The 114,396-nt window shown below is 63.2% G+C and carries 99 protein-coding genes and 9 pseudogenes (1 of these 108 only partly in view); 39 read left to right on the forward strand and 69 right to left on the reverse strand.

Going from position 1 to position 114,396, the window contains the following annotated elements; translation table 11 throughout:
* Positions 1-149: pseudogene (locus tag BLU17_RS32555) on the forward strand (ectoine hydrolase DoeA); the annotation flags it as partial.
* A 221-nt stretch (positions 150-370) separates the two neighbouring features.
* On the opposite strand, the gene BLU17_RS21630 reads toward BLU17_RS32555, so the two are convergent.
* Complete coding sequence (locus tag BLU17_RS21630) at positions 371-784, reverse strand: DoxX family protein (protein WP_092001036.1); 414 nt, start codon at positions 782-784, stop codon at positions 371-373.
* A 281-nt stretch (positions 785-1,065) separates the two neighbouring features.
* Entirely contained in the window at positions 1,066-1,983 is a 918-nt protein-coding gene (locus BLU17_RS21635) for a LysR family transcriptional regulator (RefSeq protein WP_092001039.1), read from the reverse strand.
* Positions 1,984-2,025: 42 nt separating this feature from the next.
* Between BLU17_RS21635 and BLU17_RS21640 the strand changes: the two genes are divergently transcribed.
* The 16 genes from BLU17_RS21640 to BLU17_RS21715 all read left to right on the forward strand — a co-directional run bounded on the left by BLU17_RS21640 (position 2,026) and on the right by BLU17_RS21715 (position 19,580).
* Positions 2,026-3,045, forward strand: a complete 1,020-nt coding sequence (locus tag BLU17_RS21640; RefSeq protein WP_143189309.1) for a LysR family transcriptional regulator — start codon at positions 2,026-2,028, stop codon at positions 3,043-3,045.
* A 1,789-nt stretch (positions 3,046-4,834) separates the two neighbouring features.
* Positions 4,835-5,017 carry a Flp family type IVb pilin gene (locus tag BLU17_RS21645; protein ID WP_245746962.1) on the forward strand — a complete coding sequence of 61 codons (183 nt, stop codon included), beginning with the start codon at positions 4,835-4,837 and terminating at the stop codon, positions 5,015-5,017.
* Between the two features lie 58 nt (positions 5,018-5,075).
* On the forward strand, positions 5,076-5,603 hold the full coding sequence (locus BLU17_RS21650) for an A24 family peptidase (RefSeq protein WP_092001045.1): 528 nt from the start codon (positions 5,076-5,078) through the stop codon (positions 5,601-5,603).
* Between the two features lie 26 nt (positions 5,604-5,629).
* On the forward strand, positions 5,630-6,577 hold the full coding sequence (gene cpaB / locus BLU17_RS21655) for a Flp pilus assembly protein CpaB (protein ID WP_092001048.1): 948 nt from the start codon (positions 5,630-5,632) through the stop codon (positions 6,575-6,577).
* A gap of 199 nt (positions 6,578-6,776) precedes the next feature.
* Positions 6,777-8,072, forward strand: a complete 1,296-nt coding sequence (locus BLU17_RS21660; protein WP_245746963.1) for a type II and III secretion system protein family protein — start codon at positions 6,777-6,779, stop codon at positions 8,070-8,072.
* 17 nt (positions 8,073-8,089) lie between these two features.
* On the forward strand, positions 8,090-8,458 hold the full coding sequence (locus BLU17_RS21665) for a CpaD family pilus assembly lipoprotein (RefSeq protein ID WP_092001054.1): 369 nt from the start codon (positions 8,090-8,092) through the stop codon (positions 8,456-8,458).
* 37 nt (positions 8,459-8,495) lie between these two features.
* Positions 8,496-9,722 carry a CpaE/TadZ family protein gene (locus BLU17_RS21670; protein WP_092001057.1) on the forward strand — a complete coding sequence of 409 codons (1,227 nt, stop codon included), beginning with the start codon at positions 8,496-8,498 and terminating at the stop codon, positions 9,720-9,722.
* Positions 9,722-11,137, forward strand: a complete 1,416-nt coding sequence (locus tag BLU17_RS21675) for a TadA family conjugal transfer-associated ATPase (RefSeq protein WP_092001059.1) — start codon at positions 9,722-9,724, stop codon at positions 11,135-11,137. The genes BLU17_RS21670 and BLU17_RS21675 overlap by 1 nt, the downstream gene beginning before the upstream one ends.
* The gene (locus BLU17_RS21680) at positions 11,134-12,120 is read left to right on the forward strand and encodes a type II secretion system F family protein (RefSeq protein ID WP_245746964.1); all 987 of its coding nucleotides are present in this window, start codon (positions 11,134-11,136) and stop codon (positions 12,118-12,120) included. Before BLU17_RS21675 ends, BLU17_RS21680 begins: the two co-directional genes overlap by 4 nt.
* Entirely contained in the window at positions 12,117-13,088 is a 972-nt protein-coding gene (locus BLU17_RS21685; RefSeq protein ID WP_092001062.1) for a type II secretion system F family protein, read from the forward strand. Before BLU17_RS21680 ends, BLU17_RS21685 begins: the two co-directional genes overlap by 4 nt.
* Positions 13,085-13,963, forward strand: a complete 879-nt coding sequence (locus BLU17_RS21690) for a tetratricopeptide repeat protein (protein WP_092001064.1) — start codon at positions 13,085-13,087, stop codon at positions 13,961-13,963. The genes BLU17_RS21685 and BLU17_RS21690 overlap by 4 nt, the downstream gene beginning before the upstream one ends.
* Entirely contained in the window at positions 13,960-14,478 is a 519-nt protein-coding gene (locus BLU17_RS21695; RefSeq protein WP_092001066.1) for a TadE/TadG family type IV pilus assembly protein, read from the forward strand. The genes BLU17_RS21690 and BLU17_RS21695 overlap by 4 nt, the downstream gene beginning before the upstream one ends.
* Entirely contained in the window at positions 14,466-15,194 is a 729-nt protein-coding gene (locus BLU17_RS21700) for a TadE/TadG family type IV pilus assembly protein (protein ID WP_143189310.1), read from the forward strand. The genes BLU17_RS21695 and BLU17_RS21700 overlap by 13 nt, the downstream gene beginning before the upstream one ends.
* Before the next feature lie 47 nt (positions 15,195-15,241).
* Positions 15,242-17,107: a TadE/TadG family type IV pilus assembly protein gene (locus BLU17_RS21705; protein WP_092001071.1), complete on the forward strand. Its 1,866-nt coding sequence runs from the start codon at positions 15,242-15,244 to the stop codon at positions 17,105-17,107.
* The gene (locus BLU17_RS21710; protein ID WP_092001074.1) at positions 17,104-18,387 is read left to right on the forward strand and encodes a glycosyltransferase family 87 protein; all 1,284 of its coding nucleotides are present in this window, start codon (positions 17,104-17,106) and stop codon (positions 18,385-18,387) included. Before BLU17_RS21705 ends, BLU17_RS21710 begins: the two co-directional genes overlap by 4 nt.
* 5 nt (positions 18,388-18,392) lie before the next feature.
* The gene (locus tag BLU17_RS21715) at positions 18,393-19,580 is read left to right on the forward strand and encodes a glycosyltransferase family 2 protein (RefSeq protein ID WP_092001341.1); all 1,188 of its coding nucleotides are present in this window, start codon (positions 18,393-18,395) and stop codon (positions 19,578-19,580) included.
* Between the two features lie 154 nt (positions 19,581-19,734).
* Here the strand turns inward: BLU17_RS21715 and BLU17_RS33885 are convergent.
* A pseudogene (locus tag BLU17_RS33885) lies at positions 19,735-20,685 on the reverse strand (glycosyltransferase family 87 protein); the annotation flags it as partial.
* Between the two features lie 762 nt (positions 20,686-21,447).
* Positions 21,448-22,170, reverse strand: coding sequence for a pirin family protein (locus BLU17_RS21725; RefSeq protein ID WP_092001079.1), 723 nt, complete (start codon positions 22,168-22,170; stop codon positions 21,448-21,450).
* Between the two features lie 513 nt (positions 22,171-22,683).
* On the opposite strand from BLU17_RS21725, the gene wrbA reads away from it, so the two are divergent.
* The gene (wrbA, locus tag BLU17_RS21730; RefSeq protein ID WP_092001082.1) at positions 22,684-23,286 is read left to right on the forward strand and encodes an NAD(P)H:quinone oxidoreductase; all 603 of its coding nucleotides are present in this window, start codon (positions 22,684-22,686) and stop codon (positions 23,284-23,286) included.
* Positions 23,287-23,463: 177 nt separating this feature from the next.
* Here wrbA and BLU17_RS21735 read toward each other — a convergent pair whose 3' ends face one another.
* A complete protein-coding gene (locus BLU17_RS21735; RefSeq protein ID WP_092001085.1) occupies positions 23,464-24,345 on the reverse strand; it encodes a pirin family protein in 882 nt (293 codons plus the stop codon).
* A 515-nt stretch (positions 24,346-24,860) separates the two neighbouring features.
* Between BLU17_RS21735 and BLU17_RS21745 the strand changes: the two genes are divergently transcribed.
* The gene (locus BLU17_RS21745) at positions 24,861-26,114 is read left to right on the forward strand and encodes an MFS transporter (RefSeq protein WP_092001092.1); all 1,254 of its coding nucleotides are present in this window, start codon (positions 24,861-24,863) and stop codon (positions 26,112-26,114) included.
* Positions 26,115-26,162: 48 nt separating this feature from the next.
* Here the strand turns inward: BLU17_RS21745 and BLU17_RS21750 are convergent, their stop codons facing one another.
* Positions 26,163-26,450, reverse strand: a complete 288-nt coding sequence (locus BLU17_RS21750; RefSeq protein WP_092001097.1) for a YciI family protein — start codon at positions 26,448-26,450, stop codon at positions 26,163-26,165.
* 216 nt (positions 26,451-26,666) lie between these two features.
* Here BLU17_RS21750 and BLU17_RS21755 point away from each other — a divergent pair.
* Positions 26,667-26,987, forward strand: a pseudogene (locus BLU17_RS21755) (LysR family transcriptional regulator); the annotation flags it as partial.
* Positions 26,988-27,630: 643 nt separating this feature from the next.
* Here the strand turns inward: BLU17_RS21755 and BLU17_RS21760 are convergent.
* The 6 genes from BLU17_RS21760 to BLU17_RS21785 form a co-directional block, all read right to left on the reverse strand.
* Complete coding sequence (locus tag BLU17_RS21760; RefSeq protein ID WP_092001100.1) at positions 27,631-28,944, reverse strand: MFS transporter; 1,314 nt, start codon at positions 28,942-28,944, stop codon at positions 27,631-27,633.
* Positions 28,945-29,079: 135 nt separating this feature from the next.
* On the reverse strand, positions 29,080-30,000 hold the full coding sequence (locus BLU17_RS21765) for a LysR family transcriptional regulator (protein ID WP_092001344.1): 921 nt from the start codon (positions 29,998-30,000) through the stop codon (positions 29,080-29,082).
* Positions 30,001-30,093: 93 nt separating this feature from the next.
* A complete protein-coding gene (locus BLU17_RS34430; RefSeq protein ID WP_342713846.1) occupies positions 30,094-30,525 on the reverse strand; it encodes an ethyl tert-butyl ether degradation protein EthD in 432 nt (143 codons plus the stop codon).
* A 269-nt stretch (positions 30,526-30,794) separates the two neighbouring features.
* Positions 30,795-31,313: a 4-hydroxyphenylacetate 3-monooxygenase, reductase component gene (gene hpaC, locus BLU17_RS21775; RefSeq protein ID WP_092001106.1), complete on the reverse strand. Its 519-nt coding sequence runs from the start codon at positions 31,311-31,313 to the stop codon at positions 30,795-30,797.
* Positions 31,314-31,332: 19 nt separating this feature from the next.
* Positions 31,333-32,550: an acyl-CoA dehydrogenase family protein gene (locus tag BLU17_RS21780; protein WP_092001109.1), complete on the reverse strand. Its 1,218-nt coding sequence runs from the start codon at positions 32,548-32,550 to the stop codon at positions 31,333-31,335.
* A gap of 16 nt (positions 32,551-32,566) precedes the next feature.
* Positions 32,567-33,967 carry an MFS transporter gene (locus tag BLU17_RS21785; protein WP_092001112.1) on the reverse strand — a complete coding sequence of 467 codons (1,401 nt, stop codon included), beginning with the start codon at positions 33,965-33,967 and terminating at the stop codon, positions 32,567-32,569.
* Positions 33,968-34,178: 211 nt separating this feature from the next.
* On the opposite strand from BLU17_RS21785, the gene BLU17_RS33265 reads away from it, so the two are divergent.
* A complete protein-coding gene (locus tag BLU17_RS33265) occupies positions 34,179-34,343 on the forward strand; it encodes a hypothetical protein (RefSeq protein ID WP_176929162.1) in 165 nt (54 codons plus the stop codon).
* Between the two features lie 22 nt (positions 34,344-34,365).
* Here the strand turns inward: BLU17_RS33265 and hpaC (BLU17_RS21790) are convergent, their stop codons facing one another.
* Positions 34,366-34,902 (reverse strand): 4-hydroxyphenylacetate 3-monooxygenase, reductase component, encoded by a 537-nt coding sequence (gene hpaC / locus BLU17_RS21790; RefSeq protein WP_092001114.1) that lies wholly within the window; start codon positions 34,900-34,902, stop codon positions 34,366-34,368.
* Positions 34,903-35,221: 319 nt separating this feature from the next.
* Here hpaC (BLU17_RS21790) and BLU17_RS21795 point away from each other — a divergent pair, with 319 nt between their 5' ends.
* Positions 35,222-35,857, forward strand: a complete 636-nt coding sequence (locus tag BLU17_RS21795; RefSeq protein ID WP_092001117.1) for a response regulator transcription factor — start codon at positions 35,222-35,224, stop codon at positions 35,855-35,857.
* Between the two features lie 39 nt (positions 35,858-35,896).
* On the opposite strand, the gene BLU17_RS21800 is transcribed toward BLU17_RS21795, so the two are convergent.
* Genes BLU17_RS21800 through BLU17_RS21820 form a run of 5 tightly spaced genes read right to left on the reverse strand, consistent with a single transcriptional unit; the run spans position 35,897 to position 39,900 of the window.
* On the reverse strand, positions 35,897-36,640 hold the full coding sequence (locus BLU17_RS21800) for an SDR family NAD(P)-dependent oxidoreductase (protein WP_092001120.1): 744 nt from the start codon (positions 36,638-36,640) through the stop codon (positions 35,897-35,899).
* A gap of 25 nt (positions 36,641-36,665) precedes the next feature.
* Positions 36,666-37,790, reverse strand: coding sequence for an amidase (locus tag BLU17_RS21805; RefSeq protein WP_092001347.1), 1,125 nt, complete (start codon positions 37,788-37,790; stop codon positions 36,666-36,668).
* A 21-nt stretch (positions 37,791-37,811) separates the two neighbouring features.
* Entirely contained in the window at positions 37,812-38,342 is a 531-nt protein-coding gene (locus tag BLU17_RS21810) for a nuclear transport factor 2 family protein (protein WP_425434131.1), read from the reverse strand.
* A 9-nt stretch (positions 38,343-38,351) separates the two neighbouring features.
* Complete coding sequence (locus BLU17_RS21815; RefSeq protein ID WP_092001126.1) at positions 38,352-38,726, reverse strand: hypothetical protein; 375 nt, start codon at positions 38,724-38,726, stop codon at positions 38,352-38,354.
* Positions 38,727-38,760: 34 nt separating this feature from the next.
* A complete protein-coding gene (locus BLU17_RS21820) occupies positions 38,761-39,900 on the reverse strand; it encodes an acyl-CoA dehydrogenase family protein (protein WP_245746965.1) in 1,140 nt (379 codons plus the stop codon).
* Between the two features lie 310 nt (positions 39,901-40,210).
* Here BLU17_RS21820 and BLU17_RS21825 point away from each other — a divergent pair, with 310 nt between their 5' ends.
* A complete protein-coding gene (locus tag BLU17_RS21825) occupies positions 40,211-41,707 on the forward strand; it encodes a PAS domain-containing sensor histidine kinase (protein ID WP_092001350.1) in 1,497 nt (498 codons plus the stop codon).
* On the opposite strand, the gene BLU17_RS21830 is transcribed toward BLU17_RS21825, so the two are convergent.
* Genes BLU17_RS21830 through BLU17_RS21840 form a run of 3 tightly spaced genes read right to left on the reverse strand, consistent with a single transcriptional unit; the run spans position 41,704 to position 43,914 of the window.
* On the reverse strand, positions 41,704-42,090 hold the full coding sequence (locus tag BLU17_RS21830) for a 2-hydroxymuconate tautomerase family protein (RefSeq protein WP_092001132.1): 387 nt from the start codon (positions 42,088-42,090) through the stop codon (positions 41,704-41,706). The genes BLU17_RS21825 and BLU17_RS21830 overlap by 4 nt on opposite strands.
* Before the next feature lie 49 nt (positions 42,091-42,139).
* Positions 42,140-42,640 carry an aromatic-ring-hydroxylating dioxygenase subunit beta gene (locus BLU17_RS21835; RefSeq protein WP_092001135.1) on the reverse strand — a complete coding sequence of 167 codons (501 nt, stop codon included), beginning with the start codon at positions 42,638-42,640 and terminating at the stop codon, positions 42,140-42,142.
* A complete protein-coding gene (locus BLU17_RS21840) occupies positions 42,637-43,914 on the reverse strand; it encodes an aromatic ring-hydroxylating oxygenase subunit alpha (RefSeq protein WP_092001138.1) in 1,278 nt (425 codons plus the stop codon). Before BLU17_RS21840 ends, BLU17_RS21835 begins: the two co-directional genes overlap by 4 nt.
* Before the next feature lie 133 nt (positions 43,915-44,047).
* On the opposite strand from BLU17_RS21840, the gene BLU17_RS21845 reads away from it, so the two are divergent.
* Positions 44,048-44,974 (forward strand): LysR family transcriptional regulator, encoded by a 927-nt coding sequence (locus tag BLU17_RS21845; RefSeq protein ID WP_092001141.1) that lies wholly within the window; start codon positions 44,048-44,050, stop codon positions 44,972-44,974.
* Between the two features lie 27 nt (positions 44,975-45,001).
* On the opposite strand, the gene BLU17_RS21850 is transcribed toward BLU17_RS21845, so the two are convergent.
* Together BLU17_RS21850 and BLU17_RS21855 are read right to left on the reverse strand one after the other, a co-directional pair.
* A complete protein-coding gene (locus tag BLU17_RS21850) occupies positions 45,002-45,985 on the reverse strand; it encodes a PDR/VanB family oxidoreductase (RefSeq protein WP_092001353.1) in 984 nt (327 codons plus the stop codon).
* Between the two features lie 186 nt (positions 45,986-46,171).
* Positions 46,172-47,578, reverse strand: a complete 1,407-nt coding sequence (locus BLU17_RS21855; RefSeq protein ID WP_092001144.1) for a spinster family MFS transporter — start codon at positions 47,576-47,578, stop codon at positions 46,172-46,174.
* A 355-nt stretch (positions 47,579-47,933) separates the two neighbouring features.
* Between BLU17_RS21855 and BLU17_RS21860 the strand changes: the two genes are divergently transcribed.
* Positions 47,934-49,028: a porin gene (locus BLU17_RS21860; RefSeq protein ID WP_092001148.1), complete on the forward strand. Its 1,095-nt coding sequence runs from the start codon at positions 47,934-47,936 to the stop codon at positions 49,026-49,028.
* 29 nt (positions 49,029-49,057) lie between these two features.
* On the opposite strand, the gene BLU17_RS21865 is transcribed toward BLU17_RS21860, so the two are convergent.
* Complete coding sequence (locus tag BLU17_RS21865; protein ID WP_245746966.1) at positions 49,058-50,062, reverse strand: LysR family transcriptional regulator; 1,005 nt, start codon at positions 50,060-50,062, stop codon at positions 49,058-49,060.
* A gap of 31 nt (positions 50,063-50,093) precedes the next feature.
* Positions 50,094-51,071, reverse strand: a complete 978-nt coding sequence (locus BLU17_RS21870) for an AraC-like ligand-binding domain-containing protein (RefSeq protein ID WP_092001155.1) — start codon at positions 51,069-51,071, stop codon at positions 50,094-50,096.
* Positions 51,072-51,282: 211 nt separating this feature from the next.
* Between BLU17_RS21870 and BLU17_RS21875 the strand changes: the two genes are divergently transcribed.
* From BLU17_RS21875 to BLU17_RS21885, 3 genes and pseudogenes are all read left to right on the forward strand, one after another.
* Positions 51,283-52,386 (forward strand): NAD/NADP-dependent octopine/nopaline dehydrogenase family protein, encoded by a 1,104-nt coding sequence (locus BLU17_RS21875; RefSeq protein WP_092001158.1) that lies wholly within the window; start codon positions 51,283-51,285, stop codon positions 52,384-52,386.
* Entirely contained in the window at positions 52,383-53,381 is a 999-nt protein-coding gene (locus BLU17_RS21880) for a 3-hydroxybutyryl-CoA dehydrogenase (RefSeq protein WP_092001160.1), read from the forward strand. Before BLU17_RS21875 ends, BLU17_RS21880 begins: the two co-directional genes overlap by 4 nt.
* A 305-nt stretch (positions 53,382-53,686) precedes the next feature.
* Positions 53,687-54,227: pseudogene (locus BLU17_RS21885) on the forward strand (dioxygenase family protein); the annotation flags it as partial.
* A 652-nt stretch (positions 54,228-54,879) separates the two neighbouring features.
* On the opposite strand, the gene BLU17_RS33890 reads toward BLU17_RS21885, so the two are convergent.
* The 4 genes and pseudogenes from BLU17_RS33890 to tnpA all read right to left on the reverse strand — a co-directional run bounded on the left by BLU17_RS33890 (position 54,880) and on the right by tnpA (position 56,080).
* Positions 54,880-55,077: a hypothetical protein gene (locus BLU17_RS33890; RefSeq protein ID WP_245746967.1), complete on the reverse strand. Its 198-nt coding sequence runs from the start codon at positions 55,075-55,077 to the stop codon at positions 54,880-54,882.
* 4 nt (positions 55,078-55,081) lie between these two features.
* Positions 55,082-55,171 (reverse strand): annotated as a pseudogene (locus BLU17_RS34585) (hypothetical protein); the annotation flags it as partial.
* Positions 55,172-55,253: 82 nt separating this feature from the next.
* Complete coding sequence (gene tnpB / locus BLU17_RS21895) at positions 55,254-55,607, reverse strand: IS66 family insertion sequence element accessory protein TnpB (protein ID WP_176929164.1); 354 nt, start codon at positions 55,605-55,607, stop codon at positions 55,254-55,256.
* Positions 55,607-56,080: an IS66-like element accessory protein TnpA gene (gene tnpA / locus BLU17_RS21900; protein ID WP_092001169.1), complete on the reverse strand. Its 474-nt coding sequence runs from the start codon at positions 56,078-56,080 to the stop codon at positions 55,607-55,609. The genes tnpB and tnpA overlap by 1 nt, the downstream gene beginning before the upstream one ends.
* Before the next feature lie 430 nt (positions 56,081-56,510).
* Between tnpA and BLU17_RS21905 the strand changes: the two genes are divergently transcribed.
* The 5 genes from BLU17_RS21905 (at position 56,511) to BLU17_RS21925 (ending at position 61,905) form a co-directional block, all read left to right on the forward strand.
* Complete coding sequence (locus tag BLU17_RS21905) at positions 56,511-57,776, forward strand: MFS transporter (RefSeq protein WP_176929165.1); 1,266 nt, start codon at positions 56,511-56,513, stop codon at positions 57,774-57,776.
* Positions 57,777-57,822: 46 nt separating this feature from the next.
* Positions 57,823-58,899, forward strand: a complete 1,077-nt coding sequence (locus BLU17_RS21910) for a porin (protein WP_092001175.1) — start codon at positions 57,823-57,825, stop codon at positions 58,897-58,899.
* A 347-nt stretch (positions 58,900-59,246) separates the two neighbouring features.
* Positions 59,247-59,696 (forward strand): flavin reductase family protein, encoded by a 450-nt coding sequence (locus tag BLU17_RS21915; RefSeq protein ID WP_176929166.1) that lies wholly within the window; start codon positions 59,247-59,249, stop codon positions 59,694-59,696.
* The gene (locus BLU17_RS21920) at positions 59,585-61,207 is read left to right on the forward strand and encodes a 4-hydroxyphenylacetate 3-hydroxylase family protein (protein WP_176929167.1); all 1,623 of its coding nucleotides are present in this window, start codon (positions 59,585-59,587) and stop codon (positions 61,205-61,207) included. Before BLU17_RS21915 ends, BLU17_RS21920 begins: the two co-directional genes overlap by 112 nt.
* Before the next feature lie 65 nt (positions 61,208-61,272).
* On the forward strand, positions 61,273-61,905 hold the full coding sequence (locus BLU17_RS21925) for a MarR family winged helix-turn-helix transcriptional regulator (protein WP_092001184.1): 633 nt from the start codon (positions 61,273-61,275) through the stop codon (positions 61,903-61,905).
* A gap of 19 nt (positions 61,906-61,924) precedes the next feature.
* On the opposite strand, the gene BLU17_RS21930 is transcribed toward BLU17_RS21925, so the two are convergent.
* Positions 61,925-63,052: an FCD domain-containing protein gene (locus BLU17_RS21930; RefSeq protein WP_092001187.1), complete on the reverse strand. Its 1,128-nt coding sequence runs from the start codon at positions 63,050-63,052 to the stop codon at positions 61,925-61,927.
* A 142-nt stretch (positions 63,053-63,194) separates the two neighbouring features.
* On the reverse strand, positions 63,195-63,854 hold the full coding sequence (locus tag BLU17_RS21935; protein WP_092001190.1) for a DUF4286 family protein: 660 nt from the start codon (positions 63,852-63,854) through the stop codon (positions 63,195-63,197).
* A gap of 134 nt (positions 63,855-63,988) precedes the next feature.
* On the opposite strand from BLU17_RS21935, the gene BLU17_RS21940 reads away from it, so the two are divergent.
* Entirely contained in the window at positions 63,989-64,567 is a 579-nt protein-coding gene (locus tag BLU17_RS21940) for an amino acid synthesis family protein (protein ID WP_092001194.1), read from the forward strand.
* A 26-nt stretch (positions 64,568-64,593) separates the two neighbouring features.
* Complete coding sequence (locus BLU17_RS21945; RefSeq protein WP_092001197.1) at positions 64,594-65,793, forward strand: amidohydrolase family protein; 1,200 nt, start codon at positions 64,594-64,596, stop codon at positions 65,791-65,793.
* A gap of 178 nt (positions 65,794-65,971) precedes the next feature.
* Here BLU17_RS21945 and BLU17_RS21950 read toward each other — a convergent pair.
* From BLU17_RS21950 to BLU17_RS21965, 4 genes and pseudogenes are all read right to left on the reverse strand, one after another.
* A pseudogene (locus tag BLU17_RS21950) lies at positions 65,972-66,332 on the reverse strand (aminotransferase class III-fold pyridoxal phosphate-dependent enzyme); the annotation flags it as partial.
* 536 nt (positions 66,333-66,868) lie between these two features.
* Complete coding sequence (locus BLU17_RS21955) at positions 66,869-67,159, reverse strand: DUF1330 domain-containing protein (RefSeq protein WP_092001200.1); 291 nt, start codon at positions 67,157-67,159, stop codon at positions 66,869-66,871.
* 95 nt (positions 67,160-67,254) lie between these two features.
* The gene (locus BLU17_RS21960; protein WP_092001203.1) at positions 67,255-68,310 is read right to left on the reverse strand and encodes an aldo/keto reductase; all 1,056 of its coding nucleotides are present in this window, start codon (positions 68,308-68,310) and stop codon (positions 67,255-67,257) included.
* A gap of 72 nt (positions 68,311-68,382) precedes the next feature.
* Entirely contained in the window at positions 68,383-68,973 is a 591-nt protein-coding gene (locus BLU17_RS21965) for a flavodoxin family protein (RefSeq protein WP_092001206.1), read from the reverse strand.
* Positions 68,974-69,089: 116 nt separating this feature from the next.
* Between BLU17_RS21965 and BLU17_RS21970 the strand changes: the two genes are divergently transcribed.
* On the forward strand, positions 69,090-69,995 hold the full coding sequence (locus BLU17_RS21970) for a LysR family transcriptional regulator (RefSeq protein ID WP_092001209.1): 906 nt from the start codon (positions 69,090-69,092) through the stop codon (positions 69,993-69,995).
* Between the two features lie 282 nt (positions 69,996-70,277).
* Here the strand turns inward: BLU17_RS21970 and BLU17_RS21975 are convergent.
* Positions 70,278-70,505, reverse strand: a pseudogene (locus BLU17_RS21975) (helix-turn-helix domain-containing protein); the annotation flags it as partial.
* 11 nt (positions 70,506-70,516) lie between these two features.
* On the reverse strand, positions 70,517-70,945 hold the full coding sequence (locus tag BLU17_RS21980; RefSeq protein ID WP_092001212.1) for a MerR family transcriptional regulator: 429 nt from the start codon (positions 70,943-70,945) through the stop codon (positions 70,517-70,519).
* 62 nt (positions 70,946-71,007) lie between these two features.
* On the opposite strand from BLU17_RS21980, the gene BLU17_RS21985 reads away from it, so the two are divergent.
* Positions 71,008-71,655, forward strand: coding sequence for a cation efflux transmembrane domain-containing protein (locus tag BLU17_RS21985; RefSeq protein ID WP_092001214.1), 648 nt, complete (start codon positions 71,008-71,010; stop codon positions 71,653-71,655).
* A 12-nt stretch (positions 71,656-71,667) separates the two neighbouring features.
* Here the strand turns inward: BLU17_RS21985 and BLU17_RS21990 are convergent.
* Positions 71,668-72,015: pseudogene (locus BLU17_RS21990) on the reverse strand (IS66 family transposase); the annotation flags it as partial.
* On the opposite strand from BLU17_RS21990, the gene BLU17_RS33895 reads away from it, so the two are divergent.
* Positions 71,922-72,164, forward strand: coding sequence for an integrase core domain-containing protein (locus tag BLU17_RS33895; RefSeq protein WP_245746971.1), 243 nt, complete (start codon positions 71,922-71,924; stop codon positions 72,162-72,164). The pseudogene BLU17_RS21990 and the gene BLU17_RS33895 overlap by 94 nt on opposite strands.
* A gap of 20 nt (positions 72,165-72,184) precedes the next feature.
* Here BLU17_RS33895 and BLU17_RS22000 read toward each other — a convergent pair whose 3' ends face one another.
* The 12 genes and pseudogenes from BLU17_RS22000 to BLU17_RS22050 form a co-directional block, all read right to left on the reverse strand.
* Positions 72,185-72,364, reverse strand: coding sequence for a hypothetical protein (locus BLU17_RS22000; RefSeq protein WP_092001217.1), 180 nt, complete (start codon positions 72,362-72,364; stop codon positions 72,185-72,187).
* 22 nt (positions 72,365-72,386) lie between these two features.
* Positions 72,387-73,235 (reverse strand): 2OG-Fe(II) oxygenase, encoded by an 849-nt coding sequence (locus tag BLU17_RS22005; protein WP_092001356.1) that lies wholly within the window; start codon positions 73,233-73,235, stop codon positions 72,387-72,389.
* A 20-nt stretch (positions 73,236-73,255) separates the two neighbouring features.
* Complete coding sequence (cysC, locus tag BLU17_RS22010; protein ID WP_092001220.1) at positions 73,256-73,780, reverse strand: adenylyl-sulfate kinase; 525 nt, start codon at positions 73,778-73,780, stop codon at positions 73,256-73,258.
* A gap of 195 nt (positions 73,781-73,975) precedes the next feature.
* On the reverse strand, positions 73,976-74,863 hold the full coding sequence (locus BLU17_RS22015; protein WP_092001358.1) for an alpha/beta fold hydrolase: 888 nt from the start codon (positions 74,861-74,863) through the stop codon (positions 73,976-73,978).
* Between the two features lie 50 nt (positions 74,864-74,913).
* A complete protein-coding gene (locus tag BLU17_RS22020) occupies positions 74,914-76,326 on the reverse strand; it encodes a hypothetical protein (protein WP_092001223.1) in 1,413 nt (470 codons plus the stop codon).
* A 15-nt stretch (positions 76,327-76,341) separates the two neighbouring features.
* Positions 76,342-77,496 (reverse strand): glycosyltransferase family 9 protein, encoded by a 1,155-nt coding sequence (locus tag BLU17_RS22025; RefSeq protein ID WP_092001226.1) that lies wholly within the window; start codon positions 77,494-77,496, stop codon positions 76,342-76,344.
* Positions 77,493-79,577 (reverse strand): tetratricopeptide repeat-containing sulfotransferase family protein, encoded by a 2,085-nt coding sequence (locus tag BLU17_RS22030; protein WP_092001229.1) that lies wholly within the window; start codon positions 79,575-79,577, stop codon positions 77,493-77,495. The genes BLU17_RS22025 and BLU17_RS22030 overlap by 4 nt, the downstream gene beginning before the upstream one ends.
* A 188-nt stretch (positions 79,578-79,765) precedes the next feature.
* On the reverse strand, positions 79,766-85,042 hold the full coding sequence (locus tag BLU17_RS22035) for an autotransporter domain-containing protein (RefSeq protein ID WP_092001232.1): 5,277 nt from the start codon (positions 85,040-85,042) through the stop codon (positions 79,766-79,768).
* A 160-nt stretch (positions 85,043-85,202) separates the two neighbouring features.
* On the reverse strand, positions 85,203-85,358 hold the full coding sequence (locus BLU17_RS33270; protein WP_176929168.1) for a hypothetical protein: 156 nt from the start codon (positions 85,356-85,358) through the stop codon (positions 85,203-85,205).
* 505 nt (positions 85,359-85,863) lie between these two features.
* Positions 85,864-86,219: pseudogene (locus tag BLU17_RS22040) on the reverse strand (IS5/IS1182 family transposase); the annotation flags it as partial.
* A gap of 764 nt (positions 86,220-86,983) precedes the next feature.
* Positions 86,984-88,447 (reverse strand): EAL domain-containing protein, encoded by a 1,464-nt coding sequence (locus tag BLU17_RS22045; protein ID WP_092001233.1) that lies wholly within the window; start codon positions 88,445-88,447, stop codon positions 86,984-86,986.
* Positions 88,448-88,594: 147 nt separating this feature from the next.
* Positions 88,595-89,404, reverse strand: a complete 810-nt coding sequence (locus tag BLU17_RS22050; RefSeq protein WP_092001236.1) for an EAL domain-containing protein — start codon at positions 89,402-89,404, stop codon at positions 88,595-88,597.
* 305 nt (positions 89,405-89,709) lie between these two features.
* Between BLU17_RS22050 and BLU17_RS22055 the strand changes: the two genes are divergently transcribed.
* The gene (locus BLU17_RS22055) at positions 89,710-90,261 is read left to right on the forward strand and encodes a recombinase family protein (protein ID WP_092001239.1); all 552 of its coding nucleotides are present in this window, start codon (positions 89,710-89,712) and stop codon (positions 90,259-90,261) included.
* 612 nt (positions 90,262-90,873) lie between these two features.
* Here BLU17_RS22055 and BLU17_RS22060 read toward each other — a convergent pair.
* The 19 genes from BLU17_RS22060 to BLU17_RS22150 form a co-directional block, all read right to left on the reverse strand.
* Positions 90,874-91,776: a hypothetical protein gene (locus BLU17_RS22060; protein ID WP_092001242.1), complete on the reverse strand. Its 903-nt coding sequence runs from the start codon at positions 91,774-91,776 to the stop codon at positions 90,874-90,876.
* Positions 91,777-91,926: 150 nt separating this feature from the next.
* Positions 91,927-93,069, reverse strand: coding sequence for a type VI secretion system protein TssA (tssA, locus tag BLU17_RS22065; protein WP_092001245.1), 1,143 nt, complete (start codon positions 93,067-93,069; stop codon positions 91,927-91,929).
* Positions 93,066-97,283, reverse strand: coding sequence for a type VI secretion system protein (locus tag BLU17_RS22070; protein WP_092001249.1), 4,218 nt, complete (start codon positions 97,281-97,283; stop codon positions 93,066-93,068). Before BLU17_RS22070 ends, tssA begins: the two co-directional genes overlap by 4 nt.
* 67 nt (positions 97,284-97,350) lie before the next feature.
* Entirely contained in the window at positions 97,351-98,103 is a 753-nt protein-coding gene (locus BLU17_RS22075) for a DotU family type IV/VI secretion system protein (RefSeq protein WP_092001252.1), read from the reverse strand.
* A gap of 94 nt (positions 98,104-98,197) precedes the next feature.
* A complete protein-coding gene (tssK, locus tag BLU17_RS22080; RefSeq protein WP_092001255.1) occupies positions 98,198-99,532 on the reverse strand; it encodes a type VI secretion system baseplate subunit TssK in 1,335 nt (444 codons plus the stop codon).
* Positions 99,529-100,029: a hypothetical protein gene (locus BLU17_RS22085; RefSeq protein WP_092001258.1), complete on the reverse strand. Its 501-nt coding sequence runs from the start codon at positions 100,027-100,029 to the stop codon at positions 99,529-99,531. Before BLU17_RS22085 ends, tssK begins: the two co-directional genes overlap by 4 nt.
* Complete coding sequence (locus BLU17_RS22090; RefSeq protein ID WP_092001261.1) at positions 100,026-101,450, reverse strand: dicarboxylate/amino acid:cation symporter; 1,425 nt, start codon at positions 101,448-101,450, stop codon at positions 100,026-100,028. The genes BLU17_RS22085 and BLU17_RS22090 overlap by 4 nt, the downstream gene beginning before the upstream one ends.
* The gene (gene cuyB / locus BLU17_RS22095) at positions 101,447-102,148 is read right to left on the reverse strand and encodes a cysteate racemase (RefSeq protein ID WP_092001264.1); all 702 of its coding nucleotides are present in this window, start codon (positions 102,146-102,148) and stop codon (positions 101,447-101,449) included. The genes BLU17_RS22090 and cuyB overlap by 4 nt, the downstream gene beginning before the upstream one ends.
* Before the next feature lie 10 nt (positions 102,149-102,158).
* Positions 102,159-103,433 (reverse strand): dicarboxylate/amino acid:cation symporter, encoded by a 1,275-nt coding sequence (locus BLU17_RS22100; protein WP_092001267.1) that lies wholly within the window; start codon positions 103,431-103,433, stop codon positions 102,159-102,161.
* A 46-nt stretch (positions 103,434-103,479) separates the two neighbouring features.
* Positions 103,480-104,490: a substrate-binding periplasmic protein gene (locus tag BLU17_RS22105; RefSeq protein ID WP_092001270.1), complete on the reverse strand. Its 1,011-nt coding sequence runs from the start codon at positions 104,488-104,490 to the stop codon at positions 103,480-103,482.
* 13 nt (positions 104,491-104,503) lie between these two features.
* Positions 104,504-104,773, reverse strand: coding sequence for a hypothetical protein (locus BLU17_RS22110; protein ID WP_092001273.1), 270 nt, complete (start codon positions 104,771-104,773; stop codon positions 104,504-104,506).
* 13 nt (positions 104,774-104,786) lie between these two features.
* Positions 104,787-105,173, reverse strand: a complete 387-nt coding sequence (locus tag BLU17_RS22115) for a DUF4280 domain-containing protein (RefSeq protein ID WP_092001276.1) — start codon at positions 105,171-105,173, stop codon at positions 104,787-104,789.
* Positions 105,174-105,175: 2 nt separating this feature from the next.
* Positions 105,176-105,919: a toxin-antitoxin system YwqK family antitoxin gene (locus BLU17_RS22120; RefSeq protein ID WP_143189312.1), complete on the reverse strand. Its 744-nt coding sequence runs from the start codon at positions 105,917-105,919 to the stop codon at positions 105,176-105,178.
* Positions 105,920-105,927: 8 nt separating this feature from the next.
* Positions 105,928-107,850 carry a type VI secretion system tip protein TssI/VgrG gene (gene tssI, locus BLU17_RS22125; RefSeq protein ID WP_092001279.1) on the reverse strand — a complete coding sequence of 641 codons (1,923 nt, stop codon included), beginning with the start codon at positions 107,848-107,850 and terminating at the stop codon, positions 105,928-105,930.
* Between the two features lie 4 nt (positions 107,851-107,854).
* Positions 107,855-110,581, reverse strand: a complete 2,727-nt coding sequence (tssH, locus tag BLU17_RS22130) for a type VI secretion system ATPase TssH (RefSeq protein ID WP_092001282.1) — start codon at positions 110,579-110,581, stop codon at positions 107,855-107,857.
* A gap of 11 nt (positions 110,582-110,592) precedes the next feature.
* Positions 110,593-111,699: a type VI secretion system baseplate subunit TssG gene (gene tssG / locus BLU17_RS22135; RefSeq protein ID WP_092001285.1), complete on the reverse strand. Its 1,107-nt coding sequence runs from the start codon at positions 111,697-111,699 to the stop codon at positions 110,593-110,595.
* Complete coding sequence (gene tssF, locus BLU17_RS22140; RefSeq protein ID WP_092001288.1) at positions 111,654-113,411, reverse strand: type VI secretion system baseplate subunit TssF; 1,758 nt, start codon at positions 113,409-113,411, stop codon at positions 111,654-111,656. Before tssF ends, tssG begins: the two co-directional genes overlap by 46 nt.
* A gap of 15 nt (positions 113,412-113,426) precedes the next feature.
* Positions 113,427-113,864 (reverse strand): type VI secretion system baseplate subunit TssE, encoded by a 438-nt coding sequence (tssE, locus tag BLU17_RS22145; RefSeq protein WP_092001291.1) that lies wholly within the window; start codon positions 113,862-113,864, stop codon positions 113,427-113,429.
* Between the two features lie 67 nt (positions 113,865-113,931).
* Positions 113,932-114,396, reverse strand: partial view of an Hcp family type VI secretion system effector gene (locus tag BLU17_RS22150; RefSeq protein ID WP_092001294.1) — the 3' portion only. 27 nt of this gene lie beyond the right edge of the window; 465 of the gene's 492 nt are visible here — the last part of the coding sequence; its start codon lies beyond the right edge, outside the window; it ends in the stop codon at positions 113,932-113,934.

A 114,396-nucleotide genomic window follows, 5' to 3' on the forward strand; every position in this document is an offset into this window, starting at 1 on the left:
CGGTCCTCGAACCCGGCATGACGTTTCACTTCATGCCGGGCCTGTGGCTCGACGACTGGGGCCTCGAAATCACCGAAAGCATTCTGATAACCGAAGCCGGCGTCGAGACCCTCTGCAACACGCCGCGCAAACTGTTCGTGAAGGCATAAGCCGACGCGAGCTTCGCAGATATGGCCGGCCGTCTCGATCTCGACGGCGTCGCGGCGCGATCATGGGCCTGGTTCCCCGATCCGCCGCGGCGGGCGAGACGTCCATGCCCGATGCGCGCGCCAAAAACCCGAGCAAAAAAAGCGGCCTCCGAAGAGGCCAAAATTCAGGCAAAACGATATGCGACTGGACGGCGTATGGCGCCCTGTATCCTGTGTCGACCTTACTTTCCGTCGACAGAGTAGCGACCCGGGCCGGTCACTGCGAGAAGCAGCAGGCCACCGGCGATACTGACGTTCTTGTAGAAGTTAATCATCGCCATGTACTGGTCCATGCCCGTCAGCGCCCAGTAGCGGTGGCCGATGAGTGCCGTGGCGACGGTGTAGACGGCGAAGATGATCGCAACGGGACGGGTGAAAAAGCCGATGGCAATCAGGAATCCGAATCCAAGCTCGACGACCACGGCGATGATTGCGGACAGTGTGGGGAGCGGCGCGCCAACGGAAGCCATGTAACCGACGGTGCCGGCGAAGCCAGCCAGCTTCTGCCAGCCGAACAGGACGAAGAGCACCATCATCAGAACGCGGGCAGCGAGGATGAAGCCATCGCGCTGATTGTCGAGAGAAAGATAACGCATGATTGATTCCTTTAACCAGGTGGGATGCGATTCATCGCCGGACCCGCGTTGCACGCGAAGGCTTTGCAGCGTTATCGGGATCATCGGTGGGCCCTTGACGAGAACGGAACGCGTCATTGCCGGGCCTGCATCAATGGGACGAAGTTTTACGCAACCGACGCGTCGGATCAATCTGGTGACGGCGTATTCAGAGTCACGGAAAAGTTGACAATCGCGCTGCCCGGACCTTACCTTGCCGGCTCGCTGCGGAACGCGCTGTGAGTTGGGACACCCCGGAAGGGCTAATCGTGCCGGACGCGCTGGACGCGAGGCCGGACGACCGTGCCGGCGAGGCGCTCCTGCAGGAACGAGAGGAACGTGCGCATGGCGAGCGAGCCCTGGCGATGCTGGGGATACACGGCACTCAGCCGTAGCGGCGGCGGGGCGAAGGACTCGAGGACAGGGATGAGCTTCCCGTCTTCGATCGCCGGGCCGACGATGAAGTAAGGCAGCAAGGCGATGCCGGAATCGGCCACGGCGGCGTCGCGCACCAGCTCGCCATTGTTGGCCACGAGCATTCCCTTGACGTCGCACATCTGGCGGTTTCCGTCGATCACGAACTCCCAGCCCGTCGTGCCTTCCTTGCCGTAGAGAAGGCACGTATGGCGCGCAAGGTCCCCCGGAGATGCAGGGACGCCGTATCGCTTCGCGTAGGCTGGGCTGCAGCAGGCGGTCATCGGCAGGTCGCCGAGCGAGGCGGCGATGAGCGTGGAATCGGCAAGCGGGCCGATTCTCAATGCCAGGTCGAAGCCTTCGCCGATGAGGTCGGAGCGGCGGTCGCTCAGCTCGACGTTGAGCTGCACGCGGGGATGCAGCTTCATGAACTCGATAATCAGCGGCGACAGGTGGCGCGTGCCGAACGACAGCGGGGCGCTGATGCGCAACGCGCCGTGCAGCACGCCATGCCGCTCGGAGATGGCTTCTTCGGCGTTGGAGACCGCTTCCAGAATGCGCTGCGCGTGGTCGTAGAACTCACGCCCCAGGTCCGTGACGGTGAGCTTGCGCGTGTTGCGGACCAGTAGCCGCACGCCAAGTGTCTCTTCCAGCGACGCCATGCGCCGGCTGACGTATTGCTTCGACTGCTGCAACTGGTCAGCCGCTGCGGTAAAGCTGCCTGCGTTGACCGTCGCGACGAAAATCCGCACATCTTCGAGTTGCATGATTGTCAACCAATTCGTGACTCAGAGTAGTCGCTATCATACTTGAAGCAACTTTGCATTGACGTAGACTCACTCACATCTTTAGCGATCCGACGAGTTGTCGTTACGACGCACCCGACATTCTCGGCGGCACATTCCGTGGATTCACGGCGGTTTACGCAAACGATGAGAGTCAAACACTACGATTCACTGCGAGCCCTGGCTGCGGTCTACAAGCACCGGAGCTTCACGCGCGCCGCAAAGGCGGTGGGCGTTTCGACCGCGTCTCTCAGCCGCTGGATTGCGCAGCTCGAGGAAACGCTCGGAATACGCCTGATTAACCGGAACACGCATAGCTTGTCGTTCACCACCACGGGCGAGCTATACGCTTCCAATGTCGCGCGCATTCTCGAATCGCTCGAAGAAACGGAGAAGCGCCTTGGGGACATGCCTGCCAAACCTCAAGGCACGCTGCGAATTGCTTCGCCCACGAACTTCGCCACGAGTGTCCTGGTCAAGAACATTTCGAGTTTTCGCGCCTTGTACAAGGACGTGAACGTCGAACTGTTCCTCGAAGATGGGGAGTACGACCTGATCGAGAACGGCTATGACGTCGGCGTCATACCGTTGTCCGTGAACCGGTATTCGACGTTGATCACGCGCCCGCTCATACACGATGAGGTGGTGTTGTGCGCCGCGCCGTCGTACCTCGGAAAGCGCCGCAAACCCGCCCATCCGGCCGAGCTCAAAGCGCATGACATGCTGGCGACGCCGTGTGGCGACTTCGACCTTTCGTCTGCGGTGTTCGAGCGCGACGGAGAGCAGTTCGAGTTTCGGGCGGCGCCGTCGTTCGTTGCGGCCAACGTTGACGTGCTGCGAGACGCGGCACTGAACGGCATGGGCATCGGCGCTTTTCCAATGACGCTGGTTCGGCAGCATTTGTCTGAAGGTACGCTGGTTCGCCTTCTGAGCGGATACGAACTGCCGTCTTCCAGATACCAGATTGCATATGCGAGTCGCGCGTTTCTGCCGGCAAAGGTTCGTACGTTCATCGACCATCTCGTAAGCAGGATCGAAACATAGGCCACTGCCTAGCGTCACGGCTTGCGTTCATATCGTTCGGACTGTTATGCGATGAGGATGGTCCGCTTTCAGCGATCAATAAATTAAGGAAGGTGTGCAAAAGCCCTGGCATTGATAGAGCTATGGGTCGGGTGTTCGTTAACCCCGGAGAAAAAAGCGTCTTTCATGGCCGGCCCAATTTATTGGGGGGCGGCGCGCACATCCCATCATGGTCTTGTTGTCAAAAGGGGGGACTCGAAAAAGGCCGAAAACAATTGCTCAAACGGCTTCGTTTGCCAGTGCTCGCTTGGGGAACTGGACTGAGGCCATACATCTTTTGCCCGACCATACCGACTGTTTTCCAGAGAATCTCGATCCCCTCGTCTTCTCGCCGGGAATCCGTGCAGATTCGCAAATCTGCTTGAGCGCAATCAACCCGTACCTACACGCCGGAACCACTTACTCCTCCGCCTTGGCCGCTGACAGGCTCCCGTCCCGGTACCGTTTGAGTCACTTGAATAACGTTCGGATTCACGTCGTGCTGACGTGCAATGATCGAAACGGACTCCTGCATCGAGCTCTCGTTTGCCAGATTCCGCTCCGCTGTTCAGCGCCGCCGACGCTCCGGCACCGTCAACACCAACCTCACCTCCCGCATGGTGTTAGTCGAAAAAGCAGCCTTATGCTGCATTGCTCCCTCTCTGTGGAGCGATTTTCGGGGTTCATGGCACGACTGCAACCGTGCGATGTTGCGACGGAGGTCTGCTCATCCATCCATCACTGGGTGCAGACTTTCTGCAAGGGGCCGCAGGGTAGAGCTAATCGCACCGTAGTTTGTTGTTTCATACCGCAAGGGCAATGCGGGTTGCAAGGATGATACGGTGGATGCTTAAGCAATTTGTGAAGCCGCCGCGCGGTCCACTGTGCGCTTCGGCGAAATCAAGACGATGGGGCAACAGGGCATTGCCGCATTTTGTCGCATGCGCCAGGTTTGGCTAGAAGAGTGCACCGGTCTCATCGATCGCCTGCGCGGCCCGCAAGTGGAATTTAGGATCGCAATACCCCGACGAATCGAGGCGTCAGGACGGTCCGCCGCACGGACCGATTGTCTGGATCGTTCCAGGACATGCAAGTTGAAATGTTCCGCATGCTTAACGCAATGCCATTGTCCGGATGAAGCACTGCTGAGTGGTTGGCACTCTAGCCCGAGCCCGATGCGCTTGCAGGCTGATTGCAGGTGAGCAACGCATCGCGTTGCTATCGTGCTGCAGCGTGGAGTTGTCAAAATGACACTGCTCCGAAGATACTTGCAGGTGTTTCGAGGGACGGATCCATTTGCGAACCAGAGGAATTTCCCCGAATGTTTTTTATTTTCTTTCCGCGCAAACGTTTGGCCATTAGTTGTTATGCAAGTGCTGAATTTGCGAAGTCGAGTACGAATTTCTTTGCATGCGATGACGCCACGCTGATCCGCCTCTTTTTTTGATTCACTTTTCGATAATGGCTGAGTGCAAACGTTTGGCCTTTAATAGTCGCGCGAAAAATCTGTATTCCATGAGATCGCTGTAAATTTCAGTGATGAATTACTGGTGTACGTCTCTTAAAGTTTTTCTCGATATGGCCGTTAAGTTTCCAGGCGGTTAAAGCGCGCCACAAGTCTGGCAGAATTTGATGAGCCGAATTGAGCGGGCTTTTCTCGTCTTTTCCACCCGGTGAAATCCAGTTCGCGCAGCTATGATGCCGGTTCGTGGAATCCACAGCGACCGGGAGATCCGGGCGATCGACCAACGTTTTTTTTTTGAGGCGCAATATGAAAATTCGTCAATTCGTCAAGAAATTCGTGCGCGACGAACGCGGTGTGACCGCGCTGGAGTACGCGATTCTGGCAGGAGTCATCGTTGCAGCGGTTGCTGTCGGTGTCGGCTATCTGTCGACCGCACTCAAGAGTGGCTTCGGCTCGCTGAGCAACCAGATCAGCAGCGCGACTTCCTGATCCGGTTGAAATTCCCCCGAGTTTCGCGCATATGGCGTGAGCTCAATGAGAGGTGGCGATGTCTTTGCTTTCACTCGTAGTCCGGCTGGCGGCGATGGGGACGCTGGGTTGGCTTGCCGTGACGGATGTACGCGACCGCCGTTTGCCCAACAAGGGCGTACTGGCGGTCGCCATACTGTTTTTTACCGATGCGGCATTGGCGCACATGTCCTTGTCGGAGACGGGCGGGCATGTGCTGGTTGCAGCGGTAGCAGCCGTGCTGTGCGTTGGCCTCTATCTGATGAACATGCTGGGCGGAGGCGACGTCAAGCTGATTGCGGCGCTCGCCTTGTGGGTCGGCACCAACCTGCTGGTCGCTACGTCGACGCTGATGCTGGTTGCCGTGACCGGGTTGTTCATTGCCCTGCTTGGCCTCGCGACACGTCGACTTGATCCTGCTGCGTGCTTCGGACCCATGCGTGGTCTCGCATTCTTTTCCTGTCGGCGCGGAGTGCCATATGGAGTCGCGCTTGCGGCGGGCGGCAGCGCGGCAATTCTGTTACCGCTCTGGTTGCCCGGGGCGATAGCGCATTTCGTGATGCATTAGAGAACGACTTCGGGCCTTTGCTTTATATGTCCAAGATAATAAAACTGGCAGTCCTCCTGGTGGGGGCACTGCTTGTTGCGTTGATGGTGCGTTTCGTCGTCAAGGCAATGACCACTCCGCACAGTCAGCAGCCGCCCGCTACGAAACGTGTGCGCGTGGCGGCCGCCGATCTTCCCGCCGGCCTGCTGCTGCGAGACGCCGATCTCGCCTGGAAGGAGATGCCGGCGGCCAGCGTGCGGGCCGGTGCGCAGCTGGAGGGCGATACGGCCAATGCAATCGAGCTGAAAGGTGCGTTGCTGCGTCAAGCCGTGTCGGCCGGTCAGCCCGTCTTGTCCGACGAAGTCATCTTGCCGGGCGACCCGGGCTTCCTGGCCGCCACGCTCAAGCCGGGCATGCGGGCGGTATCGGTTGCGATTGACGAGGTCTCGGGCAATGCGGGCCTGATCGAGCCGGGCGACTATGTCGACCTGTTGCTGACCCAGCAGATGAGCGGCCGTACCGACGAGCCGGCGCTCGCTGTGTCGAGCGAAACCATCGTCCAGCATGTGCGCGTGCTGGCCGTCGGTTCAGTCATTCAGCGTCCGAAGACGGATGGCAATACACCCGATGCGGGCAACCGGGCGCGTACCGTCACCCTGGAAGTTACGCCGGAGAGGGCCGAGGTCGTGTCCGTGGCGGCCCGGCTCGGTAGTTTGTCGCTGGCCCTGCGCAGCTTCGCCGTGGCCAGCCGCAATCCCGGCACCGATTCCGCCGACGCAGCTTCCGCTCCGCCCGCGCCCGTCTGGGCCGGCGATATCTCTCGCGCCGTGCGCGCGCTACCGCGACCGGCGGGCAACAAGTCGCAGGCTGTCGCCACAGGCCAGGCCGTGATGATTTATCGCGGTTCGCAAAAAAATCTGGCTGAGGACTCGACTGTGCCGCTACGCGCCGGTGGTCAAGTGCCTCCGCTTCCGACGCAGCCCTTGCCGCAATAAGAACATGAAACCAATTTATCTATCCAGGGTGGGGTCAAGCAGGTGGCCTGCGGTGGCGTGCACGGCGGTATTGGCAGTCGGGCTGGCAATGGCTGTCGGCGCGCAAGCGCAAACAAGCCGGCCTGCATCGGTGTACGGGGGGCGGAAGGCCGAACCCGTCTCCGCGAGTACGCGTGCTGCTGCCGGCGGTAGCGTAAGCGTGACGGCTGGCCAGGAAGTGCTCGTGCGCCTCGATCAGGATGCCAGTTCGGTTTTCGTGGCCGATCCGGAGGTAGCCGACGTGCACATGCCGACCCCGCGCACGCTGGTGCTGCTCGGCAAGAAGCCCGGTACGACGACGCTGTTCGCACTGACGGCGAACGGCGCGCAGTTGCTCAAGCGCAGCGTTCTGGTCGGCGCCGATCTGGACACGTTGCGCCGCATGATGTCGGCGCGTTTCCCTGACGCCAATCTGCGGATCGACGCCGGGGCGGGTTCGCTGCAGGTCTCGGGCGAAGTGTCGGGTTCGGATGTCGCCGATGCCGTGGTGCAGATGATCACGCCGTACCTGGCGGAAAAGCAGGTGCTCGTGAATCGCATGACGATCGCGCGTCCGTTGCAGGTGCAGCTACGCGTGCGCATGACCGAGGTCGACCGTACCGTCACACAGCAACTGGGCGTGAACTGGCAATCGCTCGGCTCCGCCGGCAACTGGTATACGGGGCTGTTCAACGGCCGCGGTATTTACACTACGAGCAGCACCAGTAGCAGCGGCACGGCGGTCAGTCTGGCGTCGAACGGCGCGTTCTCGTTGCTGACCGGTTTCGTGACGAAACACTGGGACATCCAGATGTTGCTGGACGCGCTGAATCAGGAAGGATTGCTGACGATGCTGGCCGAGCCGAATCTCGTCGCATTGTCGGGGCAGACGGCCAGTTTCCTCGCGGGCGGCGAGTACCCGATTCCGGTTTCGCAGACCAACGGCGCAATCGACGTCGAATTCAAGCAGTTCGGCGTGAAGCTGGACTTCACGCCGACCGTGCTCAACGACCGCCGGATCAGCCTCAAGGTCCGGCCCGAAGTGAGCCAGATCGATTCGTCAGTCAGCATCAGCACCGGCGGCATCACGATTCCGGGCCTCAGCGTTCGAAGCGCGAATACCACGGTCGAACTCGCCAGCGGTCAGAGCTTTGCCATTGCGGGGCTGCTGCAAAACAACATGAGCAACACCATTACGCAGATACCCGGCCTCGGTTCGATACCGGTACTGGGCAAGCTGTTTTCGTCGAGCAACTACCAGAACAACAAGACCGAGCTGGTCATCATCGTGACGCCGTATCTGGTCGAGCCGACCAGTCCGGACAAGCTGCATGACGCGCTGGATTCGGTCATGCGGCCGGTGGGCGACATCGAATACAGCTTCGAGCACGCGTACGGCTCGAAGGGCGCCAGGGCGGCCGACGGGAACGCGGACGGCCAGCCGCGTCTGGTGGGCCGGGCCGGATACGTTTATTGACTGGAGCGACCATGACAATGCGATTGAGGATCCTGTTTGCTCCGTTCGTTTTGCTTGCCACGCTGCTGGGCGGGTGTATTCATCCCCCGTTCGACATGCCTGACGCCTCGATAATCCGCGACAACGACGGCGTGGCCGTGTCGCCGGATTGCAGGCAGCTTGCCGTGCGGTCCGGGCTCACCGACGCCGGTTTGAAGCAGCCCGCGGTGGCATGGGGCTGTGCGACCTACTCGAATCTGGCCGCACAGGTCGCGAATCCGCGCGACCTGGAGCAGCCTGCACCCGTCGGGCCGGCCGATGCTGCGGTAGCAGCCAATGCGATGCGCCGTTACGAGCAGGACAAGGTCACGCCGCTCGACAAGCAATCTTCGCGCGACGCAAAGTAACGAACCGTCTGAACCCACATCGCCCCCCGGATTTCACATGAGCATGATTGGATCCTTCATCAAGCCCGGCAAGTCCGACGGGATCGCCGCCGACTTCGTTGCGTTCGTCGCGGACCGGGAGTCCGAGCAGGTACTGAAAAACTTCGTTCTGGACGAGGCCGTTCCGCATACGCATATCGAGGAAGGCGGCATTGAGGATGCCATCGCGCGGCTGTCCAGCATGGACCGTTCGCCGAAGCTGTTGCTCGTCGATCTGCAGAGCTCCGAAATGCCGCTTTCGGATCTGGCGCGGCTTGCCAGCGTCTGCGAACCGTCGGTGCAAGTGATCGCGCTCGGCGAGCGCAACGATGTCGGCCTCTACCGTAGTCTGCTTGGCATCGGCGTGCGCGAATATCTGGTCAAGCCGCTGACCGTCGGACTGCTCAAGCGCACGATGAACCTGCGCGAAGGCCGCGCGATGCCGGTGTCGCAAGAGCGGGCGGGCAAGGTGCTCAGTTTCGTCGGCGCGCGCGGTGGGGTGGGCACGACCACGATCGCGATCAACCTGGCCTGCAACCTGGCGCACTCGCGGCGTCGCGTCGTGTATCTGGACCTGAACTTGCACGGTGGCGCCGGCCCCAGCATGGTTGGCCTGACGAGCAACAACGGTCTGCTCGATGTGCTGCAGAACGTGCATCGGCTCGACCCGGCCTATCTCGAGCGCGCGATGCAGTCCGTGGAGAACTCGCGGCTATTGTTGTTGTCCGCGCAACTGGAATGGGGCGACGATCGTCGCTTCGGCGAGGCTGCGCTGGGGACCGTGCTCGATTTGCTGGTGTCGAGCTTCCATTACGTGATCCTGGATATCGGCGAGCGCGCCGACCCGCTGGCCGAGGAAGCGTTCGGCCGCGCCGCGCGCAGTTACGTGGTGGCGGACCGCTCGGTTCATGCCGTCCGTGAGACTGTCCGGCTCATCCGGTATATCGAAACCTGCAGTACGGGCCGGCCCGTTACTTCGGTTCTACTCAACAATCCGAACATGGTGACGGCGGGCAAGGTAGATCCCGGTGACCTGGAGGCGGCTATTGGTCGGCCCGTGCTGGCCGAGGTGCCGTTCGAACGTAGCGCCCTTGCGATTGCCGAAAACGTCGGCGTGCCCCTGGCGGCCGGCAAGTCACAAGCGTTCGAGCAGATGATCGTGCGCCTGGCCGACGATCTGACCGGCAACAACCAGAACACGGTTGTGCAAACCAGTCTGTGGCAACGGCTCAAGTCGAGGATGTGATGCAATTCGGTCAAAAACGTGTCACTGGACCGGCCTCCGCGCCCAGCGAGGCTCATGCCGAAACGCTTGAACCCAAGGTGCGAATCGACGGGAACCCGTTGGGGCCGTTGCTCGCAGTCGAGGCTCGGAACGACGCGAATGCCGCTCCGGATACGTCGCTCGTGCGCTCGGGAACGTACAAGACGGTGCGCAATGCCGTGCTGTCGACCATGAATGCCTCTTCAGTGCTCAATTACAGCCGCGAACAGTTCAAACCCGAACTCGGGCCGCTGGTTGCCGCAGTCATCGAGCGCGAGCGCCTGAACATTCCGCTCTCCGAACAAGGGCAAATCGTCGAGGAACTGCTCAACGACATGTTCGGGCTGGGGCCGATCGAGCCGCTGTTCGCCGACGAGGCTGTGACCGACATACTCGTCAACGGCCCAGATCAGGTCTACGTCGAGCGGCGCGGCAAGCTGGAACTCACGCCGTACCGGTTTCGCGACAATGCGCACGTGACTACCGTGGCGCAGCGCATCGCGGCGGGTGTTGGCCGGCGCGTCGACGAAAGCAGCCCGATGGTGGATGCCCGCCTGCCCGACGGCAGCCGCGTCAACGTGGTACTGCCGCCGCTGGCATTGCGTGGACCCGCCATCTCCATCCGTAAATTTTCCAAGCGCAACCTCACCGTCCAGCACATGGTGAATCAGGGAAACATGTCGCTCGCCATGGCGCACGTGTTGAAGATCGCGGTCACCTGCCGCCTGAACGTGCTGATCTCGGGCGGCACGGGTTCCGGCAAGACCACGCTGCTCAATGCGCTCTCGCATTTCATCAATAACGGCGAGCGCGTAGTGACGATCGAAGACGCGGCGGAACTTCAATTGCAGCAGCCTCACGTGGTCAGCCTCGAGACGCGGCCGGAAAACACCGAGGGGAGGGGTGGCGTCAATCAGCGCGATCTGGTGAAGAACGCTCTGCGGATGCGCCCCGACCGCATCATCCTCGGTGAAACGCGCGGCGAGGAAGCTTTCGACGTGCTGCAGGCGATGAACACGGGCCACGACGGGTCGATGACCACGATCCACGCCAATACGCCGCGCGATAGCCTGACCCGGCTCGAAAGCATGGTGACGATGGCCAACGGCAATCTCCCGCTGGCGTCGATCCGGCGGCAGATCGCAAGCGCGCTGCACCTCATCGTCCAGGTCGAGCGGATGCGCGACGGCGTACGCCGGCTGACACGGGTAACCGAGGTGGCGGGCATGGAGGGCGAGGTGATCATCACTCAGGATCTGTTCACCTTCCGTTACGACGTCACGGCCTACGACGGAGAGGTGAAGGGCGGCTTCGAAAACGCACACCTGCGGCCGGCATTCACCGAACGGGCCTCGTACTATGGGCTCGAGGAAGCGTTGCTGGGGGCCGTTGCGTGAACGCCGTCGTCAACCTCGCCACCATCGCCGGTTTCCTTTGCGCGGTGATCGTCGGCATCATGCTGATGATCTGGCAGGACCTCCGCAATCATCGTCCGCAAGCATTGATCCGGGCACGCGTCGCGGCACTGTTTCCGGAAGCGGCGTCCGACGCGACGGCTTCGAGCGAAGTCCGGGCGATCATCAAAGGGCATGTGCTGGGGCGGTCTGACGAAGCGCATGTCGTGATCCGGTGGTTCCGTGCGCGCCGCGACCGCTTGCGCACCGTCGCGCCGCGCGGAATGCCGGTCGTGATAGCCGGCGGCGTTGTCGCATTGGGTGTGGCACTGGCGTTCCCGCGGTTCACGCCGGTGCCGACCATTCTCCAGGTCGGGCTGGCGCTCGCGTTGCCGGTGTTCACCATGCAACGCATCTACCAGATGTTCGTCGACCGGTTTCGCGAACGCTTTCTGGCTGCGTTGCCCGATGCGATCGACATGATCGTGCGTGCGGTGCGCGCCGGCGTTCCCGTGGTTCAGGTATTGCCCGTGGTTGCCAGGGACGCTCCACAGCCGCTGGCCGGCGAGTTCGAGCGCATCGGCGATTCGCTCCAGGTGGGGATGGACCTGGAGGAAGTGCTGACCGTTGCGGTGCAACGCGTGCATGTAGCCGATTTTTCCTTTTTCTGCGTGTGCCTGCTGCTGCAGCGCGAAACGGGCGGACAACTGGGCGAGACGCTAGAGAACCTGGCAGGGATCGTGCGGGCTCGCCGCGAAATTCGTCAGAAGACCAAAGCATTGACGGCGGAGACACGGATTACGGTCAAGATTCTCGCAGCCATTCCGGTTCTCATCATGTTGACGCTGTACGTGGCCAATCGCGACTACGTCATGGTGCTGTTCACTACGCCGACTGGCCGTTCCATATTGACGTTCGCCGTGACGGCGATCATTTCGGGCGTTGCCGTCATCAACAGGATCGCCAACCTGGATACCTCGCGATGAACGCGATGCCTGTCGATTTGCTGGTCAATCTGTTCATGCTGCTGGCGCTGCTCGGCGCGCTCGTCCTTTGGTGGGCGCTCAACCGGGGTGGGTACCGGGGCCGGATTGCCGAGCGCGTACGCCAGGTGGGCGTGAATGCTGCCAGGGGCGCCGATTCGTCGAGCGAAGACACGCCCGGAAAAGGCTTTGCCATCGCCAGCCGTTTCATGGCGCCGTTGATCCGGTTTGGCGAGCGCATGCCGCTCTTCACGTCCGAACAGCGGCTGAAGCTGGCACAGGATCTGGTCAAAGCGGGCTTTCGCGGTTCCAGCGCAGTGCCGACGCTGATCGCCGCGAAATTTGTTTCCGGCCTGGTATGGGCCGCTCTGGTCGTACTGTATGTAGCGGACCTGTTCGCGCTCGGCCACGTTTTACCGATCCGCATGCTGATGATGTTTGCCGCATTCATGTTCGGAATGATCGTGCCCGAATACGCGCTGGACATTTACTCCCGCCGCCGCCGAAAGCAGATCCTTGCATACTTTCCCGATGCGCTCGATTTGTTCGTCATCTGCACCAATGCCGGTAACAGCCTCGGTGTAGGGCTGCGTCGCGTCGCTCAGGAGATGGCGCTCATCTGCCCGGCACTGGCATCGGAGTTTGCATTGACCGCCGACGAGCTGCATCTTTCCGGCGACGGCGCGCGCGCGCTTCAAGCCATGGCCGACCGTGTCGACGTGGCGCCGGTACGCGCCCTGATCTCGACGCTGATCCAGTCGATGCGCTACGGCACACCTATCTCGCAGGCACTGCGCACGCTTTCGCGCATCGAGCGTACCGCCCACATCGTGCGCATCGAGGAAACCGCAGCCAAGCTCGCACCGAAGATGGTCGTGCCGATGATGCTGTTCATCTTGCCGGCCGTCATCGCGATTTCCGCCGGACCAGCCATCATGCAACTCGCTACATCGCTCAAGCACCTGACATGAAACTCACTCGCTCATTCCGTGCCCGTTTGATTTCCGCCGCCGCGGCGCGCAGGCTGGGTACGGCCGTGTCGCTCCTCGTACTGGCGGCTTGCTCGACCACGGTCAAGCAAAGCATCGGGCCGGTCGAGCCGGTGTCCAGCCCGACCACCCTGAGCCTCAAAGGCGAACTGCACGTGGCAGAGGCCGCGCTGGCTTCGGGCAATCTCGATCTGGCCACCACCATCTACATGCAGATCGTCCGGTCCCACCCGGATTCGGTGCCCGGCCTGACGGGCCTCGGCGATACGCTCTATGCGGAGGGCGACCATACGCGAGCGAACGTGTATTACGACAAGGCGCTGTCGCTCGAACCGCAAGCGCTGCCGGCCATGACGGGCAAGGCCCGGGTGGCCATCCGGCAACGGCGCCTGGACGACGCCATTGCCGGGTACCGGCGCGTGCTCGCGCTATCCCCGAATGATCCGATGGCGGCGGCGGGGCTCGGCACGGCACTGGACATGCAGGGGCACCACGACGAAGCCCAGTCGGTCCTGCGCTCCGCACTGCAGACCAATCCGGGCGATCCGCGGCTGGAGACCGATCTGGGGCTTTCTCTGGTCTTGGGGGGCAAGCCGCGCGAGGGTGTGAACGTGCTGCTCGACGTCACGCGTTTTCCGGCTGCTCCGGCCGAGGCGCGCCAGAATCTGGCGCTGGCCTACGGCATGCTCGGCAACGACGATGCCGCCGAGGAAATTCTGAACGCCGATCTGCCAAAAAAATCGACGCAGGACAATCTGCGCTATTACGCAATGCAGCGCATGCGTCTGGCCAAAGCACAAGCCAATCCGCCGGGAACGGGCAAGCCCGCTTTCTCTACGGAGCAAAAGGCGCAATGAAAGATCTGGTCCGCTCGCGGCCCTGCCTCTCTGCCTGGCGGCGTCTGCGGACTTTGCCGCGGGACGAACGGGGCACCAGCGCGATCGAATTCGCGCTGGCCTCGCTGCCGGTGTTTTTTCTGATCGTCGCGACGATCGAGTTCGCGCTCGATATGACCGTCGACGTTACCGTGCAGATCGCGGCCCAGGCGGCTTCACGAGCCGGACTGACGGTGACTGCGCCCGCGACCGGCACGCGTGAGGCGCAAGCGCAGCAGATCGTGATGCGATACCTGGGCATGTGGCAGAACGTTGGCGCAACGGTGAGCGTGACGGAATACGACTATTCGAACTTTAGCAACTTCGGTTCGTCCACCTACTCACCCACCACCGGAGCGGGCAACTGCGGAGACGTGGAGATGTACAACATCCAGGTCAGCATGCCGGCCTTCACGGGGCTGGCCTCGTGGTTCGGAATGCCCAACCTGAATTTCCAGCGCAACTTCATCGTGCAAAACGAACAATGTTCAAGCTAACGGGGGCCCGGAAAGCCGGATGCGGGCGGCGCCGCTCACGCGGGGCGGCGGCGCTCGAAGTCGTCATCATCGTGCCTGTGATGGTGCTCATGCTGTTCGGTTTCACCGAGGTGTATCTGTACCTGCGCGCAGTGAGCATGGTCGAGCACGCGGCATTCGCGCTCGCCAATTCGCTCGGGCAGATGCCGAATGTGACGGATGCATCGGGCACGGCCAGCGCAAACAATCTGGGTTCGCTATGGGCGGACGCGAACTGGCTTGCCAGTCCCGATACATTGGCGGCTAACGGCAACGTGATCGTGACTTCCATTTGCGACAAGTCGCCTTCGGAAAACAATTGCGGATGGAACGTGGTCGGCACGCCGTCCTTGTCGAGCGGCACACCGGCCATCTGCTGGCAGGCCGAGGCCAGCTCGATCGCGGACATGGCCTCGAAGATAACGCCCAGCAACGTTCTGCCGTCCACCTGGCCGTTCTATCAGGGCGACGCGGCGCTCGTAATCGAGGTGTTCTACCGCTATACCCCGTTTCCTCTGCTTTCCACGTTCTGGCCCGGCGCGCCGGGTTCGACTGTTCTATACCGCCGGGTCTATACGCGGCAGCGCGCGATGAACTGGACCTCCATGCCATTGATGAACACCAACGGTACTGCCGTCACGGCGGGAAGCGGTTTGTCGGCCGGCTGTTCGGGTTCGACGGTCATCGTGGGCTCCTGACATGGGTCACCCGCCGATGAAGCCAGTGCTCGCGTGAGGCAGCCCAGATGATCACGAATCTCGCCACCCTTGTCCGTTCCGCTCGCCTTGGTGCGATGGCCGTGCTCGCGCCATGTCGTAAATACCTCGCCGGCCGTGATCGCGGAGCGGTCTCGCTGGTGTTCGCGATCAGCGCGAGCGTGATGCTCGGCGCGTTGTCGATGTCGATCGACCTCGGCCGGTACGCCATTTCGCAGGCCCGCATGCAGTCCGCGCTCGATGCGGCGAACCTCGCCGCATCGGTGGACATGGGGCACTACGGGAGCACGGCCTGTCCGACGAACCTGACCGCGTGGCAGAGCGACGCGCTCAAGTATTACAGCACGAACATGCCGGGCGGCTATCTCGACCTGCTGCTTTCGAGCAGCAATTTCACGGCGACCTGCACGAACAATTCAAGTGGCAGCGGGGGCCAGGTGGTGCAGCTTTCCGCGACCGGTGAGTTGCCGTTGATGATGCCGTCGTTTCTGGCATCGAACAGCACGGGCAGCAGCGGTGGGTCGACCGGTGGCAACGACATGCAGGTCGGTGCCACGGACCAGGTGACGCGAATTCCGCAAAGCACACTGGAACTGGCGCTGGTGCTGGACAACACCGGTTCAATGGCCCAGACGCCCAGCGGCAGCTCCACGAACACGCTCTCGAAGGAAAAGATCTATGGTCTGCAGACGGCAGCCACCACGCTGGTGACGCAACTGTTCGGCCAGTCGGGGGCGTCGAGGTACTACATCGGGATCGTGCCATTTGCCAGCACGGTCAATGTCGGGATGGCACCGCCATGGCTGGATGGCAATGGAGCGACGATTTCCGCGGCGCTGAGCCCGGGGGCGTGGCTCAACCAGACGTTCAGCTACAACCCGACCGGCGTGTCGATGAGCGGTTCGCCGAAGGTCAGCCTCTCGAACGGGTCGTGGGCGTGGAGTGGTAGCGGATGGGGCGGCTGCACAGCGGAGCCGCGCGACGGCGCCGGCAATCTTGCCGCGCTGGCCTATTCGCCGTCCGCGACCACGGCGTCAACGACGTCGCCCTATATCCAGTTCACGCCTTACTACTACAACGTGCCGCCCGGGGGGCTCACGGTCTATACGTCGCAGTATTGGCTATTTGGATTATTCGGCAGTTGCACGAGTTCCACTATCCCGGGCGTTCCCGCGACAGTCGGATCCGGGAGTGAGGGCACGTGCAGCACGAACAGCTCGGTACTGCCGATCAGCGCATGGAACCAGACGTCGTCAAATAACGCTTATACGTTGAATCAGAACAATATGTGCATTGGCACGCCAGTGACGTTCCTGACCAACGACTCGAAGCAACTGAAAAATGCGATCAATGCGATGCAGCCGGCGGGCAGTACGATCATCCCGACGGGGTTATTGTGGGGGTGGCGCATGCTGTCTTCGAACTGGGCCGGCACGTGGAACCAGCGTCCGACCATCACGACCCCGCTGCCGTTGCCGGAAAGCACGTTGGGGCTGCAGCGCGTGATCATCCTCATGACGGATGGGGAGAACGACGTCAGTTCGAGCAACATTCCGGGCCAGGAGGTCACGTATTTCAACGGGCTTTCCGGCGTCGGCACCAACAGCCTGCAGGCACCATCCGTGGCGAGTCCGGATGACCCCGGCGGTACGCTGGCCGGTGGAAAGATCAATCTGAACGACATCAACTCCTATCAGGCAGCGGTCTGCACGGCGATCAAGAGTGCGGGCATCACGATCTATACGATCGCGTTCGGTTCGGGGGCCGCCGCCAATACGGGGTTGCAGTCGTGCGCGTCGCCTGGCGATTACTACTCCGCGTCCAGCAACTCGGCGCTGAATACGGTTTTCCAGCAGATCGCCACGAACATCGGCGTGCTGAGGCTCACGCAATGACGACGCCCGACAACGCATCGATCGAGCTACCGGTGGTGCCGGAGAGCCATGCAGGCAAATGCGATAGCCGGCGGCGGCATTGGCTGACACGGCAACGTTTGTGCGTCTACTCAGGTGCATTGTTGCTCATATACATCCTTGTTCCCGTGGCGCAAATCGTTCATGCAAACTGGCTGCACCAGTTTTCGTTCGCCAGCAAGGCACGGGACTACATTGCGTTCTGGAGTGCTTCGCATCTTGTACTGCAAGGGCATGCCGCACAGGCGTACAGCCTGAAATTGCTGGGTGCCGTGGAAAAATCCGCCGTGCCTGATCTCAAGGGCATCTTGCCCTGGGTTTATCCGCCGACATTCCTGTTGTTTCTCTACCCCGTAGCGCTGCTTCCTTACGAGCTCTCGGCCTGGCTTTTTTTTGGCCTGACGCTCGTGGTTTTCGTCGTGGCCATCAACGCGATCGTGCCCGGCAGGATTTCGACCTTGCTCGCACTGGCCTTCCCGGGTGTGATCATCACGGCACTGTCGGGGCAGAACGGCCTGCTGACTGCTTCGTTTATGGGTTTCGGGCTGGCACTTTTGCCGCGGCGTCCCGTATGGGCCGGCGTTGCGCTAGGACTGCTGTGCATCAAGCCGCATCTCGCCGTATTGATACCGCTCGCATTGATCTGCTCGCGCTCATGGAAAACGCTAGTGGTAACGGGAGCGACCGCGGTTGCGCTGAGCGCGATATCGGTCGGATTGTTCGGCGTGGAAACACTCGCTGCTTTCGTGTACAGCCTGCGGGAGATACAGCATATGGTCATTGCCGACAACAAGCTGCTGCCTCGCATTCCCACTTTTTTTGCGCTGGCAAGGCAATTGTCCATGCCGGTCGCTGCGGCTTATGTGTTGCAGGCGGCATCGGCATGCGCGGCTGTCGCTTCAATCGTCTACGTCTGGTCCCGGCCAGCCGCCCACGAATTGCGCGCGGCGACGCTGGTCTGCGCGACGCTCGCTTTCAGTCCGTATCTTTACGATTACGACCTGACGTGGTATGGCATCGTCATTGCCTGGTATGGCCGATTTGGGCTGGCCCACGGCTTCCGGCGCTACGAGCGTGAGGGGCTCATCCTGCTCGGATTCGGTCCGCTAATGGGGCTACTGGTCGTACCACACACTCATTTCCAGTTCCTGCCCATCATGACTCTGGCCGCCCTCGCAGCGCTCGTTACGCGGGTACGCAAGGAGAGCCACGTCGCAGAAGGACGCCGCATTGCTGCGTTCGCTGCGGGGAGCTTCCGATAACCATGATGGCCAGCGCCGACATATTGAAACGGTCCAATCGACCACAGGTTCCGTTCGTTTCTATCGTCACCCCGTTTCATAACGAGCGTGATGCGGTCAATCTGTTCTTCACGGAAATACGAGCGGTCATTTCCTCCCTTCAGGGGTTCCGTTTCGAGATCGTTTGCGTCAACGACGGCAGCGATGACGGCACGCTCGACCAGTTGCTCGCGGCTGCCGCCGACGATACACGCATTCGCGTACTTGATCTGACTCGTAATTTCGGAAAGGAAGCGGCGTTAACCGCCGGTCTCGACGACGCGCGAGGTGATGCCGTCATCGTCATTGATGCCGATCTGCAGGATCCGCCGGCGCTCATTCCCGAAATGATCCAATGCTGGCGGGATGGGGCGCCGGTCGTACTGGCGCATCGCGCCGACCGCAGTACCGATTCGTTCGCGAAACGCGTGACGGCCGGGTTCTTCTATCGCATGCACAATGCCGTGTCGAATGTGAAGATCCCGCCCAACGTCGGCGACTTCAGGTTGATGGACCGGCAAGTCGTCGAAGCGCTGCGGCGGCTGCCGGAGCGGCGTCGATTCATGAAAGGGCTCTTCGCGTGGGTAGGCTTTCCGGCCATAACGCTCCACTACGAAAGAGCTCAGCGCAGCGCGGGCCGTTCGAGCTTTTCGGGCTGGCGCTTGTGGAACTACGCGATAGAAGGCATTACGGGTTTCAGTACGGTTCCGCTGCGTGGCTGGACGTACGTCGGAGCATTGATTGCCCTGCTCACTTTTTGTTACGGCGCGTTCATGGTCGTGCGCACGTTGCTGTTCGGCAATCCCGTGCCCGGTTACGCATCGCTATTTTCGGCAGTCCTGTTCATAGGAGGAATCCAGCTTATCGGTATCGGCGTGATTGGCGAATACATCGGCCGGATTTATGACGAGTCGAAACAACGGCCAATTTACCTGGTTCGGAAACGCTATTGCGCAGCCGAAACGGTGAGCGATCCGCGTTTCGCCGAGAGCATACGCGGATTCCGACGGCAAAAACGCGTCAGCCACACGGTTCGGCGAGAGGTTCGGAGCGTTCGTCAGCCGGCGCGGAAAGACGTTGCATCTGGGAATGCGATGCCAGATGCCGCCGTACGATCGCAGTCAACATCAAGAGCATCGCGACGGGCGCCAGATGAAATGGCGAATGAAATATAGCGCCAGTCAATTCACACGCTGGCATCGACCAGGCTGCGCCGACTGCGAGCCGGTCCAGGCGCGTTAGCCTGGCCGCTGCCGCGTCGCGTATCAGAAGCGCCGCCGGAAAGCCGAGCCACGCGAGGTCGTAGCTCATCAAATAAGGTTGTACCAGCAGGCTGGCGACGAGCAAGGCCGCAGCCCTCAATTCGTACCGTGCATTCACAAGCCAAAGATAGGCTATCGCAAGTGCGGCTGGAATGGCGGCTAGTGCCTGGACTGTGTAGGCCACAACGACCGGCGCACCAAGGAGTCGCGCGGTGGCGAATAAGGTCGGCATCCCGAACCAATGATCCCGGCCATTCAGCAATGCGGCTTGTTTGAATTCGGAAAGACAGGAGAAAAATGACGACCATGCCTCGGTCCCCAGGATTGCGATACTCGACAGCACGAATATCGAGCAAAAAACGCTGGCGGCGAGCAACATTTTCCAGCGGCGTCCGCAGATGAGCGCGAGCGGGAAGAGCACAGCCAGTTGCGGCTTGATTGCGAGTGCAGCGAGAAACGCCGCTGCGCAAACGGGAGTCGCCTCCATCAGCATAAGCGCCGCGGCCGCGGCGGCGGCGGTGAAAAGCGTATTCTGTCCCGCATAGATCGCCAATGGCATCCCGCCAAGAGCGGCGATCAAGATGGACTGACGCTGTGTTTTTTGCAGGCGGCGGCCCATGGATAGCGCAACAGCGAGATAAGCACCTATGCCGAGCGACAGGAACAGGAAGAGGCCGCCTGGATAGCTCAAATAGCCCAGTGGACGGATGACGAGCAGGAAAGTTGGCGGATAAGGGAGGGGATCATAGTGCGACGTGGCGCGCACCATGGCTTCCAGCGGTTGCATCCAGCGAGGCGAGAATACCGCTGCCGCGCCGTGCGCCAGTTCGACACGGGCTGCGGCCCAAAAAATCCCGAAGTCAAGGCCAACGGTCAGTGCGTGAAAGCCGAAGATATACCGCGCGGCGAGGCTGAGCGCGAGAGGGATGAACTGCGCGCTGAGCAGGAAACTCGACACGAAAATCAGCAGTAAATGGGAAGCGGCGGCGCTTTTCGTGGGAGTCTGTTGGGCAGTCATGGTTATTGCGGAATGTTCTGGCGCTGTGCACAGGTCAGCGTCGGCAATGATTACCGTATCAGCCTTCCATTCGACAAGTCCACCGTCTCTGGTCTACATATACGAACACACTAAAACGCAGCAGACGACAAAGAGCGTGGATGTCCAGATGTGCTGGCGACCGCTTGTCAGCGGCACAAGCCCCGAAAAATCGAAGCCTGGACAGACCGTTGGCCTGCTGGCGAAGCTCGCAAATGTTTGCGGCGGAAACGAGACCGTAATGGCAGGTTGGGAGTTGCCGAATCTGCAATGCTCCAGTTGAAAGCTGGCCAGGCGGCGGAAAGATGCGTGGCGGTAGCGATGCTGTCGATTATGACGAAGCGGATGTTCCTGGACATAGGGAAAACGCGACCGTTTACGAATTAGCCATTATCTCATCGTTACGAGTTTTAGAGGATAAGATCATCCGCATACGGTGGTCCCCATTGGAGGATTCCGCCTCGCCGGCCAATCATTTCGAACACTGCCCAGCGCGAGCTTCACAAGCCGGGCAGGGGCCATCCGCGCCGCTACATCCTGGTGCCGGTGAAATTCAATGGTGCTAACCGATGCTCGTCAAAACCTGCGTTGATCGACGATTTTTTCCCACGCGCGGAAAGGTATCCCTGAACGGGAAAATTTGTCGAATCCGTTTCGAGATCATGGTGTGCCACTTCCACTTCGGTGTCGGCCGGCGGAGTCGATTCTCAGGTAATGCGCCGCAGATGCTGGGCGCCGCGCAGGTTAGCCGCGGATGGTTTTGTCGAGCGGACGCAGATCGAACAGCAGGACTTCCGCGTTCTCGCCTTCGGCGAATTCGAGAGCCGATTCTGCGCGAATGCGCGCCCCGTCACCTTCGACGAGACGCGTGCCGTTCAGCTTCACCGAACCCGACGCGACGTGCACGTAGGCATAGCGGTCGTTTGCCAGCGGGTATGTCGCGCGCTCCTCTCCATCGAGCAGTCCGGCGAAGATGCGCGCGTCCTGCTTGATGACGAGCGAATCCGCGAAGCCGTCCGGCGAGGCGATGAGCCGAAGGCGCCCGCGCTTCTCCGCAGCCGGAATGCTCCGTTGCTGGTACAGCGGCTTGCCGCCTTGTTCGTCGGGCACTATCCAGATCTGGAGGAAATGCACGCGCTCGCGATTCGAATGATTGAATTCGCTATGCGTGACACCGGAGCCGGCGCTCATGAGTTGCACGTCGCCGGGCACGATGACCGAACCCGTGCCCATCGAGTCGCGATGCTCCAGCGCGCCCTCGAGAACGTACGAGAGAATCTCCATGTCGCGGTGCGGATGGGTGCCGAAGCCCTGGGATGGCGCAACCCGGTCGTCGTTGATGACGAGCAGATCGGAGTAGCCGGGCTGCTTCGGGTCATAGTAGCTTGCGAAGGAAAAGCTGTGACGGGAACTGAGCCATCCGTGCTCGGCACGGCCGCGTTCATTGGCTGCTCGTACTTGAATCATCATGTACTCCTTGAGCGATGCTGTTACGAAGTCGGCTGAAAGTAACGTGGATGCTTCACGGGAACAAGCCGCTCTGCGGGTACTCTCAGTCGCGATTTTGTTGACGCAACGAATCAAGCCTTTCGTGCGCGTCGCCTCGAACAATCACGCCCGCGCGACGCCTGCGAAATGGCTATTCGTCAACTAAAACGCGACACAAAGTAACGCTGGACGCGATTGACTCCCTATCGTGTTCGCGTAAGCTTTGCGCGTATCGCTCGCTGTCGCCGGCTTGCACGCGAAACGGCGCAGGCGGTGCACGATGACGCGGGCACCGCTGTATGAGTCCGTCTCAGAAAGTCCTCAGTGCAATACCGAAGTCAAGGTTCGACTCTCCCGAGTCGTGAGCATCACCCACACGATGTTGATGGTGAAACGGGTGCGCCGCGCATGGCGTTGCGCACGTCATTGCGGCGCGCCGGACTGCGGTGCAAATCGACCTTTCAGGTCGCCATGTAAACCTGGAGATTCCAAATGGCAAAAATTCTGGTGCTGTATTACTCGTCGTACGGCCACATCGAAACGATGGCGAACGCCATTGCCGAAGGTGCGAAATCGGTCGCCGGTGCGACCGTGACGCTCAAGCGTGTGCCCGAGACGATTCCCGCCGAGCAGGCGAAGGCGGCCGGCATCAAGCTGGACCAGGCAGCGCCCGTTGCTACGGTCGACGAACTCGCTGATTACGACGCCATCCTCTTTGGCACGCCGACCCGCTTCGGCAACATGGCGGCGCAAATGCGCAACTTCCTCGACCAGACTGGCGGCCTGTGGATGAAGGGCGCGCTGGTCGGCAAGATCGGCAGCGTGTTCGTGTCCACCGGCACGCAGCACGGCGGCCAGGAAACGACCATTGCGTCGTTCCATACGACGCTCCTGCACCACGGCATGGTCGTGGTCGGTGTGCCGTACGCATGCGCCGGCCTCACGAAGATGGACGAAATCACCGGCGGCACGCCGTACGGCGCGACGACGCTGGCCGGCGCGGACGGCAGCCGTCAGCCGAGCGCGAACGAACTGGAGATCGCGCGCTACCAGGGCAAGCACGTCGCCGAGCTGGCATCGAAGCTCGCCTCCTGACAGGCCGCGCAGGGCGCTAGAACGAGGACGCACCGGCGAGGCCGGACCTCGCCGGGCAAGCGCTATGGAGGGGCAAGCAGCGCTTGCCCCTTTTTCATGCCGAACGCCGGGTTCCGGTTCCCGCACCTGTAGGCATCAGACACCGGAAGCCGGGCACCGACTTCGGAGAAATCGGCTTTATCGCGGTTCCCGAACGGGTAGAGGCGTCCACTCCGTTTCGTCCGGGACTTTCGGGAAGGTTTGCCCGGTCCATGCCTTCTTTGCGGCCTCGATCTTTTCCTGCGAACTCGACACGAAATTCCATTCGATGTATCGCAAGCCAGGCAGGTGCGCACCGCCGAGCAGCATCGCGCGCGCGCCGCGCGCGCTCTCCAGCTTGACCTCGGCGCCGGGCGTCAGCACGGCCATCGTCGAAACCTGCAACGCTTCTCCATCGATTGTCAGATCGCCGTCGACAAGGTAGACCGCGCGCTCCTCGTGTTCGTCGTCGACGCCGAGCGCGCCGCCCGCATCGAATTCGGCCGCGGCGAACAGGGTCGGCGAGAATGTTTCGACCGGCGACGTCATCCCGAAGGCGGTTCCGACCAGCACACGCACGCGCACGCCATCTCGCTCAAAAGCGGGCAGCGTCGCCGCCGGATGATGCGAAAACGACGGCTCGGCGTCTTCGTGCTCGACCGGGAGCGCAACCCACGTCTGGATGCCGTTGACGACATGACCGCTGGCGCGCGCAGCATCGGGCGTGCGTTCCGAATGCGCGATTCCCGTGCCTGCGGTCATCCAGTTGATGTCGCCCGGCAGGATGTCCCGCAGGGAACCGAGGCTGTCACGATGCGTGATCGCGCCTTCGAAGAGGTACGTCACCGTTGCGAGCCCGATGTGAGGATGGGGTTTGACATCGAGGCCTTTACCGGGGGCGAAGGTAGCGGGGCCCATGTGGTCGAAGAAGATGAATGGCCCGACAAGGCGTGCAGCGCGTTGCGGAAGGATGCGGCGAACGATGAGATTGCCGATGTCGCTCCCGCGCGGCGACAGGATGACCTTGATGGTGTCGGACATGATGCGCTGATGCTCCTTGCACGGGTTATGTTGGGCGCGCTGTCCGCCGTCCCGGCATCATGCCCTTACAGGCGGTGAACCGGCGACGCGTCACCGGCCGCTTCACCTGGCATTGTCGCCATGTTTGGCAACGAGCGCAAAGCTCGCAAATGGCTTCCGGCGAGTGGACCGCCGCTGCGCATCTCTCGTGTCTACGAGGGATTCCCCCGGGGACGTCGCCAGATATGCGATTGTCTTGGCTTTCCTGCCGCGCAGCGCTTTCCGGCACATGCTCGTTACGCGTCGGCGGCGATTATTCGCGTTTCGCGAATGACGCGTTCGCGCGTTCGCCGATACCGGAGTGGCGGACCTTGCAACTATCTTTGTAGCGTCGGCCCGGCGAGTTCGACATGCCGCGCACCGAATAGCAGGCCGACCATCCTTCGCGACCGAGGTCGCATACAAAGACATTGGCGTTGGGCCGTGCGTTGCCGCTTCCGGCACGCGCAGGCGAGCCCGCGTCCACGGAGACGGAAATGAATGCAAACGAGTGGGACACCTCCTACGAATGGAAAGCGGTGACGCTGCTGGCGCTTGGCTTCGGCCTCGTGGGCCTCGACCGCTGGCTGATCGCGCCGCTTTTTCCATCCATCATGAAAGACCTGAACCTGAGCGCACAGGACGTCGGAAACTGCATTGGCGTGCTCGGCCTTTCGTGGGGCGTCTTTGCCGCGCTGATGGGCGGCATCTCGGACAAGGTCGGGCGCCGGAAGGTGCTCATCCCCGCCATCGTCGCTTTCTCGCTCCTCTCCGGTTTTTCGGGACTCGCGGGCGGGCTCTTCAGCCTGATCGCCATCCGCGGTCTCATGGGCGTAGCCGAAGGCTCCTTCTGTCCCACGAGCTTCGCGGCTACGGCAGACGCCTCGCATCCGCGCCGGCGCGGCCTGAACCTCGGGCTTCAGCAAAGCGGCTTCGCGCTGTTCGGGCTCGCGCTTTCGCCGATCATCGCCACGCAGTTGCTCAGCTTCGTCACGTGGCGGTGGGTGTTCGGGCTCGTTGCCGTTCCCGGGCTGATACTCGGCCTGGTCATGCTGCATGTCATTCGCGAGCCGCGGGTCGCGCCGAAAGTCGCCACGGAGCACACCCCGGCGTCGCTCGGCCGCGTGCTGAAGAGCCGGAACATCGTCGTCGCGATGGGTGCGCTGTGCTGCGCGATGACCGGCGTGTTCGTGCTCGGCGCGCTGCTCCCGCTGTATCTCACGGGCTACCTGTCGCTGGACACTCAAAAGATGGGCCTTGTCGTCTCTGCAATCGGGTTTGGCGGGTTTCTCGGGCAGTTTGGCTTGCCGGGGCTGTCCGACCTCGTCGGGCGCCGCGTAGCGAGCATCGCGGGCTTTGCGGGCACCGCGGTGTTGCTCTACGTTTTTCGCGGTCTCGGGCCGCAGCCGCTCGCGCTGTTCGCGGTTCTGTTCGTCGCCTCGTTCTTCACGCTCGGGCTCGTCTCGTTGCTCTCCGGCCCCGTTGCGACCGAGGCGGCTCCCGTGGGACTCGTGTCGACTTCCATTGGCGTGGTGGTGGGCGCGGGCGAGATTTTCGGCGGCGGCATCGCGCCGGCCCTCGGCGGCTACGTCGCCACGCACTTCGGGATTCAGAACATTCTCTGGCTGCCGATGATCGCCGTGATGCTGGGCATCGTCGTCAGCATGCTGCTAAGGGAGACCGCACCGGCCGTCCTGCTGCGCCGTCGGCCCGTGCACGCCGAACTGGCGGCAGGCGAGCAGCCGCGGTAAGGCGGTCGGGTTCGCGCCGGGGGGCCGCGAGCCCAACCGGCCGCGGAACTAGTCGCGGTTATCGACCCGTTTGTTGAAGGCATGGATGCTCACGCTTTGCCACAGCCCGATCTTCGCGAACGGGTCCCGCTCGTTGAATGCGACGACGTCGTCCTTGCTATCGGCCTCGACCAGGAAGAACGAGCCGATCATCGTTTCTCCGTCGTCGTCGAGCAAGGGCCCCGAAATGAGCGTTTTGATGCTGGCGCCGGATAAGTACGCCTTATGGTCCGCATAGTGGGCGAGCCGCGTGTGAGCATGGCCAGTTTTGTCGAACGCGTGAATGACGTAGAACATGAGCGTCCTCGCAGGAAGTGCCGTATCGGGAGCAGGGTGCTGTTGCCCAGCGTCGGGGCACGCGAGGTAATCCGCAAGCAAACGTTCTTTGGCGATCGTATGGCGGTCGCATGCGGGATTGACATCGATCCGGTGACAGAGAGACGCCCCCGGTATGACGCAGCGAGTCGCCGGCTCCCTATACACTGGCGCTTTCGCTGACGACAAAGGCGCGGTATGGACCGGTTTCTGAGCATCGAGGCATTCGTGAGGGTCGCGGAGGCGAGCAGCTTCGCCGAAGCGGCCAGGCAGCTTGGTGTGACCAGTTCGGTGGTGACGAACCGCATTCAGCAACTGGAGAAATTTGTCAATGCTCCCCTGTTTCATCGCAGCACGCGCCATGTCCGGTTATCCGAAGTCGGGGAGGCGTTCTATCGCGAATGCGCGGACGTGGTTGGCCGCGTCAACGAACTGACCGACCAGATGCGCGAGCTTCGGGCCACCCCGACGGGGCGCCTGCGCGTCCAGATGCTCCCCGGGGAAGACCTTGCGCTCGACAGGCTCATGGACGAATACAGGGTGCGCGTCAGCAACAACGAAAGAGCGCATCGCGAAGGCGTCGAGCAGGTGAACGCCCGGGCGCGGCAGTTGCAGCTGGAACTCGACATGGTGAGCGTGTCGCGCCAGGAACTGCTGAAGCTCAAGGAGGCCGGTCGTATCGACGATTCCGTCCTCCACCGTATCGAAGCCGAGCTCGATTTCGAGGAGTTGAGGCTGCTGCGCCTTCTTGAGCCATAGCGCCGCCAGTTGCACCGGGAAGTGAAAACGGGTTTGTCAGGCTCTCGCAAGAGAGCGATCCAGCGGCTTGAGCTTTTTTATGCGCTTGAGTTTTCATGATAAATAAGTCCATTACGATAAGAAAACTTATCTCAATGGATGTATTAAATCTTGATTTCTCGAAAAGCTTTAAGCTCCGGTAACGCTGGTAATTCTAAGGCAACCTTGCAACGAAAACGGACGATTCAGGCTTGCCTGCTGGCCTTGCGGTAGACGTTTTGCGACATACACCGGTAGAGCCAACTTTGCGGTCGTGAAAGCAGCCGGCCACTGCGGCTGGCAGGCGAGGGCAGCGTTGCCTTGCGTGGCATCGCAGGCCTCACGCCGTTACCGGTAGTACGTGTTGCGAACCTCGGCTCCCCGGTCAGTCAATCTGCCGCCGCGTCTCGTGCGTGAATTTCAACGTTACAGCCGTGACGACACCGAGCGCGGCGAGAAACAGCGACACTGGCCAGTAAGCATGAAAGCGGGAGAGGAGTGCAATGGCGATCAGCGGAGAGAGCCCTCCCGCGAAAATCGACGCCACTTCGTGGCCCAGTGCAACGCCCGAATAGCGCACCTCAGTGCTGAAGAGTTCGCCGACGAGCGCGGGGAGCGTGCCGATCATCGCGCCGTGGCAAATCGCAGTGCCTGCAATGAGCGCTAACCAGATGAGAGGAGTGGAGTGCGTGTTGAGCAGCCAGAAGAAAGGGAAGGCCATCGCGACGAGCGAAAGCGCGCCGATCATGTACACGGGTTTGCGTCCGATACGATCGGAAAGTCTGCCCCATGCGAGCATCGCCCCCATTTCGATAATCATGGCGAGCATGACGCCAGTGAGCATCGTCGAACTCGGAATGCCCGCGAACTTGCCGTAGACGAGCGAAAACGCGAGGAAAATGTAGGCGCCTCCGTTCTCTGCCACACGCAGGCCCATCGCCATGAGGATTTCTTTCGGGTGGCGCCGGATCACTTCGAGAACCGGCGTGTGCGAGGTTTTGCCCGCTTGTTCGGCAGACGCGAAATCGCGGCTTTCAGGCAAACGGCGGCGGATATAAACGCCGAGCACGAAGATGACGACGCTCGCGAGGAATGGCAGACGCCATCCCCACGTGACGAATTGTTCCCGGGGCAACGCCTGGACTGCAAGAAACGCCGCGGACGAGAGCACAAAGCCCGCGCCCACGCCCAACTGGCTCCATGCCGCATAGTAGCCGCGCTTCTCGGGTGGTGCGCTTTCGCTGATCATGAGGACGCCGCCGCCCCATTCGCCGCCCGACGCAATCCCCTGAAAAACGCGCAGAACGACAAGCGCAGCGGGCGCCCACATGCCGACCTGGCCATAGCTTGGCAGAAGCCCGATGCCGAAGGTCGCGACGCCCATGATCAACAGCGTCCAGACCAGTGACGCACGGCGTCCGTAGCGATCGCCGATATGCCCGAAGACGATGCCGCCTAGCGGACGTGCGACGAAGCCGACAGCGAACGCCGCGAACGCACCCAGCGTACCAACGAGCGGGTCGGCGTCAGGCGGGAAGAACAGTTGTCCGAATACGAGCGCAGCGGCCGTGCTGTAGACGAAGAAGTCGTACCATTCCATCGCGTTGCCTGCAACGGACGCGATCACGATGCGATTGAGGGAACGGTCCGAATTTGCGCTCGTATGTGTCGCGCAGGCCGGGGAATGTACGGACGCCATAGGTACTCGCGTTGAAGAATCCAGTGCACGCGTCCACGAAAGGGCGGTGACGTTATGGCAGCCAGTGTCCATGCACAGGTATCGTGGGTCAAATCAACCGAAATCGGGTGCTGTCATCAGCACGACGGATATATGTCAGGCTTCGGGCCGACGGAACATGTCATAGATGGTCTCGCGCAGCCACGCGATTCCCGGATCGGAGGCGAATTGTGCGTGCGAATGCACCTGGATTTCGATGGGGGGCAGCGTGAACGGCAGCGGCAGAATGCGGAAAGCCTTGCCCCTGTTGAATCGCTGCGCAATGCTCTTCGGAAAGATGACCGCGAGATCCGTGTTCATGACGATCTCCGGCGCGACGACGAAATGCGGAAGCCTGAGCACCACGGAACGCTTGAAATTCAGCTCGTCGAGCCATTGTTCGACCATGCGATGGCCGGTTGCATTGGTGCTCGCGTAAATGTAGCGCAAGCCCATCAGGTCCTCGCGCGTGGGCTTCGTCTTTCGTAGGGGATGCCCCGCGCGTACGACACAGACATGCTCATCGACGAAGAGCGTCTGTGTCGTGCAATTGCCATCGAGCCCCGGCACGTAGCCCAACGCGAGATCGATTTCGCCGGCACGCATGGCCACGCTCACCGATTCGACTGGCAAATTGGTCACTTCGATCCGAATGCCGCGCGTTTCGCGGTCTAGCCTGGCGAGCAGCGGCGGCAGAAAGTAGAACTCCGACATGTCCGACATCGAAATGCGGAAAACGCGCTGCGCCGTGGAGGGTTCGAAGCTTGCGAGCTGCTGGACGGCCTCGTTGATCATTGCAAACGCTTGCGCGAGGGGCGGATAGAGGCGGAATGCGGCATCGGTCGGCACCATTCCGTTCGGCGTGCGCGCAAAAAGCGGGTCGTCAAAGAGCGTGCGCAGCCGGCGCAGTGCGTGACTGACGGCAGACTGCGTGAGTGCAAGCCGCTCTCCTGCTGCAGTCAGGCTGCGCAAATCCCAGATGGCGAGGAATACCCGCAACAGGTTCAGATCGACGCCGGCGAGGTTCGGTTGACTCATGCGCTGCGTCTCGAGGTAGGCGCGCGTGCTGCGCGCCAGTGGCATCGGGCCGGCGTGACGCCCCCTGTGGTTCGACGACGGTGCGTAAGCCGGTTACGGTGCTGCGAATTTACCGTAAATGCTGCGCATTGGGTAATGCGGGGTCGCCCCGCTATACGGCGGCAATGCCTGAAAATCGCGCCGCATCGCGTCGCGAGCTGCCGACGCGAGCGCTCGCGCGAGTGCGTCCGGGTCGTCGAATACGACTTTATTGCGCTGCATGAGCGCGGCGCGCGCGAACGGCAGCGCGCTGCGGCTCTCGACATGCGTGTAGATCTCCAGTTCGCGCAACGCCGGCAACTGCAGCATCAATGGCGGATGGTGCGTCAGATAATGCGTGAGCCACGCGTTGAAGTCATCGGCGGGCCCCTCATAGCCGACCATGTAGCTGCAGCGTTCCATGCCGTTGTGCACGGCGGCGGGTTGCGGCGGCGCGAACGTTCGCACGGCCATGGTCTGCTGCGAGAACGCGTGTGCATCCATCATGAGCGCCGCGCCTCGCAACGCGCGATCAATTGCACCGTCTGCTACGAGCGCGGCTTCGAGCGTTGCAAGGTCGTTGAAATACCATTGCAGTATGCATGAGGGCGCCTGCGGGTCCGGGGCGATGCGTGGATCAACTGCTTTCGTGATTGGCAAATGCGTTAACAGCGCGTAAAGGCCATCGATCTCCCTGGCCTCGCGTTGCAATGCATGGACATCGACAGGCGGCTCGGCGCCGCATGCCCCACTAAGAAATAGGCAGACTGGCATGCTCACTCCGCCACGCACGTAGCGGCCGCTCGCGCAAGCCGGTGGAACTGCCGCCCAAAATAAATGAGACCTTCTCCCTCTTCGTGCCAGGCAATATGCTCGATACGAACGAAGATCACCGAGTGCGAGCCCACGGTCTTGCTTTCGCAGACGGTACCTTCCAGGCTCGCGATGGCGTCGTCGAGCACCGGAACGGCAAGCCGACCCGATTGCCACGCGCATTGTGCGAAGCGCTCCTCCATTGAACAGCCGGTCATGCCCGCGAAGAGGCGCGCCAGTTCCTGGCCGCGCGCGCCCAGCACGTTGATGCACACCTGCTCGTTGCCATGCAGGATGTCATGCACGTAGCTCGATTGATTGATGCAGACGAGCATGGTCGGCGGTGTGTCCGTCACGGAACAGACCGCGCTCGCGGTAATGCCGCAGCGCCCGTGCGGACCGTCGGTCGTGATTACGTTGACGGCCGCCGCAAGGGAGGCCATCGCATTGCGAAACTGCAGCCGCGCATCTTCCTGATTCATGGTGGTCGACCCTCTTCGATCAGGGATAGGGCGTCACGGGCGCGATGCCCACGAACAGCGCCCCGGATGCGTCGTAGGTCCCTTCGCCGAGAAACGCGTGTTGTGTCACGACGATCGAGTCGCGCACGAGGCGCTGCAAGCGGCTCTCGCGATATATCGCGCCGATGCCGGCCATTTTGTATGCCGCCATCACGACTTCTGCGCAGGTATGGGCCGCATGCGTCGCGCTCAGGCGCAGGATGTTGGCCTCGGCAGGTGAGACGGCGTCGCCCGCAAGGATGGTTTGCCACGCCGCTTCCGCGGATTCGAAGAAGAACGCGCGGGCGCTGCGCAATTGGGCCTCGGCTTGCGCAAGACCCGAGCGGTAATAGGCCCGGTCGGCGAGGCGCGGCGCACCTGTCGTGGTTTGCGTTACCCCCGACATGCCGGCGAGCAGATCGAGCGCAGCCCGCGCGAGGCCGATGTTCACGGCGGCGTGCACCTGCGCCTGATAGGCGACGGTCGGATAGCGATAGAGCGGCTCGTCGATCGTGGCTGCGCCGCCTCGCACGAAGGTCCATTGCTCGCCGACGAACTTGTCTTTCAGGCGCAAATCGTGGCTCCCGGTACCTTGCATGCCCACGACGTTCCAGTTATCGACAATTTCGACTTCGCTGGAAGGAAATACGGCTGTGAACGGCTTGCCCGCATTCGGATCGCCGGTATTGCCTGGTGCTCCGCCAATGCCAACGCCAATCCAGTCCGCGCCTTTGCAGCCGCTCGCGAACCGCCATTGGCCGCTGACCATGAAGCCGCCGGGCACACGTGTGCCTTTTTGCAGCGGATAGAGGCCACCGGCAAAAACCTGATCCGGTCCGGTTGCATAGAGTTTTGCCTGGGTTTCCACGGGCAGGGAGGCGAGGTACGTATTCGCCGAGCCGAACGCGGCGACCCATGCGGTCGAGCCGTCGGCAGCGGCGATGCGTTCGAGCATTGCCAGGAACTGGTGGGGTGGCAGCGCGTCGCCGCCGAAACGGCGTGGCGTGCCCGCTCGAAAGATGCCGGCACGCTTCAATTTCCCTACCATGTCGCGCGGGACGTGCGAGAGTGCATCGAAGTCGTCGCGCCGCCGCTTGACTTCCTCGATCAGGGCGTCGAGCGAAAGCGGACCAGCGTACTCCGGATAATCGTCTTGCGGGGCGGCGATGTGCAAACTGGAGGAACCGGCATCGGAGCTAACGGTGTTCAAGGCGTGCATATGGGATACCCCTTGGTCAATTTGGAACAGTGCGTGTGTCGCTGGTTCGGTCCGAATTACCTGATTCGGATTCCTGACGAGACTTTTCGCGCATGGCTTTGGGAAAGGTTTCTGGTGCAAAGCAGGTCGCGATGACCGTGACCAATCCGAGGGCGCCAAGGTACAGTGCGACAGGCACAGCGCTGCGGTAGTAGGCGAGCAGGCCCGTGGCGATCATGGGCGAAAGGCCGCCGCCCAGCACCGAGGATATTTCCCGCCCAATCCCTAGCCCCGAGAAGCGCAGATGCACGGGCAACAACTCGCTGATGAAGGCTGGCTGCGCGCCTTCGAGAATGCCGAGCGTCAGGCTGTTTGCGAGCAGGAGCGCGGCGATGACCTTCCAGTACTCGCCCGAGCCGAGTAGTGCGAAGTACGGCCATGCAACGAGGACCATTGCGATGGCGCCGAGCAGATAGACCGGCTTGCGCCCCACCTTGTCGGTAATGTGTCCGACGAGCAGCGATACCGGAATCATGAGCAGCATCGAGAGTGTGAGGCCACCGAGTATCCACGACGATTTCACGCCTAGAAACTGGCCATAAGCGATCGAGAACGCGAAGAAGATGTACGATGCGCCACCTTCGCCGAAGCGCAGGCCGAAAACCGTCAGCACTTGACGCGGACACTGGCGCAAGACGTCGATGACAGGCATGCGGCTTTCGTGCCGCGCGGCCTTCGCTTCCGCGAATTCGGCGCTCTCGCTGACCGAGCGTCGCATCCACAAGCCGAGTACGACGAGTGCGGCACTGCCGAGGAAGGGCACGCGCCATCCCCAGTTCTGGAAGTCGGCGGCCGAGAGGTTTTGGGCAAGCAGAAATGCGGCGGTCGAGAGCACGAAGCCGAGCGCCGCGCCGCACGGGCTCCAGGCAGCCAGTGCGCCGCGCCTGGAGGGCGGAGCGCTTTCATGGATGAGCAGGATGCTGCCGCTCCATTCGCCGCCCGCAGCCAATCCCTGGAGTATGCGCAGCATCACGAGCAGCACGGGAGCCGCAATGCCGATCTGGTGATACGTAGGCAGGACGCCCATCAGCATGGTGGCCGTGCCCATCGTCATGAGCGTAAGCATCATGACTCGTTTGCGGCCGTAGCGATCGCCCAGATGTCCGCAGAGCACACCGCCGATCGGCCTCGCGATAAAGCCGACGGTGAAACCGCCGAATGCCGCGATAGTGCCCGTCAGCGGGTCGCTGCCTACCGGAAAGAAAAGCTTGCCGAATACCAGCGCAGCAGCCGTTCCATAGAGAAAAAAGTCGTACCACTCGAGTATCTGGCCGAGTACGGCCGTGGTGACAGCCCTACGGACTGCACGCGCCGGACGCGCTGTGCGGTGCGAGGCGAGGGGAGCACTCAGGTTGGAACTGACGGCGTCTGGAATCATGGCGGATGGTGTGCACGAGATTGAAGTTCCGCGCAGCGGCAATTGCAGACGGCGCGGGCGATCGCATCGGGTTACATGGCCGAACGATAGGAGCGACGCAATCAGCGGTCAAATTCGAGCCAAAAATGGGGGCTATGAACGCGCTTCATGTTTGTCGAGCACGTTTCTCGAATCAACATGAAATCCATTTCATGGATGAGGGAGGGTATTTATGGCTGATTTGACACGCGCGTTTCGTCGCTTTGCTGGCCATTCATCAGACGTACCCGACGTGCTGATGCGCCTGCCCGAATGCTGGTGCGTCGTTCCCGGCGCGCAACTGGAAGGACTGCATGACGACGAGGCAAGGGGCTCGCAGGTTTCCTCGTCGATCTAAAGGTTTTACCAGGGTGCCGGTGCTACGCCACGGCGCACGGCCGCGCAAGCCGATGAAAATTGCGGTCGAAGTAGACGAGCCCGTCGCCATCGCTGCGCAGACGGATATGGGTCGCCTTGACGAACATGACCGAGTGAGACCCGACGTCCTTGAGCTCGACGATTTCGCCCTGCAAGCTCGCGAGCGCATCGCGCAGCACGGGCACGCCATGCTTGCCTTCGTCCCAGAACGGCAGGTCGAAGCGCGCGTCCATGGGCAGTTGCGTGAGGCCCGCGAAATGCTTCGCCAGCAGCTCGTGCTCCCCGGGCAGCACGTTCACGCACACGCGGCCATTGCCTGCGAAGGCCGCGTGCATCGCGCTCGAACGGTTCAGGCAAACGAGCAGCGTGGGCGGTGTGTCCGTGACGGAACAGACGGCACTTGCGGTGATGCCGCAGCGGCCGAACGGACCGGCAGTCGTGATGACATTGACGGCCGCACAGAGGTGCGCCATGGCCTGGCGAAAGTCCTTGCGGGCGTCGCTCGCGGGGAGCGTGTTCGTGCTGGAGGTGTCGGACATGATGTGTGATTTTCCGCGCAATGATTGAGCTTGTGATTCACAGCGTACGGCAAGCGCCGGGCGAAGAAAACTGTCGTCAATCGCCCATGCGCTGGCGTCGTTACCGAGTCGTCTAAAGCTTTCACCAGGTATTGCGTTGAACACGGCGCACAGTTTGGAATAGCCTGAGGGAATTACGGGGTAGTGCGCATTTTCAAGGCTTTTTTGACTGGTTATGATGAGAAACGCAACTGCAGGAGCGCAAGATCGAAACGAGGCGGCAGAGGGCACGTCTCGCAGCGCTCGGCAATGAACCGATGAACAACAGCGGAGAGAGCAGATGACTTTACCTGCTCCGGTCATTTACATCGTCGACGACGACAACGGCATGCGCACTTCGCTCGCATGGCTGCTGGAGTCGGTCGGCGTGAAGTCGGAAGGGTTCGCTAACGCAGCCGATTTTCTGCGCGCGTTCGATCCGGACATCCCTGCGTGTCTGGTGCTCGATGTGCGCATGCCGGAGACCGGCGGTTTCGACGTGCAGACCGAGTTGAACCGTCGTGGGGCGACGTTGCCCATTATTTTTGTGAGCGGTCATGGCGACATTCCGATGTCCGTGCGCGCGCTGCAAAACGGTGCGATCGACTTCGTCGAAAAGCCGTACAACTCCCAGCAGATGCTCGATCGCGTGCAACGCGCGATGAAACTCGCCACGCAACGTCACGCGGTCGACCAGAAACTGCGCGATTTGCGCAAGCGTCTGGAATCACTCACGGGGCGCGAGCGCGAAGTGCTGCGCGGCGTGATCGACGGCAAGGGCAGCAAGCGTATCGCGGCGGAACTCGACATCAGCGTGAAGACGGTGGACGTGCATCGCGCGAGCATCAAGGAAAAACTCGGCGTGGCGTCGATTGCGACGCTCGTGCGCGATGTGATGGCGGTGTGGAATCAGGACGCGCAGACGCACACGCCGTGAGTCGGTGTGCGTCCAGCGCGCGCGGTGCGCATTCACGCATTAACGCATGTAGAGGCCGCCGTTGATGTCCCAGCACGCGCCGCTGGCGAAATACGCGTTGCCCGAAGCGAGCAGCACGGCGGCGTCTGCGATATAGTCGGCGGCGCCAAGGCGCCCCACTGGAATGCTGGCGATTACCTTGTCGAGCTTGTCCGCGGGCACGCTCTCGTGCACGATCGGCAAATCGAGCGGCCCCGGCGAAATGGCGTTGACGGTCACGCCCGAAGCGGCGAGATCGCGCGCGAAGACCTTCGTGAGCGTGATGACACCGCCCTTGGCCGCGGCGTAGTGCGCCCCGGTTGCCGAGCCGCCGTTCTGGCCTGCGAGCGAAGCGATATTGACGATGCGCCCTTCGCCCTGACTGGCGAAGTGCTGCCCAAACACCTGGCAGCCGAACAGCACGCTGCGCAGATTCACGTCGATGACCTGATCGAACTGTTCGGCCGTGATCTCCATGACAGGCACGACCTTGGATGCGCCCGCGTTGTTTACGAGCGCGTCGACGCGGCCCCAGCGCGCGACGATCGCATCGCGTGCGCTCACGAAATCTTCCTTGCGTGTGACGTCGAGCTTGATCGCGAATGCACTCGACTCATTGGCGCTCAGCTCGCGCGCGGTGGCGGTTGCGGCTTCGATCGCCACGTCCCCGAAGGCAACGCGGTAGCCCGCGACATGAAAACGCGCGGCAATCACGGCGCCGAGGCCGCGCGCCGCGCCTGTAATGAGGACGACTCTGCTGGACATGGGTTTTCCTGTATCTTGAAGTGCTTCAGCTCGCAAGCGCGGTTTCGAACGCCGCAGCGACGGCGCAGACCTGTTCGTCGGCGCCATGCCGGCCGATGATTTGCAGTCCGGCCAACAGCGGCGAACCCTCGATAGGCAACGGCAGGCTCAGGGCCGGATGGCCACTGAGATTGAATGGGCGGATCAGCGACGACATTGCGATTACCGAGACACCGCGACGCGCCTCTTCGATCGTGATCGGCAATGCGGGAAGCGTCGGCATCACGATGACATCGACGCCGTCGAACGCGCGATCGACCGCCTCGGTGAAGCTGCGGCGCACGCGCTCCGCCGCGCTCACGTGGTCGGGCGTCGTGGAAGAAGCGGCGCGCAGACGTGCTTCGAGATCCGCGCCGAGCTTGCCGCTATCCACTAGATGGCCAAACGCGGCCCACGTTTCGGCGTTGATGATCGCGAGCCCTGCCTGGAAAGCATCGGCGAAGCCTGCAAGTTCGATGGCGTGCGACGACAACCCCGCGCGTTGCGGCGCGTGAGCAACGGCGGAAAGCAGTTCCGCTTGCGCATCGACTCGCGCGATACCCACCTTGCACGTCGTCACGCTCTTTAACGCGGTTTCCCGGTCGAACGCGGGCGCGATTACGCTCATTGTGTCGATGAGCATGCGCACGTCGCGCGCAAATGGACCCACACAATCGAGCGTCGATTCAGCGGGCGCGACGCCGCTGCGGGAAACGCGTGCGAATGTTGGCTTCAGGCCCACGACGCCGCAACATGCGGCGGGGCCGCGAATCGAGCCGCCCGTGTCGGTACCGAGCGCAGCGTCCGCAAGCCCCAGGCCAACTGCGCTAGCGGAGCCGCTGGACGAGCCGCCCGGGATGCGCGTCGGGTCCTGCGGATTGATGGGCGTACCCGTGTAGTCGTTTATTCCCGTCATGCCGAACGCGAGTTCGTGCATGTTGGCCTTGCCGACGATTCTCCAGCCGGCGTCGAGCAGCAACCGCACGACCTGCGCGTGTTCCTGCGCGCTCGCGGCGTTGGCGAGGGCACGGCTGGCGCCCGTCGTGGGCATGCCCGCAATGTCGATGGTGTCCTTGATGACGATGGTGGGTCCGTCGCCGCCAAGCGTGAAGGCATTGATCAAAGCGCTCATCGAGTCGGTTTCCATGTGAGGTCAGGGGGCGGGACGCGGCGAGACGTGCCACGGCGCATCGAAAAGACGCTCGGTGCGAAAGTGCGTGATAAGCCACGCGGACGCATCGGGCGAGCCGGCAGGCGCAGGCACGAAGTCCACTTCGAGGCGTGCCCCGATCAACTCGGCGCGCCCGTCCACGTAGCCCGATGCCTGCAACATGATCCAGCGGCCCTTGGCGCGCTCCGGTGTCACCATGTCGATGCTCTCTGACGTGAGAAAGTGCACGTTGGTGGCGAAGTGCGGCTCGGGCGGCAGATAGCGCGAGAGCATCGCGACGATGGCCTCGCGTCCTTCGATGTGGCCGAACTTGCTCGTATATTGCCGGCCAATGCCTTCCCACACGGCATCTTCAGTAAACAGGAGTCCGAGCGATTCGCCATCGAGCGCGCCGCTCGGTACATCGCACAGCGCCATGTAGCGCGCCATCATGCGGCGCGCCGCGGCGGCGCCTTCCAGTGCGGCGAGGCGCGCTTCGAGCGCCACAATCGTGCGCGCAGCGTCAGTGTTCATCGCCATGCCTTACGCGGTGGCAGCAGGCGGCACGACGAGCGCGCGGCCCACGCGCGCTTCGATCTTGCCGTAGCGCCACAGGTTGTACTCGCCCACCGGCGTCGTGCGATAGAGATTGCAGACGGCCACGGCGGTGTCGAAATCGGCGACGTCGGCCATGATGTAGAAGGTCCACGGCGCGCCGTCGGACTGGCCGACCACGAGGCGGTCGTCGTCCATGACGCCGAGCACCTTGACGCCGTCCATTGCCTCGACGGCGGCGAGCATCTTGCCGTATGCCTGCCATACTTCGCCGATCTTCTCGCGCGGCAGGTCGAAGAAGTTTTGCGTCACACCGCAGCAGAACAGCACGCGCAACGGCAGGGTAGCGCTTGTTTCGGACATGAAATGATTTCCTTGCGACAGGTGATGATTGTGGTTACAGATAGCCCGGAATAGGCGGCACGCCAACGAACACCGCGCCTGCGCCGTCGAAATTGCCTTCGCCGAGGAAGGCGTGCTGCGTGACCACCATCGCATCGCGCAGCAAACGCTGCAACGGGTGCGTCTTGTAGATCGCCATCGTGCCGCCGAGACGATAAGCGCGATTCACGACATCGGCGCCTTCATGTGCGATCTGGGTGGCGGAAAGGCGCAGCAGGCTGACTTGTTCGGGCGTCACGGGGTTGCCGGCGAGAATCGACTGCCAGACGCTGTCGGTCGACTCATAGAAGAACGCACGCGCCGAGCGCAGCTGCGCTTCGGCTTTCGCGAGTTCGATGCGATAGTACGCACGGTCTGCGAGTTGCGGTGCGCCTGTTGTCGTGCGGCGTCCGCCAGACATATGGTTGGCCACGTCGAGCGCGGCGCGCGCAAGGCCAAGGTTCACGACCGCGAGCACCTGGGCGGCGTAGGCAACGGTCGGATAGCGATAGAGCGGCTCGTCCACGCAGGGGGCGCCGCCGCGAACGAAGGTCCAGTCGTTGCTCACGATCTGGTCGGTCACGCGCAGGTCATGACTGCCGGTGCCCTGCATGCCGACCACGTTCCAGTTCTCGACGATCTCCACCTGCGCGGGACGGAACACGGCTGTGCGCGGCTTGTTCGGGCCGCTGCCCGCAGTGTCGCCGGTGCTGATGCCCACGCCGAGCCAGTCGGCGCCCTTGCAGCCGCTCGCGAACTTCCACGTGCCGGTCACGCGCCAGCCGCCTTCAACGGCCTGCACGGCCTGCACCGGAAAGAGGCCGCCCGCGAATGCCTGATCGGGGCCGCTCGCGTAGATCTGGGCCTGCGTTTCGAGGGGGAGCGCCGCGAGGTAGACGTTGGCCGAACCGAAGCTCGCGACCCAGGCAGCGGAGCCATCGGCAACCGCGATGCGCTCGATCATCTCGAGGAATTCTCCGGGCGCGCGCGCATCGCCGCCGAAGCGCTTTGGCGTGCCCGCGCGATAGATGCCCGCGCGCTTGAATAGGTCGATGACGTCGCGCGGCACGTGTGAAAGACGGTCGAATTCGTCGCGGCGCGCAGCCACCACGTCAATGACTTCGTCGAGCGTGAGGCTGCCGTCTGGCTGCGCCATGCAAGCTCGTGCATGGTGCTCGCTGTGGGACGCGACGGCGGTCGCAACTGATGCCATGGTGTATCTCCTGAGTTCCTGAGCCGGTGGTGGTGTTTGGGGCGTCGCTTTCGAGGGCGAAAAGTCCAGTCTGGAACTCAGTCTAAAAAGGCAAAAAGGGGCCATCAATTGGGACGCCGCACGCATTTTTAAGTAGCGTTCCCCGCGCGCCTAAAGAAATCTTCAGTTTCCCCGCGCAGCGGCCGGATGTTATCGTTTGGGAACCACCTGGCGGGCATGCGGCCCGCTTGCGGATCGCTTGCCGCTCACGATCATGACGTACCCCACCGAAGACGATTTCCGGCGTCTGCTCGACGCCTTGACGATGTGCGTGCTGCTGCACGATGCCAGTACGAAGGCCATCGTGTGGGCCAATCGCGCGGCCTGCATCGCGCTCGGCTTTTCCGTCGAGGAATTGCTGCCGCTGAAGGCGCGCGACATGACGCGCCCCGAGCCGAAATATGCGCGCGAAATTGCCGTCTCGGCGATGGACCGGTCGATCACCGAAGGCCCGCAGGGCTACGAATGGTGCTATCGCTCGCGCACGGGGCAGGATATGCTTTCCGAGGCGATTGCAACCTACGTGCCGCTCAAGGAGCGCGGGGTCGTGATGGTCCAGTTTCGCGACATCAGCGCGGAAGAGGCGATGCGCGAGGCGCTGCGGCGTTACGAAACGCGGCTGCGCGAATTCATGCAGGACTTGAGCGAAGGCGTGGCTGTGCTCATGCCCGGCGGCGCCGTCGAGTTCATCAGCGATTCGGGGCGGCGGCTGCTCGGTCTCGCCGCCGAACAGGCGCCCGGTTCGGTGTTCGACTATTGCAGCGAGCGCAACCGCGCGCGTCTCGCCGAGCAACTCGACGACGCGCCGCAACAGCGCCCTTCCGAGCCGCGGCGCTACCGCATGGTCCGGCGCGACGGGAGCGCGTGCTGGCTGCGCATCACGTGCCGGCGGCTCGTGATAGAAGGCGATTTCGACGGCCTGTTGATTCACTTTCGCGACATCTCCGATGAAGTGGGCATCGAGGAAGCACGCCGCACCGAAGCGCGCATGCTCGAATACGCGGGGCGTTACAACGCGATGGGCGAGATGGCTACCGCCATCGCTCACGAGTTGAGCCAGCCACTCGCGGCCGTGCGCAACTTCATCGAAGGCGCGATCCGGCGCCTCGAACAGGCGGGGCCCGTCGAGGATGCGATCTGGGGCCTGCGCAGCGCCGACCGCCAGGCGGAGCACGCCGCGCTCATCATCAAGAGCGTGCGCGAATACATCGTGAAACGCGAGCCGACCGAAACGCGCTCGGACCTGCGCAACATTCTCAGCGAGGTCGCTTACTTCATCGAACTGCGTGCGCGTGACGCCGGCGTGCGCGTACACATCGTGCAGCCCAAGGCGCCGTTGCCCGTGCTGTGCGAACGCGTACTGATCGGGCAAGTCGTCCTCAATCTCGCGTTCAACGCGATCGACGCACTGGCGGCCGTCGATGCCGACCGGCGCGACCTCACACTCGCATGCGCGCAACACGAAGGCCGGGCGCTCGTGAGCGTGACCGACAACGGCCCAGGCGTGCCTACCGATGCGCATGGACGCCTCTTCGACGGCTTCTCCTCGTCGAAGGCGGGCGGCAACGGCATCGGCCTTTCGCTGTGCAAGAACATCGTCACGCGGCATCAGGGTGCGATCTGGGCGCAGCCTGTGCCCAGCGGCGGCCTCGAATGCTGCTTCGCGCTGCCGCTGATTTCGCAGCCCGGCGCGGACGAGCGCGCCCATTAGCGCCCGAGCGAACGCGCCGTCTTGCCGCCGATGCCGAAGTCGGTGTTCGCGATGTCCTTGATGATGACGCGCGTCGCGTCGAGCGGCGAGTCGAGCACGTCGGCGCTGGTCGTTGCGAGCGCATCGATCAGCGCGGCCTTCTGTTCGAGCGTACGTCCGGCTATCAGTATCGCGACGATTACCGGCAACGAAGGCGGCGCGCCGTCCGCGGCGCGCTTGCCGCCAATGCCGTAGTGCGAGTCGGCCAGTTCGCTCAGGAGAATGCGCACGGATTCCGCAGGCGCGCCGATCGCTTCGACGGTGGCGTCGGTGAGGCGTTCGATCAGCGTCGCCTTGCGTGCTTCCGCGTGGCCCGCCGGCAAATAGACTTCGAGTGTAGGCATGGGTTCGACTGGAAGCCGGGCGCGCGAACATGTCCGCGCGCCCGTGGTTTTAGAGCAGGAAGCCGATCGCGCTCAACGCTTCGGTTGAGTCGATCAGGCGGATCACTTTCTGCTGCAGTTTCGGCTCGCCGCTTGCGAAGCTGATGCGGTGCGTGAGATCCGCGGCGAAGATCGTGTTCGCGCCGCGCTTGTACGCGACGATGATCTGCGCCGATTTCGCTTCCACGGTATCGGCCGCGTCGCTCGACAGCGTGAAGCGCGATACCGTGCGGACCGTGCGCGCCGCATCGCTCGCCGAAGCTGAATAGCCCGACGTCATGCGCTGCACACGCAACTCGCGCATGTGCTGGTCGTCGTACGCGTAGTTAAGCGTGGCGGCGAAGTCGGTCGTATTCGGGTCGATCGGCACGACGTAGTGGCCCTGCGAATCCCACAGATCGAGCCATGCGCCATATTCGCGCCGGTCCAGCATCTCGGCTTCGCGCCAGATGAACTGCACGGCGCGCGTAAAAATCTCTTGCGTGTTGAGTACGTTTCGATCGTCCATCATGCCTCCATCATCGCGCGCCACTGCGCATACGCTTCGCGCATGCCGGTTTCGTCGGTGGCGTGTGCGGTCTTTTCTCCGTTGGGTGCCGTCGTTTCGCGGTTCAGGCCGCGATTCACGAGAATCGGAATATCGGGGCCGGCGTGGGAACCGCGCTGCACGCGCTCCCAGGCTTCGGCGTCGTCCGGGCTGCCAAAGCCGAACGGGCCCTGGAAGTGCTCGTGAATGCGCAGGCGCACGCGGTTGGCTTCCTCCGGACCGCCGTCCATGGCGAGCGCGACGTGGCGAATTTCGGTCTCCTCGACGGAAACGGGACGCAGCACGCGGAAGAACGCCATCGAAAGCGCGAGGTTAGGAAACAGGTTCAGGTTGAAGCCCACCCCCATCAGCGAGCGCACGATGCGGCGCACTTCCTCGGGCTTGTGGCGCTCGCCGAGTTGCGCGGCCAGTTCCCGAAAGCGCTCGGGCAGCGGCGCGCCGTCGTCCTGATCGAGGTCGACGAGTTCGGGCACGAGCACGGCGAGGCTATGGCCGTTGCCGAGCGAGCGGCAGAAGGCTTGATCGCTCGTCATGAAGCTCGTGATCGCGGCGGCCGTCTCGTCGTCGATCGACTTCATCCACGATTTGTGCACGACGGGGAAGTGATAAAGATCCGTCGTGTTCTCGAGCTGGATCTTCCAGTTGCCCTTGAATTTGAACTTGTGCTCGCCGTTGGCCTTCACGGGGTAGCCGGCGCCCTGCTTCATGAAGAGGTCGATCCACGGCTTCGCGCCGCCGAGGAAGTCTTCGAGCGGTTCGATATCCTTGTTGAAGCTCGCGAAGATGAGGCCCTGATAAATGCCCACGCGCAGCTTTTCGAGCGGCAGGTCGCCCTTTTCGCACACGCCTTCGTAACCGTCCCCATAGGGCAGCGCGCGCAGCGTGCCGTCGAGCGCGTAAGACCAGCTATGGTAGGGGCACGTGAAGCCCTTCGCGTTGCCCTTGTGCTCCTCGCACACGGTGGCTCCCCGGTGACGGCAGCGGTTCTGCAGCACGTTCACCGCGCCTGTCTTGTCGCGCACGACGATAACGGGCTGCCGGCCGATGGTCGTGGTGCGGAAATCGCCCGGATTGGGCAGTTCGCTTTCGTGCGCGACCCAGATCCACGTCTTATAGAAAATGCGTTCGAGTTCCGCTTCGAACAGCGCCGGATCGTAGTACAGCGAAGGTGCGATGCGGTCCGTCTCTACGCGGCCGCGCAGCGTACTCGTGTCGATGGTCTGCCAGGTATCGCTCATGGTGTCGGAGTATCGGGGGTGGTTGGTTGCAGGGCGTTTAGGGCCTGCGCGTTGAGTAAAAGTCTCGTCGGTCGTGCTCTATACGTCAAATCGATCTAAAATTGAGCTTCACATAAATCCGGTTGATAAAGCCATGCCCTCTCTGGATCACGTCGATCTCAATCTGTTGCGGGTGTTTCAGGCCATCGTGGAGGAGCGCAGTCTGACGAAGGCGGGCGAACGGCTCGCCCTCTCGCAGCCCGCCGTCAGCTATTCGCTTTCGCGCCTGCGCTCGCTGTTCGACGATCCGCTCTTCATCCGCACGCGCGCGGGCATGCAGCCCACGCCCGTGGCACTGGAGCTGGCGACGATCGTGGGCCGAGCGCTCGACACCGTGCGCGAGGCATTGCGTTACGCCGAGCGCTTCGATCCGGCGGTGAGTACGCGCACATTCAGGCTCTCGCTTTCGGATGCGGGGGAAATGGCCTACTTGCCCTCGATTTGCGAAGCGCTTCATCGCGAAGCGCCGCGAATCAAGGTATGTGTCGAGCCGTTGCCGGTGGACGAGATCGAGGATGCGTTGCGCGCGAGCCGCCTTGATTTCGCGATCGGCAATCTGCCCGAACTGACCGCGCGCACGCGCCATCAACTGCTGTTCGAGGAGACCTATGTCTGCATGACGCGGCGCCGCCGTGGCTTGCCGCGCGGCGAGAAGCTGAGCCTCGCGCAGTTCGTCGAGGCTTCGCATGTGCAGGTGCGTTCGGTCGAGCACAGTCATCACGCGCTGGACGACGCGCTGCGGTCGCAAGGCGTGGGCAGAAATATCGCGCTTGAATTACCGCACTTTGTTGCGCTGCCAGGCGTGCTGGCCGTGACCGATCTGTATGCGACGCTTCCGCGCCGGCTCGCGCACATCTTCAATCCAGACGGGCGCTTTCGGATCTATGAACTGCCGGTGACGATGCCCGTTGCTGCCGTGACGATGCACTGGCATGAGCACTTTCACGAGGACGAGGGCATTGCGTGGATGCGCGAGCTCATTCAGGGCATCATGGAGCGGTTCGACGCCGGGACGCCCTGAATGGCGTGAAATGCGTCGAGCTCGCGCTCAAAGGTCGAGCACGAGAACCGGCGAGCGCGAACGCGAGATGCAGCAGCAGATGACCTTGTTGCTCGCGCGCTCAGCCTTGCTCAGGCAATGGTCACGATGCTCCGGCTCACCCGTCACCACATCGACCATGCAGGTGCCGCACACGCCTTCACCGCATGAAGTATCGACCTCGATGCCGATCGTTGCGAGCGCCTCGACAATCGAGGCGTTCTTCTCCACACGCACGGTCTGACCTGTGCTGGCCACCTGCACTTCGAACGTGTCGAGCGTCGCGCCGCTCTCGGGCGCAGCGGGTTCGGCCGCGAAGCGTTCGAGATGGATCGCATCTTCGGGCAGGCGCTTTTCGGCTGCGGCGACCACGCGCTCCATGAAAGCGGAAGGTCCGCAGGTGTAGACATGTGCACCTGTGCCGTTATCGGCCAAACTCGCGGCGAAACATGAAGCGAGCGCGTCGTCCAGCGCATCGGGCTTCACGCCGAAATGCAGCTTCACGTAGTCCGTGAACGGGGCGCGCGCGAGCAGCGGCAGGAACGCCGCATCTTGCTCGCTGCGGGCGAAGTAGTGCAATTCGAACGGTGCGTTCTGCTTGATGAGGCGGTACGCCATCGAAAGCAGCGGCGTGATGCCGATGCCCGCGCCGACGAGCACGTGGCGCTGCGCTTCGGGCGCGAGCTGGAACAGATTGCGCGGTGCGCCGACCGAAAGCTCGGTGCCAACTGTCACGTCGTCGTGCAGCGAGCGGGAGCCGCCGCGCGACGCGCTCTCCCGCTTTACCGCGAAGAGTTGCGCGTCGCGCCGGTCGGGGTCGCCGCAAAGCGAGTACTGGCGCGTGACGCCGGACGGGGCCGTGACGTCGATATGCGCGCCCGGCTCGTAGGCGTCGAATGGCTGACCGTCGAGCCGCGTAATGCTGAATGAGCGGATACCGTGTGCTTCGTCGCGCAATGCGTCGACGCGTACCTTGTATGAGGTGGCTTGCATGATGAGGCCCGATCGCTGATATGACTGAATGCTGTGACTGAATAAAGCGCTCGCGCCGCACACCATGTCACGCGCGCGAGAGATTGAACGAGCATAAGACCGCCCGGTCGATCGGGCAAATCGATAAAAAATCTCCTCCCGCATAAATAACGTTGATAATAAGGCCGCGCGAAGCGCGTTCCCGCGTCAGGCGCGCGTGACGCTGAGCGTCGCCGCGGCCACGCCTTGTTCGTCCCCGCTGAGGTCGGCGCTTTGCCGCTCCTCGCGCGCCAGGCTCAGACGAAAATGGCGGCAGCCGAAGCCCAGCAGCACGGTCGCGAGCAGCGCTGCGACGAGGCTCACGATCGACATCGAATTGCCGACGGCGAGCGGCGAGCCGAACACCTTGTCGGTCAGGAGCGCGACGAGCGTCGTGCCGATGCCGAGGCCGATCAGGTTCGACACGAGCAGGAACACAGCCGAAATCTGCGCGCGCATCTGGTTGGGCGCGAGCGTTTGCATCGCGGCGGTCGAGGTCGGCATCGGGAACGAGGCGAAGAACATCGCGATGACGAGCAGCGTGAGCGAACTGCCCAGGCTGTTCACCTGCGTAAAGGCGGCGGCGGGCAGCACCATTGCCGCCGCGCCGATGCAACCGGCCAGCATGGGGCCGTCGCTGCGACCCCGGCGCAGCAGCCAATCGTTGAGCCATCCTCCGCAAAAAACGCCGGTGGTGTTGGCGACGAGCAGGATCGTGCCGAGCGTGTAGCCCGCTTCCACCGGCGACAGGCCGAAGCGACGGATATAGAACGCCGGGGTCCAGCTCATGAGGCAGAACAACGTCATCGCATAGAACGAGAAGCCGATGTAGTGGCAGAGAAACGTTTTGCCATGCGAACGGATGAAGCGCGCGGAATCGGCAAGTGAAACACGCCGGGCGTTGCCGCCCGCGTCCTGCACGAGCCCCTTGCGTTGGGGATCGCGCACGGTGAGTATGAAAACGAGGCCCACGAGCAGACCAGGCAAGCCTACGATGAAGAATGTGACCTGCCAGGCATGCACCGCGCCGACAATGGGCAGCGTGACCATCGAAGCCTGCTTGAGCAGCGCGATCACATAGCCGCCGATCAGGAACGCAATCCCGCCGCCGATGAACGAGCCCAGCGAATACACGCCTGCCGCGCGCCCGAGTTTCTCCTTGGGGAAATAGTCGGCGAGCATCGAATAGGTGCCCGGCGAGAGCGAGGCTTCCCCGACGCCCACGCTCATACGCGCGAGGAACATATGCAGGAAGTTCTGGCTGACGCCGCACGCCGCCGTGGCGACGCTCCAGAGCGCGATGCCTGTGGCGATAATGCGCGGGCGCGCAAAGCGGTCGGCGAGATACGCCAGCGGAATGCCCATCAAGGCATAGAAGAGCGAGAACGCAAAGCCGTGCACAAGGCTGAACTGGGTGTCGGTGAGATGCAGGTCGCGCTTGATCGGCTCGATCATGAGCGCCAGAACCTGGCGATCGACGAACGAAAAGACATAGGCAAGCATGCAGATCAGCACGACGTACCACTCGTACGTATAGCGTCTGGTGCTCGTTGCGCTGGCGGGGTTGGGGTTCATTGTGTATCTCCGGTGTGTCAATCGTGTTGTCTCTGGTGCATGCACACAGATGAGCCAGCGTACGCAAACAAATTTCGCAGACATAGGAGCAAATTCCCCGCTCGTCTGCTCACAACTACCGAGCGGTCTAAAGAAATTACCAGGCGCATTGCCGCGCATCGTGCATAGACAGGCGTTTTCGGCTTCATTGGCCGTACGCCGCCGCACTCATGAATTGAATCTATAAGTGATATATGGCCGGATTGATCGACGTTCGATATTGGCCTTTCTAGACTCGCCCCGATTCTTCAACAACGTGACACGCTTCGCTGGCTGCGTGCGAAGCGTCGATTCACTCTCGCCGGGGACGACAGGAATGACCAACTGGAAGTGGTGTATTTCACTCGCGGGTTTGGCGGCAATGCCGGCGCTCGCACAATCGAGTCTCACGCTTTATGGCCGCGTCGACACCTCGATCGAGTATGCGAATTTCGGGCCGAACCACGTGGTGCGCATGGGCACTGGCAATCTGTTCGCGACGCAATGGGGCTTGAAGGGCGTTGAAGATCTCGGCGGCGGCTATGCGACGATTTTCAAACTCGAAAACGGCTTCAATTCGGCAAACGGCGCGATTAGCGGCAACGGCTCGCTGTTCGGCCGCGAAGCGTGGGTAGGACTAAACGGGCCTTTTGGCGGGCTGCAGGCTGGCGAGACTTATACGATCCTGCACACCTCGTTCGTGACCTACAGCTTGCCGGGCTATGGCGCGGGCCTTGCGTGGGGCAACGCGTCGAACAACTTCGTGCAGCCCTGGTTTCTGCGCACGAGCAATACGCTGCGCTATACGTCGCCGCGCGTCGCCGGGTTCCTGCTGCGTGCAGCGGCCTCGCGCGGCGCGAATGGCGCGACCAATGTTCCGTCGACCCTTGGAGACACCTACGGCGCCGGGCTCAACTATGCGAGCGGGCCGCTTTCGATCGACGTCGACTACATGCAGCAGAAGTTCAGCACGGCAACCGCTGCGGCGCTAACGGCTGCGAGTCCCACGGGCACCGGCAACTACGCGCTAGGTGCAATCTCGTACGACTTCGGCTTCGTGAAGCCCGCGTTCATCTATTTGCGGCACCGTGGCGGCCCCGATGTCACGACCGCTGTGGCGAGCGCGTACTCGAATCCGCACAACGACCTTTTTGAAGTCAACGCGACGGTGCCCATCGGCCGCGCTTCGCTGCTCGTGAGCTACGGCCACTATCGCAAGATTGCGGATAGCGAGGGCAACGCCGATTCATACGGCCTGCGTCTCGACTACCCGCTCTCGAAGCGCACGGTGCTCTACACGGGCGCGGCGATGGTCCACAACGGCGAGCACGCGGCGTTTTCGATCAACGGCGCGGGCGGCGGCGCAGTGCCGGTTGGCAAGCCGGGGGCGACCGCAAGCTCGATCGTGGCGGGCATCCTCACGTCGTTCTAGGCGTGCGTTATGGCGCCCCGCTCGTGCCGTCAAGCATTGAGCGCGGGCGGCTTCAGATTGGGCGGTATCGCGAGCCAGCTATCGTACGGTTCGCGCGCGCCGATACGGAAAAGCTCCATCAGAAGGGCACGGAGCCAGCGGTGGCCCGGGTCGGCATCGAAGCGGCGGTGCCAGTAGGCATTGACCGGCCACGTCGATGCGTTGGCAATTTCGAACGCGGCCATTTCGCCGAGTGGCGCGAATGCCCGCGCAACGGTCCTGGGCAGGATCAGCGCGTAGTCGCAGCGATAGAGGATGGCGGGCACGACCATGAAATTGGGCACGGCGACGCGCACGCGCGAGGTAAGCCCGTGTTGCTCCAGCAAGGCGGTGGACTGCGGATGCGAACTGACCGCTATGAACTGCAGCGCGGGCGGCGCGGCGCCGTCGAGCACGAAATGATCGTCGAGCCCGTAGCGTTCGGCTACGCGGCGCGCCATCATCAGGACATAGCGCTCCTGTAGCAGTTCGCTGCGATGGAAGTGGCTGAACGCGTGGGGGAAATGGCCCATGGCGAAGTCGATGCGACCCGATTCCACGGCCACGTTGAACCGGCTTTCCTCGATATGCTGCGTTTCGATCACGACGCCGGGCGCGCGTTCGTCGAGTTCGCGCATCAGCGTAGGGAGGAATGCGGTTTCCGCGAAATCGCTCATGTGCAGCCGGAAAGTCCGGCGCGACGTGGCGGGCGAGAATTGCGCGCCTTCGTCGAGCACGGCCTGGAGGATGGCGAGCGCGCGGTCGATCGATGCCGCAAGGCGCTGCGCGCGCGGCGTGGGCTCGACGCCGCCGCTTGTACGCACGAAAAGCGCGTCATGAAACAGGAGGCGCAGGCGGCCGAGCGCGTGGCTCACGGAAGGCTGCGTGATGCCAAGGCGCAGCGCCGCGCGCCCGACATGCTTCTCCGCATAGACAGCGTTGAAGGTCTTGAGCAGGTTGAGGTCGAGATCCTGCACGCGCAGCGCGTCGGCGGGTTCGACGCTCGCGTTTGCCATGGAGTCGCTGGAGTTCGGCATGGGGGGCGCTTCACAGGGCGCGCCTGGCGGTCGCCGAAGGCGGATAGCCGTAGCGCCGTCCATATGCTTTCGCGAAGTGGCCAAAACTATGCACGCCGTGCTCGAGCAGCACATCGGTCACACTGCGCTCCGGGTCCGTTTTCAGCACGCGATGCACGGCTTCGATGCGCCGCTCGCGGATGTATTCGGCGGGCGACTGGCCGAGAAACTGGCTGAACCCGTTTTGCAGGGTGCGCGGCGACACACCTGCCGCTTGGGCCAGCGTCGGGATGGAGAGCGTTTCGCCAAGATGCGCGTCGATATACTCGCGCACGCGTTTGACATGCGCGGGCAGCGGCGGCTTCGCGCCGCGCGCGAGCGTCTCGCTATATGAATGCGGTAGCTGCATGAGCAACAGCGTCGCGAGCCACTGCGTGAGTTCGGGTCCGAGCAGGCTGTCGCGCGTGCTCGGCTCGATCTGCTCGCACAGGCCGCACAGGTAGCGCAGCGTGGAATGGAAGACGGCGGCCCCGCTGTGCGCGCGGCCAATTTCGAGGTCGAACACGAGCGGACGGCGCAGCGAGCTTTGCAGCATCTCCGCGAGTTTGATTTCGAGCGCGGCGCGATCGATGCGCAACAGCAGGCTGCGGCACGCCGTGTCGGTGCGGATTCGGCTCTTGCGCGACGGCGACGACACGCTGAGACTGCCTGACGACAGCGACACGCGCTCATTGCCCGATTGCAACTCGCAGCGGCCCGCGAGGGTCGTGCGAAAAAGGTAATGGTGGTCGAGTTCGCCCGCATCTATTTCGGTTTCGCGGCCGTAGCACAGTTCGAGCAGGCTCGCGCGATGCATCGCGACGCTATAAAGCTCGGCGTTCAGCGGCTCGCGCCCAGACACTTCCATGCGGTGCTCGCAAAGCAGCTTCGCCACTTCGCGTTCGACGTCCTCGCGCGCGCGCGTGGCGCCGAGCCGGTTGCTGTGTTTGCGCGGAATCGCAATTTCCATTCGTTCAATGGCCTCGGAAAGGCGGCAGAGCCTCGGCACCTATGATCCGATGGCCAATAAGTCTGCGCAAGAAAGGATTGCCCCTCATAGCCGCCAACCATTGCGTTGCCGGAGTTGAACAGCGTTTGCGCGTGTTGAAGCGCAGTGTGCAGGCGGTCCCTTTAATCTGAACGCCAGCTAATGCTCAAGCAATTGCACAAGGAGGCGAACAATGAAGGTTAGCGTACTGGGTGGCGGCCACGGATGCTTTGCGGCAGCGATCGACATGCTCGAAAAAGGCCACGACGTGACATGGTGGCGGCGTGATACCGCGGCATGCGTGCGTCTGCGCGAACTGGGCGTGTTGAACGTACAGGACTGGCGCGGCAAGCGTCGCGTGCCCGTAGGGGAGGCGCGCGGCGAGATTCGCCTCGTCGACGGTCTCGGCAGTGCGGTGCGCGAGGCGCAACTGATCGTCATTCCGCTGCCGTCTACGACGCACGAATCGCTGGCACGCCAGCTTGCACCGCTCCTCGCGGACGGGCAAGTGGTCTATCTGCCGCCCGGCACGTTCGGCAGCTACGTGTTTGCGAAGGCAATGGCCGACGCGGGCAACCGCGCGCGCGTGGCGTTCGCGGAAACGGGCACGCTGCCGTATCTCGTCCGCCGCCACGGTGAGAACGACGTGGTCATCAGTGCCTACGCGACGCGCCTGCCCACTGGCGTGTTTCCTGCGAATGCGGCGGGCTGGGCGTTTCCGTTGCTCAAGGCGGGTTACCCCAGCGTCGAGCCGACCGAGGATGCGCTAAGCGGCGCGCTGATGAACGCCGGGCCGGTGATTCATCCGCCGCTCATTATGATGAATGCCGGGCCGCTCGAACATTTCGAAGCGTGGGACATCCACAACGAAGGCACGCAGCCGTCGATTCGCCGCGTGACGAATGCGCTCGACGCGGAGCGAGTGGCCGTGCGCGAGGCGCTGGGATACGGTGCGCCGCACTTTCCGCTCGCCGATCACTACGCGAGCGAAGGCGAGGAATGGATGTATGGGCGAGGCGCGCACGGCAAGCTCACGGACAGCGGCGACTGGCGGGAGAGCATCGACCTGAAGGCACATCGCTACATGCTGGAAGACACGCGGCTCGGTCTCTCGTTCATCGTGTCAGTCGGGCGCTGGGCGGGCATGCCCACGCCGGTGGCGCAAGGGTTGCTGAGCGTGGCGAGCGTCGTGTCGGAGCGCGATCTGTACGCTGAGGGACGCACGCTCGAGAGCCTCGGGCTGGCCTCGCTCTCGCGCGAGGCCATGCGCGAACTGCTGGCACGGGGGCTCGCATGACGCACAGCGCCGCCGACGTGAAGCATATTCACGTGCTCGGTGCGGGACGCATGGGGCAGGGCATCGCCCTCGCGTTCGCCTTCGCAGGATTGAGCGTGACGCTCATCGACTTCAAGGAACGAGCCGCGCCCGCGCGCGCGGAGTTCGCGGCGGCGGCGCTCGGCGAGATCGACCGCCACTTGCAGACACAGGTCGATTTCGGGCGCATCAATGCGCACGAGGCAGCGCAAGCGCTCGCACGTGTCGAGGTGCTCGACCGCGCGGGCGCCGAGGTCGCGCTGGCCGGCTGCGAGGTGGTGTTCGAGGCCGTGCCCGAAGTCATGGCGGCAAAGGAGGCGGCATTCGCCTGGCTGTGCGGGCATATCGCTGACGCGGCGACGATTGCGTCCACGACGTCGACGTTTCTCGTCACCGAACTGCAAAAGGCGGTCACGCATCCAGAACGGCTCGTCAACGCGCACTGGCTCAATCCAGCGCATCTGATGCCGCTCGTCGAAATCAGCCGCAGCGGCATAACGGACGACGCGGTTGTCGCGCGGCTCAAAGAACTGCTGCGCTGCGTGGGGAAGGTGCCCGTCGAGTGCGCGCCATCGGCGGGTTATATCGTGCCGCGCCTTCAGGCGCTCGTCATGAACGAAGCGGCGCGCATGGTGGAAGAGGGCGTGGCGAGCGCGCACGACATCGACACGGCTGTGCGCACGGGCTTTGGCTTGCGATTCTCGATCCTTGGACTGCTCGAGTTTATCGACTGGGGCGGTTGCGACATTCTTTATTACGCGTCGCATTACCTGGCGAAGGAAATCGGTCAGCGCTTCGAACCGGCCGCCATCGTTTCTCGGCACATGGAAGAAGGGCGCGACGGCATACGCGACGGCAGGGGGTTCTACGATTACGCGGATGTCGAAGTGCCCGCCTACGTGAAGCGCCGGCTCGGCGAGTTCGGGCAATTGCTCGAGCATCTTCGGCTGGCGCCGCGCTATAACTCGGCAGCATGAAAATCTATACCATGGATGATGGGCGCCATATATGATTGATTTGCCAGATATGGCGCCGGTCTTATACCTGTGGTTTGAATCTACGTACACTGCCTCACGAAATCATAGAGGAACTCACCACTCTGCTAAGCGAATTTAGTTTGGAATATTAATTAATTGAGCGATGGGCGAACGTATCGAAACCCGCCTCGTAGATCCGCCGACGATTCGCCCTCACAAGCTATCCGTCGCCACGATGTATGGGCAAACCCTGATGCTGGTTGCCACTTTTTCCGTACATGAAGATAACGGTCACGCCGTTGTGTACGATCGAAAGACCGCTTTACGTTGCGGGCGCCCCGGTGCGCAAGAGCGTTTCGTGAATCGACATCAACGCGGACGCGGATGCCGGTCCGCCCGTCATTCACGGCACGGTCACCGACCTTGAAGGCAAGCCGCGCGCTGGCGCCCTGGTGGAATGCTGGCACGCCAACTCGAAGGGCTTCTATTCGCACTTCGACCCGACCGGCGCGCAGGACGATTTCAACCTGCGCGGCGCCGTCAGGACGGGGGGCAGACGGCAAGTATGAATTCCGCACGCTCATGCCGGTGGGCTACGGCTGCCCGCCGCAGGGCGCAACGCAGCAACTGTTGAACGGGCTCGGCCGCCATGGCAACCGCCCGGCGCACGTGCACTTCTTCGTGACCTCGGAAAGCAGCCGCAAGCTGACCACGCAATTCAATATCGAAGGCGACCCGCTGATCTGGGATGACTTCGCCTACGCGACGCGCGAAGAACTGATTCCGCACGTAGCCGAAAAGACCGGCGGTACGGCGATCGGCCTGAAAGCCGACACGTACAAGGACGCTTCCGCGCCTGGGCCACGGCCACAGAGATGGCGTAGCTGTCCAGGAGGGCGGCGCATCGCCGTACCTTGAAGCGAAGGGAAAAAAGTCAATCCTTCGTTCGAAGCTTCGCCGCGTGAGGCGTCGGTGTTCCACCATACGCCCCGCGCGGCGAAGCCGTATCGGAACTCGTGGCGCATGCCCATACGGATGATCGCCTGTTTGTCGTCCGCTAATGCGAAGGGGCCATTGATGGTCGCCACGGCGGCGTTGCCGGTCGAATCCGCGTCGAAGCTTTCTGATAAACGCCAATCAGACCACGCGGATTGGGGCAGGAAGAAAGGTCGCCAAGATTGCGAAAGCGCGTGTTCGAATAGACGGCACCTTGCAGTGCCCAAGGCCATCGGCCATGCGGCGGCGCCCAGCGTTGTGCTTAAGGGGCTTTTATCTTTCGTATATTATTTTACATAATCAAAGTTATCGCATTTTTGATTGTAGCGGCTATATCCTAATGTCGTGTTCTGGCTATTTACAGATGTCGTGTTCTTGACCACTGGCATGCTGGGCGGCTCGTGCGAACTGCGGAGCCGGCCATGCGACCATGCGACCATGCGACCAGGCGAACTGGTGGCACTGATGTTGATGTGCACGCCGAATTGACCCACCGGAGCCACTAATGGCTGCATGCGTCGAGTATCGCAGCAAGATACGCAAAGCCGGACGCCAGTGCAACGTAGGTGATATCGGCAACCCACACCTGGTCAGGTCGATCCGGAATGCGGTTGCGGTACAGGTTCGGGAAGACAGGGTTGTCGTGCTGGCTGCCAGTGGTGCGCCACGTAGCGACGTCGTCGTATCGCGCCAAGGCCATGCTCGCGCATGATGCGCGCCGTGCGTTTGTGATTGATCTGATAGCCACGCGCCGGCGGCAATCGGGAGAGGTCGTCTTCGTTCAGGCGCCTCACGATAGCGGACTGCTGCGTGCAGTGGGTTTACGTCAATTTGTAACGGCTCCTCGAGCCGTTGTTTACTGGCAACGCCCGGCGTTCAGCTCGCGTGACGGTACGGCCGTACCGGATGGCGGCGCACTGCATCAACGTCGATGCCCTCGATCAGCCAGTGCCGCTGTTCGGTCGTCAGTTCGATCACCGCCTGCTGCCGGCGTGGCCAGACGAAGCGATCTTCCTCAAGGCGACGCAACATCAGCCAGAAACCGGTGCGCTCGTACGGCAGCAACTTAACCCGGTTGCGTTTGCGGTTATGGAAGGCAAACACCGAGCGTGCGAACGGATCGAGCTGCATCGACTGCTCGACCAGCATCACCAGATTGTTGATACCGGCCCGGAAGTCGATTGGCTCCCGATGCAGGAATACCTTCAGGTCGGCCTCAAAGCGAAACATCAGCACGCTCCCAATGCGGTAACCATTGCGGCCACCAGTTCGGCATCGCCTCCCGCGCATTCGAGCTCGAGCTTTACGCCGTTGGGCAACTGCGCCGACAGCCGCGCCGACGTCGTTGATCGCGGCGACAGACGCGATGGTTCCCGTTCTGGTACGGGCCGCGCAGCAGGTGCCGCTGCCAGCACTGGCACCGGCGCCGGACCATCGTTCGCGACGACGACCGGCACGAAGGCCGATGACCCGCACGCCACGCCGTTTCTCACCGGGGTATTTGAGCGTTCGTGCTGCCGAACCCATTTGTGCAACTGGTTGGCGTTCACTCCAGCCTTCAGGGCCAGGCCAGGCAGCGATGCGCCCGGTTGCCGGCAGGCCTCGATCAGCCGTCGCTTGCCCGCTGGATCGAAGCTGCGCTTGCCGCCGACACCAACGCGCGTCACCCGTAAGGGCAAAAAGGTCAGGTCATCCTTGGTCATGGATTGCGTCCGCAAGTTGGGTTGCGGACGCAATCGTGGACCTTCTCAAACACGGAAGTTAGGTGGGCGGAAACTGGCGCTGACTTTCAGACGGCGTTGTCGGCTGCTCTGGAGACCCGATAGCCGGCACGGCTTCCTCGCGCCCAGTCCCCCACAACACCAACCCCGGGTTTCTCGACCCGGACGGAGCCCGCCCCGCTGCGCTTCGCCACCTGTCTGCTCCCCTCTTTCCCTCTGCCTCGTGCCCGCCCATCGCCCCCTTCCGAGGGGCCCAGCGACGAGTCCAGCCATGCGGCAGGAATTTTTTCCTGTTGACGATCATTTTTTAATAGTAAACAGTACGACTGTAAGACAATTTATTTAACGGCTACATGGCTCCTTCGACGGGGAGCGACCGGACAGCCATTTCACGTACGGAGTTGCGATGCACATGTCTGAACCATCAACCCTGACACGGGGGCTTACCTCGGCCTCTCCGGCCAGTCCCCGACGCTGGCTTATCGCGGGCGTGCTGTTCATTGCCGTTCTGTCGGCATTCTTCGACCGCATCAGCATCGCCATTCTGTTCACCGATCATTCATTTCAAAATGAAGTAGGCGGCGGCATGGGCGCCGCGAAGATGGGGCTGCTGATGACCGTCTTCGTTTTTGCCTACGGCATTTCCGGCGTGCTGTTCGGGTTCGTCGGCGACGTGTTCGGCGCAAAGCGCTCCATCACCGTCGGTGCCGTGATCTGGGGCGTGTCGATGCTCCTGATTGGCTCGACGAGCAGCTTCACCGCCATGCTGTTTTATCGCGCGCTGCTCGGTATGGCCGAAGGCCCCCAGTTCTCGCTGACCAACAAGCTGGTCAAACAGTGGTTTCCCCCGGAAGAACAGGCAAGGGCAAACGCGATGTGGCTGGTCGGCAGCCCGCTCGGCTCCGCCATCGGCTTTGCCCTGACCCTGCATATCGTCGCCGCATACGGGTGGCGCTCGTCGTTCATGTTTTATGCGGCGCTGAATCTGCTGGTCGTGCTGCCGCTCGTGCTCTTCCTGATCAAGGACCGCCCCGAGACCGCCGTCGCCCCGGCGTCCGCGGCAGCGGTGGATCACGAACCGTACATGCAGAAAGTCCTGCAGTTCATCAAGGACTGGCGCTTCTGGATGCTGACGCTCTTCAACACCTGCGCGCTGATCTATCTGTGGGGACTGAACAGCTGGCTGCCGAGCTATCTGGTTCGCGCCCGCCATTTCGATCTTCATAAATCCGGCGTTTATGCGTGGCTGCCGTTCGTCACGATGTTCCTCGGCATGGTGCTGAGTTCCTGGCTGTCCGACAAGCTGAAACGACGCGCGCTCGTATGCGCCGGCTCCTTTCTTCTTGCCGGCGTCTCGATGTGGCTCGTCATCCAGATGCCCGATCCCCAGGCGGCCGCCATGCTGGTCGCCACCAGTTCCTTATTCTGGGGCGCCGGCCTGCCGCCGCAGTTCGCCCTGGCGCTTCGGATCCTTCCGGCCCGGGCCGTTGCTGCGGGTGTCGGCGTGCATAACGGTCTTGGAAACGTGATCTCGGCGTTCTCGCCCCTCGTCATCGGCGCGCTGATACAGAGCAGCGGGAGCTTCGACATCGGCCTGACTATCCTGCCCGTGGCCGCGCTGATCGGCTCGGCAGGCATGGCCACCCTGATCAGGGGAGAAGCAAGGCAAGGCGGCTGATCCAGCCGGATGACGTGAAAACATAATCGTTCCATAGGGGTCCTACATGAAAAAAACCGTCACTTCTTCAATGCTTTTCCTGCTCGCTACCGGCATGGCACATGCGCAAAGCAGCGTTTCGATGTACGGCAGTATCGATGAAGGCATTACCTACAATACGAACGCCAAAGGGCATGGCACGGCCACGGTCGGCCCGGTCGCGGTTCCCGACTTCTACGGCATTCGCGGCACGGAAGACCTCGGCAACCACCTGAAGGCCATCTTCGCCCTGCAAAACGGTTTTCTTTCGAGCACCGGCGCGGGCACCATCGCCGGCGAGGCGTTCAGTCACTTCTCGTGGGTAGGCCTGTCCAGCGACTACGGCACGCTGACCCTCGGCAGACAACTCGACCTGAATGCGGAAGTCAACCGCGTCAACGCAAACGGCGCGGTGCAATACACCTTCTATGCGTTCCACCCCGCCAACCTCGACAACCTGGGCATCCGCGGCGACTCGATCAACAACTCGATCAAATACGCCACGCCGTCCTATCACGGGTTGTCAGCGGCATTCCTCTATGGATTCGGCGACGGAACGACGCAATTGGGGCGCGTCATCAGTGCGGATATCACGTATAAGAGCGGCCCTCTGCGAGTCGCGGCCGTCTATAGCGGATGGCGCAATCACTCCATCGATCTGGCCACGCAACTGGGCTACACGAGCTTTCTCGGCCAGCAACTGACCAGCGGCAAACTGTTCCTGGCGAAGGACCAGAACATCATTGGGTTATCCGCCTTCTATTCGGCCAGCCCTCATCTCGACCTGCACGGCGTGCTGACACAGGTCAATCTGGACGCCGAAGCCGGGGAAGCCAGGATGAGAACGGCAGAACTCGGGGCCGACATCCACGTCACCCATGCCAATACGATCGCCGTCGGCGGCTACCTGTCCTGGCTGAGCGGCACGCGATATGAAAACATCGGCGTCGGCGACCTCCACCAGCTCTCCCGCCGAACGCTGGTTTATGCTCAGGTAACCTATGAACATGCCGACGGGTTCGGCAATGCCGCGATCCCGCTGCTCGCGCCGTCCAACAGCCCGAACCAGACAGCCATTCGCGTAGGCGTTCACCACTTCTTCTGATCCCCGTTCGCCCCACCGAGGCCTGCCACGTCTGCTCCATCGGCGACCAGACACGGAGGGCCTTTTTCTTCTCCCGCTCTCCTCAAAGCCGCATTCATTCCGGTAGCCGGACCGACCGCAGGCCGCTGCGCGCGCGCCGGTGCGGCCACTCGCCGGCCGCACCGGCGGACGCTTTGCCGGGGCATATATAAAACAAAACAAATATAGTTGACAAATATATTTGTCCGCCCGAACATGCTCCTCAGATCAGTTCCATCTACATCCAGCAGGAACACGGAGCCCACCATATGAATAGGAATACTGAAAAATTCAGGAATGCAATGCGGCTTCTTGTCGGAGGAGTGACCGTGCTGACGACGGCAACCGGCGACGAAAAGCGCGGCATGACCGCAACGGCCGTCTGTTCGCTTTCGGCGGAACCTCCGAGGGTTCTGGCCTGCATCAACATGTCCGGGGAAATGTTCCGGCTCGTCGGCCAGAGCGGCGCGCTCACGGTGAATTTTCTCGGAGCCGGACACGAAGACATTGCGATGATGTTTGGCGGCGCAAGGCCATCGGACGACCCGCTCGATCGTCTTCAATGGGTCGAAGGCAGCAATGGCGCCCCGAGATTTTCCGAGGCCGTCGCGGCGCTCGAATGCACGGTCGCCGACGTTTTCCCGTATGGAACCCATGCGATCGTGATTTGCGATGTCCAGAACATCGAAACCAACGAAAACCCTCATCCCCTTGTTTACGTCAACGGCCGTTTCGAGCACCTCGCGGCGGCCGATCACAGAAAACTCGATCCGCAGTAATCCCCTCAATCCCTGGTCCCTCATCCAGGGAAAAGTCGTATTTGCATTCGTCCACGGAGAAACCCCACATGCGCACAGGCAGCGAATATCTTGCGAGCATCAAGAACGATGGTCGCCGTGTTTTCATTGACGGAGAAGTCGTCGGCGACGTGACCACGCACCCGGCATTCTGCGGAGCAACGCGGTCCATCGCTCACCTCTACGACATTGCCGCCGCCCCGGAAAATCGCGAGGTCATGACCTACACGACCGAAACCGGAACGCAGGCACTTCGCTGCTTTCAGATCCCGCGTTCGGCAGCGGAACTCGGCGAACGACGCCGCGCCGCCGAAAAATGGGCGGAATCGACATGTGGGCTGATGGGCCGTTCGCCCGACCATGTGGGCAGTTTCCTGGCCGGATTCGCAGCGAAGCCCGCCCTGTTCGGCTCCGCCGGCGATCATTTCGCAAAAAACGTATCGCGGTTTTACCAATATGCCCGCGACAACTCCCTGTATGCGACCTACGCCATCGTTCCGCCGCAGATCGATCGCAGCAAACCGGCGCATCAGCAATCGGATCCGACGCTGTATGCCGGCGTCGTGAAGGAGCGCGATGACGGCATCGTGTTGCGCGGCGCGCAGCAACTTGCGACAGGCGCAGCCCTTGCCGACTACGTGTACCTCAGTTGCATCCACCCGCTGACGCCCGGAGACGACGCCTACGCAAACGGCGTCATGATTCCGGTCAATGCGCCCGGGGTGAAGATTTACTCGCGCCGCTCGTTTGCCTCGAACGCCACGAGCACGTTCGACTATCCGCTGTCGAGCCGCTTCGACGAAACCGATGCGCTGCTGGTGCTGGACGACGTGTTCGTCCCGTGGGAAAACGTGTTCATCTATCGTAATCGCCAGATCTGCTGGGATCAGTGGTGGAAAGCGCCGTCGCACTCGTACGGCAACCATCAGGCCCAGACGCGCTATGCGACCAAGCTGCGTTTCATGCTCGGCCTGACGAAGCACATCAACGAACTGACGGGCAACGACGCCCTGCCGCCGGTGCAGGTCCAGATGGGGGAAATGGCGGCCATCGCCACCATCGTCGAATCCATGGTGCTCGCCCAGGAAACGCAAAGCTATATCGACGAAGACGGCATTGCGTGGCCGTCGAAACAGGCGCTCTACTCGGTCATGTCGCTGCAGTCGCAACTGAACCCGAAGATGGTAGATATCGTTCGCGAGCTGAGTGGCGGTTCGATGATCATGCTGCCCTCTTCCGTGCACGATTACGAGAATCCCGAAACCGCCGCCGACCTCGAACGGTACGTCAGTTCGCCGAATGCGTCCTCGCGCAAGCGCGTCGCACTTCTGAAGATGGCATGGGACGTAATCGGAACGGAGTTTGCGGGCCGCCACCAGCAATATGAAAAGTTCTATGGCGGGGCATCCTTCCTCGTCAAGCAGAACATGGCCCGCGCCTATGACTTCGGCCGCGCCAAGCAGCTCGTGGACAACGTTCTCGCATTGGGCTAACCCGGACCATCGTCGTGCCGGATGCGGCTCCCGGCACGACGGCTGCCATAGCCGGTCGCGCGCCTATGAGCAACCCGACATCGAACGGGTCGGGGCGCGACCGCAATGACGAAGGGCGCTGTCCGGTGGCTCGCGAGTCGGTCGGCAAAGCCCTCTTCCATCAAAAACTGTATGATTTAAAAATCGTTACCACTTTCCCGATCATGTCCGATTCGCTCGCGCCTCTTGCTCGCTCATTCAGCCTGAAGGCAATCAGGGATGCACGCGAAACCGCCGAAAAACACCTGTATTTCAGTGGAGTCGCCAATGCGCGGTATGTCCTGCGCAAGGTGTTTCGCATCATCGAAGAGCACGCAAAAGAACATGGCCTCGACGCCATTCACCACCAGAGCCTGATCCAGATATACGGGAGCCAGGACGGCCGGCTGCGCGTGAAGGAACTCGCTGCGCGCATGGATATTTCGCAGGCGTTCGCCTCGAGTGTTTCCAGCACACTCATTGCCAAGGGCTACGCCGAACGCATTCCGTGCGAGGACGACTTGCGATCGAACTTCATCGGCATCACCAGCAACGGCGTGAAACTGCTATGCACGATAGACGATGCGGTACGCGTGCACGTCGAATATTTCACCAAACAGCTCTCGGATAGCGAGCGGGAAATGGTCATCTACATGATGATGTTCTACATCGGCCTGTAAAGCCGGCCCGTAACATCGGTCAATCGCGCTTCGCAGATCTGCGCAACGGGCCGGCGATGTCCGTCTTCCACGTAGCGGGACCCGGTTCCCCGATCTCCGCCCTGGGTTTGGCCGGGCTGCCGCGAGGCAGCAAGCCGGCCTGCACCAGTAGGCGCTCGACTTTTGGCCATACCCCAGCCTCTTGCCAGTTCTTCATGCGCCGCCAGCAGCTCACGCCCGATCCGCAGCCGAGATCGGCCGGCAAGTGGTTCCAGCTGATCCGGTTGCCGAGCACATAGATAATCCCAAGCAACGCAAACCGGTCGGGTGTTGGCTTGCGACCGGGATACTGGCGGCGACGCGGAGCAACGGGCGGCAAAATCGTTTCAATTTTCGCCCATAGTTCGTCGCCCACGACGGGGACCACCGGAGGATGGTTCGCGGATTCCGGCAGGGACTCGGCCTCGCCATCGAGAACGATGTCCGCGCCCGAATCGGGCTCGTCCGTATTCTTCCCCCATGCGGCCCTGATTGCATCCCGGGCGGCAATCACATGCGCCTCTGCAGCCATACGGGCGGCCGGCGCATTGCGCTGCTGAATGGCGGTCATCATCCGGCGCATTTCCGCCGCACTGATCCGCGCCCGCCCCGGCGCCGACATGGACTTCGCCCGCAGCACGTTGATCCGCGCAAGCAGGGAAGCAATCACCTCATGAATGATCGGATTGCCGCATCCTTTCAAAATGATTTCGTAAAACTCGCTCGTCGAACTCACCCGGCCGATCGCCGAATCCTGCACCACCGCAGCCTCGAAATCATCGAGTGCCCGCTGGAGCAGATCGACCTCGACGGGCGTCGCCCGTTCCGCGAACAACGCGGCGGCCTCGCCCTCGAGCAATTTTCTGACGTGGTAAATGTGGTCGGCCTCTTTCTGCGTGATTACCGCAACCGACGGTCCGCGATTAGGTTTATTCGTGATCAGCCGTTCCGATTCCAGACGCCGGAGCGCCTCGCGGATCGTCGTGCGGCTGACCCCCATGCGCTCGCAGAGCGAAAGCTCGACCAGCCGCTCCCCCGGCGCAAAGTGCCCCTGCATGATGGCCTCGCGAAGCTTCAGCGTCGTCTGTAGCAGAACCGTTTGCGGAGTAATCTTGATATCGAGCGTCATACCTGTAATCCGCTCCGGACATTGCGAAGCGGGGCACGCAAGGACATGCCCGCTTTTTTTGAAATGGATTTACCGGCGCCATCGTAGCACACCCGAGTCCGCGCTACGGCGTGCGGGAAAGACAATCGTCGAAAGACAGCCGTTAAAGGGCTGCCTTGAAACGTTGCCCATGCTTTTCAAAAACGACGTAATGCCCCTTGAACCAGTCTTGCGCAGCCAGTCTGGCCCGCCAGGGGGACCGCCGCGCCTCGTCCCGTTCAGGCGAAGACAACGCAGCCGTGGATGCCAGGTAATGCAGCGCCAGGTGCGTGTACTTACCCGGCTCTCCATCGACGATTTCAAAACGACGCACTTTCAGCCAGTCCTCGCACTTCATCAGCGTGGGGATGTGATCCTCGACGTACCAGCGATCGAATTCGTCCGCATGCTGCGGCGGCACTTCGAAGAACACGGCATATAGCACGGGCGCATCGTTGACCGCGCCGGCAGGTGCGTCCCAATGACCCGACTCGACCCCGATGTATCGGGTAAAACCCGTCACGCCGTTGAGCATCTTCCTCGTGCGGTCCGACGGACTCCCCTTGATCTCCTTGTATTCCGGCGTCGCGAGTGCAGCCGGCGACTCCATTTCGTACACGGCAAGATAGGCCGGAGAATCCACGCCGTGATAGCGCTGCGCGCCGACGAAGCCGGGCGCTCGCATACGCACGGGAATGTGCTCGGTGTCGTACCACTCATTGAAATCGGCTTCCCAGGCCGAATCGGGAATCATTTCAGAAAACAGGATGGTCTTGCCGAACATATCGCGCACTCCAGCGGTTAAGGTTCATTTATTTTTGCGTTGACATGATTGTACGACGATCATAAAGTTTGGCAACACGTCATTTCATTGTTACCAACCACCACTCGGCTCGCCGATACACTGGAGTAGTCAGCATGGATTTGCAGGTCAAGGCCGTTCACACCTTCGTCGAAAATCATCTGCCGGGCGGCAAGTACAAGGATGAGCAAACGCTGCGCAAGGTCGCGGTGGTCGCCGTCATCAAGAATCCCTATGCCGGCCAGCAGGTCGACGACCTTTCCGAAATGATCGACGCAAGCGTGCCGATCGGCGAGCAACTGGCGAAACTCGCCGTCGAAACGATGGCCCCGTACCGGATTCAAAGCTACGGCAAGGGTGCGCTCGTCGGCATCGCCGGCGAACAGGAACATGCCGCCGCGCTGCTCACCAGCGTATTTGCGGAGCCGCTGCGCAAGGCAGCCGGCGGCGGCAAGGCGTGGTTCCAGTCGTTCGTGAAAGTGGCGGCAGCCGGCACGTCGGTCGACGTGCCGATGGCGCACAAGGACGCGCTGTACGTGCGCTCGCACTACGACGGCATGACCGTGGCGATTCCGGAAGGCCCGAAGCCCGATGAAGTCGCCGTGATGTTCTGCGTCGCGAACCGCGGCCGTATCGGCGCGCGCGTCGGCGGCCTGCAGGCCGATGAAATCAAGGGCGAAGACGGCCTCTACTGATCCTTTCTGAACGGAGCAAGACACGCATGAAAACCGCAATCGTGAACCTCAAGACGATCGTCACCGGCGAATGGCGCGAACCGTTCGCACAAGGCGACGGCATCCTGATGGAAGAAGGCATCATCAAGAAGATCGGGACACTGTCCGACGACGATCTGAAAGACTGCGACGTCGTCGTCGATGCCGACGGGGCAACGGCCATTCCCGGCTTGATCGACTCGCAGGTGCACAACACCTTCGGCGACTACACGCCGCGCCAGAAAACGGTCGGCTTTCTCGAAAGCTACCTGCACGGCGGCACGACGACGTCGATCAGCGCGTCCGAGGTTCACGTTCCGGGGCGCCCCACCGATCCGGCCGGCGTCAAGGCGCTGGCCGTCGCGGCGCAACGTTGCTTTCAGCATTACCGTCCGGGCGGCATGAGGGTATTCGCCGGTTCCATCATCCTCGAACCGGGACTGACGCAGCAGGACCTGAGGGACGTGGCCGACCAGGGCGTATGGCTTGCGAAAGCCGGCTTCGGAGGCGTCAAGTCGCCGTTCGACTACGCGCCGATGGTCGCCTGGGCGCGGGAATGCGGGATGATCACGACCGTGCACACGGGCGGCTCTTCCATCCCGGGGTCGTCGGGGATCTGGGCCGACCACCTGCTCGCCATGCAGCCGCATGTCTCGTTCCACATCAACGGCGGCCCGGTCGCCATGCCCGACGGCGACTTCGATCGCATTCTGAACGAAAGCCAGATCGCCATGCAGGTGTGCACGGCAGGCAATCTGCGCACGCTGCTGAAGATCGCCGACATGGCCGTCGATGCGGACCAGTTCGATCGCTACCTGATCGCGACGGACACCCCCACCGGCAGCGGGATCATGCCGCTCGGCATGATGTACACGATCACCCACCTCGCCAGTCTCGGGCGGCGCATGGCGCCGGAAATGGCCATCTGCGCCGCCACCGGCAACAATGCCCGCACCTACGGCATCAACTCGGGTTTCCTGCAGGTCGGCAAGGATGCGGACGTCGTCATTCTGGACGCCTGCGTCGGCGGCACCCAGCGAACGGCACTCGGCGCGCTGGCCAACGGCGACATCGCGGCAGTCGCCGGCGTGATTACCGACGGCGTACCGCGCTTCATCGGCAGAAGCCGCAATACGCCGGCCTCGGAAAAGAACGTTCGCGTGGCGGTATCCCGCGTCGTGCAGGACTTTGCCGCGGCCAAGCATTGATTCCCGTCTGAAGCAATCGGGCGTGTTGGATACACGCCCGATACGGATCACGAAGAACACGGGCTCCGCACGGGGGGCTCCTGTCGTTTTAAGCCCCCGAATGCGACGCTTCCACGTCGAGACGCTATCGCGGGCTGCGGCGCAGCGGGCTTGCCTTCGCAAACCCGCTACCCACTCGTCACCCGGCGACAGCGAGCGTGCGTTCCGCGACCTCGTCGACCGCAGCCTTCGCGATACCGACGATCTCGTCCGCTTCCGCGCGCGTCATCGCGAGCGGCGGCGCAAAGCCGAGAATGTCGCCGTGCGGCATTGCGCGCGCGATCGCGACGCAGCGCCGCCGCCGATACCTGCGGCCCGATCTTCAATGCCGCGTCGAACGGCTTGCGCGCTTCCCTGTCGGCCATGAATTCGAGCGCCGCGAGCATCCCGACGCTGCGCACCTCGCCGACGAGCGGATGGTTGTCGAACGCCGCGTGCAACTGCTGGCCGAAATACGCGCCGATTTCCGCAGCGTTGCCGGCAAGGTTCTCGCGTTCGAGACTGCCATGGAGAGCGAGAACAGTCCGCAAAAAGGTCGAAGGTACTCGTGACTGAACGCGTAAGCTACCGTCCAAAGCGGCCAGGCAATGATCGGCCAGCGGTGGCCAGTGCGGCCGATAACGTGACGCGCATCGTTGGTGGGCGCACGGCCGTTTACGGAGCGAAGCCGCCGCACGAATGTCCAACCGGTAGCCGCGACGAATGACGCCTCCTGGCCGCGTACCGCCCGACGACTGAGTGCAACGATTGCTGCGGACGTGGCCTCTCATGCAAAGGGCATAAAGCGACCCATTACGGCCCGCCGATCCCGCACATTTTCAACGGCAGCTTCCAAGGTCCAAGAGCCGCTCGTCCGGTCGCATAGGCCAGTCGACGTTCGGCGCAATAGTTGGGCATCGCAAGGTATGCGTCGATAAACTTGAGTACTCGCTTTCGCAAACTGTGTCGCCCCCAATGAGGGCGGCCGGGATTCGCGAATATGCCTGGCACCAGATCAAAGCGAGGGGTCAAGTGTTTGAGCGCTTCGCGCTCAGAGTTATGAAGTCCCTTCGAGAATGACAAAGGTACCGGTCGCTGCCCCGGCGCGGAGCGCCTTGGCCGCCTGGTATTCGGGGCTCTCGTAGAAACGCTTTGCCTCGGCGAACGAATCAAACTCAAAAACCACATGCCGCTCGTGGGCCTCGCCTTCGAGGTTTTCATACTGTCCCGACGACGCAATGACCTTCGGGCTGAAATTTTTCATTGCATCGCCAGCGGCTTTTGCATAGGCGGCGTAAGCAGTTGCATCCGAGATGCTGACGTGTGCGATCAGATAACCTTTTGGCATGTCTATCTCTCTTTTGTAGTGGGCGCATTCAATTCAACGCGGGGCGGGTGCTTACAGCCGCCCACGTCGAAGCGATTGGTGTGCAGTAGCCGGTTCTAATTCGACGCGACCGGCCTGAAAGGTAGGGGGAGCCTGCTCGCGTCCTGATGATCGATCATCCAGCCGGGATAGTAGGGAGGCAGAGCACTCACGGCTTCAAGACGCGCAAGCTCCTCCTCGGTAAGAACGACATCGACCGCGCCGAGATTATCTTCGAGCTGTTCGACCCGTTTAGCGCCGATAATGACGCTCGTGACATGCGGCTTGGTGAGTAACCAGGCGAGCGCGATCCGGGCGACCGAGACACCGCGCGCGTCGGCGATGGCGCGCATCTCTGCAACGCACGGCCAAGCCCGATCAAGATCAACCGGCGGAAAGTCAAAATTGCTGCGTCGCGAACCTTCTTCGGTTGGTGCCCCGGGGCCAAACTTCCCGGAAAGCAATCCGCCGGCGAGGGGCGACCAGACAAGCAGCCCCATCCGCTCCTCGATAACTAGTGGCACCAGTTCGCGCTCCACGTCACGTCCGGCGATCGAATAGAAGGCCTGGAGTGTCTCGAAGCGCGTGGCGTGAAGCGCTGCACTCAGCCCGAGGGCCTTACCGATCTTGCCTGCGCGCCAATTCGAGACTCCGACATAACGGACTAGCCCCTGCCGCGTGAGATCGTCGAGGGCGCGCAGTGTCTCTTCGATCGGCGTGACAGGATCGCTGGCGTGAATCTGGTAAAGGTCAATATGGTCGACCTGGAGCCGTTCCAGGCTTCTCTGCACAGAATCCATGATATGGCCGCGCGACGCCCCCTGGTCGTTGGGTTTCGGACCCATCACGCCAGCAGTCTTCGTAGCCAGTACTATCTCGTTGCGCGGCACTCCGATGTCTCTCAGCGCCTGTCCGACGACGCGTTCAGAGTGGCCAAAGGAATAAATGTCGGCAGTGTCGATGAAGTTGATTCCCGCAGCAAGCGCGCGGGCGATCAGCTGGTTCGCCTCGTCCTGACCGAGTGCGCCGATGGCCGTCCACATGCCGGCGTCAGCATTGCCACCCATAGTCATCGTGCCGAGGCACAGCTCGGAGACATACAGGCCGGTGCGGCCAAGTTGCTTATATTTCATGGCAGTTCCCTTCAGGATTCGCCGGATGAGATGCGGCGGCATCAGGTCTGTCGCGTCTCGCACGCCAGGATTTCAGCTGCTTTGAGATCTTCCGGACCGAAACTGTCCGGCGATCATCGCGACGCGTGCGCCATAGCGGCGGGCCGTCTCGAGGTCTCCTGGCGACATCTCTTCAGGCGACGCATCGGCAGGTGTCTGGGCCATCGGCGCGATGTAGGAGCCCATGCGATTCAGGTCGTCACGCATTGAGGCTTTCACGTTTGCCGGCTTGATATCCATGCTGACCCAGATGCCGCTGTGCTGCCCAGCGAGAAGGAAGAAGTATTCGAGCGTATTGAGCTTGTCGCCGTTGATACTCGCGCTATTGGTAAAGCCGCCAAAGATCTTGTTTTGCCACCCGCCTTCGAACCAGGGCTTCGAGGATGCGTCCGCGAACTTCTTGAACTGCCAGCTGGGGCCGCCCATGTAGGTCGGCGAGCCAAACATGATCGCATCCGCGCCGGCGAGCGTCTCCCAAGCATCCTCGGCAAGGTTTCCCTCGGTGTCGATCGCAACGAGTGCGGCGTCAGCGCCTTCGGCGATAGCTGTTGCCATACGCTCGGTATGGCCATAGCCAGAGTGGTAAACGACGACCGTTCTAACCGGCGACCTGTGTTGATTCATGGTTGCTCCCTTTCGTTCAGGTTGTCCTGTGGACGACATGGGAAGCTAGTCTACTGAGTCGCAATTGAGCTATAAATGATGTTAAACATAACGTTCTGTTACTCCTCGGGTGAACAATGCGAAACCTTGACGCACTTCTGATTTTTGCCCGTGTCGCTGAAATGACGAGCTTCACGCGTGCGGCCGAAAGCCTCGGTATCCAGAAGGGACGTGTCTCTATGGTGATCCGTGGGCTTGAGCGAGATGTGGGGGTCACCCTCCTGCATCGGACCACGCGAAGTGTGCAACTCACTGAAGATGGACGCGCCTTCTATTCACGCGCACGCGACCTGCTGGCCGAATTAGAAGAATTGCAATCGATGTTTGTGCGTAACGGCACACCGCTACGAGGGAAATTGCGAGTCGACATGCCGACCGAGTTGGCGCAAAGCGTTGTGGTTCCCGCACTACCGCGACTGTTGGCGGCGCATCCAGAGCTGGAACTGGAACTGTCCAGCACTGATCGGCGTGTTGATCTCGTCCAGGAAGGGTTCGATTGCGTGGTTCGTCTGGGCCCGATCGTCGACGAGACGCTGATTGCCCGACCGCTTGGCAAGTTGCGCATGATCAATGCGGCGAGCCCGAGCTATCTGGCACGGTACGGCATACCGCACACGCTCGACGATCTGCGCACCCAGGGGCACCAGATGATTCACTACACGCGCACACTCGGCGGCAAGCTTGCCGGATGGGAATATCCAGACGGCGACGGCTATGCGTCGCTTCCGCTGCCAGGTGCGATGCAAGTCAACAGTGTGCAGACCTATCATGCAGCCGCACTTGCGGGCATTGGGTTGATCCAGGCGGGATATTCGGCGCTCGCGCATCACATCGAACGGGGCGCGCTAGTGGAGGTTCTTCCCGGCCTACGTCCTGATCCCCTTGCCGCGTCGCTCGTCGTGGCCCATCGGCGTAACTTGTCGCAACGAGTCCGGGCCTTCATGAATTGGATCGAGAGGGTATTGGAGCCCTATTTTGATTAACCGGTAGGTGTAGCGGCACAATGGGCAGCGGACAATTGTCAGGTGTCCGGAGCATAGCAGCCGTTGGAGCGTCAGCGGCAGAGCGTAGCCGAGCGGCAGAAATTGGCCGACTGCTGCCTCGGGCCATCGGGTCAGCCGGGCCAGACGCGGCTGTTCGGACGGCGCCGCCTCGGAGACCACTTCCAGAATTCGGCCGACGTCCGCAGCGACAAGCGAGTGCAAGCAGCTCTGGAGCGATCAATCCGGCAAGCTTCCTTTGCACCGTTCAACCGCGCTCGCCTGCTAACGGAGCCGCGCCGGTCGGGTCGCCGCTTTGTCGGCCTTGTAGCGTCCCGGCGTGTCCCCTGTCGCTCGCCTGAACATATCGATGAACGCGCTGACGTTGTCGTAACCAGGCTCCAACGCGGTGGCCGTCACACTGACGCCATCCGCAGCAAGTTCCAGAGCGCGTAGGAGTCTTGCCTGCTGACGCCATCGCGCGAAACTCATTCCAGTCTCCGCGATGAAACGTAAGCGGTCGTTCAACGACGCCTCGCTGATCGCAATTGTGGTTTCGACGCGCCAAGAGCCCTGAGAAGTTGGCAATGCTCCGCCGTCTGACCGCGGCAGTCGACGACCTGCCGCAGCGCGCGTCGCATACGCTGCAGATCCCGGATCTTGCCCTCTATAGCCTCAAGGTGACTGCGGGTCATGCGGTCTGCATTCGAGCAAGGTTGATCGGGGTGATGCGCGAGCGCGAGCAGCCCGCGAATCTCATCGATCGTGAAGCCTAGTTCGCGTCCGCGCCGAACGAATGCGAGACGTTCGACGGAGGCATCATCGTACTGTCGATATCCGTTGCCCGCGCGACTCGCGGCCGGTAGCAGTCCGACTTTTTCGTAGTAGCGAATCGTTTCGATATTGACGCCGGAGAGCTCGCTCAGCGTACCTATGGGATAGATGACGGTCATGGCTTGACCCTGTAGTAGCTACAGGGTTCAGGATACCTCTTTCGGCATCTACTGGAGGGCGCATGCCCGGACATTGTTGTGACCACTGCGCGGATGGCCCAATTCGGCCAGGCGAAGGCTATCGCAAACTGCTCTGGGTCGCATTGGCCATCAATTTCCTTATGTTCGCAGTCGAGGTATTGTCAGGCTTTCGCGGGCGATCCGTCTCACTGCTGGCGGATTCGCTAGACTTTCTCGGCGACGCAGCCAACTACGGGATCAGTCTCTTCGTGCTAGGTATGAGTGTGGGCGTTCGCGCCCAGGCTTCGCGGCTCAAGGCCGCCAGTATGTTGGTGTTCGGCATCTGGGTACTGGGCATGGCATGCTGGCATGTCAACGCTGGCAGTTCGCCACGCGTGCCTACGATGAGCGTTGTCGGAATCTGCGCGCTCCTGGCGAACGGTGTCGTAGCGGCGCTGCTGTTTCGGTATCGGAAAGGAGACAGCAACATGCGCAGCGTCTGGCTCTGTACCCGCAACGATGTGCTTGGGAACGTCGCGGTTCTGTTTGCAGCACTCGGCGTATTAGGAACCGGATCTGCGTGGCCTGACCTGATCGTTGCTGCAATCATGTCGACCTTGGCACTGACCTCTGCAGTGCATATCATGCGTCAGTCGAGAGTCGAATTGCGCGACGGCGCCGGGCGATGTGAGGCAGCAGTAAAGTCATAATTCATGCCTCTGTTATCCCGCTCGAGGCGTACCAGGTAGACGCCATGGAAGCAGCGCGGCGTATTCGCCGACGTTCGTTGCCTTTGGCAACATCTCGAACAGCCAGCGCAGATAGCGATATGGATCAATGCCGTTCGCCTTGCAGCTTTCGACGATTGAGTCGAGATTGGCGCTGGCATGCGCACCGGCTACAGAATCCGCGAACAGCCAGCCCTGGCGACCGACGACGAACGGCCTGATCGCGTTTTCGCACAGGTGGTTCGAGATTGGCCAGTTACCGTTCTCGATGTAGCGAACCAGCTTGGGCCATTGTCCGCGCATGTACAGCGGGGCCTTGCCGAGCAGACTCGACGGCACGACGGGAGCAATGCGTACACCGTCACCGCTTTGAAACCCTGCAGCACGCCGGCCGCGCGATCGCCGACTGGATCCAGTTCTACAACCATCGACGGCCCCACCAGGCGCTGAAGATGAAAACCCCGGCTGAGGCATTCGCTTTAGCTGCTTAACCTGTGCAGGTGTCGCTGGGTCATTGCAGTTTCGTGACGTAGCTTACCGGGAGACAGGTGGCGATGTTCTTCGTCCACTTCGTCGTCACGCCCCCGCGCAGTTCGAGCGACGTATTGCCGAGCGACGTGGCGAGATCGCAGACAGCCGCCTGAAAAGAAGCGAATCCGGAAGACGCGATTCCGGACCGCCGTCGCCACATCGGCCGCTGCCGCGCTCCAGCTTCATCGATGCGCGCGCTCGCGCATCCACCGCGTCGCAATCCACTTCTCCCCGCGACGCACCGGCGCCCCGGCATGCAAGCTCAACGGGTCGAGCTGGCGCATCCCGTTCATATAGCGGAAATAAACCGCGTTTCCTTTCCTGCCCGCGACCGAAATGCCCGCGTCGGGGAATACCGTTTCGCCCCCTTCCGGCACATCGTTCAGGTAGATGACGAGCGTCGCCACCCGTTGACCGCCATGTGCCAGTTGAACCGTGCTGCCGCTCTGCTCCGGCGGGAAATAATCGAAATGCGACCGATACTCGGCGCCGGGACCATAGTGCAATATCTGCAGCCCTTCGCCGTTCTCCACCGGCCAGTTCATCAGACACGCGATCCGCCGGTCGAGCCGTTCGATGAACGCATCCTCGCCGCGCGAAAACCACGTTCCCTCGCTGGTCCGGTTCCGGATCACGTCTTCCGCGCCTGTCTCGGGATTGATCGTGGTATTGCGCTGGAGCCGGTGCCGCGAACGCTCGATCAATTCGTCGCACTCGGCGGCGGAGAACACGTCGCCGAAGATCACGATCTGCGGCCGCTCGCAGCGCATCAGCACGGGAACGTCGCGATCGAACGCACGGACGAGGTTCCCCGCCGGGACCGGCGCCGGATCGTAACGATATGGCGCGGAGTCCGTCGTGACGGCCCGGTCGTCGGCGACCGCACCGCCCACCGCGCGACGCACGGCCGAATCGGCCGCAGCCGGGTCGAAGCCGGCCTGCACCATCGCGGCCGCCATCGACTCGGCAGTACATCCGCGGGTCACGTTGGTGGCCAGCCAGGCTTCCCAGTTCGCATCGACTGTCAGCATCGGTATCGTCTCCCCGGGCATCAGCGGCGTTGCATCAAATCCATCGTCGCGTCGACGCACCCGGCGACGGAGAGCGCCACCGTGTCCAGCCGCAGGTCGGGGCTCAGCGGTTCCTCATACGGGTCGCTGATGCCGGTGAAATTCGCGAGATCGCCCGCACGTGCGCGGCGATACAGTCCCTTCGGGTCGCGCGCCTCGCATACGGCGAGCGGCGTTGCCAGATATACCTCGAAGAAGCGGCCTTCTCCCACGGTCCGGCGCGCCCGCTCGCGATCGTCGCGGTACGGCGAAATCAGCGCGGCGATGGCCCACGTTCCGGCGTCGTTGATCTGCCTGCAGCGGTCCGCCACGCGCCGGATGTTCTCGCTTCGATCCGCCTTCGAAAACCCCAGATCGCGGCTCAATTCCTTGCGCACGACGTCGCCGTCGAGTACCTGACAGGCCGCGCCCATGGCGGCGAGACGCTCCGCGAGCGCCTGTGCCAGAGTCGTCTTGCCTGCGGCGCTCAGGCCGGTCAGCCACAGCGTGGCCGGTTGATTTTTCATGTTGTCACACCAGGAAGTTCATCACGGGGATACGCCACCACCAGCCGGAACACGGCAAGGCAAGCTGCTCGCAGCCGCTTGCAGCCGGTCGCAGCACGACGACCGATGCCGGCCATCGCCGGAACATCTGCCGCGTCGGCTCCGTGCGCGACGAGTCCTCCGGCAAATCGCCCGGCGAGGACATCCGCGCGCGGCTCACTGTCCATGGGGCTCGCCGGAACAGCGCGGCGAGATCGTCAGCAAGCGAGGCCAGTACGCGCTCCAGTCGCCATCGTGGCTCACATCGGCCACCGTGCGCGCCTGCGCACAGCGTTCTCCGGCCGCCGCCACGAAGCGCTGCGCCACTTCCGGCGGCACGACCGTATCGCCTGCGCCGCTGAAATGCACCTGCGCGATGGACGCAACCCGGTCCGCGAAGTCGATGGGATTCTCCGACTCCGGCATCGGCGAAACGTGATGCAGCCGGTTGACGAACTCGTCGTCGAGATTGCCTGCCACGGTCCTGATCGACGCGACATCGGTGCGGCGCGCCGCGACCAGCACCGCCAGCGCGCCGCCGCCCGAATAGCCGATCAGGTTGATGGGCTGCCCCGGCGCCCGCGCAGCAAACTGGCTCACCGCGTCGTTCATCGACGCCACGACGTCGGGCGCGAAGCGCCTGCCCGTCCAGTACGGCACGCCGCAGCGCGGATTCTGTTCCATCGGCGTGAACTGGCACGGACGCGCCACGTATGCGACGTTCGGCGCGGGGTCCGCCGCCGCGAGCGCGAGCCCGGTCGCGTCGCGCGGCGTCGGGTCCAGCGAAGGCTCGCTGCGCGAAATCCACGCCAGCCCGTCGCCTTCGATATAGAGGTCGATCGGCTCGTCGGGCCGCGTGATGCGCGAAAACGTCGTCAGCACGAAATTGCCGGTGTCGATCTGCTGCCGGTGCAGCCCCACCGGCGCGGCCAGCGCATCGGCATGAGCGTTCCGGTCCAGCGAGGCGCAGCCGGCGAATGCGGCCGTCAGCAGCAGGTACGCGGCGACGGCGACGCAGCGGCGGCGACAGCGCGACAACCGCCCCGGCTCGCGCCGTTCGTACATGGCATCCGCGACGGCGAGTTTCGACGCCGGCCAGGTGGCGACCCGCGAGATCAGGCCCATCCGCGCGTCTCCCTCGCCGTGAATGTCGGAAACATCGACAGCCACTCTCCGTCGCGGCCTATCGCATCGACGGACATCCTCAGGAGCTTGACCAGCTCCGCCGCCGCGATCGCGCCAGGAAATCCCCTGCGCGCAACCGACGACGCCAGTTCCGAAACGCACCGGTTGGCAAACCCGGTCAGTTCGCGCTCTTCATGCGTGGCGTCCGCCGGACCAAAGGTCTTGATCAATGCGCCGGATGCGTCGTCGCGCCGGACGCCGGCCACGGTCGCATGGCCGGGATCGAGCAGTATCTCCAGGTTGTGGTGCGGATCGGCGAGTTCCGTGACCGGAAACAGCACGGCGAGGCGGCCGTCCCGCGTGCGCTGCGCGCGATCGCGACGCTGCGCGTCGGTGAGCAGCCGGTCGAAATACACGAAGAAAAGACATTCGCGATCGATCCCGGTCCGCTGGAAGAACCGGCTCAGCGAACTGCCGGAGGACACCATATCGACGATCAGGCAGCCGGGCTCCAGACGGCTCGCAAACGGCGCGTCGGCCGCGCCGGATTGCAGCAGGCCGCGTGTCAGGTCCAGTTGCTCGGACTCGACGGCCGGACAGATCGTCCGGAACACATGGGAAACATGACAGCAATCGCGGCTGACGAAGACCAGCTTGCGCCGCGGACCGTCGAGCGCCAGTTGCCGCAGATAAAGGGCGGCGCACAGCACGAGCGTCATGTAAGGCCCGACGACCGCCTCGTGAAACGATCCGGCCCGCAACGGCAGCGTGCGCAGCCGCACCTCGCGCACCAGGCAGGCCAGATGAGACTGGCCCGCGCCGTCAAGCTGCCGCTCCCAGCCGGTCAAGCCGGCGTCGCCGATCCTTTCGGTCGGAATCTCGAAGCGCCCCGGGATCTCGCGATCCGACACGGGATGGTCGCCGTGATGGCGCCGGATCAGGTATTCCGCCGCGAGATGCGTCCAGACGCTGCCGCGCGCCTTCCCCCAGTTGCCGACCACGGGCGGCCGGCAGGCGTGCAGACCGCACACGCGCCGCATGATGTCCTGGACCTGGTCAGCCGACAGATACATGTCGGACACCACCAGGTCGTCGGGAGCCACACGGTCGATCTGCCTGCGCACCGGAATGAGCTGATCCATTTCGACAGCCAGTTCCATCGCGATCAGGCTGCAACCGAGTTCCGGCGACACGCCCAGGTGCTGCTCCATGCACCGGTAGATCTGATGGAGCGTGTAGGGCTGCCCGCGCCCGTCGAGAAGACGCTGCGCCTGCTGCCTTGCCTGCGCGAAACCGGAGACGCCGCTGCGCTGCTCCACCAGCCGCAACACGTGATGCGGCTCGACCAGAAAGCGGGCAACCAGCGTATCGAACAGGTCCCAGGTATTGATGGCGGGTTTCATCGCTTTGCCGCGCCGCTATTCGTGCGTGAGCCGCGCCAGTTCGGACGCCATGCTGGCCATCACGCCGCCCCAGTCGCCGCGCGACGGCTGCCGGAAGAGCCGCGTGCGCGGATACCACGGCGTGTCGCTGCGCCCGAGCAGCCAGCGCCAGTCCGGCACGAACGGCAGCATCACCCAGACCGGACGGCCGAGCGCGCCGGCCAGATGCACGGGCGACGAATCCACGGAAATCAGCAGGTCGGCAACGGAGACGATCGCGGCCGTGTCCTCGAAATCCTGGATCTCGTCGCTCAGCGAGACGATCGTCATGCCCGGCGGCGGACTGTCCGCCTGCGCCGACGCGGGCCCCTTCTGGACCGACAGGAACGTGACGCCGGCCTGCGCGAGCGGCGCAAGCTGCGCGAGCGAAAGCGACCGGTTCGCGTCGTTCACATGCGTCGGCCGGCCGGCCCAGACGAGCGCCACCCGCATTCCGGGCAGGTCCGCGAGACGCCGGCGCCATTTCTCGACGCGCTGCGGATCGGCGGACAGATACGGGACGGGTCCGGGCAGGTCGGCGAGTTCGACGCGCATGACCATCGGCAGGCTCATCAACTCGCAGTGCACGTCGAACGCGGGCGGCAGCGTGCCGCGCGCGATCACTTCATCCGGGCCGGCGATTCGATGCGCGAGCGACAGCGTCTCGCCGTTCACCTCGAAAATCACGCGCGCGCCGCTTCTGGCTTTCGCCCACGACACCATCCGCATGAACTGGAAAGTGTCGCCGTAGCCCTGCTCGTCGTGGATCAGCAAGGTCTTGCCCGGGATCGGCTGTCCGTTCCAGCGCGGGCGCTGCACCTTGCGCTCGAGGTTCTTCGTGTGCGCCATCCCGTAGCGGTAGTGATACTCGCGCCAGCCGCGCTGGAAGTCGCCCCCCAGCAGCAGCGTTTCGGCCAGGTTGAATCTGGCGGCCAGATCCCCCGGCGCGCACGCGACCAGCATCTGCTGGATCGCCTGCGTCTCGGCGAGCTTGCCCTGCGGACGGATGGCGTCCGCGAGCACGCGCCACAGCACCAGCGGACCGCTGCCCGACGCGAGGTACGGGCGCACCAACGCCTCGGCCTCCTCCAGTCGTCCTGCCGCAAGCAGCGCGCGCCCGCGCTGTGCGATCTCCTCGAGCGCAGTCGTCACGCATCGACCCCGAGCGCCGCGAGCAGCGGCCCAAGATGACTCGCATACCGCTGCCAGCGTCCCTTCGACGTGCTGTAGATCGGCCGCCGCACCTGGTTGACGCTCGCCGTGCGCACCACCCGCGGGTTGTCGTGGAAACGCAGGCACGCGTCCTCCCACGGCAAGCCGAGAAACCCGATCAGCCGGCGCGCCTCGCCCTCCAGGTCGTCCACCACGCTTTCGTAGTCGAGTTCGAGGTAGCGGTCGGGCGGCAGCACGGCGGCCCAATGCGACATCAGCCGCTCGTAGTAGCGGTAAAACTCGCCCAGTTCGGTCTGGTCGTACGCGAACGACTGGTCGCCGGCGAACTGCTTCGTGTAGCAGGACAGGCACGTGTCCACCGCGTCCCGGCGGCAATGGATGATGCGGGCGCCCGGCAGGATCAGCGGGATCAGCCCGGCGTACAGGAAGTTGCCCGGCATCTTGTCGATCAGCCGCAAGCTTCCCCGCGCCAGCGGAGTGATCCGGTCGAGATACGCGCGGCCCATCCGCGCCGCCTCGTCGGCGGTGAGCGCGCCCATCGCATCCGGGAAGCCGCCGTGCTCCTCGACGATCACGCGCAGCGTCGACAATTCGCCCTCGCCCGTCACCGAGGAATGCGACGACATGATCTGTTCGGCCAGCGTGGTGCCCGAGCGCGGCATACCGACGATGAACACCGGCAGATCCGACTGCACGCCAGCGCCCTTCAGCCGTTCGAACAGCGCGGGCGTGAAGACGTCGGCGATGCGCTGCATCCACTGCCCGGTCGCCGCGGAATCGTAGCTGAACGTGCTGCGCTTCAGGCGATTGGCCCGATCCAGATGCACGAACGCGCGCGCGGCATCGCCGATGTCGAGATATGCCTTGCCCAGCGAGAAATGCGCCGCCATGCGGTCCGGCAACGGCCGGCGCTCGCCGTCGGCAAGCAGCGCTTCGATCGCGTCCACATCCGGATCGCCGGGCTCGAACGTCTTCGCATCGGCGCGGCTCGCCAGCACCCGGGCCGAGCCGGGAAAACGCTCCAGCGCCGCGTCGAACGCCGCCGCCGCCTCGGCCTTCCGGCCGGCTTCCATCAACAGCGTCGCGCGCCCGATCAGCGCCTCTTCGGCAACCGCGCCGGGCAGCGTGGCGGCCTGTTCGAACTCCGCGAGCGCCTCGCCGGTTTCTCCCAGCGCCTGCAGCACCTGCGCGAGCGTGTGATGCGCGTCGGCACTGCGCGGCGCGAGCGCGACCGCCTGCCGCGCGTATTCGAGCGCGCGGTCCATGCGCTCCAGATGCTTCAGCGCCTGCGCGCGCGCCATCAGGCCGCCGGGATGCTGCGGCGCGAACGACTGCAACGCGTCCAGCGCCTGCAGCGCCGCGCCGTGACGCCGGCGCGTGATTTCCGCATCCGCGAGATTCAGGTACGCATCGACGAGCTGGGGGTTCAGTTCGATGGCGACACGCGCCCGCTCCGCCGCCTGCTCGTACTGGCCCTGCGCGGTCAGCAGGAACGCGAGATTGCTGTGCGCCTCCGCATAGTCCGGATCGAGCTTCAGCGCCTCGCGATAATGCGGGTCGGCCAGATCCAGCCTCCCGAGACGCCGGTACGTGTTGGCGAGATTGTTGTGCGCCTGCGGCGCGTTCGGCGTCAGCGCGACCACCCGCTCCAGGCAGTCCCGGCTTTGCTCCAGCTTGCCGGCTTCCTGCAGCAGGATGCCCAGGTTGTTCCAGCCCTCGACCAGTGCCGGATCCATCGCGACCGCGCGCCGCGCGGCTTCCTCGCCTTCGGCGAGCAGGCCCTTGCGGCGATACATCTCCGCGAGATTGCTCGAATAGATGGCCGGCGCACGCGGCGCCATGCACGCCTGGCGCAGATGGCCGATCGCCAGGTCCAGATTGCCGTACGCGCAGGCCATCAGGCCGAGCAGATGCAGCGCGTCGGCGTGCCCCGGCCACGCGGCCAGCACGCGCTGGCAATAAATCTCCGCCTCGTTCGCCTGGCCTGCGCTCCAGTGCGCGTGCGCGCGGCTCATCGCGTCGGCGATGCTCATCGGATTGGGTACAACGGAACTCGACATGGACGTTCGGAACAACCTGAATCAAAAAACGGAATGGGAGCTTCGCAGAATACCGGATCGGGGCGTTCCCGGGCACGCCTCGCGACCACCGGCATTTCCCGACCGGACCACCGCGGCCGGCGCCCCGATCCGGTCCGGAAACGGCGGGCGCACGCAACGCGCCCGCCGCCCTTTCCGCACGCCCCCGATCAGAACAGCTGCCGCAGACGCAAGCTGCCGGTCTGCGACACGAAGTGAGGCGCAGCCTGCAGCTCATAGCGGGCCGTTACGGTCAGGTTGCTCGCCTTCAGCACCGTCACGCCAAGCGACACGCTGGCCAGATCCCCCACCGGCTCGGACCCCACCGTGGTGAACGCCGTCTGACCGGTCGGATCCGCAACGAAGCCCGCCGAGGTGACCTGTTTCGCGTGGTCGTACTCGTGGATCCACTTCAGTTGCAGATCGGGCACGATCACCCCGTACGAGGTGTCGAAGCCACGCTCCAGCTTCATGCCGAGGGCGCTCTTCACCGATGTGTTATGCGTGCCGCCCACCGACAGCGCCGCGCCGTTGCCGCCGGTTTCCGTATAGCTGTTCTGATGCTGGTAGCTATACGTGATGCTCGCAAGCGGGGTGAGCGTGAACTGCCCGACCGCCAGCGGCCAGCCGCCTTCGGCGCTCGCGACATATTGCTGGCCGCTGAACTGGCCGTTCGCGGCGCTGGAGAAGCCCGGGAAAGCGATCTGGCGCGTCGTGTCGAAGTGCTGCAGCACCACGCCGCCGGACAGGTTCACGTACCACGGCGTCCCCGCGTAGCTCGCGTAGCCGATCAGGCCGTAGCCGTTCACGCGCGTCGAATCGCCGGCGCTGTTCTCGGTCCCGTCGATCAGCGAGTTGCTGTAGCTGAACACGCCGCCCGCGCGCCAGCGATCGCCGAACGCACGGTCCGCACCGACCAGCAGGCCGGCGTAGTTGGCGCTGTAGCCGTCGACCTGCGCGACTTCCCCCTGCCCCGCATGGCCGCCGAACGCCTGACCCCATACGCCCCACTGCGGCGGGGCTTCGCCCGTCGCGATCCCGGAAGCCGCCGAACCGTCCGCCTGCGCGAGCCGCAGACTGTCCGAGTGCGCGGCCACGACCGTCAGCACCTCGAAGGTCGGCGCGGCGGCGGCCTGCGACCCCGCCCCCGGATGTGACGGCGCGAGCTGCCCGCCCGCGTGGTTGGCCTGGGCCGTCGAGCCGGACGCGTTCACTGCGAGCACTGCGTTCTGCAGGTTCATCAGGTTCGCATTGAACCCGGTGTAGCTCAGCACACCCGTCAGCGACGCGATCGCGTTCGGCGTCGTAGCCGGAGCGCGCGTCGGGGTGGGCGTCGGAGTTGGCGTGGGCGTGGGCGTCGGGGTCGGGGTCGGGGTCGGCGTCGGGGTTGGAGTCGGCGTAGGCGTAGGCGTCGGCGTCGGAGAGCAGGTCTCAAGGCACAGTTCGAGAGCCGTATGGCCGCCAACCGTTACCCGTTGTCCGACGATCGTGCCGCCGTAACCGTTCGCCGAGTAGTTCAGCGTCGCCTCGTTGTAGCTGGCGGTGCCTGCCGTATCCACGACGAGATAGCGCTGACCGTCCGTGAACGCATAGCTCTGGCTCCTCAGCCCGACCGACGAACCCGATGCGATCGTGGTATTGCCAGTCACCATCAGCTCGCCGTAGTTCGACGCCGACGTCACGCCCGACAGCAGCGTCGCACCCGCGCCCTGGCTGTAATTGCCCGTGATCGTCATCGGCGCGTTGACCTGCAGCGTCGCGCCGACGTTGTTCACCGTATTGCTGCCCACGTTGATTGCATCGTTCAGCAGCAGGTTGCCCGAGCCGAACACCACGTTGGACGAAGCGTTCGCGATGGTGCCGATCGCGCCGTCGACACCGGTCAGGGTGCCGAAGACCGATCCGCTGCCGCCGTTGATGTTCAGGTCGCTGCTGGAAAGATTCGCGATGTTGCCGGCGATGGTCCCGCTGTTGGTGATCGTGCCGAGCACGCCGGAGGCCGCGTTGTACAACGCATAGCTCGAACCGGTCAGCAGACCGCTGTTGGTCAGCGTGCCGATCGAATCGCCGTTGCCGTTGTAGATCCCGGTCCGTTCGCCGAGGATCGTGCCGCTGTTGTCGAGCGTGCCGATCGGGCCGTATGCCTGATAGCCGTTGTAGATGCCGGCCGTGACGCCGCCGATCAGACCGCTGTTCGTCAGCAGCGCGATGCTGCCGCCTTCCGCGATGCCGTTCACGCCGCCGATGATCAACCCGCTGTTGTTCAGCGTGCCGATCGTGCCGTTCAGGTCCACCACCCCGTTTATGGTGCCGAGGATCAAGCCGCTGTTCGCGAGCGTGCCGATCGTGCCGCCCCAGTTCGCGATGGCCGTCCGCTGTGCGGCGATCGTGCCGCCTGCATTGTTGGTCAGCGCGCCGATCGTGCCGCTGTTGTTGATGCCGTTGCCCGGATTCGTGCCGTCGCCGATCACGCCGCCATCCGCGTTCGTCAGCGCGGCGATGGTCCCGCCGTTCACGATGCCGGTGTTGCCGTTGATGGTGCCGCTGTTGATGATCGTGCCGAGCACGCCGCCGCTCAGGTTGTACAGCGCGTAACTCGAGCCGGTCAGCAGACCGCTGTTCGTCAGCGTGCCGATCGAATCGCCGTCGCCGTTGTAGATGCCGGTCCGGCCGCCGCTGATCGTACCGCTGTTGTCGAGCGTGCCGATCGGCGCAAGGGCCTGATAGGCGTTGTTGACGCCGATCGTCCCGCCGCTGATCGTGCCGCTGTTGTTCAGCAACGCGATGCTGCCGCCTTCCGCAACGCCGTTCGCGCCGCCGCTGATCAACCCGCTGTTGGTCAGCGTGCCGATCGAGCCGTTCAGGTCCACCACGCCGTTCAAATTGCTAAGGATCGTGCCGCTGTTCGTGAGCGTGCCGATCGTGCCGCCCCAGTTCGCGATGGCCGTCCACTGTCCGGTGATCGTGCCGCCCGCATTGTTGGTCAACGCGCCGATCGTGCCGTTGTTGCTGATGCCGTTGCCGGGATTCGTGGCGTCCCCGATCACACCGCCATCCGCGTTCGTCAGCGCGGCGATGGTCCCGGCGTTCACGATGCCGGTGTTGCCGGTGATCGTGCCGCTGTTGATGATCGTGCCGAGCACGCCGCCGCTCAGGTTGTACAGCGCGTAACTCGCGCCGGTCAGCAGACCGCTGTTCGTCAGCGTGCCGATCGAATCGCCGTCGCCGTTGTAGATGCCGGTCCGGCCGCCGCTGATCGTACCGCTGTTGTCGAGCGTGTCGATCGGCGCAAGGGCCTGATAGGCGTTGTTGACGCCGATCGTCCCGCCGCTGATCGTGCCGCTGTTGTTCAGCAACGCGATGCTGCCGCCTTCCGCGACGCCGTTCGCGCCGCCGCTGATCAACCCGCTGTTGGTCAGCGTGCCGATCGAGCCGTTCAGGTCCACCACGCCGTTCGAATTGCTAAGGATCGTGCCGCTGTTCGTGAGCGTGCCGATCGTGCCGCCCCAGTTCGCAATGCCCGTCCACTGTCCGGCGATCGTGCCGCCCGCATTGTTGGTCAGCGCCCCGATCGTGCCGTTGTTGCTGATGCCGCTGCCCGGATTCGCGGCGTCGCCGATCACACCGCCATCCACGTTCGTCAGCGCGGCGATGGTCCCGGCGTTCACGATGCCGGTGTTGCCGGTGATCGTGCCGCTGTTGATGATCGTGCCGAGCACGCCGCTGCTCAGGTTGTACAGCGCGTAACTCGCGCTGGTCAGCAAACCGCTGTTGGTCAGCGTGCCGAGCGTGCCGGTGTTGCAGATGCCCGCGCTGCCACCGCTGATGGCGCCGGTGTTGCCGAGCGAACCGATCGCGCCCCGGGTATAGACCCCGAACTGCTCCGCGGTGACGGTTCCGCTGTTGTCGAACGAACCAATGCTGCCCGACGTGCCGACGTATACGGCTCGCGAACCCGAGCCGCTCGCGCCGATGAACATGGTGTTCGTCAACGATGCGATCGTGCCCGTGTTGAACACGCCGTTCGACCCCGCGCCGATACCCACGATCGAACCGTGGTTGACGACCGTGGAAATGGTCCCGCCGTTGTTGTCGATGCCCGCCGCGCCACTGCCGTCCGCCTGGATGTAGCCGGTGTTGGTGAGCGTCCCGATCGTCCCCTGGTTATAGATGCCCGTGGCGGACGCACTGGCGACGACCGAAATCGTGCCGCTGTTTCCGATGGAGCCGATCGTCTGATAGTTCGCGATCCCCATCGGGTTCGGCGCCAGCGCAGTTTCTCCAACGCCGTCGGTGTTCCCGGTCGAGCTGTCCACCACGAGCGAGCCGGCGTTCCGAATGGAGCCGATCGTGCCGTTGTTGGCGATGGCCTGGCCTCGATCGCTGCTGGCGTAGATCGTGCCGCCTGCGTTGTTGACGATGGTGCCGATGGACGCCTCGTTGTCCACGCTGCGCCGCTGCGCCGAGATGGACCCGCTGTTCGACAGCAGCGTGATCGATCCGTTGTTGCCGATCGCTTCGTAGACCGCAGCGCCGCCGACGATACCGCTGTTATCGATCGCGCCGAGCACGCCGCCATTCGCGTTGGTCAGCGCGCCAATCGTGGCGGAGGCGGCATTGTAGATGCCGACGCTGCCGCCGATCGTGCCGCTGTTCGTCAGCGTGCCGATCGTTGCGTTCGCCCGGTTGGCAATCCCCGACCCGCTGGAGGTGATCATGCCGCTGTTCGTGAGCGCGCCGATCGTGCCGCGGTTCACGACGCCTGCATTGAAGCCGCTGATGGTCCCGTTGTTGATCAGCGTGCCGATCGTGCCGGTGGACGAGGTGCCCAGCCCGTAGACCGGAGTGATCATGAGCCCGTTATTGGTCAGCGTTCCGATCGTGCCGCTGTCGTAGAGGCTGCTGCCGCCGGCGCTGATCGTGCCGCCCGCATTGTTCGTCAGCGCCCCGATCGTGCCGGAATTCTGGATGCCCATGCTGCTGCTGCCGTTGCCGCTGATCGTGCCGCCATCATTGTTGGTCAGCGCCCCGATCGTGCCGGCATTCGCGACGCCGGTGTTGCCGCTGATCGTACCGCTGTTGGTCAGCGTGCCAAGACGACTGCTGGCATAACCGCTGATGCCAGCGGTTCCGATGGAGCCAACAACGCCCGTGACAGCCAGGCTGGGAGGCGTCGTGCTGCTGTCCCAGGTGTAATCAGTATTAACGATACCGCCGTTGACGATGAAACCCGGGGTCGCCATCGCTCCCTTCGCCATCACGGACAGGGCCGCGGTCAAAGCCAGCGTCAGAGCCTTCGGCAGTGTGCCGAGGTCCGCACGCCCGCGAATGGAATCGCCGACACGGCTATCCGCACCCGACCGCTTGCCCTGCGTGCGAGCCAGTTCCGAAACCGCCTGGAACATGCCCAGACCCGCGTTCCACACGACGCGATAAATGTGATTCATCCCCGACAACTCCCCGATACGATTTGTATTTGAATTACTTGCCGCAACGCGCTGCCGGCGCCGGGCTGGTCTATGTGCATTGTTTGTATTTGTCGGGACGTGGTCCGCGTCCTCTGTTCACGCGGGCACGGTCCGCGAGCGGACTACGGGTATTACTCCATCAGTAGACAGTGCGGCGGACGATCGTTGCGAATCGCAGGGCCGCGACGACGGCCCCGGAAAAAGCAGCGGCGCGGCCGAAATCATGCAGAACCGTATGCGTTGCCCGTACCGCGAATGAAGTAATCGTGTTGAACCAGGAGATGCTGACCGACATGATTCCCCGACACTGGATTTTTTTTGAACGTCGCCCGTCCATTCGACGCCATCTTCCGGCACCGCCACCGACTCTTGTCGGGCACGTGGATAGCAGCACGAAGCTTACACTGAATTCCGGCGCCAATGATACTGTCGGATGTTGGCAATCTGTTGAATTTCACACGCGAAGCGGCCCCGGTTTTCGTTATCGCGAGCGGTTGCGATCCGATACCGCACGAACCGGATAAAAGGCATTCGCGATCGCGCGGCGAGCGCCGCACACCAGCCTGCGTCGGGCATCCATCTGTCAACACTCCGAAATCCGCAATCGGCCCACTCCGCAAACGTTTTCCATATCGGTTTTTCGCACATTCCAGAAATGGCAGGAATACTTCGTTGCCCCTGAACATTTCGCTTCTCGTGCCGCCGGCGGCACACCATCGTGTCGGCGGCAATGCCGTGGTTGAACAAAGACGGCAAGAAGGAAGACACAAAGGAGCCGCAGCGGCCTGAGGACCATGCGTATGGTCCGCGCCACACGGCACCGCGTGCATCGCATCGTCCAGTGCGCCTTCGAGCCAGTTTCTGTCGAGTTTCCCGTCTGTCTTCATGTGAGCGATGGCAGGCTCGATTGCGCCTCGCCGCCGGATCATCGCGCGCCGACCGCGAGCCATGTTTCACCGCAATCCCGGGTGGTAATTCTTCGCGCCGTCCACCGCGACGCCCTTGTATCCGCAGTCGACGACGACTTCCGGCATGGCGTCGTTCAGGATTGCTGCCTGCTCCAGCGCCTCAGCCAGTGTATGGCTATTGTAAGAATTGCGCGGCATCGAGCCCAGCCAACCACCAGTCCTTCCTTGTGAGTCGTCGTGATCGACAAGCAAATATAGATACCTGTTTCCGATCCAGCGACCCATGTTCCGGGTGCGGGAGCCGGTCGTTCTCGCACGGCTTCCTGTCAAGGCGATGCGCGGTCGAGGTAATCGGAGCGGCAGATTAAGGTCATCAGGTAGCTTGTCTTTTTTTCTTGTTTAGTACGCGCTGCAACGTCTCACGCTTTTTGTGCCTCGTATTCGGTCTCGCCTGCCAATCCGTCTTTGTTGTTTTTTCGAGCGAAGGACAGCGCTATCTTTCGCTGCATGTTCAATAAACTCCCTGCCAACATAACTGTTTCCCTCACGCGAGAAGGAGATAGCGTTGACTGGAAATTCGTAATTCTGCTGATCATCGGGTTTTGAAAGAACCGGCATCACGAGCACATCGACAAAGGCATCCCGATAAATCCCATTTCTTAAGTGACTCGCAGCCCAAAGCCCGGCGTCTTGGCATCCCGGTAGATAGTCTGTTGCTTGCCGGACTCGCACTGGAAGCTGTCAACGCGCGCCGCAGTAACGTTCTGTTTGTTCACCTTTTCCCCGTGTAGGCACCGTGTAGGCAAATCCTGCGGGAATCAATCCATTTCAGTCAGTGGAAAAATCCGTTGGTTGGCGCCGGAAAACCTTATTTTTTTGGGGTTCTTGGCGTCTACATCGATGTCAATCTATGTCGAAGAATACAGACTCGCTCGGCCTTTTAATCAGGAGGCGCCGACCGAGACACCTGAGACCTTCGCCTGTCGTCAGTCTTTATTGATCGCCCGATTCGTCATCGCAAGAGACCAACTGAGCTGGCGGCAGGGACATGTTTTCCTCGCCACCGTTCCAGCCTCTCGAAAAGCATCGGTAGACGAACTGCCGAGATCGCTTTGCCGAGGAAAAAACCTTGCGCTAATTCGATCTGGGCGCGCTCCACGGCATGGTTTTGACCGATTCCTTCCACGCCATCCGCAATGACAGCGACGTCAAGCTGGCGTCCCATAGCGGCTATTGACTGCAGCGTCTGGAGACGATCTGATTCTTCCAGCCCCATGACCTCCCGATCCACCTTGATGAATTCGAAGCCGACAGGCAGCATGGAAGCGGTTATGGCCGTCGGCGTCCGTACCCCGGAGAGGGCAATGCGCACTTTGTCCCGGCGCAAGCGCGCCATGCTGCTGAGTCGTTTGGGCACGTCTTCAGCTTTGATCTGGAACACCAGCCGACTGGCCGTGAAGGCCTCGGCTCTTGTGGCGATCAGGGAAAGACAGTCTTCGTTTCCGAGACACGATTTCCACAGGTTGACCATCAGATACAGGTTGCGGCCATTGGCCAGAAGGCTCAGTTCCGTCTCGGCAGTCGAGAGAATAAACGCGATGATCTTCCTCGTCGTCCTGCGATCGGCAAGCTTGTCCATGTACCAGGCCTCGCCCCGAAAACCATATGCAACGTTTTTCCACCGTAGTACCGCCTCCAGTCCTATGCATTTCCGGGTTCTCGTGTAAAAGACCGGCTGATACTCCAGGTGGAATTCGTTGCGCTTTAATCCCCGATTGACCGCGCGAGCAAGAATCGCGCGTTCGCTGAACCAGCGAACATAAATAAAGGCGATGGCGGCGGCGAGCAGCGCCAGCAGGGCGAGTACCAGGACCACGACGGATACGATCAGTAGCAACCGGTAGCTCGCCGTAAGCACGCTATTGCGATGCGACGGAGTGGCCCTCTTCACCAGGCGGGATTCGCCGACAGGGGGAATCTGACCCGGTGGGTTCGGTACAGACATTCCGGATAGAGGTGCCGCCGGTTTCGAGGTGGCGACGACTACGCCCACTGTTTCCCGGGTCGCTTCATTCGCCAAAAGATCCGCTTTGGCCGGTGCGGCAGACGATGCGTCCTCTCGTGACCCGGTCAACTGCGTCCGGGATGTTCCGAAATCACGCTGTTCCTCATGTGTGTCAGCAAAACTCACGTTGGGCGTGCCCGGGTTCCCGGTTTGGAATGCACAAGTGCCCCGTGTCCCGTCTGCGTAAACGAATGCCTTCATCCCCGCATCGCCGAATAATGCTGGCAGCAGGAACGCACCCGCAGCAGCACAACCGTCTCCGGGCGGGACAATTGGCGTTACCCCTTGCGGGTTTGCAATTCGCGTCGCTGGAGAGGTCGGATAGAAGAAGCTGGCTTTGTCATCTGCATGGCAGACTGCACATAAACAGCAAAGGAGGCTTCCGACGACATACTTTGCTCCAGCTTTCATATCGCTCACGATCCGTAGTATCGGGATCAGTTCTCACGCGTCGCGAGGAGTGCATCCCACGTATAAAAAAGGTCGTCTTGAACCGGCCAAAAAGTCCCGGCTACTTCCGGGTGCATGCCGAAACCCGAGAGAAGGAAACGTCATGAATCAGCAGGTTGTGGGGCTGGTGCATCGGGATGCGTTGACGTAATAGCCTTGAATCCAATGGACACCGGTATCCCGGGCGATCCGGATATCGTCGGGCGTTTCGACACCTTCGAGGACAACGAGTGGTGCCATACCTTGAGCTATCCCGATCAGACGGCTAAGTTCAGCCACGCAAAGGGCGCCCTGCCGCACACGCCGGAGAAACGAACGATCGACCTTGATGATGTCGGTCGCACACGAGTTCGCGGTACCTGCGGAAAAGCCCGCGCCGAAGTCGTCAATCGCGACTCGAACGCCCATTCTTTGTAAGCGCCGGACAAACGCGGGCCCAGCGATCGGTGCGAAAGGCGCGGACTCCGTGATTTCCACGACCAGCCGGGAGGCAGCCTCGGTGTCGTTTTCCAGTTCGAGGAAAACCTCCTGCCACCAGGGATCGTCCCGCGCACTTTGCGCCGAAACATTGCAGCCGATCGTTACTCCGGGTGTGGCCTTGATTGCTTCAAGCGTGTGTCGCACGACGAAGCAGTCGAACGGTCGCATCAGCGAGAGCTTTTCCAGCGCCGGAATGAAGCGGCCAGGCAACAGGACCGTGTCGCCGACCTTCATGCGCACCAGCATCTCGCGATAAAGGATGTCTGTCCGGTCATCGATTGCGCAGACAACTTCCGGCTGAAAAAGCAGCCGATCTTCCGAGATGGCGCGGCAAACCTCGCGGGCTATTTCCCGGTCGGGTGACTCTCGCGGTACTGCCGCTGCGGCAAGTACGGTATGGCTCGAGGCCTCCACGGTCTCGCTTTCGATCGCTGACATTTCTGCTCCGAGAAGGGTAAAGGCACACAGTCGCCCCTTGCATCGCATACAAACTTTTACAACTCTCTCGCCTTGCCGCCAGACTCACCGGCACAAAATTGGTCCTTTTTGCCAATATCATTAGATGAATGAGAGATCATGGCGGCGCGGCCGAAGGCTAGGACCTAAGCCATGAAATCTACCGGGAGACAGAAAGGACCAATTTTGTCAACTAGATGGTGTCGGCATGGCCGGGAGATGAGCACAACACGCCGCTTCGCTCACCACCAATCAGGCAGAGGGGCCCTTCCTTTCTCGGAAAACACATGAAAATCGGTTACGCACGCGTTTCCACGCACGAACAAAGCCTTGCACTACAACTCGACGCATTGCGCGCAGCAGACTGCAGCAAGTTCTTCACGGATCAGGGGGTATCAGGCACGGAGTTCTGCCGGCGCGGGCTGGATGCCGCACTGGCTGCAGCAAAGGCGGGCGATACGCTCGTCGTGTGGCGGCTGGACAGGCTCGGAAGATCCCTTACCAAGCTGGTTGATCTCATTGCTCACCTCGAGCGGCGAGGAATCGAGTTCGTCTCGTTGAATGAATCCATAAATACGAGTTCGTCCGGCGGCGTGCTCATCTTCCACATGATGGCCGCGCTCGCGGAGTTCGAACGGAATCTGATCAGTGAGCGAACCCGAGCGGGCATAGCGGCCGCCCGTGCCCGGGGCAGCAAGTTAGGGAGACGGCGTGCCCTTTCGCCCGAGCAGCGATCGCAGGCGCTGGAACTGCTTCGTTGCCAGTCCGCTGCAGAGGTAGCAAAGCAGTTCAATGTGCATCCACGAACAATGCTGCGCCTGAAGGCGGCGGGAGCATAAGGTCCGGGGCGATCAGCTAGATCGCATCACGCGCATTCCGGTTCCATACGGGAAGCGGATTATCGCCCCCGGTACGAACCGCGCCGGCTTGTTGTTGATGTCCACGCAGAACTGACCCACCGGAGATGCGGCTAAAATCCTGGACTGGGTTACGCCGCAATACCGAGACTTTCCCGATATTCGACGGGGCTGGGAGAGCCGAACGAGAGAGCCCGGCATCGCGCATACGTGAGAGCCATACGGCCAACGATAGTGCGCACCGTAGCCGGAGTGGACTACAGGCTGCTCATCACAATCAGCAACCGATTCGATGGCCGAATTGCCGATTTCGTATTTCCGACCAGCCGAAGTTTATTCAGTGTGCGTCGCGCTTTGCTGGGATACTACTAAAAAGAAGCGCGATGGATCCAACTGTATTTAAATGGACTCGTTCGAGCATGGGGTCGTTCGAACCCAGTGATGCCGGAATTGAACTGGGATGGCGTCCTGCTCAAATAGTTGCCGGCCGCGTGAAAGAGGTCGTGCCAAATGCATTTCCCTCCGCGCGGCCGGGCACCTAATGCCTGAACACCCTGGCAGAGAGACAGATACCGGTCTGCCTCACGGGTAGTCCTACCTCATGCTCGAATTACTCGAGTCGTTCCGGTAGTCGCCAGCCTTAACCGTAACCGCCGAAAAAGCCACCGGCGCTGCTGCCATCACAACGCTACCCACCCTGCGCTTCAGCTTCGGCCAGCTATTCGGATCATATTTCGCCGTTTCCTTGGCACAGCACCAGTTCTGGCAGGAAGCATGCATCGCCAGTATCGCCTTCGCGCCGGCCTCGTCTCCAAACAGAGACGTGATCCCCACGCCATTAAAGGTGTCTCTGGTGCTTTCCTTTAGCTTTTCTTTCAGATTATGCACATCGGCGAATTTCGTTGTTTCCAGGTCTACGATCCATTCGTTTACGTGATCCAGAACTTTCTTGAAATTCCCTAACTCATCGCGGAGCTTGTCCTTTCGGCGCTCGACCTGTTGAATCAGAAGAGCCAGCGCGTATATGTCGTCGCAGGTACGGTCGTCAGCCTTCTTTTTGTTGAACTCCTGAATACCGTCGTTGAGCGCGTCGAACGCGTGAGCGACCTTCCATCGATACCGGTCGAGGTTCTCTACCGTCAGCTCCTTGATTTCAAACTTGACCAGATTGGCCTTGTCTCCCGCCTTCTCGGCAGCCTTGGTCTGACTCTCGTGCTTTTTGCTACGGAAAAAATCGTTGGCTCCGTCGATGATTGCCCCGGAAATAGCTCCAACGACCGGCACAGGGATCAAGGAAAGGAACAGCTTCCCGATGCCAACCGCAGCACCAAGGCCCTTACTGGCGGCGGATCCCTTGTCCGAAGAAAAAAGACTCGAAAATGCACTCCGGGTACTGTGAAAAAGCCTTGAATGAAGAATCTGTTCATCCCAGCTTTTGTTTGCGACTTCCGCTGCCGCTTGCTCGAACGGATCTGGACTGAAAAATGGACTAGGCATGTCGATCTCCTGAAGCTGGCTTAATATGAAGGCACCGTAGTGCGCTCGTAAAAACAACCGGGTCAAACGTATGGGAGCGTCTGCTGCGGCAGCCGGGCCCTAAAATTTGTCTGCTTGAATTGAGTACTGTGGTCCGCTTGGCCGGGTCCGTCATTCGAGCCCAAGCATCGCGTAAAACCGGGACATGTCTCCTTCCGTGCGCACTACCTCACGCATCAACTCAGGCAGCGACATTTCACCCCACGACACCGCACGCCGTAGCAGATAAGGCGTCGGGCTATGCGGCTCGTGCTCGGCCAGATAACCGGCTACGAGTTCGAGTAACTGATAGGCCTGCGCGCGGCTCTCCACCCGCGCGGGCAGAGACCTGACTGGCGCTGTCGGCGACGGCAAGTCCGGCGTGGCGTTGCTCATCGTGTTTTCCGTCGATGCAGGGTGCGAAACCGCGCTGGACGCGCCCGCGAGGTTCTGGCCGGCGTCGTCCGCCGCGCTTGCCTGCGGCGCGGCAGATGGCGCCTGATTGCCGCACAGGCTTGTTACGGCGCGCGTCAAACGCATCAGCACGTCGTCGACCCGGCCAAGATGCGGCGAGTCGTCTTGCAGCAATTCGTCGAGCAGGTGCCTGAATTTTCCCCACGCCGCTCGAGCCAGCTCCAGTTGTTGATAAAGCGATACGAGCGCGGGAAGGTTGTCGCCCCTCTTCACGTGCTTGTCGAGCAGATCGCGCGTGAGGTCCGCCGCCCCGGCATCGCCGCCGTCGAGCACGGCACGCTGCCACTCGTCGAGGTTGACCTGCGCCGGCTCGCGCTCGTCGATGACGAGGAGCGGCACGTGCAGCGTCAGCACGAGCGCAAGCGTGTCGTTGAGCCAGACGAACGGCGCCACGCGCGCATCCGCATCGCCCGCCTCCAGCATCGGCCATGCGCTCGACCAGTAGCGTTCGGCGAGCGCCGTCAGCAACCGGGTGCCCGCCGTCAGACCTTCGACGCCATGCAAATTTGCCCATGCCTCGCACAGCCATGCGGCGAGCTGAAAATCCTTGCTGCGCGTGGCGAGCGCGTCGGCACTGAGCGCCGCCACACGCTTCCAGTCCGCCTTGACGAGCGGGCGCTCCCATTCCCCCATTGGCACGCTCGCGTCGTCCTGGTGCCGGGCTTCGCGGATCTGCTGGTACAGCGGGTCGTAGCGCAGCGAAGCGCCTGCGCCCTCCTCGCAACCGGGCACGGGCACCAGCAACACGTCGATGCCGGCGTCAAAGCGCGGCTCGACGTCCATCGGAAAGGCCTGTTTCATAGTGCACTCCATTCCGGTGCGCGCACCGGGAAGCTGCCGGGCCAAGGCAGCGGCGTTTTCTTGCCCGCGGGCATTAGCGCGATGCGCACATACACGCGCCCATAGGCCTGCTTCGGCAACAGAGAAAGGTTGGCGGGGTTCGCCGCGCTCAGCGGGAACTCGATTTTCAGCAGCTGCGACGCACGCTCGCCGCGACCGCTGGCGTCGGCCACTCGCTGGCGGTTGATAAACGTGATAAGCGCCCACGGATCGGAGAACTGCCAGGTGAGCATGCGTCCGTCGGTGGAATAGGCACGCTGCTGTGGGTCCGCTGACGCCGCCAGCGGCGAGTCCTTCGCGAAGCGCAGCACGAGCGAGACCGGCGTGCCAAAGTCCCAGTGAAGCGCATGCGGCGCTTCGTTCATCGACAGGCTTTGCGAGCCGATGGTGAGCGTCCAGTCGATGATCTGGTTCGCCGCCACTTCGGCGTTCCGGTTCGCGCGGAACTCCACGTTCACGTCGTAGCCGCTCGCCGCGCCGTCATCGGACGGATAGAGCGGCGCGAGCAGCGTTTTCACCTGGTCGAAGTTCTCGATGAACTGACGCACCTTGTAGTTCGTCATTGCCGATGAGGCGCCCGTGCCCGATGCATGGAACGTCTCCGAAACCGGCTCGTAGCGCTTGAGCACCTGCCCCAGGTCACCGAAGTCGGCCACGCCCGGCATGCTGCTGTTGCGCGTGGCCACGCGCAGTATGTCGCCGTTGTCGAACGGCATGCGTCCCGCCACACTCTCGTTAAACGCCGTGGCGAAAATGCCCCATTGCTGACGCAGGTCGAACACATAGCCCTGACTGCATCGCGCGAGCAGGCGGTCGTACAACCGCGCGTGCAGCGTGGCGAAGTAGTCGTCGCCGCCGTTCGTCGCCGGCCGGGCGGTGAACCTGGACATGCAGCCCGCTGGGCCAGGGTCGGCCGCCACCGAAAGCGCGAACTGTTCGAGACGCAGGAGGCTGCTGTTCGGGTTCTTCAGGCGATAGCGTTCCAGGTCGCGGTCAATCGCCTGCCAGCGCTGCGCGAGCGGCGAAGCAGCGTCGACCGGATCGAGCGCTGCGAGGTACACCGAAGCCTGCTTGCCGAGCATGAGCGCGCGCGACGACTGCTGGTCGAGATACGGTGCCAGGCCGGCTGCGTCGGCAACGCCAAACGCCGCGAGAATCGGCGAGCGCGAGTTGTGCGCACTGTCGGCGCCCACATCCTGGCGCGTGGCGTACAGCTCGGACTGCGTGAGCGCGTCGTCCACGCGGCGCAGGTGCGCCATGGCGTCGTTCGACACCAGCGTATCGAGGTCCTCCAGTTGCGCGCTCGCGCGAAGCTCGGCGAGCAGCGCTTCGATGCGCGCGAGCCGCGCGCGTGCCGCCTCGAACGCCGCGCTGTCGAGGTCGACAGGCGCCGTGGTCACGTTTGCGGCCGCCGCGGTCTGGTCGAGAATCAGCCGCGCGAACTGCAGATCGAGCGCGGTCTCGATGCCGGGACGTGCGGCCGCCGGCAGATTCGCAAGACCCTCGGCGAGAAAGCGCTTGCGCACGTCACCCAGCGCAAGTGCCTGGTCGAGTTGCGAGCGGTCCCAGACGATCGTCGAGCCGTCGGTCAAGGTGGGCAGTTCGCGGTTGCGCGGCGCGACCATGAACGGTTGGCTCAACAGTCCCGACAAGCCGTCGCGCAATGCGGCGCGGCCCGGCGAGATACTGTATCGCGCGTCCTTGTCGAGCCAGACGATACCGCTGTCGGCGCCGCCGAAGCGCAGCGCAAACTCGCTGCGGAAGGCCTGGAAAGCGGTGTCATCGCGCTGGCGGATCCGCGTGGCGAGGTCGACGCCGAGCAGCCGGTTCTGCGCCACGCGCGCGAGCGTGCGGTCGTAGGTCGGCCCCGGGGTGAACTGCGCCTGGTGAATCCACCCGCCTTTTCCCGACGCGAGCAGGTCGCGCTGCGTGTCGATCCCCGCCACCACCGCCCGATAGCCGTCCGTGACTTTCGTGAAGTCACCCGCGCCCGAGTCGGCCACGGTGAGGCTGCCCAGATGGTCGGAGATCGCGCGCTCTGCGACGAGCAGCGGATTGCCGGTGAACATGGCGGCGTCAAGTTGCTGCGCGCCCTTGTCCAGCGTGCAGCGCAGCGCCTGTTGCACAGCCGCGAGATTGACGCCCGCCGAACCGTTGCCGGTCATGCTGCGGCCATCCTGATCGCGGTAGAAGTAAGGCACGCTGCCTGCCACGCTGCCCTGAAGGTCCGCACCGAGCGCGTAGCGCACCACGAGCCGCAGTGAGTCGGCGTTGTCCGACGCGGGTTGTTGCAGACGCTGCAGTGCCTGTAGCGCCGCGTCGAGCTGATCGACGTTGTTCACGTAGAGCTGGAGCGCACGCATTTGCGGCAGATCGTCGACCGCGAGGCCCAGCGGCGCGCCGATGCGGCCCGCGCCGGGCGCCGTGCAGTCGTCGCCGATGATGAGCTGGCCCGAACTCGGATCGCGCCCGACGCCCGTGAGCTGGCTCACGTGCGCGTACATCTCGCGCTCCAGCGCCGCGACGGCGATCTCGCCAAACTCGCGTTCAAAGCGCTCCCGCACGCGCGCGTTCAGATCGTCGACGAAGCCCCACGAGCCAGGCATGAAGATCGTCCAGCCGCTGCTCGTCCTGAGGTTCTGGTTCATCGCGATCAGCGCGAGCGCTTTTCGGCGATACCAGTCGGCGGGCAGGTCCTGGCCTTGCTGCGCTGCGTTGGCACGCTCGGCCGAGTCGCGATGCAGCGAGCCAAGAGCTGCGACCAGTTCGTCGTTGCGATGGCTCAGTTGCACTGTCGCGACGACGAGGCCGAGACCCCAGCCGCCCAGGAGCGCGATGCCGCCCCAGCGCAGCGCGCGGTTGAGCACGGGACGCGCGAGATGCTGCGAGCGGGACGGCCGCGTGAGGCCATATTCGAGGAAGATCTTCTTCTCGAACAGATCGCGCAGGAATGCCGGCTGCAGCATGAGGTCGTTGATCTGGCCGCCAGGTTCGCGCCGGCCCGCGCCCATATCCGCATCAGCCAGGCGGTCCGGGTTGTCCGCTGCATTGCGCGGCTCACTCGCGGCATATTCACTCGCGGCATATGGCGCGAGCGCGTCGTGCGTCTCACCGGGCGGCGCTTCTAGCGCAGGCAATCCGCCGTCCGCCGCCGTCTGCCCGGCGGCCTGCGCGACGCTCCACTGGGCGAACTCGCTCGCGTCGCCAGTGAGGTAGATGCCGCGGAAGAAGAACGGCTCGTGGTACGCGCTCGCGCGCAGCAGCTCGTCGACATAGAGCTGGAGCTGCGCGCGCATGGCGTCGATGCGCGAAGGCAGTTGCAGGAACTGGCGTGCGTCGAGGTGTGCGGAATCGAGCGCGAACAGTTCGGCGCTCGCGTCCGATACCGAACGCATGATGCTGTTCATCGCCGTGTCGACCCAACCGGGCTGGTAGGTGGTCGAAAGATCGTACGGCGAGGACCAGCCGAGCATGCTCGCGCGCAGCGGCTCAGGCAGCGCGCGCGCGAAGGTCGCGAAGCCCGGTAGCGCCTCGCAGCCAGTCACGACCACGTACACGGCGAAGCGCATGGCGAAACGGTTCTGCGCGAGCCACAGGCGGCGGTGCGCGAGCTTTGCGTGGCGCACGAGTTCGAGGCGTGCGTCGGTGTCGTCGGCGAGTAGCGTGGCCGCCGGCACCGTGATGACCACTGAGTCGAACGGACGCTGCTGGCGATAGTTGCGGCACAGGCTCAGGAATTCATCCCACGGCTTGCCGTCGCCGTCATCGTCGGGCGAGCCAAGATACGCCGCCTTGATGTCCACGACGATGCCGCGATCGAAGAAGTGCCACGAAATACCCTGCGTGGCCGCGGGGCTCGCCGCATCGGCGCCAAGCACGCTCGCCACGCCCGCCTGGGCGATCGGCAGCGGACGCGGATCGTCGCCCTCGTTGAGGATCATGATCCACGGAATGTTGTAGCGCTCGGCGCGCGAGGCAATGTTGCCTTCGATGAGCTCGACGGCCTGGCGGAACGCGCTACGCAGCGAGTCCGAGCGCAGGCGCACGATCTTGCGCTCGGCCGCCGGCTTCGCGTGCGAGCCGTGCAGCGCGAAGTAGATCACGGCGCCGAGCACGGCACACGCGACGAGCGTGAGCACCGCGATGGAAAGCAGGAACAGGTTGCTCGTCAGCATGAACGCGCCCCCGGGAAAAACAGGCTCGACGGCGTCATTGCACGCTCGCACATCACACGGTTCGGAATCATCGGCTCACCCCCGTCACGGGGTCGGCATGCAGGGCTTCGCGCACCGGCCACGACTGCCACAGCCAGAGCAGCTCGGAAATCGCCAGCAGCGACACGGCGGCCAGCATGAAAATCACCGCCCAGCGGCTCACGGTCGGCAGCTTGCGCGGCGCGACATGTGAGAGCGTGTTGCCATAGGCCGCCTCGGAAAGCACGCGATCGCGCCCGCCCAGATCGGCGCGGCGCTGATAGACGAACTCGTAGAGCTCCTCGCGGTAGCTGCGCAGACGCTCGGCGGCGGCGGTGCCGCGAAAGCGCCCCTGGAAGCCCATGGCGAGCGAGAACAGATAAAGGCGCGCGATGCTGCGGCGAGAAGCCTCGCGCTCGGACAGCAGTTGCTCGATGCGGCGGAATACGAGGTCGCCCGCCACGTTGGTCCGGAATAGCGTCGATTCGAGCAGATACGCGGTCCAGCGCTCGCGTCCGGCCCAGGGCGTGTTCAGCAGGATTTCGTCGGCGAGCACGGCCTTCAGGTAGCGCGCGTCCGCGACGATCTCCATTTCGAAGCGCGTGCTGTCACGCCGCGATTGCAGCGTCTGGATCTCCAGCAGGTTCAGCAGATGACGGCTCAGGCCCTGCGCGGCGAGATCCGGATCTGCGTCAGGCAGCTCGGAAAAGCGCGCCTGAGCCATCATTAGCTCATCCAGGAAGGTGCGGAACTGCTCCGTCACGAGATCGTCTTCTTCGGGTTCTGGTCGGATGCGTGCCATGCTCAGCGTGCCTTCGCGCTTGTCGTCATTGATAACGTCTTCTCTGCTTTTATCGTTGCCCGGTGTGACGGGGTTCTCGCCGTCGTCGCTCGCGTCATCCCTTTACGAACAGCAGCATTTCCTGCGGCCGCTGCGCGCTCGCCCCTTCGTTAGGATTACCGATCACGAGCATTTCGCTCGCGAGAACGAGCGCGGACTCCGCGGTGACCTCGAACAGCAGATAGCCTGAGCCCGAACGCAAGCCGAGATCTTCGGCATAGTCGATGCCGCGCCGCTGCGCGCCCAGCACCCGGCGGCTGCGCAGCGAGGCGTAGACCGACTGCGAGCCGATTACCGCGCCGTCCATCCACGCGAGCAGGTCGCGATCGGACTGACCGCGCAGGCCCACGACGAGCCGCTCGCCGATCCAGTCCGGATGCAGGGTGATTTCGAACGCGCCGTGGCGGAATTCGAACTTTTGCTCGCGATACTCCTCGTTCACCTCTGACATCGACTCCCGCAGCGAGCGCAGCAGCGGCGTGAACACCGAAAGCGGTTCGCCGTGATCGTAGTCGGGGGGCACGGGCGGCAGGCCACCCGGCTTGAGCATGGCCAGCGCTCCGTTGAGTGAGGCCAGCGCGTGATACAGCGCGAGCGGATGCAGATGCGGCGTGCGCAGCACTGCTTCGGCAAGCGGCAGCGTGCTCAGCAGGCTGCGCAAGCGGTCTTTCAGTTCGAGCTGCGTGAGGCGATCGTCTACCCGCGAAGAGGGATTCGCCGTCTGTCGCGCGACGAATGCCGCCTTGCCGCGCAACTGCCCCAGCAGGGAAGCCACGCTCGTCCACAGCGGATTGTCACGGGCCACTTCGAGCAGCGGCGGCTGATGTTCGCCGAGGCGCACCACTTCGTTATCCTTGTAGAGCGAGCCGAGCCGCAGCCATACGTGCGTTGCCGGCGGCACCTCGCCCGCCGCCAGCGCGAGGTTCGGCACGAGGCGGGGAATGTCGGCCGGCGGCGCGTCGGACACCAGGTCCTCGACGGGCGCCGCCGAGGTCGAGCGAAAGCGCCTGACCTGCGCCGCGCGCCGCATCGTCGAGGCGCCGGGCAGTACGAGATAGAAGTCGATCGCGCCATTTGAAAGCGCCTCGGCGAACGGCTCCAGCGACAGTTCCAGCCGCTCCGCTCCAGCAGCCTGCACGTGGTAGGTGACGGCCGTGCCGTCGGGCAGGATCGCGTCGAGTTCCAGCACGCGCAGCAAGCCCGCGGGCAGAAGCCCGTTATCGAACACGAGGCGCCGCACACCCCAGCTGAACGGCGCTGCCGCGAGCGTCTGCCAGGCTACGAGCGCATCGTTGCGCGAGGCCATCTGCTGAAAATGCTGCGGCGAGAGCAACATGCCCTCGAACCACTCGATACGCTCGGGCACTGCCATGTTGCGGTCATGCATCATTTCGATTCCACGACGGTAAGGTTGTTGCTGTCCAGCTGCACCACCATGTGGCCGCTGAAGTGCTCGATCCGTGCGCGATGCGCGCCCGGGTCCTGATAGTTGGCGAACACGAACGCACCGGCCACGCGCGCGCCCGCGAATACGTCGCCGCTCACGTCCATATGCTGGCTGGGTACGATCTCCCAACTGCGGTAGCGCAGATCCTTCGGATACGTGTTCACGAGGTCGTCGCGCGCCGTGAACCATTTCGACGCCGGCATTTCGGCCAGGCGCGCCAGCATCGCCGGGTCGCTCACGAGTACAACGTCCACGGCAACGGGGCTGTTGTTGTTGGCGTCGTCGCTGGCGGTGAAGGTCACTTCCGACCACTTCGCCTTCTCGCCGCTCAACCCGAGCATGCTGCAGCCGCCCAGCGCGAGCGCAACGCCCGAAGCCGCCAGTAGCGCGGCCGCGCCGCGCGCGAGCCGTGCTCGCAAACGCAATCCCACCGTCTTCATCTCGCTCCCACTCCAATTCCCATCAGCAATATCAGAGACGCCACCATCACCGCGCAGCCCGCCGCCAGTGCGAGTTGCCCGCGCGTGAACGTGAAACGCAGCACGGGACTCAAGCCGGCAGCGCCGCCTTGCAGCTCCACGGCCGCCTGGCGTTCGGAAGGCAGTCCTGCAGACACCAGTGCGATCACCGTGCAAACCGAAAGCAGGCTCAGCACGTTGCGCGGCCCTTCGCAAATCAGATCGACCGAGACGAACAGCACGCCCGCGGCCTCCGCTGGCAGATGCAGCATCGACAGCACGAATCCCGTGTAACCCACGGCCGCCACACCGCTTTGCCCCGCCGAAACGATGGCCGCCACGACCGACGCGGCGCACACGAGCGCGATCTCGCCCGCTCCGAGCGGCCGCTCGTAGAGATTGGCGACGAACACGGTCGCCAGCGTGTAATAGAGCGCCGAGCCCGCGCGCACGAACACCGAGCCGAACGGCACCACGAGTTCGACCACGCCGCGGCTGAAACCGAGGCGCTCGCTCATCGCCTCGATCGTGTGCGGAATCGGTGCGGTCGCGCTGCCCGAGGTCAGGCCGATCAGCAGCGGCGCTTTCAGACCGCTCACCACCTGAAAAAACGGCTGCCCGGCGCGCGCCGCGATGGTGGCGATCGCGAGGATCGCGAGCACGAAAGCCGCGAATGCGAAGCACAAGAGGAAGCTGCTCATCGCTTCGAGCGTCACGCTCTGCGTGTGGGACGCAAGATGCGCGGCCACGCCGAACACCAGCACGGGAATGAGCAGGTTCGCGTGCGCGATGATGGTTTCGAGCGCGCGGTACACGCCTTCGAACACGTTGCTCAGCATGCGCGTCTGCTCGCGCGAGAGCGCGGCGAACGCGAGACCGAACAGGATCGTGCCGGTCAGGATCCCGAGCGAACGGCCCTGCGCCAGCACGCGATAAAAGTTGTCCGGGAAAATATCGTCCACGCCGATGAGGCCAGCACCGGTGCTCGCGCGCTTGGCGCCGTGGTCGAACAGCGCGACGCGCACCTCGTCCGCGCTCGCACTTTTGAGCACGAGTTCTCCGAGATGCGCATGCGCCTCGGCGGAAAGATGCTGACCGGGCATGGCGAGCACGCCGATCAGCGTGCCGCCAATGCCGCTCAGCACCACGAGTGCGAGCGCGAGCAGCATGATGGTGCCCACGCGCGTGCGCGGACGCGGCAGCGCGATCACCTGGCGCAGCCCGAAGAACGTCGCGACGACGAGCAGCGGAATCGCCGCCATGTTCACGACCGAGAGATACAGTTGCCCGACGAAGTACGCGGCGGCGGCCGCCGGCTCGGCGAACAGGCCGCACAGACCGCCCACCGCGAGGCAGAGGATCAGCCCGAGCGTGCTCTGCGAGAGCATATGCAGCGCTTTCATGCTGGATGATTCCACCCACGCTCGCATGCGTATTTCACCGTGGCGCGCGCGAGTTCGAGCGAGCTATCGATGAGCATGATCGGCGGCGACGCGATGCACTGCGCCGCCAGCGGAATCTCGGTGCAAGCCATCAGCGCCGTACCCACACCCTGATTTGCGAGTGCCGTCAGCACATCCTGCAAGTGCGCGCTTGCTGCGCCGAGCTTGCCCGCCTTCACTTCGCGGATGCATGTTGCGACGCGTAACTGCATCGTCTCGTCGGGTAGGACGGGCTCAATGTCGAGATCGGCGAGCGCCTGCTGGTAGAAGCCCGAGACGAGCGCGCCGCCAGTGGCGAGCAGCGCCGCGCGGCGCGCCGTGCGCGGCACGGCCGCCACGCACGTCTGCGCGATATGCAACACCGGCGCCTTGCTGCGCGCGCGCATCGGCTCGTACCAGTGATGTGCCGAGTTGCACGGAATCGCAATGAGGCCCACACCGTTCTGGTTCAACAGGTCGATACCGTCGAGCAGCGCCGGCAGCGGGTCCGCGCCGCCGTCGATGATCGCGCTCGAGCGGTCCTCGATGTGCGGCAGGTTCGCCACCAGCAGCGGCAGATGCTCCTGGTCGCTGTTTGCCTCCGTCAGACGCACGATCTTGTCCATGAAGTCGACGGTTGCAAGCGGCCCCATGCCGCCAAGAATGCCGATCATTGCCATCGGGGGGCTCCTAGATCTTCAGCGGACGCGGGCAGATTACGGAAACCGCCGCCGCATTGCCAATCACGAGTACGAGCGTGCGCAGCATGTCGCAGATCGGATCGACCGCGAGAAACAGGATGAACGCGGCCTCGAACGGCAGGCGCAGGTACGCGCAGGTCATGCCCACGAGCGAAACGGTCACGAGACCCGTCATGCCCGCCGAGGCGAAGCCCGCGAGCACCGAAGCCAGCAGCACCGTCACCACTTCCACCACGCCCAGCGAATGCCCATAGAGCTGCGCGATGAAGAGCGTCGCGCACACGTAGTACACCATCGGTCCCACGCGCAGGAGCGAAATCGTCAGCGGCACGAGCAGTTCGACGCGCGAGCGCGCGAAGCCCAGGTCGTCCGCGAGACTCTCGATCATGCTCGGCATGCAGGCGGCGCTGTTGCGCGTGGCGAGCGCGAGCGCGAACGGTGCGCGCAGCGCGTCGAGGGTCTTGCCGAGACTGTGGCTCGACCGCTTCCAGATGATGACGGCCGCAAGCACCAGGAGCAGCGCCGAGGCAACGAAGAACGCCAGCACGAACTGCAGCATCGCGTGCAGGGGGCCGACGCCCGACTTGCCGAGCTGGGCCGCGCTCATGCAGAAAAGAATGAGCGGCAGCGGGTAGCTAAGCCAGTGCATGAGCTTCTGGCACGCGTGATAGATGGTTTCGAGCGACTGGCTCAGGCCCACCGAGATGCGCTCCGGCACGCGGCCCACGGCCAGGCCAAACAGCAGCGCGAAGACGAGCGCTTTCAGGGCGTCGCCGTTTGCGAGCGCCGCGAAGATGTTGGTGGGAACGAGGTTCGCAAGCACGTCGGACAGACTGAGCGACTTCGCCGGCAGGTCTGCGCCATAGAGGTTCATGACCGTATCGCTCGACGAACTGTCGTTGCCGACCATCAGGCCGAACGTCTGCATTGTCGCCGTGGAGATGTTGGCGCCCGGATGCAGGACCAGCAGCACAACCGCGCCGACCACGGCGACCATTGCCGACGCGCCCAGGAACACCGAGACCACGCGCATGAGCAGCCGTGACGTGCCGCCGTCGCGAAAGAGCCGCTGCAGGCTGAAGATCACCGCGGAAATCATGAACGGCAAGGTGGTCATCTTCAGCAGGTCGACATAAATGTCGCCGATGAAGCCGAGCTTTAGCGCAAGCTCGGGCAGCAGCAGCCCAAACGCGCCGCCAAGCGCAAGACTGCCGATCACGACCCAGGGGTTGAGAACGAATGCGTAGATCCTGCTGGAATTCATGGAGGTCTCTCTCATGCTATTGCGTGTTTTGCACACTGCTTTGCTATTAGTGGTCTGCTGCCTGGAGCACCGCGCTCACGTCGAGCTTGACGCTGCGCTCGGAGAGGAACTGGTTGACGAACGAAAGCAGCGCCACGTCGTTCACATTCACGCCGATCGCGAGCGTGTCCTCCAGATCCTGGAGCGTCACGACACGCAGGCGCAGCGAAGCGGTCGGATCGGCCTTGAGCACGCGCTTGACTTCGAATTCGTCGCGATAGGCCGCCGTGATCTCGCCGGCGTTGAGCGCCTTGAGCACGTCATCCCAGGTCGGATAGCTGCGCACCTGCGCCCGCGGGAAATTGTTCACGACGTAGCCCGCATACGACGAGTTCGCCACCACGCCAATAGTGCTGTCGAACGAGCGCACCACCTCCGGCACCGAGCGGCCGTGCGCGAGCTGCGCGAACTTCACGCGGTTGAGCAGCAGCGCGCGGTTCAGGCGCAGATAAGGCGAGCTGAACGCGATTACCGTCGCACGGGTGAGCGTGCGCGAAAGCTTGCTCACCGCGATGTCGGCCTGCCCGCGCGCGAGCAGGCTCACGACGTCGTCGAAGGTATGCGCGTCGCGGTTAAAGCGCACTTTCACGTGGAGCTTGTTCGCCATCTCGCGCGCGAGGTCGATGTCGAGACCTTCGAGCTTGCCGTTGCGTTCCTCGAAGAACGGCGGCTGATCCACGCTCAGCACCGCCACCACCAGTTCGCCGCGGCCGATGATCCGGGCGAACTCGGGCGCGAGCAGGCGCCCATCGGGCATCTGCACGAGACCGGTCGAGGTGGTGACGGGCGCGCTTGCCGTAGTCGCGGTCGTGGCCGCTGCGGCGAGGGCGGCGGTGATTGCGGGCGCGCCGGCGCTGGCCGGCGTCGCGGCGGACGCACCGGCTGCGGAGGCCAGCGCCGCACCGGCTAGCGTCGCGCCGACCCACGCACGCAGCCTGCGCCGCAAGCGGCCCATCAGGGGTGCGGCTCGCGAGCCGCACACGTCGTTGGATACAGAGGTGAACAAGGAAGACGACATGGAATTACCGGTCTCAAGGAGTCGAAGAAGCGGGTGCGGGGGCGGCGGCCGGATCGGTCGTCGCGTCCGCGTCGAGCGAAGACTGGGCGGCTGCGCCAGACTGCGGCGCGGAGGAAACGACGGCAGGCGCCGTGGCATGGAGCGCGTCGGCGTCTTGAGCCGGCGAGTGGCTCATGCGGGCGCCGATCTCCATGCCGAGCAGGAACAACAGCAGGCACAACAGGAGTGCACAGCTCACGGCGATCGTCACCATGCGCGAAGTCATCGAAAAAACGTATTGCATGTCGGTCTCGCCCTCAGGCAGTTAGCGTGGTGAACTGCGCGGGAGCGACAACCTGGATGACGCCAGCCCACATGCACATCAGCTTCGACGAGTTCTGCAGCGCGGGCAGCGCGCCGATCATGACCGTCGGCGAACCCGGCGCCCAGGGCGCGACCGTGGCGGGCACACACGGCATCGGCGTGAGTACGCCCAACGCCGCAGCCGTGGCGGCCGCCACCATGGGATTGGCCATGGAACTGCACTGGCCGAACGGCATGATGTTGACGAACGGCTTGGAGTCCATGATGTTCGCCGCCGGCGCACCCGCCATCACGCGGTTGAGCGGCAACACCTGCAGCGTAGCGGGCGCGGCGCCGAAGCTGCACTGGAGCGTTGCGCCCGACGTTACCTGAATTCCCATGTCTACCCCCTCACCCACTTTTCCAGTTGCTTGACGATGCGCGGTCCGCGCGCGGCATCGCCGTTGGCCGCGGGCGCGTCGAGCGCTCGCCAGTCGCCTTGCGGTTTGCCGAGGCGATAGACGCGCTCGTGCGTCGCAGTCCCGTCGCTCGCATAGCGGCGCGCCGTGCCGTGCAGCAGATCCATCTGATAAGGCAGGCTCTGCGCGAGCGTGCCGTCGGCGGCATACTCGCGCGTCTCGCCTTCGAGCCTGCCTTTCGCGTAGCGCGCACGTCGCACGACCACACCGTCATGCAGGAAGATCGCTTCCCGCTCGAGCTTCCCGCTCTCGTAACTCATGCGCGACGTCACGAGTCCCGAGGGTGCGTAGGTCACGCTCTCGCCGTGCAGCACACCGGCCACATACTGCTGCCGGCCCGCGAGGCGCCCGTCCTGGTACACCGACATCGCGCCGTTGAGCTGGCCCGTGCGGTACTGCGCTTCCTGCACCGGCCGTCCTTGCGCGTCGCACGTGCGCAGCGTGCCGTCGAGCAGGCCGAACGCGTAGCTCGCGCGCAGCAGCGCCGTTCCGTTGGGCGCGTATTGCACGGATTCGCCGTGCGGCACGCCATCGGCGAGTTCGACCCGGCTCACGAGGGCGCCCGCGCTGTCGCGCGTCTCGACCACCGTCGGCGCGACGGCCCTGGCTGGCTCGGCGGACCCGGAGGCGGCGGACAACAAAGCGGCGGCAGGCATGGGCGCGGACATGGCTTTCCTCAGTTGAGCTGGACGATGCCACCCTTGAGCGCGAGCTGGCCTCCACCGTCCACCGTCTGCTGCGCCGAGGCCTTGTGCGAAACCGTCATGCCTTCGGTGCTCAGTGTGGTCGTTGCCTTGCTTGCATGCGTGGTGCCGGCTTCGCTCGCGAACGAGGTTCCGGCCTTGATGCTCACCGAGCCCGTCACCTCGATCACCAGATTGCCGCCTACCTTCAGCGTGTAGTTGCCGTTGACGGTATGCGCGTGATCGCCCGTCACGCTATGGGTGAACTTCGCGTGATTGGTATGCGTTTCGTCGCCAGTCACGTCGAGCGTGCGCGTGCCCTTGACGGTATGCGTCTCCTTGCCCTCGCTCACCTCAATGCTGCGGTCGCCCTTCTGCACGACGTGCGTTTCCGCGCCTGCTTTCACCGTCGTCGAAAGCGCGTTCTCGATTTCGACGGTCATATCCTTCTGTGCGTGGAAGTACAGCTCTTCCGAATCGAGCTTGTCCTCCATGCGAATCTCGTTGCCAGCCGTGCCTTTCTTCGAGGAGCGCGAGCGCATCACGCTCTGCGTCTGCATCGAGGGCAGCGACACGGGCGTCGCGTTCTCGCCGTTGTAGACGCAACCGGTTACGAGCGGACGGTCGGGGTCTCCATCCACATAGCTCACGACGACCTCCTGCCCCACGCGCGGCAGGAAGAGGTGCCCCCAGCCAGGCCCTGCCACCGACTGCGCCACGCGCACCCAGCAGGAGCTGTTCTGGTCGGCCTGCGCAGTGCGGTCCCAGTGGAACTTGACCTTGATGCGGCCTTGCGCATCGGTCCAGATTTCCTCGTCGGTCGAGCCCACCACTTTCGCCGTGTGGGTGCCGGCCACAAGCGGCCGGGGGGTCGCGAGCGGCGCGCGAAATGGCACGGTGACGGGAAAGACTTCGAACTGGTTGCCGTAGGCCGTATTCGAAGCCGTATGCTGCACAGCGCGCGTGACATAGCTCACGTTGAGCGAAGTGTCCGGATGCCCGCTCAGCGTGAACGTGGTGCCGGCGGCAAGGCCGTAGTAACCGCTCGCGCCCTCCCCGACCTGCTGCGTGACGTTGTGCGCCTCGAGTTGCATGGTCGATAGATGCGTCGCCTGATCGGCCGTGGCGACGCGGCCGGGAAACGTGTAGCGCGCCCCGGTCGGCAAGCTCGAGGAACCCTTTGACGAGGAGATCATCGTCGAAGGTTTGGTGTAGTCGTAGTCGCTGACGATGTGCTCGCCGGGTATGACGCCCCGCGCCATCGCGAACGATTCGAGACGCTTGGCGCTGCCGGGAGTATTCGCATCGGCGGCGAAGTACAAATCGCCTGCCGGGGTGGCTTCGTGGGCGGATGGATCGTCGGCGAGCACCATCGTATGGGCACCGTCCGCGAACTTGAAGAAGTAGAACACCCCTTCTTCTTCCATCAGCCGCGAGATGAAGTCAAAAGCGCTTTCGTCGTACTGCACGCAGTATTCGCGCACGCCGTAGGCGCTGCTGCCCTGCGTGCGATCCTCGAAGGTGACGCCGAACGTTCCCAGTACGTTCTTGATGATGTCGAGAGCCGCCTGGTTCTGCCAGATCACGCGATCCTGTCCGAGCGTGAGCAGCCACAGGCGCGGCGCAAGCTCCACCGAATAGAACCCGTACTGCGCGTCCGCGCCCGCGTGCGCGAAGCGCGCGACGATGCCGTTGAAATACCTCGCTACGCCGGTCTGGTCCTTGAGCGTCACCGTCACACTCTTGCCGACGATCTCGTCGGCATCGAGCGCCTTGTTCGTCGAATGCATCCGCAGATCGAAGCGAAACAACTCCGAGATCGCTTCACGGCCCCCAAAACCGTCGAGCAACAGCACGTCCGCGCCGAACGGCGTCGAGACCGATGCGAACCACTCCGACTGGCTGGGCGTCGACATGCGCTTACGCCTCCTCGCCGCAGAGGAAGCGGAACTCGATTGCGCCAGCCGGTGTCAGCGCGAGATGCACGCCGCCAAACGGTTCGGAAATCGATATACGTTCGAGCACCTGGCGCGCAAGCTCGGGCAGCACCGACTGCGTGAGGATGTGGTCCACGTTGCGCGCGCCGCTATCGACCTCCTTGCAGCGCTGCGCGATCAGCGCGGCGACATCTTCGTCCCACGTGAGCCCCGCGTGATGGTTGCGCTCGAAGCGCTGCGCAAGCCGTTCGAGCTTCAGGTTCACAATCGCGTTGATCTGCGCGTCGCCGAGGTGGTAGTAAGGCACGAGCACGAGCCGGCCGAGGAACGCCGGGCTGAACTGCCGCAGCAGCGCCGGCCGCAGCTTTTCAATGAGTTCCTCGGGCGCCGGGCGGCGGCCGCCGCGCGAAGCCTCGGTGATGACGTCCTGCGCCGCGTTCGAAGTGAGCAGGATCAACGTGTTCTTGAAATCGATCGGCACGCCTTCGCCGTCTTCCATCACGCCCTTGTCGAACACCTGGAAGAACAACTCCAGCACGTCCGGGTGCGCCTTCTCCATTTCGTCGAGCAGCACGACGCTGTATGGACGGCGCCGCACGGCCTCGGTCAGCACGCCGCCGCGCCCGTAGCCGACGTATCCCGGCGGGGCGCCCTTGAGCCCCGACACGCTGTGCGCCTCCTGGAACTCCGACATGTTCACGGTGATCATGTTGCGCTCGCCGCCGTACAGCATGTCCGCGAGCGCGCACGCTGTCTCGGTCTTGCCCACGCCGCTCGGCCCGACGAGCAGGAACACGCCGACCGGCTTGCCCGGATCGTCGAGATCGGCGCGGAACGTGCGCACGCGGCGCGCGATCGCGTCGAGCGCCTCGTCCTGGCCCACCACGCGCTCGGCGAGCTTGTCCTGGAGATAGAGCACGGTGTGCAGTTCGTCGGCGAGCATGCGGCCAACGGGAATGCCGGTCCAGCCCGAAATGACCTGAGCGACCGTTTCCGAGTCCACGCATACGGGCACCATCGGCTCGTCGTTCTGCACGGCCTCGAGGCCTTTTTCGAGGCGTGAGAGATTGGCCGCGAGCGATTCCGCATCCTCACCATCGGCCGCGCTGTCCGGGTCCGAGAGATAGCCGCGGATCTTCTTGCGCCACGCGAGGATCTCCTCCACCGCGCGCTTTTCGGTGCCGAGCTTGTCGTTCAATCGCGAGCGTTGTGCCCGCGCATCGTCGAGCTGCTTCGTCGCCGTTGCGATGGCGTCGGCGCGATCGGCGCCCGTAGCGGCCTCATGGCGCAGGATGCGAAGCTGGTGCTCGGCCGCATCGATGGTGCGGCCGAGCGCCTCGATTTCCTCGGGCGTCCCGCTTTGGCCAATCGCCACGCGCGCGCACGCGGTGTCGAGCACGCTGATCGCCTTGTCCGGCAACTGGCGCCCGGAGATGTAGCGATGCGAGAGCTTAACGGCGTCGCGCACGGCGTCGTCGAGGATTTCCACGCCGTGGTGCTCTTCGAGCTTCTGCACCATGCCGCGCAGCATGTCGATTGCGACAGCCTCGCCCGGCTCCTCGACCTTGACCACCTGGAAGCGCCGCGCGAGCGCAGGATCGCGCTCCACGTACTTCTTGTATTCGGCCCACGTGGTCGCCGCGATCGTGCGCAGTTCGCCGCGCGCGAGTGCCGGCTTGAGCAGGTTCGCCGCGTCGCCCTGCCCCTCGCTGCCGCCCGCGCCGATCAGCTGGTGCGCTTCGTCGATGAACAGGATGACCGGGACCGGCGACGCGTTGACCTCCGCAATCACCGACTTGAGCCGGTTCTCGAACTCGCCCTTCACGCCCGCGCCAGCCTGGAGCAGCGCGAGATCGAGCGAGCGCACCGACACGTTGACAAGCGCGGGCGGCACGTCACCCTGCACAATGCGCTGCGCGAAACCCTCGACCACTGCCGTTTTGCCCACACCCGCCTCGCCCGTGAGGATCGGGTTGTTCTGGCGGCGGCGCAGCAGCACGTCGATCAACTGGCGGATCTCGGCGTCGCGCCCACGAATCGGATCGATCTTGCCTTCGCGCGCGAGGCCGGTCAGGTCGACGGTGAACTGCTCCAGCGCCGACTTGCGGCCGGTCGCGCCAGCGCCGGCCGCCATGTTCGGCATCGCGCCCGCTTCCCGGGCCACGGCAGATGCGGACACGGCGTCCGTCCGCGGGGCGTCGGCGACGGAGCCGGCAGCGTGCGAGCGGCCCGCATCTTCCGACGAGCCTTCGAGGATCGCCGCAAGCCGTTCGCGCAGCGCCGCGCGCGGAAAGGCGAGCAGCGCGGGCGCCGATTCGAGCAGCATGCCACGCAGGCTGTCGACTTCGAGCAGCGCGAGCACGAGCGTGCCCGAGCGGATCTGCTGCTCGCCGAGCAGCATCGAGCTGAGCAGCCAGGCTTCCTGGAACAGCGGTGAAAAGTTCGGCGAGAGCGCCGGCGTGCGGCCGTTGCCGCGCTTGAAACCGTCCACCGCTTTTTGCAGTTGCGCGGTGAGCGTTTCGGGCTTGACGGAGAAATGCGCAAGAATCGCCTTCAGGTCCGGCGCGTCGGATTCGAGCAGCGTGAGCAGCAGATGCTCGACGTCGACGTTGTAATGCGTCTGTCGCACGCACGATTGCGCGGCCTGTTCCATGGCGAGCTTGCATTCCGGATTGAGGCGGCTCAGCAGCGTGCGAATATCGATATCCATGCGCGGGTTCCTTAGTGATGCTTCGGCTCGGGCGCGGCGGCCTCGCGCATCGCGAGGCGCACCGGTGCCGGCGCGTGAATGGTTTGGCGCGAGCCGCCTAGCCACGTCGTCCAGCCGAGGCGGGACGCGCGCGAGCCACCGGCTTCGCAGGCGGTGAGTTGCGGCGCCAGGTGCAGTACGAACTGCACGTCGAAATCCTGTTGCAGATACGCGCGAATGAGCCACGCGGCGAGAGCGTGATCGGCGCCACCAGGCAGGAGCGCCTCGAAGCGCGCTCTGCTCAGGCCCGGAAATTCAAGGCAGATGCCGCTCGCCTGGTCCCAGGTGCGCCGCCCGAGCACGGCCAGGCCGGTGAGCCGCACCGCACCGGCACCGGCGCCCGACCCCGCGAGGCGCAGCGAGTCGGCGCTGTCGACCTCGCGCCAGCCGCCGACGAATTGCGCTCCGCGCACTTCGAGCCCGAGCCGGTCTCCGAGCATGGCGACGAGACCCGTCATCGAGCGCGGCGCGGCGCTCAGAAGCCCCGCGTGGCGCAGCCACAACTGCGCGCCTCGCGGGCCGCGCACGCCGTCGCGCAGACCCAGATTGCTAAGCGCGTCGAGCGAGGCCGCAATCGCGCTCGCGTGCGGCGAACGCCGGTTCAGCCCCGGCGCATGCTTCTTGCGGCTGCGATACAGGAACGACAGAAAGCGGTGATTGAAGATGTCGAGCAGGTCCGCCGTCGCTGTGTCGCGCTGCGCGCGGCGCTCCAGCACGAGTTCGGTATACGCCATCGGCAGCGGACCGTTGGCGCCCGCGAGCGTGAGCACGGGCGTTGCCAGCGTCCAGGGCGCGCGCGGCGCGTACGACACGCTGGCGGAGCCGGCCATGCCGTCCTGCTGCACCGAAGTTTGCTCGCGCAGGCTGTAGACATCGCTCGGCTCGAACGCAAGCGAGACGTGGCCGGTGAGGCGCACGGCCTCGCCCAGCCCGTTGCCGCGACCGATCGGACGCGCCCTCGGCACGGCCTGCTCCAGCAGACTGATCGCCTGGAACAGGTTAAAGCGCTGCGGATTCGCCTTGAGACGCGCGATCAGAGCAGCTGCTGGCAGCCTGTCATCGGCTCCCATTGCTTCCATATCTCGTCTCCACGGCGCACCACTAGCCGCACAAAGGAATTGACCGACGTGTACATCGCGAAAAAGCGCGCGAGCACGGCGCCCAGCATCAGCGGCGAGCCGCCCACGAAGGTCTCGGGATCGAACTCGACGCAGACCTCGGTGCCGCGGCAATAGCCGCGCCACGCGTCGCCGCCGACATGCGCGGTCGCGCCGCGCGCCTCCACGCTGCGGATGCCGCGAATCTGGTCCTGCTCGCGCGTGCTCTCGGAAGCGAAGAGGCGCAGCATCTCCTGCAACTGCGCGCGGCCTGTCGCGCCGCTCACGAGCGAGTGATAGTTGAGCGTCAAGAGCGAGATCAGCCGCCACAGCGTTTCACTGCCGAGCGCGGGACTGCGCTGCGCGGTCGGCTCATAAAGGCAGCGCACGCGCACGTTCTGCGAAACTTTCTCGATCAGCATGCGCGCGCCCACCGGCACCTGTTCCGCGAGCCGCCGGTTCGTGCACAGCACGTTCGCGTAGATCACGGGGGCGCCAGGATCGGCGAGCGTGCTGGCCGAATCGACAAAGCTCAGGAACATGTCCGTGCCCTGTACGTTTTCTCGCAGGCTATGCTCCCGGCGCGCGGACCAGAAAACCGTGTTGCCGTCTGCCTCGACGTGATCGATAGCCGAAAAGCACGGCACCGCCGCCTCGGCTCCAAGCGTCGGATGCGACGCGACGACGGAGTCGATCGAGTGAATTTCCGTGATTGATTCGCGACGCTGGTCCGCGACGAGCCGGTATTCGTAGTGGCGATGATCGACGACGATCGGCTCGCTTGTCTGCGAGAACAGATTGATGACGGGCGTGCAACCGAGCTGGAAATGCCCCGCGTGCAGCATGCCGAGACCGCGCGGCGTGCGGTTCAGATGCAGCACGATCTCGCATCGGCGCCCCTTGCCGAGACGCCCTTCGAGATGGTGCAGATCGAAAAAATGAAACTTGCGAGGAAACGCGAAGTACTCCTGCATCAGCGCATACGCGGGCTGCGCGTTGCGCGGGCGCGGCAGCACGTCGTCTGCTTCGCCGTAGCCCACCTCGCGCCACGCGCGCGCGGGCAGCAACGCCGGCGCGCGCGCGCCTTCCGGGCGCGCCGAGACGTCCGTCACGCCCGATACCAGCAGCTCATACAGCGGCATCGTCACCATCCAGTCGCCGTGAAGATGCAAGCGAAGCTGCTTGATCTCCAGTTCGGCGAAGTCGACGCCCTCCGCGCATTCCAGCGTGAGACGCAGTGTGGCGTCCTCGCCGAATGCGGCCTGGCTGATGCCAACCGGCCACAACACCGTATCCCATGACGTGCGAAAGCGGCACGCGTCGTCCGTTTCCGTGCGCGCCTGCAGACCCGTGTGACGCGGGACGGCAAAGCCGGCCGTCACCTTGCCCTGTGTGGGATCGAGTTCGAACTTCGCGACCGTCATCGACGGTACGGGCTGCACGAGCGTCGGGCAGGCGTTCTCGAGCAATGCGGAGGCGACCTGCGGAAATTCCTGGTCGAGATCGCGATGCACGCGCGCCGCGAGAAACGCGCTTGCCTCGATGAGACGCTCCGTATGCGGGTCGAGCGACTCGGTGCCGTGCAGCGCGAGACGCGACGCGATTTTCGGATAGCGACGCGCGAACTCCGCACCTTGCAGACGCAGGTACGAAAGCTCGCGTTTGTAGTATTGGAGGATGTCGTCGGCCGGCATGTCAGCTTGCTTGCCTCATGCTGCGACGAGTGCATGACCGTTGCCGGCGAGCTCGAACGCCACATGCGCGACGCTTTGGCCAGCACGCATTTGGGCATTGATGGTCAGGATCGCCCGCTGCGCGTGAGCAGCGGGAAAGGCAAACGCAACCTCGACATTGGCGAGGCGCGGCTCGAACAATGCAATCGACCGCGCGATAGCTGCGGCTATCGCATCACGGTCCGGCCCGGAATGCAGCGACCGGTCGGAAAAATCGGGCACGCCGTAATCGACCACACTCCCGTCGCTTTCGGCAAATTCGTCGACCGTCAAACGAGAGCGTGTGTTGAACAGTCGTGTGAGTTCGCGCGCGATCGACGCTCGCAGCGCCTCTGCGCTGGATAGCTGCGCCTCGCCGCTTGCGGCGAGGCGATCGAACAATGGCATCGGTGAACCGCTTACGATTGCCGGCATCGCGCAAAAGCTCCAGGTGGCGCCGACCGGGAAGCTCCAGACTCCGCCGGCAGCGCGCAATTGAGAATCAGGAAGCCGACACCGTAACCGCCTTGTTCGCGGCCAGATCCCAACCAAACGAGGCGGTGCCCTTCTTCGTCGAGTCGACGTTTTGCTGCGTGTACGTAGTCGTAATCTTCGAGAAGTTGATCGTCACGCTATCGTGCGATTCGCCGGAGCCCGAGGTCGAGATCTGCGAGATCATGGCGTCGCTGAGCGTGTACTCGATCAGCGGCATGAACTTGCTGTTTTCGTTACGGCCAATCGAAATCTTGGCGTCGCCAAGCTTCGTGCCGCCGGCACATGCGGCGTAAAGCGCCGGCGTGGACTGGTCGGTTGCCTTGGTGACGCCGAACTCCATGAAGTTCGGACGACCAAGCGTACGTTCCGTACGACCGACGTCGTGGTTCATTTGCATCGCGACGCCGAGCGAGTACGAATACAACACGATCTGGTCGGTCGCGCCGTCCAGCGTCGAATTGCCCTTGATGTC

It is taken from the genome of Paraburkholderia lycopersici (assembly GCF_900096975.1).
Classification (GTDB): domain Bacteria; phylum Pseudomonadota; class Gammaproteobacteria; order Burkholderiales; family Burkholderiaceae; genus Paraburkholderia; species Paraburkholderia lycopersici.

Excerpts from the sequence above, each read along its gene's own strand:
- hpaC (WP_092001106.1), bottom strand. The coding sequence starts at position 31,313 with ATGAATCAGGAAGATGCGCGGCTGCAGTTTCGCAATGCGATGGCCTCC.
- BLU17_RS33270 (WP_176929168.1), bottom strand. The coding sequence starts at position 85,358 with ATGTCGGTCAGCATCTCCTGGTTCAACACGATTACTTCATTCGCGGTA.
- BLU17_RS21980 (WP_092001212.1), bottom strand. The coding sequence starts at position 70,945 with ATGACCGTCATCTATCCCATAGGTACGCTGAGCGAGCTCTCCGGCGTC.
- cysC (WP_092001220.1), bottom strand. The coding sequence starts at position 73,780 with ATGAAAAATCAACCGGCCACGCTGTGGCTGACCGGCCTGAGCGCCGCA.
- tssE (WP_092001291.1), bottom strand. The coding sequence starts at position 113,864 with ATGCCGGCAATCGTAAGCGGTTCACCGATGCCATTGTTCGATCGCCTC.
- BLU17_RS21965 (WP_092001206.1), bottom strand. The coding sequence starts at position 68,973 with ATGAATCAACACAGGTCGCCGGTTAGAACGGTCGTCGTTTACCACTCT.
- BLU17_RS22110 (WP_092001273.1), bottom strand. The coding sequence starts at position 104,773 with ATGCAATACGTTTTTTCGATGACTTCGCGCATGGTGACGATCGCCGTG.
- BLU17_RS21910 (WP_092001175.1), top strand. The coding sequence starts at position 57,823 with ATGAAAAAAACCGTCACTTCTTCAATGCTTTTCCTGCTCGCTACCGGC.
- BLU17_RS21825 (WP_092001350.1), top strand. The coding sequence starts at position 40,211 with ATGACGTACCCCACCGAAGACGATTTCCGGCGTCTGCTCGACGCCTTG.
- tssH (WP_092001282.1), bottom strand. The coding sequence starts at position 110,581 with ATGGATATCGATATTCGCACGCTGCTGAGCCGCCTCAATCCGGAATGC.
- BLU17_RS21765 (WP_092001344.1), bottom strand. The coding sequence starts at position 30,000 with ATGAGTCAACCGAACCTCGCCGGCGTCGATCTGAACCTGTTGCGGGTA.
- BLU17_RS21650 (WP_092001045.1), top strand. The coding sequence starts at position 5,076 with ATGTCTTTGCTTTCACTCGTAGTCCGGCTGGCGGCGATGGGGACGCTG.
- cpaB (WP_092001048.1), top strand. The coding sequence starts at position 5,630 with ATGTCCAAGATAATAAAACTGGCAGTCCTCCTGGTGGGGGCACTGCTT.
- BLU17_RS21635 (WP_092001039.1), bottom strand. The coding sequence starts at position 1,983 with ATGCAACTCGAAGATGTGCGGATTTTCGTCGCGACGGTCAACGCAGGC.
- BLU17_RS22090 (WP_092001261.1), bottom strand. The coding sequence starts at position 101,450 with ATGAAAGCGCTGCATATGCTCTCGCAGAGCACGCTCGGGCTGATCCTC.
- tnpB (WP_176929164.1), bottom strand. The coding sequence starts at position 55,607 with ATGTTTCGCTTTGAGGCCGACCTGAAGGTATTCCTGCATCGGGAGCCA.
- BLU17_RS21670 (WP_092001057.1), top strand. The coding sequence starts at position 8,496 with ATGAGCATGATTGGATCCTTCATCAAGCCCGGCAAGTCCGACGGGATC.
- BLU17_RS21780 (WP_092001109.1), bottom strand. The coding sequence starts at position 32,550 with ATGCACGCCTTGAACACCGTTAGCTCCGATGCCGGTTCCTCCAGTTTG.
- BLU17_RS21810 (WP_425434131.1), bottom strand. The coding sequence starts at position 38,342 with ATGAACACTGACGCTGCGCGCACGATTGTGGCGCTCGAAGCGCGCCTC.
- wrbA (WP_092001082.1), top strand. The coding sequence starts at position 22,684 with ATGGCAAAAATTCTGGTGCTGTATTACTCGTCGTACGGCCACATCGAA.
- BLU17_RS21700 (WP_143189310.1), top strand. The coding sequence starts at position 14,466 with ATGTTCAAGCTAACGGGGGCCCGGAAAGCCGGATGCGGGCGGCGCCGC.
- BLU17_RS21685 (WP_092001062.1), top strand. The coding sequence starts at position 12,117 with ATGAACGCGATGCCTGTCGATTTGCTGGTCAATCTGTTCATGCTGCTG.
- BLU17_RS22050 (WP_092001236.1), bottom strand. The coding sequence starts at position 89,404 with ATGTCAGCGATCGAAAGCGAGACCGTGGAGGCCTCGAGCCATACCGTA.
- BLU17_RS21795 (WP_092001117.1), top strand. The coding sequence starts at position 35,222 with ATGACTTTACCTGCTCCGGTCATTTACATCGTCGACGACGACAACGGC.
- BLU17_RS21905 (WP_176929165.1), top strand. The coding sequence starts at position 56,511 with ATGTCTGAACCATCAACCCTGACACGGGGGCTTACCTCGGCCTCTCCG.
- BLU17_RS21840 (WP_092001138.1), bottom strand. The coding sequence starts at position 43,914 with ATGAGCGATACCTGGCAGACCATCGACACGAGTACGCTGCGCGGCCGC.
- BLU17_RS21985 (WP_092001214.1), top strand. The coding sequence starts at position 71,008 with ATGCCCGGACATTGTTGTGACCACTGCGCGGATGGCCCAATTCGGCCA.
- BLU17_RS21860 (WP_092001148.1), top strand. The coding sequence starts at position 47,934 with ATGACCAACTGGAAGTGGTGTATTTCACTCGCGGGTTTGGCGGCAATG.
- BLU17_RS21955 (WP_092001200.1), bottom strand. The coding sequence starts at position 67,159 with ATGCCAAAAGGTTATCTGATCGCACACGTCAGCATCTCGGATGCAACT.
- BLU17_RS21880 (WP_092001160.1), top strand. The coding sequence starts at position 52,383 with ATGACGCACAGCGCCGCCGACGTGAAGCATATTCACGTGCTCGGTGCG.
- BLU17_RS22075 (WP_092001252.1), bottom strand. The coding sequence starts at position 98,103 with ATGGCACGCATCCGACCAGAACCCGAAGAAGACGATCTCGTGACGGAG.
- BLU17_RS21800 (WP_092001120.1), bottom strand. The coding sequence starts at position 36,640 with ATGTCCAGCAGAGTCGTCCTCATTACAGGCGCGGCGCGCGGCCTCGGC.
- BLU17_RS21820 (WP_245746965.1), bottom strand. The coding sequence starts at position 39,900 with ATGGCGCAGCCAGACGGCAGCCTCACGCTCGACGAAGTCATTGACGTG.
- BLU17_RS22055 (WP_092001239.1), top strand. The coding sequence starts at position 89,710 with ATGAAAATCGGTTACGCACGCGTTTCCACGCACGAACAAAGCCTTGCA.
- BLU17_RS21805 (WP_092001347.1), bottom strand. The coding sequence starts at position 37,790 with ATGAGCGCTTTGATCAATGCCTTCACGCTTGGCGGCGACGGACCCACC.
- cuyB (WP_092001264.1), bottom strand. The coding sequence starts at position 102,148 with ATGGCAATGATCGGCATTCTTGGCGGCATGGGGCCGCTTGCAACCGTC.
- BLU17_RS21760 (WP_092001100.1), bottom strand. The coding sequence starts at position 28,944 with ATGGCGTCCGTACATTCCCCGGCCTGCGCGACACATACGAGCGCAAAT.
- BLU17_RS21695 (WP_092001066.1), top strand. The coding sequence starts at position 13,960 with ATGAAAGATCTGGTCCGCTCGCGGCCCTGCCTCTCTGCCTGGCGGCGT.
- BLU17_RS34430 (WP_342713846.1), bottom strand. The coding sequence starts at position 30,525 with ATGATGGATGCACACGCGTTCTCGCAGCAGACCATGGCCGTGCGAACG.
- BLU17_RS21835 (WP_092001135.1), bottom strand. The coding sequence starts at position 42,640 with ATGATGGACGATCGAAACGTACTCAACACGCAAGAGATTTTTACGCGC.
- BLU17_RS22035 (WP_092001232.1), bottom strand. The coding sequence starts at position 85,042 with ATGAATCACATTTATCGCGTCGTGTGGAACGCGGGTCTGGGCATGTTC.
- BLU17_RS22100 (WP_092001267.1), bottom strand. The coding sequence starts at position 103,433 with ATGAATTCCAGCAGGATCTACGCATTCGTTCTCAACCCCTGGGTCGTG.
- BLU17_RS21830 (WP_092001132.1), bottom strand. The coding sequence starts at position 42,090 with ATGCCTACACTCGAAGTCTATTTGCCGGCGGGCCACGCGGAAGCACGC.
- BLU17_RS22115 (WP_092001276.1), bottom strand. The coding sequence starts at position 105,173 with ATGGGAATTCAGGTAACGTCGGGCGCAACGCTCCAGTGCAGCTTCGGC.
- BLU17_RS22030 (WP_092001229.1), bottom strand. The coding sequence starts at position 79,577 with ATGTCGAGTTCCGTTGTACCCAATCCGATGAGCATCGCCGACGCGATG.
- hpaC (WP_092001114.1), bottom strand. The coding sequence starts at position 34,902 with ATGTCCGACACCTCCAGCACGAACACGCTCCCCGCGAGCGACGCCCGC.
- BLU17_RS21940 (WP_092001194.1), top strand. The coding sequence starts at position 63,989 with ATGGATTTGCAGGTCAAGGCCGTTCACACCTTCGTCGAAAATCATCTG.
- BLU17_RS21710 (WP_092001074.1), top strand. The coding sequence starts at position 17,104 with ATGACGACGCCCGACAACGCATCGATCGAGCTACCGGTGGTGCCGGAG.
- BLU17_RS21845 (WP_092001141.1), top strand. The coding sequence starts at position 44,048 with ATGCCCTCTCTGGATCACGTCGATCTCAATCTGTTGCGGGTGTTTCAG.
- BLU17_RS21645 (WP_245746962.1), top strand. The coding sequence starts at position 4,835 with ATGAAAATTCGTCAATTCGTCAAGAAATTCGTGCGCGACGAACGCGGT.
- BLU17_RS21925 (WP_092001184.1), top strand. The coding sequence starts at position 61,273 with ATGAGCAACCCGACATCGAACGGGTCGGGGCGCGACCGCAATGACGAA.
- BLU17_RS21735 (WP_092001085.1), bottom strand. The coding sequence starts at position 24,345 with ATGTCCGACACCATCAAGGTCATCCTGTCGCCGCGCGGGAGCGACATC.
- BLU17_RS22000 (WP_092001217.1), bottom strand. The coding sequence starts at position 72,364 with ATGTGGCGACGGCGGTCCGGAATCGCGTCTTCCGGATTCGCTTCTTTT.
- BLU17_RS21870 (WP_092001155.1), bottom strand. The coding sequence starts at position 51,071 with ATGGAAATTGCGATTCCGCGCAAACACAGCAACCGGCTCGGCGCCACG.
- BLU17_RS22005 (WP_092001356.1), bottom strand. The coding sequence starts at position 73,235 with ATGCTGACAGTCGATGCGAACTGGGAAGCCTGGCTGGCCACCAACGTG.
- BLU17_RS33265 (WP_176929162.1), top strand. The coding sequence starts at position 34,179 with ATGGCTGATTTGACACGCGCGTTTCGTCGCTTTGCTGGCCATTCATCA.
- BLU17_RS21750 (WP_092001097.1), bottom strand. The coding sequence starts at position 26,450 with ATGTTCTACGTCATTCACGCGTTCGACAAAACTGGCCATGCTCACACG.
- tssA (WP_092001245.1), bottom strand. The coding sequence starts at position 93,069 with ATGAAACAGGCCTTTCCGATGGACGTCGAGCCGCGCTTTGACGCCGGC.
- BLU17_RS22120 (WP_143189312.1), bottom strand. The coding sequence starts at position 105,919 with ATGTCCGCGCCCATGCCTGCCGCCGCTTTGTTGTCCGCCGCCTCCGGG.
- BLU17_RS21705 (WP_092001071.1), top strand. The coding sequence starts at position 15,242 with ATGATCACGAATCTCGCCACCCTTGTCCGTTCCGCTCGCCTTGGTGCG.
- tnpA (WP_092001169.1), bottom strand. The coding sequence starts at position 56,080 with ATGACCAAGGATGACCTGACCTTTTTGCCCTTACGGGTGACGCGCGTT.
- BLU17_RS21875 (WP_092001158.1), top strand. The coding sequence starts at position 51,283 with ATGAAGGTTAGCGTACTGGGTGGCGGCCACGGATGCTTTGCGGCAGCG.
- BLU17_RS21815 (WP_092001126.1), bottom strand. The coding sequence starts at position 38,726 with ATGTCCGAAACAAGCGCTACCCTGCCGTTGCGCGTGCTGTTCTGCTGC.
- BLU17_RS21675 (WP_092001059.1), top strand. The coding sequence starts at position 9,722 with ATGCAATTCGGTCAAAAACGTGTCACTGGACCGGCCTCCGCGCCCAGC.
- BLU17_RS33890 (WP_245746967.1), bottom strand. The coding sequence starts at position 55,077 with ATGGCCTTGGCGCGATACGACGACGTCGCTACGTGGCGCACCACTGGC.
- BLU17_RS21745 (WP_092001092.1), top strand. The coding sequence starts at position 24,861 with ATGAATGCAAACGAGTGGGACACCTCCTACGAATGGAAAGCGGTGACG.
- BLU17_RS22015 (WP_092001358.1), bottom strand. The coding sequence starts at position 74,863 with ATGTACGAACGGCGCGAGCCGGGGCGGTTGTCGCGCTGTCGCCGCCGC.
- BLU17_RS22085 (WP_092001258.1), bottom strand. The coding sequence starts at position 100,029 with ATGAAGACGGTGGGATTGCGTTTGCGAGCACGGCTCGCGCGCGGCGCG.
- BLU17_RS22020 (WP_092001223.1), bottom strand. The coding sequence starts at position 76,326 with ATGAAACCCGCCATCAATACCTGGGACCTGTTCGATACGCTGGTTGCC.
- BLU17_RS22045 (WP_092001233.1), bottom strand. The coding sequence starts at position 88,447 with ATGAAAGCTGGAGCAAAGTATGTCGTCGGAAGCCTCCTTTGCTGTTTA.
- BLU17_RS21960 (WP_092001203.1), bottom strand. The coding sequence starts at position 68,310 with ATGAAATATAAGCAACTTGGCCGCACCGGCCTGTATGTCTCCGAGCTG.
- BLU17_RS22060 (WP_092001242.1), bottom strand. The coding sequence starts at position 91,776 with ATGCCTAGTCCATTTTTCAGTCCAGATCCGTTCGAGCAAGCGGCAGCG.
- BLU17_RS21970 (WP_092001209.1), top strand. The coding sequence starts at position 69,090 with ATGCGAAACCTTGACGCACTTCTGATTTTTGCCCGTGTCGCTGAAATG.
- tssI (WP_092001279.1), bottom strand. The coding sequence starts at position 107,850 with ATGTCGACGCCCAGCCAGTCGGAGTGGTTCGCATCGGTCTCGACGCCG.
- BLU17_RS21725 (WP_092001079.1), bottom strand. The coding sequence starts at position 22,170 with ATGATTCAAGTACGAGCAGCCAATGAACGCGGCCGTGCCGAGCACGGA.
- BLU17_RS21850 (WP_092001353.1), bottom strand. The coding sequence starts at position 45,985 with ATGCAAGCCACCTCATACAAGGTACGCGTCGACGCATTGCGCGACGAA.
- BLU17_RS21945 (WP_092001197.1), top strand. The coding sequence starts at position 64,594 with ATGAAAACCGCAATCGTGAACCTCAAGACGATCGTCACCGGCGAATGG.
- BLU17_RS21630 (WP_092001036.1), bottom strand. The coding sequence starts at position 784 with ATGCGTTATCTTTCTCTCGACAATCAGCGCGATGGCTTCATCCTCGCT.
- tssK (WP_092001255.1), bottom strand. The coding sequence starts at position 99,532 with ATGATGCATGACCGCAACATGGCAGTGCCCGAGCGTATCGAGTGGTTC.
- BLU17_RS21855 (WP_092001144.1), bottom strand. The coding sequence starts at position 47,578 with ATGAACCCCAACCCCGCCAGCGCAACGAGCACCAGACGCTATACGTAC.
- BLU17_RS21865 (WP_245746966.1), bottom strand. The coding sequence starts at position 50,062 with ATGGCAAACGCGAGCGTCGAACCCGCCGACGCGCTGCGCGTGCAGGAT.
- BLU17_RS21690 (WP_092001064.1), top strand. The coding sequence starts at position 13,085 with ATGAAACTCACTCGCTCATTCCGTGCCCGTTTGATTTCCGCCGCCGCG.
- BLU17_RS21665 (WP_092001054.1), top strand. The coding sequence starts at position 8,090 with ATGCGATTGAGGATCCTGTTTGCTCCGTTCGTTTTGCTTGCCACGCTG.
- BLU17_RS21715 (WP_092001341.1), top strand. The coding sequence starts at position 18,393 with ATGGCCAGCGCCGACATATTGAAACGGTCCAATCGACCACAGGTTCCG.
- BLU17_RS22070 (WP_092001249.1), bottom strand. The coding sequence starts at position 97,283 with ATGCTGACGAGCAACCTGTTCCTGCTTTCCATCGCGGTGCTCACGCTC.
- BLU17_RS21930 (WP_092001187.1), bottom strand. The coding sequence starts at position 63,052 with ATGACGCTCGATATCAAGATTACTCCGCAAACGGTTCTGCTACAGACG.
- BLU17_RS22105 (WP_092001270.1), bottom strand. The coding sequence starts at position 104,490 with ATGTCGTCTTCCTTGTTCACCTCTGTATCCAACGACGTGTGCGGCTCG.
- tssG (WP_092001285.1), bottom strand. The coding sequence starts at position 111,699 with ATGGAAGCAATGGGAGCCGATGACAGGCTGCCAGCAGCTGCTCTGATC.
- BLU17_RS21935 (WP_092001190.1), bottom strand. The coding sequence starts at position 63,854 with ATGTTCGGCAAGACCATCCTGTTTTCTGAAATGATTCCCGATTCGGCC.
- tssF (WP_092001288.1), bottom strand. The coding sequence starts at position 113,411 with ATGCCGGCCGACGACATCCTCCAATACTACAAACGCGAGCTTTCGTAC.
- BLU17_RS21785 (WP_092001112.1), bottom strand. The coding sequence starts at position 33,967 with ATGATTCCAGACGCCGTCAGTTCCAACCTGAGTGCTCCCCTCGCCTCG.